96 protein-coding genes, 1 tRNA gene and 1 riboswitch (2 of these 98 only partly in view) are annotated in these 115,343 nt (G+C 72.2%); of the genes, 41 read left to right on the top strand and 56 right to left on the bottom strand.

What is annotated here, in order from left to right:
* The 8 genes from pafA to dop form a co-directional block, all read right to left on the bottom strand.
* Positions 1-927: the 5' portion of a Pup--protein ligase gene (gene pafA, locus E4P39_RS06305; RefSeq protein ID WP_135135534.1), read on the bottom strand. Its footprint begins 432 nt before the window's first position; only the first 927 of its 1,359 coding nucleotides appear in the window; its start codon is at positions 925-927; the stop codon falls past the left edge of the window.
* Between the two features lie 108 nt (positions 928-1,035).
* Positions 1,036-1,692: a LamG-like jellyroll fold domain-containing protein gene (locus tag E4P39_RS06300; RefSeq protein ID WP_135135533.1), complete on the bottom strand. Its 657-nt coding sequence runs from the start codon at positions 1,690-1,692 to the stop codon at positions 1,036-1,038.
* A 202-nt stretch (positions 1,693-1,894) separates the two neighbouring features.
* Positions 1,895-2,248: a hypothetical protein gene (locus tag E4P39_RS06295; protein ID WP_135135532.1), complete on the bottom strand. Its 354-nt coding sequence runs from the start codon at positions 2,246-2,248 to the stop codon at positions 1,895-1,897.
* Positions 2,249-2,259: 11 nt separating this feature from the next.
* Entirely contained in the window at positions 2,260-3,171 is a 912-nt protein-coding gene (prcA, locus tag E4P39_RS06290; protein WP_135135531.1) for a proteasome subunit alpha, read from the bottom strand.
* 3 nt (positions 3,172-3,174) lie between these two features.
* Positions 3,175-4,032: a proteasome subunit beta gene (gene prcB, locus E4P39_RS06285; RefSeq protein WP_209306381.1), complete on the bottom strand. Its 858-nt coding sequence runs from the start codon at positions 4,030-4,032 to the stop codon at positions 3,175-3,177.
* A 97-nt stretch (positions 4,033-4,129) separates the two neighbouring features.
* Positions 4,130-4,567 (bottom strand): endonuclease VII domain-containing protein, encoded by a 438-nt coding sequence (locus E4P39_RS23165; RefSeq protein ID WP_280790821.1) that lies wholly within the window; start codon positions 4,565-4,567, stop codon positions 4,130-4,132.
* 255 nt (positions 4,568-4,822) lie between these two features.
* Complete coding sequence (locus tag E4P39_RS06275; RefSeq protein WP_135135529.1) at positions 4,823-5,032, bottom strand: ubiquitin-like protein Pup; 210 nt, start codon at positions 5,030-5,032, stop codon at positions 4,823-4,825.
* 100 nt (positions 5,033-5,132) lie between these two features.
* Positions 5,133-6,638, bottom strand: coding sequence for a depupylase/deamidase Dop (dop, locus tag E4P39_RS06270; protein WP_135135528.1), 1,506 nt, complete (start codon positions 6,636-6,638; stop codon positions 5,133-5,135).
* A gap of 319 nt (positions 6,639-6,957) precedes the next feature.
* Here dop and E4P39_RS23160 point away from each other — a divergent pair, with 319 nt between their 5' ends.
* On the top strand, positions 6,958-7,554 hold the full coding sequence (locus tag E4P39_RS23160) for a transglycosylase family protein (RefSeq protein WP_135135527.1): 597 nt from the start codon (positions 6,958-6,960) through the stop codon (positions 7,552-7,554).
* Between the two features lie 170 nt (positions 7,555-7,724).
* On the opposite strand, the gene arc is transcribed toward E4P39_RS23160, so the two are convergent.
* Together arc and E4P39_RS06255 are read right to left on the bottom strand one after the other, a co-directional pair.
* Entirely contained in the window at positions 7,725-9,494 is a 1,770-nt protein-coding gene (gene arc / locus E4P39_RS06260) for a proteasome ATPase (RefSeq protein WP_135135526.1), read from the bottom strand.
* Positions 9,495-9,633: 139 nt separating this feature from the next.
* Entirely contained in the window at positions 9,634-10,443 is an 810-nt protein-coding gene (locus tag E4P39_RS06255; protein WP_135135650.1) for a tRNA (adenine-N1)-methyltransferase, read from the bottom strand.
* Between the two features lie 195 nt (positions 10,444-10,638).
* On the opposite strand from E4P39_RS06255, the gene E4P39_RS06250 reads away from it, so the two are divergent.
* Both E4P39_RS06250 and E4P39_RS06245 read left to right on the top strand, forming a co-directional pair.
* Positions 10,639-11,589: a RecB family exonuclease gene (locus E4P39_RS06250; RefSeq protein ID WP_245159665.1), complete on the top strand. Its 951-nt coding sequence runs from the start codon at positions 10,639-10,641 to the stop codon at positions 11,587-11,589.
* Positions 11,590-11,655: 66 nt separating this feature from the next.
* The gene (locus tag E4P39_RS06245; protein ID WP_135135525.1) at positions 11,656-12,849 is read left to right on the top strand and encodes an amidohydrolase family protein; all 1,194 of its coding nucleotides are present in this window, start codon (positions 11,656-11,658) and stop codon (positions 12,847-12,849) included.
* Between the two features lie 12 nt (positions 12,850-12,861).
* On the opposite strand, the gene E4P39_RS06240 is transcribed toward E4P39_RS06245, so the two are convergent.
* From E4P39_RS06240 to metH, 3 genes are all read right to left on the bottom strand, one after another.
* Positions 12,862-13,608: an HAD family phosphatase gene (locus tag E4P39_RS06240; protein WP_135135524.1), complete on the bottom strand. Its 747-nt coding sequence runs from the start codon at positions 13,606-13,608 to the stop codon at positions 12,862-12,864.
* A gap of 5 nt (positions 13,609-13,613) precedes the next feature.
* Positions 13,614-14,402, bottom strand: a complete 789-nt coding sequence (locus E4P39_RS06235; RefSeq protein ID WP_135135523.1) for a hypothetical protein — start codon at positions 14,400-14,402, stop codon at positions 13,614-13,616.
* 167 nt (positions 14,403-14,569) lie between these two features.
* A riboswitch (cyclic di-AMP (ydaO/yuaA leader) is annotated at positions 14,570-14,717 on the bottom strand.
* A 122-nt stretch (positions 14,718-14,839) separates the two neighbouring features.
* Positions 14,840-18,643 (bottom strand): methionine synthase, encoded by a 3,804-nt coding sequence (metH, locus tag E4P39_RS06230; protein ID WP_135135522.1) that lies wholly within the window; start codon positions 18,641-18,643, stop codon positions 14,840-14,842.
* A gap of 116 nt (positions 18,644-18,759) precedes the next feature.
* On the opposite strand from metH, the gene E4P39_RS06225 reads away from it, so the two are divergent.
* Positions 18,760-19,623 (top strand): PAC2 family protein, encoded by an 864-nt coding sequence (locus tag E4P39_RS06225; protein ID WP_135135521.1) that lies wholly within the window; start codon positions 18,760-18,762, stop codon positions 19,621-19,623.
* Between the two features lie 15 nt (positions 19,624-19,638).
* Here E4P39_RS06225 and E4P39_RS06220 read toward each other — a convergent pair whose 3' ends face one another.
* From E4P39_RS06220 to mshC, 4 genes are all read right to left on the bottom strand, one after another.
* Positions 19,639-19,995 carry a hypothetical protein gene (locus E4P39_RS06220; RefSeq protein WP_209306380.1) on the bottom strand — a complete coding sequence of 119 codons (357 nt, stop codon included), beginning with the start codon at positions 19,993-19,995 and terminating at the stop codon, positions 19,639-19,641.
* Complete coding sequence (locus E4P39_RS06215; protein ID WP_135135520.1) at positions 19,992-20,393, bottom strand: helix-turn-helix domain-containing protein; 402 nt, start codon at positions 20,391-20,393, stop codon at positions 19,992-19,994. The genes E4P39_RS06220 and E4P39_RS06215 overlap by 4 nt, the downstream gene beginning before the upstream one ends.
* A gap of 65 nt (positions 20,394-20,458) precedes the next feature.
* Positions 20,459-21,505, bottom strand: coding sequence for an HD domain-containing protein (locus E4P39_RS06210; RefSeq protein WP_135135519.1), 1,047 nt, complete (start codon positions 21,503-21,505; stop codon positions 20,459-20,461).
* Positions 21,505-22,770 carry a cysteine--1-D-myo-inosityl 2-amino-2-deoxy-alpha-D-glucopyranoside ligase gene (mshC, locus tag E4P39_RS06205; RefSeq protein ID WP_135135518.1) on the bottom strand — a complete coding sequence of 422 codons (1,266 nt, stop codon included), beginning with the start codon at positions 22,768-22,770 and terminating at the stop codon, positions 21,505-21,507. Before mshC ends, E4P39_RS06210 begins: the two co-directional genes overlap by 1 nt.
* Positions 22,771-22,820: 50 nt before the next feature.
* Between mshC and E4P39_RS06200 the strand changes: the two genes are divergently transcribed.
* The gene (locus E4P39_RS06200; RefSeq protein WP_135135517.1) at positions 22,821-23,537 is read left to right on the top strand and encodes a maleylpyruvate isomerase family mycothiol-dependent enzyme; all 717 of its coding nucleotides are present in this window, start codon (positions 22,821-22,823) and stop codon (positions 23,535-23,537) included.
* On the opposite strand, the gene E4P39_RS06195 is transcribed toward E4P39_RS06200, so the two are convergent.
* The 6 genes from E4P39_RS06195 to E4P39_RS06170 all read right to left on the bottom strand — a co-directional run bounded on the left by E4P39_RS06195 (position 23,524) and on the right by E4P39_RS06170 (position 27,519).
* The gene (locus tag E4P39_RS06195; RefSeq protein WP_135135516.1) at positions 23,524-23,985 is read right to left on the bottom strand and encodes an SRPBCC domain-containing protein; all 462 of its coding nucleotides are present in this window, start codon (positions 23,983-23,985) and stop codon (positions 23,524-23,526) included. The two genes, E4P39_RS06200 and E4P39_RS06195, sit on opposite strands and share 14 nt — an antisense overlap.
* Complete coding sequence (locus E4P39_RS06190) at positions 23,982-24,422, bottom strand: VOC family protein (RefSeq protein ID WP_245159664.1); 441 nt, start codon at positions 24,420-24,422, stop codon at positions 23,982-23,984. The genes E4P39_RS06195 and E4P39_RS06190 overlap by 4 nt, the downstream gene beginning before the upstream one ends.
* A 46-nt stretch (positions 24,423-24,468) precedes the next feature.
* Complete coding sequence (locus tag E4P39_RS06185; RefSeq protein ID WP_135135515.1) at positions 24,469-25,218, bottom strand: SCO1664 family protein; 750 nt, start codon at positions 25,216-25,218, stop codon at positions 24,469-24,471.
* A gap of 14 nt (positions 25,219-25,232) precedes the next feature.
* Complete coding sequence (locus E4P39_RS06180; RefSeq protein WP_135135514.1) at positions 25,233-25,784, bottom strand: DUF3090 family protein; 552 nt, start codon at positions 25,782-25,784, stop codon at positions 25,233-25,235.
* 48 nt (positions 25,785-25,832) lie between these two features.
* Positions 25,833-26,531: a histidine phosphatase family protein gene (locus E4P39_RS06175; RefSeq protein WP_135135513.1), complete on the bottom strand. Its 699-nt coding sequence runs from the start codon at positions 26,529-26,531 to the stop codon at positions 25,833-25,835.
* Between the two features lie 157 nt (positions 26,532-26,688).
* Positions 26,689-27,519: an undecaprenyl-diphosphate phosphatase gene (locus tag E4P39_RS06170; RefSeq protein WP_135135512.1), complete on the bottom strand. Its 831-nt coding sequence runs from the start codon at positions 27,517-27,519 to the stop codon at positions 26,689-26,691.
* Positions 27,520-27,675: 156 nt separating this feature from the next.
* Here E4P39_RS06170 and E4P39_RS06165 point away from each other — a divergent pair, with 156 nt between their 5' ends.
* Complete coding sequence (locus E4P39_RS06165) at positions 27,676-28,656, top strand: aldo/keto reductase (protein WP_135135511.1); 981 nt, start codon at positions 27,676-27,678, stop codon at positions 28,654-28,656.
* A gap of 46 nt (positions 28,657-28,702) precedes the next feature.
* Positions 28,703-30,637 (top strand): AAA family ATPase, encoded by a 1,935-nt coding sequence (locus tag E4P39_RS06160; RefSeq protein WP_135135510.1) that lies wholly within the window; start codon positions 28,703-28,705, stop codon positions 30,635-30,637.
* A 3-nt stretch (positions 30,638-30,640) separates the two neighbouring features.
* Here the strand turns inward: E4P39_RS06160 and E4P39_RS06155 are convergent, their stop codons facing one another.
* Positions 30,641-31,132: a hypothetical protein gene (locus E4P39_RS06155; RefSeq protein ID WP_135135509.1), complete on the bottom strand. Its 492-nt coding sequence runs from the start codon at positions 31,130-31,132 to the stop codon at positions 30,641-30,643.
* 64 nt (positions 31,133-31,196) lie between these two features.
* A complete protein-coding gene (locus E4P39_RS06150) occupies positions 31,197-31,460 on the bottom strand; it encodes a hypothetical protein (RefSeq protein WP_135135508.1) in 264 nt (87 codons plus the stop codon).
* Between the two features lie 130 nt (positions 31,461-31,590).
* Here E4P39_RS06150 and E4P39_RS06145 point away from each other — a divergent pair, with 130 nt between their 5' ends.
* The gene (locus E4P39_RS06145) at positions 31,591-31,794 is read left to right on the top strand and encodes a DUF5703 family protein (protein WP_135135507.1); all 204 of its coding nucleotides are present in this window, start codon (positions 31,591-31,593) and stop codon (positions 31,792-31,794) included.
* On the opposite strand, the gene E4P39_RS06140 is transcribed toward E4P39_RS06145, so the two are convergent.
* From E4P39_RS06140 to E4P39_RS06115, 6 genes are all read right to left on the bottom strand, one after another.
* The gene (locus tag E4P39_RS06140; RefSeq protein ID WP_135135506.1) at positions 31,791-32,648 is read right to left on the bottom strand and encodes a pentapeptide repeat-containing protein; all 858 of its coding nucleotides are present in this window, start codon (positions 32,646-32,648) and stop codon (positions 31,791-31,793) included. The two genes, E4P39_RS06145 and E4P39_RS06140, sit on opposite strands and share 4 nt — an antisense overlap.
* Before the next feature lie 41 nt (positions 32,649-32,689).
* On the bottom strand, positions 32,690-33,646 hold the full coding sequence (locus E4P39_RS06135; RefSeq protein WP_135135505.1) for an NADPH:quinone oxidoreductase family protein: 957 nt from the start codon (positions 33,644-33,646) through the stop codon (positions 32,690-32,692).
* 44 nt (positions 33,647-33,690) lie between these two features.
* Positions 33,691-34,929 (bottom strand): low temperature requirement protein A, encoded by a 1,239-nt coding sequence (locus tag E4P39_RS06130; RefSeq protein ID WP_245159663.1) that lies wholly within the window; start codon positions 34,927-34,929, stop codon positions 33,691-33,693.
* Between the two features lie 61 nt (positions 34,930-34,990).
* Positions 34,991-35,437, bottom strand: coding sequence for an SRPBCC domain-containing protein (locus tag E4P39_RS06125; protein WP_135135504.1), 447 nt, complete (start codon positions 35,435-35,437; stop codon positions 34,991-34,993).
* An 89-nt stretch (positions 35,438-35,526) separates the two neighbouring features.
* Positions 35,527-36,330 carry an SDR family oxidoreductase gene (locus E4P39_RS06120; RefSeq protein ID WP_135135503.1) on the bottom strand — a complete coding sequence of 268 codons (804 nt, stop codon included), beginning with the start codon at positions 36,328-36,330 and terminating at the stop codon, positions 35,527-35,529.
* A 7-nt stretch (positions 36,331-36,337) separates the two neighbouring features.
* Entirely contained in the window at positions 36,338-37,666 is a 1,329-nt protein-coding gene (locus E4P39_RS06115; RefSeq protein ID WP_135135502.1) for a M20/M25/M40 family metallo-hydrolase, read from the bottom strand.
* 85 nt (positions 37,667-37,751) lie between these two features.
* On the opposite strand from E4P39_RS06115, the gene E4P39_RS06110 reads away from it, so the two are divergent.
* The 4 genes from E4P39_RS06110 to E4P39_RS06095 all read left to right on the top strand — a co-directional run bounded on the left by E4P39_RS06110 (position 37,752) and on the right by E4P39_RS06095 (position 40,589).
* Positions 37,752-37,839, top strand: a tRNA-Leu gene (locus E4P39_RS06110).
* 238 nt (positions 37,840-38,077) lie between these two features.
* A complete protein-coding gene (locus tag E4P39_RS06105) occupies positions 38,078-39,157 on the top strand; it encodes a phosphatase domain-containing protein (RefSeq protein WP_135135501.1) in 1,080 nt (359 codons plus the stop codon).
* Positions 39,158-39,912: 755 nt separating this feature from the next.
* Complete coding sequence (locus E4P39_RS06100) at positions 39,913-40,161, top strand: hypothetical protein (protein WP_209306378.1); 249 nt, start codon at positions 39,913-39,915, stop codon at positions 40,159-40,161.
* Positions 40,158-40,589, top strand: coding sequence for a hypothetical protein (locus E4P39_RS06095; protein WP_135135500.1), 432 nt, complete (start codon positions 40,158-40,160; stop codon positions 40,587-40,589). Before E4P39_RS06100 ends, E4P39_RS06095 begins: the two co-directional genes overlap by 4 nt.
* 47 nt (positions 40,590-40,636) lie before the next feature.
* On the opposite strand, the gene E4P39_RS06090 is transcribed toward E4P39_RS06095, so the two are convergent.
* From E4P39_RS06090 to E4P39_RS06080, 3 genes are all read right to left on the bottom strand, one after another.
* The gene (locus tag E4P39_RS06090; protein WP_245159662.1) at positions 40,637-41,392 is read right to left on the bottom strand and encodes a CPBP family intramembrane glutamic endopeptidase; all 756 of its coding nucleotides are present in this window, start codon (positions 41,390-41,392) and stop codon (positions 40,637-40,639) included.
* Positions 41,389-42,330: an NAD(P)H-binding protein gene (locus tag E4P39_RS06085; protein ID WP_135135498.1), complete on the bottom strand. Its 942-nt coding sequence runs from the start codon at positions 42,328-42,330 to the stop codon at positions 41,389-41,391. The genes E4P39_RS06090 and E4P39_RS06085 overlap by 4 nt, the downstream gene beginning before the upstream one ends.
* A gap of 325 nt (positions 42,331-42,655) precedes the next feature.
* Positions 42,656-42,853, bottom strand: a complete 198-nt coding sequence (locus E4P39_RS06080) for a hypothetical protein (RefSeq protein WP_135135497.1) — start codon at positions 42,851-42,853, stop codon at positions 42,656-42,658.
* Positions 42,854-43,078: 225 nt separating this feature from the next.
* Between E4P39_RS06080 and E4P39_RS06075 the strand changes: the two genes are divergently transcribed.
* The gene (locus E4P39_RS06075) at positions 43,079-44,443 is read left to right on the top strand and encodes a carotenoid oxygenase family protein (RefSeq protein ID WP_135135496.1); all 1,365 of its coding nucleotides are present in this window, start codon (positions 43,079-43,081) and stop codon (positions 44,441-44,443) included.
* Positions 44,444-44,682: 239 nt separating this feature from the next.
* On the opposite strand, the gene E4P39_RS06070 is transcribed toward E4P39_RS06075, so the two are convergent.
* The 5 genes from E4P39_RS06070 to E4P39_RS06050 form a co-directional block, all read right to left on the bottom strand.
* Complete coding sequence (locus E4P39_RS06070; protein WP_135135495.1) at positions 44,683-45,837, bottom strand: integrase core domain-containing protein; 1,155 nt, start codon at positions 45,835-45,837, stop codon at positions 44,683-44,685.
* Between the two features lie 335 nt (positions 45,838-46,172).
* The gene (locus E4P39_RS06065; protein ID WP_135135494.1) at positions 46,173-47,741 is read right to left on the bottom strand and encodes a hypothetical protein; all 1,569 of its coding nucleotides are present in this window, start codon (positions 47,739-47,741) and stop codon (positions 46,173-46,175) included.
* Between the two features lie 769 nt (positions 47,742-48,510).
* Complete coding sequence (locus E4P39_RS06060) at positions 48,511-50,349, bottom strand: phosphoenolpyruvate carboxykinase (GTP) (RefSeq protein WP_135135493.1); 1,839 nt, start codon at positions 50,347-50,349, stop codon at positions 48,511-48,513.
* A gap of 1,052 nt (positions 50,350-51,401) precedes the next feature.
* Positions 51,402-52,973: a phospholipase D-like domain-containing protein gene (locus E4P39_RS06055; protein ID WP_135135492.1), complete on the bottom strand. Its 1,572-nt coding sequence runs from the start codon at positions 52,971-52,973 to the stop codon at positions 51,402-51,404.
* A 512-nt stretch (positions 52,974-53,485) separates the two neighbouring features.
* The gene (locus E4P39_RS06050) at positions 53,486-54,397 is read right to left on the bottom strand and encodes a diacylglycerol kinase family protein (protein ID WP_135135491.1); all 912 of its coding nucleotides are present in this window, start codon (positions 54,395-54,397) and stop codon (positions 53,486-53,488) included.
* Positions 54,398-54,576: 179 nt separating this feature from the next.
* Here E4P39_RS06050 and E4P39_RS06045 point away from each other — a divergent pair, with 179 nt between their 5' ends.
* Entirely contained in the window at positions 54,577-55,665 is a 1,089-nt protein-coding gene (locus E4P39_RS06045) for a serine hydrolase domain-containing protein (protein ID WP_209306375.1), read from the top strand.
* Between the two features lie 203 nt (positions 55,666-55,868).
* On the opposite strand, the gene E4P39_RS06040 is transcribed toward E4P39_RS06045, so the two are convergent.
* Positions 55,869-57,146 (bottom strand): ankyrin repeat domain-containing protein, encoded by a 1,278-nt coding sequence (locus E4P39_RS06040; RefSeq protein WP_135135490.1) that lies wholly within the window; start codon positions 57,144-57,146, stop codon positions 55,869-55,871.
* A complete protein-coding gene (locus E4P39_RS06035; protein WP_209306374.1) occupies positions 57,143-58,111 on the bottom strand; it encodes an SMP-30/gluconolactonase/LRE family protein in 969 nt (322 codons plus the stop codon). Before E4P39_RS06035 ends, E4P39_RS06040 begins: the two co-directional genes overlap by 4 nt.
* 134 nt (positions 58,112-58,245) lie before the next feature.
* Between E4P39_RS06035 and E4P39_RS06030 the strand changes: the two genes are divergently transcribed.
* The 5 genes from E4P39_RS06030 (at position 58,246) to E4P39_RS06010 (ending at position 63,673) form a co-directional block, all read left to right on the top strand.
* On the top strand, positions 58,246-59,469 hold the full coding sequence (locus tag E4P39_RS06030; protein WP_135135489.1) for a sensor histidine kinase: 1,224 nt from the start codon (positions 58,246-58,248) through the stop codon (positions 59,467-59,469).
* Complete coding sequence (locus E4P39_RS06025; RefSeq protein ID WP_135135488.1) at positions 59,456-60,097, top strand: response regulator transcription factor; 642 nt, start codon at positions 59,456-59,458, stop codon at positions 60,095-60,097. Before E4P39_RS06030 ends, E4P39_RS06025 begins: the two co-directional genes overlap by 14 nt.
* Before the next feature lie 142 nt (positions 60,098-60,239).
* Complete coding sequence (locus E4P39_RS06020; RefSeq protein WP_135135487.1) at positions 60,240-60,653, top strand: VOC family protein; 414 nt, start codon at positions 60,240-60,242, stop codon at positions 60,651-60,653.
* An 883-nt stretch (positions 60,654-61,536) separates the two neighbouring features.
* The gene (locus tag E4P39_RS06015) at positions 61,537-63,330 is read left to right on the top strand and encodes a hypothetical protein (protein WP_135135486.1); all 1,794 of its coding nucleotides are present in this window, start codon (positions 61,537-61,539) and stop codon (positions 63,328-63,330) included.
* A 109-nt stretch (positions 63,331-63,439) separates the two neighbouring features.
* Complete coding sequence (locus E4P39_RS06010) at positions 63,440-63,673, top strand: hypothetical protein (RefSeq protein WP_135135485.1); 234 nt, start codon at positions 63,440-63,442, stop codon at positions 63,671-63,673.
* A gap of 25 nt (positions 63,674-63,698) precedes the next feature.
* On the opposite strand, the gene E4P39_RS06005 is transcribed toward E4P39_RS06010, so the two are convergent.
* The 3 genes from E4P39_RS06005 to E4P39_RS05995 form a co-directional block, all read right to left on the bottom strand.
* A complete protein-coding gene (locus E4P39_RS06005) occupies positions 63,699-66,875 on the bottom strand; it encodes a cytochrome P450 (RefSeq protein ID WP_135135484.1) in 3,177 nt (1,058 codons plus the stop codon).
* A gap of 520 nt (positions 66,876-67,395) precedes the next feature.
* Positions 67,396-69,888, bottom strand: coding sequence for a LuxR family transcriptional regulator (locus tag E4P39_RS06000; protein WP_135135483.1), 2,493 nt, complete (start codon positions 69,886-69,888; stop codon positions 67,396-67,398).
* On the bottom strand, positions 69,881-70,117 hold the full coding sequence (locus tag E4P39_RS05995; protein ID WP_135135482.1) for an ATP-binding protein: 237 nt from the start codon (positions 70,115-70,117) through the stop codon (positions 69,881-69,883). Before E4P39_RS05995 ends, E4P39_RS06000 begins: the two co-directional genes overlap by 8 nt.
* A gap of 107 nt (positions 70,118-70,224) precedes the next feature.
* Between E4P39_RS05995 and E4P39_RS05990 the strand changes: the two genes are divergently transcribed.
* The 3 genes from E4P39_RS05990 (at position 70,225) to E4P39_RS05980 (ending at position 74,451) form a co-directional block, all read left to right on the top strand.
* The gene (locus E4P39_RS05990) at positions 70,225-71,481 is read left to right on the top strand and encodes an NAD(P)/FAD-dependent oxidoreductase (protein WP_167761646.1); all 1,257 of its coding nucleotides are present in this window, start codon (positions 70,225-70,227) and stop codon (positions 71,479-71,481) included.
* 169 nt (positions 71,482-71,650) lie between these two features.
* Positions 71,651-71,866 (top strand): hypothetical protein, encoded by a 216-nt coding sequence (locus tag E4P39_RS22200; protein ID WP_167761645.1) that lies wholly within the window; start codon positions 71,651-71,653, stop codon positions 71,864-71,866.
* 782 nt (positions 71,867-72,648) lie between these two features.
* On the top strand, positions 72,649-74,451 hold the full coding sequence (locus tag E4P39_RS05980) for a SpoIIE family protein phosphatase (protein ID WP_167761642.1): 1,803 nt from the start codon (positions 72,649-72,651) through the stop codon (positions 74,449-74,451).
* A 21-nt stretch (positions 74,452-74,472) separates the two neighbouring features.
* On the opposite strand, the gene E4P39_RS05975 is transcribed toward E4P39_RS05980, so the two are convergent.
* Positions 74,473-75,468 carry a helix-turn-helix transcriptional regulator gene (locus tag E4P39_RS05975; RefSeq protein ID WP_209306373.1) on the bottom strand — a complete coding sequence of 332 codons (996 nt, stop codon included), beginning with the start codon at positions 75,466-75,468 and terminating at the stop codon, positions 74,473-74,475.
* A gap of 138 nt (positions 75,469-75,606) precedes the next feature.
* On the opposite strand from E4P39_RS05975, the gene E4P39_RS05970 reads away from it, so the two are divergent.
* The 8 genes from E4P39_RS05970 (at position 75,607) to E4P39_RS05935 (ending at position 85,404) form a co-directional block, all read left to right on the top strand.
* Positions 75,607-77,037 (top strand): amidase family protein, encoded by a 1,431-nt coding sequence (locus E4P39_RS05970; protein WP_135135478.1) that lies wholly within the window; start codon positions 75,607-75,609, stop codon positions 77,035-77,037.
* 186 nt (positions 77,038-77,223) lie between these two features.
* Positions 77,224-78,738 (top strand): NAD(P)/FAD-dependent oxidoreductase, encoded by a 1,515-nt coding sequence (locus E4P39_RS05965; RefSeq protein ID WP_135135477.1) that lies wholly within the window; start codon positions 77,224-77,226, stop codon positions 78,736-78,738.
* A gap of 46 nt (positions 78,739-78,784) precedes the next feature.
* On the top strand, positions 78,785-79,600 hold the full coding sequence (locus E4P39_RS05960) for an alpha/beta fold hydrolase (protein ID WP_135135476.1): 816 nt from the start codon (positions 78,785-78,787) through the stop codon (positions 79,598-79,600).
* 78 nt (positions 79,601-79,678) lie between these two features.
* Positions 79,679-80,026, top strand: a complete 348-nt coding sequence (locus E4P39_RS05955; protein WP_135135475.1) for a hypothetical protein — start codon at positions 79,679-79,681, stop codon at positions 80,024-80,026.
* Between the two features lie 699 nt (positions 80,027-80,725).
* Positions 80,726-80,911 carry a hypothetical protein gene (locus tag E4P39_RS05950; RefSeq protein ID WP_135135474.1) on the top strand — a complete coding sequence of 62 codons (186 nt, stop codon included), beginning with the start codon at positions 80,726-80,728 and terminating at the stop codon, positions 80,909-80,911.
* Between the two features lie 3 nt (positions 80,912-80,914).
* Positions 80,915-81,175: a hypothetical protein gene (locus E4P39_RS05945; protein WP_135135473.1), complete on the top strand. Its 261-nt coding sequence runs from the start codon at positions 80,915-80,917 to the stop codon at positions 81,173-81,175.
* Positions 81,176-81,466: 291 nt separating this feature from the next.
* Positions 81,467-84,637 (top strand): M14 family metallopeptidase, encoded by a 3,171-nt coding sequence (locus E4P39_RS05940; RefSeq protein ID WP_135135472.1) that lies wholly within the window; start codon positions 81,467-81,469, stop codon positions 84,635-84,637.
* A 65-nt stretch (positions 84,638-84,702) separates the two neighbouring features.
* Positions 84,703-85,404: a monooxygenase gene (locus E4P39_RS05935; RefSeq protein ID WP_135135471.1), complete on the top strand. Its 702-nt coding sequence runs from the start codon at positions 84,703-84,705 to the stop codon at positions 85,402-85,404.
* A 46-nt stretch (positions 85,405-85,450) separates the two neighbouring features.
* On the opposite strand, the gene E4P39_RS05930 is transcribed toward E4P39_RS05935, so the two are convergent.
* Positions 85,451-88,363: a BTAD domain-containing putative transcriptional regulator gene (locus E4P39_RS05930; RefSeq protein ID WP_167761640.1), complete on the bottom strand. Its 2,913-nt coding sequence runs from the start codon at positions 88,361-88,363 to the stop codon at positions 85,451-85,453.
* Positions 88,364-88,520: 157 nt separating this feature from the next.
* Between E4P39_RS05930 and E4P39_RS05925 the strand changes: the two genes are divergently transcribed.
* The 4 genes from E4P39_RS05925 to E4P39_RS05910 all read left to right on the top strand — a co-directional run bounded on the left by E4P39_RS05925 (position 88,521) and on the right by E4P39_RS05910 (position 92,611).
* Entirely contained in the window at positions 88,521-89,717 is a 1,197-nt protein-coding gene (locus E4P39_RS05925) for an NAD(P)/FAD-dependent oxidoreductase (protein WP_135135469.1), read from the top strand.
* 43 nt (positions 89,718-89,760) lie between these two features.
* The gene (locus E4P39_RS05920; RefSeq protein ID WP_135135468.1) at positions 89,761-90,570 is read left to right on the top strand and encodes an alpha/beta fold hydrolase; all 810 of its coding nucleotides are present in this window, start codon (positions 89,761-89,763) and stop codon (positions 90,568-90,570) included.
* Between the two features lie 139 nt (positions 90,571-90,709).
* On the top strand, positions 90,710-91,855 hold the full coding sequence (locus E4P39_RS05915; protein WP_135135467.1) for a methyltransferase domain-containing protein: 1,146 nt from the start codon (positions 90,710-90,712) through the stop codon (positions 91,853-91,855).
* A gap of 237 nt (positions 91,856-92,092) precedes the next feature.
* Entirely contained in the window at positions 92,093-92,611 is a 519-nt protein-coding gene (locus E4P39_RS05910; RefSeq protein WP_135135466.1) for a DUF6653 family protein, read from the top strand.
* Between the two features lie 111 nt (positions 92,612-92,722).
* Here E4P39_RS05910 and E4P39_RS05905 read toward each other — a convergent pair whose 3' ends face one another.
* The 3 genes from E4P39_RS05905 to E4P39_RS22195 all read right to left on the bottom strand — a co-directional run bounded on the left by E4P39_RS05905 (position 92,723) and on the right by E4P39_RS22195 (position 96,693).
* A complete protein-coding gene (locus E4P39_RS05905) occupies positions 92,723-93,979 on the bottom strand; it encodes an aldose epimerase family protein (RefSeq protein WP_209306372.1) in 1,257 nt (418 codons plus the stop codon).
* Between the two features lie 298 nt (positions 93,980-94,277).
* Positions 94,278-95,963 carry a sulfatase-like hydrolase/transferase gene (locus E4P39_RS05900; RefSeq protein WP_135135465.1) on the bottom strand — a complete coding sequence of 562 codons (1,686 nt, stop codon included), beginning with the start codon at positions 95,961-95,963 and terminating at the stop codon, positions 94,278-94,280.
* Positions 95,956-96,693: a CDP-alcohol phosphatidyltransferase family protein gene (locus E4P39_RS22195; protein ID WP_209306371.1), complete on the bottom strand. Its 738-nt coding sequence runs from the start codon at positions 96,691-96,693 to the stop codon at positions 95,956-95,958. Before E4P39_RS22195 ends, E4P39_RS05900 begins: the two co-directional genes overlap by 8 nt.
* 153 nt (positions 96,694-96,846) lie before the next feature.
* Here E4P39_RS22195 and E4P39_RS05890 point away from each other — a divergent pair, with 153 nt between their 5' ends.
* The 3 genes from E4P39_RS05890 to E4P39_RS05880 are packed head-to-tail and all read left to right on the top strand — an operon-like array spanning position 96,847 to position 99,563.
* Complete coding sequence (locus E4P39_RS05890) at positions 96,847-97,935, top strand: glycosyltransferase family 4 protein (RefSeq protein WP_135135464.1); 1,089 nt, start codon at positions 96,847-96,849, stop codon at positions 97,933-97,935.
* Positions 97,932-98,927, top strand: coding sequence for a lysylphosphatidylglycerol synthase transmembrane domain-containing protein (locus tag E4P39_RS05885; RefSeq protein WP_135135463.1), 996 nt, complete (start codon positions 97,932-97,934; stop codon positions 98,925-98,927). The genes E4P39_RS05890 and E4P39_RS05885 overlap by 4 nt, the downstream gene beginning before the upstream one ends.
* A gap of 51 nt (positions 98,928-98,978) precedes the next feature.
* A complete protein-coding gene (locus E4P39_RS05880; RefSeq protein WP_135135462.1) occupies positions 98,979-99,563 on the top strand; it encodes a DUF6529 family protein in 585 nt (194 codons plus the stop codon).
* 28 nt (positions 99,564-99,591) lie between these two features.
* Here E4P39_RS05880 and E4P39_RS05875 read toward each other — a convergent pair whose 3' ends face one another.
* The gene (locus tag E4P39_RS05875) at positions 99,592-100,419 is read right to left on the bottom strand and encodes a hypothetical protein (protein WP_209306370.1); all 828 of its coding nucleotides are present in this window, start codon (positions 100,417-100,419) and stop codon (positions 99,592-99,594) included.
* Positions 100,420-100,540: 121 nt separating this feature from the next.
* Positions 100,541-101,911: a GTP cyclohydrolase II gene (gene ribA, locus E4P39_RS05870; protein WP_245159661.1), complete on the bottom strand. Its 1,371-nt coding sequence runs from the start codon at positions 101,909-101,911 to the stop codon at positions 100,541-100,543.
* Between the two features lie 96 nt (positions 101,912-102,007).
* Here ribA and E4P39_RS05865 point away from each other — a divergent pair, with 96 nt between their 5' ends.
* The 4 genes from E4P39_RS05865 (at position 102,008) to E4P39_RS05850 (ending at position 108,347) form a co-directional block, all read left to right on the top strand.
* Positions 102,008-102,991, top strand: a complete 984-nt coding sequence (locus E4P39_RS05865) for a zinc-binding alcohol dehydrogenase (RefSeq protein ID WP_245159660.1) — start codon at positions 102,008-102,010, stop codon at positions 102,989-102,991.
* A 4-nt stretch (positions 102,992-102,995) separates the two neighbouring features.
* Positions 102,996-103,364, top strand: a complete 369-nt coding sequence (locus E4P39_RS05860; RefSeq protein WP_135135459.1) for a 6-carboxytetrahydropterin synthase — start codon at positions 102,996-102,998, stop codon at positions 103,362-103,364.
* Positions 103,365-103,405: 41 nt separating this feature from the next.
* Positions 103,406-104,308 (top strand): FkbM family methyltransferase, encoded by a 903-nt coding sequence (locus tag E4P39_RS05855; RefSeq protein ID WP_135135458.1) that lies wholly within the window; start codon positions 103,406-103,408, stop codon positions 104,306-104,308.
* A gap of 559 nt (positions 104,309-104,867) precedes the next feature.
* Complete coding sequence (locus E4P39_RS05850) at positions 104,868-108,347, top strand: hypothetical protein (protein ID WP_135135457.1); 3,480 nt, start codon at positions 104,868-104,870, stop codon at positions 108,345-108,347.
* Positions 108,348-108,410: 63 nt separating this feature from the next.
* Here the strand turns inward: E4P39_RS05850 and E4P39_RS05845 are convergent, their stop codons facing one another.
* From E4P39_RS05845 to E4P39_RS05825, 5 genes are all read right to left on the bottom strand, one after another.
* The gene (locus E4P39_RS05845) at positions 108,411-108,821 is read right to left on the bottom strand and encodes a hypothetical protein (protein ID WP_135135456.1); all 411 of its coding nucleotides are present in this window, start codon (positions 108,819-108,821) and stop codon (positions 108,411-108,413) included.
* Positions 108,822-109,075: 254 nt separating this feature from the next.
* Complete coding sequence (locus tag E4P39_RS05840; RefSeq protein ID WP_135135455.1) at positions 109,076-109,744, bottom strand: DUF4157 domain-containing protein; 669 nt, start codon at positions 109,742-109,744, stop codon at positions 109,076-109,078.
* A gap of 113 nt (positions 109,745-109,857) precedes the next feature.
* Positions 109,858-113,283, bottom strand: a complete 3,426-nt coding sequence (locus E4P39_RS05835; RefSeq protein ID WP_135135454.1) for an Ig-like domain repeat protein — start codon at positions 113,281-113,283, stop codon at positions 109,858-109,860.
* On the bottom strand, positions 113,280-115,328 hold the full coding sequence (locus E4P39_RS05830; protein WP_209306369.1) for an ATP-binding protein: 2,049 nt from the start codon (positions 115,326-115,328) through the stop codon (positions 113,280-113,282). The genes E4P39_RS05835 and E4P39_RS05830 overlap by 4 nt, the downstream gene beginning before the upstream one ends.
* Positions 115,325-115,343 carry the 3' portion of a DUF4255 domain-containing protein gene (locus E4P39_RS05825; protein WP_135135452.1) on the bottom strand. It continues 701 nt past the right edge of the window, so the window shows 19 of its 720 coding nt (coding positions 702-720); its start codon lies off the right edge, out of view; the stop codon is at positions 115,325-115,327. The genes E4P39_RS05830 and E4P39_RS05825 overlap by 4 nt, the downstream gene beginning before the upstream one ends.

Here is a 115,343-nt window from a genome sequence, read left to right as displayed (position 1 = left end):
CACCCGGCCCCACAGCTCGAGCATCTGGCGGTGCTCGGGGTCCGCGCCCTCGCGGTCGACGAACTCGGCGGCCCGGCTGTGGTACTCGGACTGGATCTCCAGCGCCGACATCTCCTTGCCGTTGGCGAGGCGGACCTTGCGGCGTCCGGTCATGTCGTGGCTGATCTCGCGGATGGCCCGGATCGGGTTCTCCAGGGTCATGTCCTTGATCGGGACGCCGGCCTCGATCATCCGCAGCACCAGGTCGGTCATGGTGACCTTGAGCAGCGTCGTCGTCTCGTTCATGTTGGAGTCGCCGACGATGACGTGCAGCCGCCGGTAGCGTTCGGCGTCGGCGTGCGGCTCGTCGCGGGTGTTGATGATCGGCCGGGAGCGGGTGGTGGCGCTGGAGACGCCCTCCCAGATGTGCTCGGCACGCTGGCTGACGCAGTAGATGGCGCCGCGCGGGGTCTGCAGCACCTTTCCGGCGCCCACGACGATCTGCCGGCTGACCAGGAACGGGATCAGGACGTCGGCGAGGCGGCTGAACTCACCGTGCCGCCCGACCAGGTAGTTCTCGTGGCAGCCGTAGGAGTTGCCGGCCGAGTCGGTGTTGTTCTTGAACAGGTAGATGTCGCCGGTGACGCCCTCTTCGGCGAGGCGCTGCTCGGCGTCGACCAGCAGGCCTTCGAGGATCCGCTCGCCGGCCTTGTCGTGGACGACGAGCTCGGTGAGGTCGTCGCACTCGGCGGTGGCGTACTCGGGGTGGCTGCCGACGTCGAGGTAGAGACGCGAGCCGTTGCGGAGGAACACGTTGGAGCTGCGCCCCCAGGAGACCACCCGGCGGAACAGGTAGCGGGCGACCTCGTCCGGGGAGAGCCGGCGCTGCCCCTTGAAGGTGCACGTGACGCCGTACTCGGTCTCGATGCCGAAGATCCGTCGGTCCACGACCCGAGACTAGGCGCCGGGAACGTCAGAGGCGGAGTGCCCGCGCGCATGGCAGGTCACGACCGGGTGAACGCGCGTCACCCGTCCCGGGTGGGCTGCTCGGCCCGATCAGCCGATCTCGATCTTGACGGAGTCCATCAGGCCTGGGAACCAGTCGGTGCCGTCACTCTTGCCGCCGACGTACACCGGCGCCGAGTTGCTGATCGACCCCAGCGTCCTGGACACCGATCTCGTCTGCCCGGCCGCGGTCAGCGTGACGCCCGACGAGGTCTTGCGGCAGGTGATCGTCACGAAGCCCTTGTTCGCGAGGCCGGTGGTGCCCTGGACGTCGCCGACCCGGCCGCTGCTGTCCTTGAAATGGCAGGCAGCGATCGCCTGCCCGGTCGAGGAGCGCCTGAGCTCCAGCTTGTAGTAGCCCCCCGATGAGGTGGTCACGCCCTTGCGGACGACGTCGAAGGTCTGACCGGAGGCCGGCACCTTGGTGATGCTGATCCGCGCGGTCAGCCTGACGCCGGTGCTGCCAGGATCGAGGTTCGACTTGTCGGGAGCCGTGGCGAGTGAGCTGGTGCCGTTGAACTTGTAGGCCCCATCGGACAGCGTGACGTTCCGGGTCGTCCCGTTGTTGTCCCCTCCCGCGCTGTCGACCATGGTGGGCAGCCGGTCCATCTTCCACTGAGCTCGCACCGTCAGCGCGGCGTGCGCCGGTGTCGAGAGGACGATGACCGCCGCGGCCGCTGCGCCCGCAACGATCAGATGCCGAACCATTCGCCGCATGGTGAACTCCATCTTCTAGGACGTTCCGGGGTCTGGGGCGCACGGAACGTAACCGGTGACGGAGAGGAGTGGAACCGCTTCCGCTGCGTACTCGACGAGAGAGGTCCGCGGCGCGGTTCTGCGGGGGCCGGAACGCACAGAACGAGCGTGCCGGGGAAAGCGTGCAGGTGGGCGGGGTGACCACGAGGCCTCGCTAGGACGGCCGCTTCCTGTCCAGCCGCTCGAGGAGGTCGTCGGCCGCTGCGGCGATCTCGTCGTGGTCGTTCTGCACCGCTCGCTGCTTGCCGTGGATCAGCGCCGCCCGGTTGACCTTCGAGAAGTCGCCGTACGGGAAGGCGTAGCGCTTCTTGGTCTCCTCCGACGCATCCGGGTCGACGGCGAGATGCCAGGCCCCGTAGCCGTCGTAGCCGTGGCGTTCGATCTCGGCGTTCTCCTCGTCGGCCGAGGGTGCGGCGTCCGACCACTCGGTGTCGTCGTCGTACTTTCCGGCGTCGATAAGCTCCCCGGCCTTCGCGACGCCGTCCCTGTTGACCCGGTAGGTGGGCACGTCGGCTCCCGTCAGGACGTGGAGGTGTCCCCGCTGTCGCGGTCGGCCGGACCGGGCTGGGGACCGGAGCCCTCGCCGCTGTGCGCGGTACCGCCGGCGGTGTCGGGGTTGGCCGGGTCGCCGAGGCCGGGCGGGGTCCCGGGTTCGGACACGCTGGGCGCGTGGGCCGAGGCGGCGGTGGCGCTCTCGCGGGCATCCGGTGCGGGGTGTTCGTCGCCGAGGAGCGTGCGGAGCGCGGCACCGACGACCCGGCGGAAGGCCCGCTTGGGTCGGCGCCGGTCGAGCAGAGCCACCTCGAGCTGCGCCGCGGTGAGGCGCGCCGGTCCGCCGTTGCCGGCGCCGGCCGTGACGGAGCTGACCGCGGACAGCGCGCGGACGCCGACCGACAGGGCATCGGCCAGGCCCATCCCGGGCAGGAAGTGCTCGCGCAGGTGCCCGGTCACGGCCTCGGCCTGGCCGCCCATGACGACGAAATCCGGCTCGTCGACGACGGAGCCGTCGAAGGTCAGGCGGTACAACTGGTCGTTCTCGGGGCTGTCGCCGACCTCGGCGACGCAGAGCTCCACCTCGTAGGGCTTCATCTGCTCGGTGAAGATCGCGCCGAGGGTCTGTGCGTAGGCGTTGGCGATGACCCGGCCGGTGACGTCGCGCCGGTTGTAGGAGTAGCCCCGGACGTCGGCGAGGCGGACGCCGGCGACGCGGAGGCTCTCGAACTCGCTGTACCGGCCGACGGCGGCGAAGCCGATGCGGTCGTACAGCTCGCCGACCTTGTGCAGCGTCGAGCTGGGGTTCTCGGCGATGAACAGGACCCCGTCGGCGTAGGTGACGACGGCGACGCTGCGGCCCCGGGAGATGCCCTTGCGGGCGTACTCCGAGCGGTCGCGCATGAGCTGCTCGGGCGAGGCGTAGTACGGCATGGTCATGGCTCAGCCCTCCCGCTGCATGTTGTCGCGGTCCGAGGCGGCCCGGTCGGTGACGATGCCGTCGGCGACGGCGGCGACCTCGGCGTCGGTCAGCCGGACGGCGCCCTCGGCGTCGACGCGGTAGACGATCGGGTAGAGCCGGCGGACCGGGTCGGGCCCGCCCGTGGCGGAGTCGTCGTCCGCGGCGTCGTAGAGCGACTCGACCACGGTGCGCACGGCGGCGTCGGCAGCGAGGCCGTGCCGCCAGGTCTTCTTCAGCGAGTTCTTGGCGAACAGCGAGCCGGAGCCGACGGCGGCGTACCCGCGCTCCTCGTAGTTCCCGCCGGTGACGTCGTAGCTGAAGATCCGGCCCGGGGCCGTGCCCGGCGCGGCGTCGAGGTCGAAGCCGGCGAACAGCGGGACGACGGCCAGGCCCTGCATGGCGGCGCCGAGGTTGCCCCGGATCATCGCGGCGAGGCGGTTGGCCTTGCCGTCGAGGGAGAGCGTGAGGCCCTCGATCTTCTCGTAGTGCTCGAGTTCGACCTGGTAGAGCTTCACCATCTCGATGGCGATGCCCGCGGCGCCGGCGATGCCGATGACGCTGTACGAGTCGGCCGGGTACACCTTCTCGATGTCGCGGCTGGAGATCAGGTTGCCCATGGTGGCGCGGCGGTCGCCACCCATGAGGACGCCGCCGTCGTAGGTGACGGCGACGATCGTGGTGCCGTGCGGCGTCAGGTCGCCCACCGGGAGCTGCGGGAGCGGGCGGCGGCTGGGCAGCAGATCAGGCGTGGTGGCGGCCAGGAAGTCGGTGAACGAGGAGCCCACCCGGTCCAGATAGGCGGGCGGGAACCCGCTCCGGCCAGCCGAGAACTCGTTCACTCATCCGCCTCTCCCGCCTGCGTCTGCCGGCGTGCCGTGCTTGCCCGACCGGTGCTCCGCGAGCTGGTGCTGCGCGTGCCTGGGCGTCGCTGCGACCCTACCGGCGGCTCACCCGGCCGGCTGGTCCCCTCGTGTACCGCGGCCGACGCGTCCCGGAGCCCTGCCAGAGCTTGCCGTCGTTGTGGTGCTCGACGTAGAACGCGGCCACGTGGAGGAGGAACGGGTCGTCCCTGAACTGGCCCAGACCGCCATCGCAGTTGAAGCACAACAACGCTCGAACCTCACCAGTCGCGTGGTCGTGGTCGACGTGCGCGGCCGGGACAGCTCTGCAGATCGCACACACACCGCCCTGCGCTTCGAGCATGAGATCCGCTTCAGCCGCGGAGATTCCATATCGCCGTGTCAGGTGGTACGTCCGCGCGCCGCCTGCTTTGTCCCGCGAAATGCGTCCGCGTTCGTTGTGGCAGGGGAGGCAGTACGTGGCTCGCCCCGTTCGAGACGCAGACGTCCGGGGAAACGCATCGAACGGCTTCACCACGCCGCAGTCGGGACACCACTTGTGGTCCGCCGGCACGGTGATCCCCGGGGGCGCGAACCGACTTCTTCGTGGCTCTACGCGGCGGGCTTCCCGGCTGCGTGCGGACCGCTCAGCGAGGTGTTCACGGCAATAGAACGCCAGGCCGTCTCGAGACCTGCGGTTCTTGCTGAACTCGGACGCGGCGCGGTGTCGCCCACAGTCGCGGCAGAATTTCGTGTCCAAGAGGCGGAATCCAGGCCAAGATGATCTTGGTCACTCCCCCCCTTTTTGTACGTAACTACGTACGAACTCCTCGGCGTTCGACTCGAGCACCTCGTCGATCTCGTCCAGTAGCGAGTCGACGTCCTCGGTCATTTCCTTGTGCCGCTCGGCGGCCTCGGTGTCGACCGACGCCTCGACCTCGTCGGTCTCCTCGCGCGTACGCGTCGCCTTCTGCTGCCCGCCGGTGTCCCTGGTGGCCATGACTGCCCTCCGGTCCTTCGTGTGCTCTGCTGACGCTGAAGCTACTCGCCGGAGGTGACAATCCGGGTCACCCGGACGGGGCTGTGGACACGGTTCGGCATCAGCCGCCGGTGATCGTGTCGACCAGCTCCTGCGCGGTCGCCGACGCCTCGAACAACGCCCCGACGTGCTCCCGGGTGCCGCGCAGCGGCTCCATCGTGGGGATCCGCACCAGGTTCTCCCGCCCGAGGTCGAAGACGACCGAGTCCCAGGACGCCGCGGCCACCTGCGCGGGATACCGGCGCACGCACTCGCCGCGGAAGAAGGCCCGGGTGTCCGACGGCGGCCCGGTCATCGCCCGGGTCACCTCGGCGTCGGTGAGCAGGCGCTGCATGGAACCGCGCGCCACCAGCCGGTTGTACAGCCCCTTCTCCGGGCGCACGTCGGAGTACTGCAGGTCGACCAGCTGGAGCCGTGAGTCCCCCCAGGAGAGCCCGTCCCGCGCCCGGTAGCCCTCGAGCAGCCGGAGCTTGGCCGGCCAGTCCAGCCGGTCGGCGCAGCGCATCGGGTCGACGGCGAGGTCGTCCAGCACCTCGGCCCAGCGCCGCAGCACGTCCGTCGTCTGCTCGTCGTCCTCCCCCTGGGACTCCACGAACTTCTGCGCCTGCTCGAGGTAGACCCACTGCAGATCGATCGCCGTCATGCGGCGGCCGTCCCGCAGCCGGACCGTGTGCGTGAGCGACGGGTCGTGGCTCACTGCTTGCAGCGCCTCCACGGGCTCTTCGAGCGTGAGGTCCCCCGGCAGGGCGCGCGCCTCGATCATCGCCAGCACGAGCGACGTCGTCCCGACCTTGAGGTAGGTGGAGAGCTCCGCCAGGTTGGCGTCCCCGATGATCACGTGCAGGCGGCGGTACTTCTCGGCGTCCGCGTGCGGCTCGTCCCGGGTGTTGATGATGGGGCGCTTCAGCGTCGTCTCCAGGCCGACCTCGACCTCGAAGAAGTCCGCCCGCTGCGACAGCTGGAAGCCCTGGGTGCGGCCCTCCGTGCCGATGCCGACCTTGCCCGAGCCGGCGAACACCTGGCGGGTCACGAAGAACGGGATCAGCCCGCGGATGACGTCGATGAACGGCGTCTTCCGGTCCATCAGGTAGTTCTCGTGGGAGCCGTACGAGGCGCCCTTGCCGTCGGTGTTGTTCTTGTAGAGCTGGATCGGCTGCGTCCCGGGAACCCGCGCGGCCCGGCGGGCGGCCTCGGCCATCACCTGCTCCCCCGCCTTGTCCCAGAGGACGACGTCGCGCGGGTTGGTGACCTCCGGCGTCGAGTACTCCGGGTGGGCGTGGTCGACGTAGAGCCGGGCGCCGTTCGTGAGGATGACGTTGGCCATGCCGGTGTCGTCGTCGAGGTCGGTGTGGTCCAGCGCCTGCGCCGGCGAGAGGTCGAAACCCCGGGCGTCGCGCAGCGGCGACTCCTCCTCGAAGTCCCAGCGGGGACGGCGTGGCGTCGGCGCCTCCGCCACCGCCCAGGCGTTGACCACCTGGCTCGACAGCGTCGTCGGATTGGCGGTGGGCTGCCCTGGCACCGAGATGCCGTACTCCACCTCGGTGCCCATGACCCGCCGCACGCTCATGGACCAACCCTAGGCCGAGCCCCGGCTCGTCCCGCCCGTCCGGTCCGGCGAGCCCGCGACCGGACCCGGCAAGGCCGTGGCCCGGCGGGGTGGCAGATAACGAAATGGTTACGTAGCCTCGTCTCGCCGGCGCTGTAGCAGAGCGGCCCTGGCATTGACGGGTTCATGGACCGGCCGTCGCGCCGCGCCCCCCGTCCCGGTTGCGCCGTGCGCCTCTCCGCCCTGCGGCCAGCGACCTCGTCCGATCCAGGCGACAAGGGTGGAGCGCGCCGCGCCATCGATCAGCCGCGGCCTGTCGGCGCCCGCCGTCCAGGAGATCATGACCAACCCCCGTTCCACCTTTGGCTCCCTCGCCCTCCGGCGCTCCGCAGCCGGCCTCACCGCCGCAGGTGCCCTCCTGCTCAGCCCCTTCGCCGGCGTCGGAACCGCCTCGGCCGCCGACGGCGCCACCTGGGACCGTCTCGCGCACTGCGAGAGCAGCGGCAACTGGTCCATCAACACCGGCAACGGCTACTACGGCGGCCTGCAGTTCTCCCAGTCGACGTGGCAGGCCTTCGGCGGCGGCGCCTACGCCTCACGGGCCGACCTCGCCACGCGCGAACAGCAGATCGCTGTCGCCGAGAAGACGCTGGCGCAGCAGGGCTGGGGTGCCTGGCCGGCCTGCTCGGCGAAGCTGGGCCTCGGCGAGGCGGACAAGGCCGGGAGCGCTGCCGCCCCGGCTGCCGCCGCAGCGCCGGCTCCGGCGGCGGCGCCGACCGCGTCGGGCCAGCAGTACACCGTCGGCGCGGGCGACACGCTGGCCGGGATCGCGGCCGCCCACGGGCTCGACTGGCAGGCCCTCTACGCGGCGAACGCCGGGGTCATCGGCGCGGACCCCTCGAGGATCTTCCCGGGTCAGGTGCTCACCCTCCCGTGATCCCTCCCCGGCGCGGCTGAGCCACGACCGCTTTCGGTACCGAAAGCGGTCGTGGCGTACCGCAGCTTTCGGTACCGAAAGCTGGACTTCGACCATGCGAACGGCCCGGTCACCGCTGCAGGTGACCGGGCCGTTCGCGCCGTGCCGTGCCGTGCCGTGCCGTGCCGTTGCTACAGGTACTGGCCGGTGTTCGTGGCGGTGTCGATCGCCCGGCCCGACTCGCTGCCCTTGCCGCTGATGAGCGTGCGGATGTAGACGATCCGCTCGCCCTTCTTGCCCGAGATCCGCGCCCAGTCGTCGGGGTTGGTCGTGTTGGGCAGGTCCTCGTTCTCCTTGAACTCGTCGAGGCAGGCGGCCATCAGGTGGCTGACGCGCAGCCCGCCGGTACCGGTCTCGAGCTGCTCCTTGATCGCCATCTTCTTGCCGCGGTCGACGATGTTCTGCAGCATCGCGCCGGAGTTGAAGTCCTTGAAGTACAGGACCTCCTTGTCACCGTTCGCGTAGGTGACCTCGAGGAAGCGGTTCTCCTCGCTCTCGGTGTACATGCGCTCGACGGTGCGCTGGATCATCCCGGCGATCGTCGCCTCGCGGCTGCCACCGTTCGCGGTGAGGTCGTCCGGGTGGATCGGCAGCTCGGTGGTCAGGTACTTGGTGAAGATGTCCCGCGCGGCCTCGGCGTCCGGACGCTCGATCTTGATCTTCACGTCGAGCCGGCCCGGGCGGAGGATCGCCGGGTCGATCATGTCCTCGCGGTTGGAGGCGCCGATGACGATGACGTTCTCCAGCCCCTCGACGCCGTCGATCTCGCTGAGCAGCTGCGGGACGATCGTCGACTCGACGTCGGAGGAGACCCCCGAGCCGCGGGTGCGGAAGATCGAGTCCATCTCGTCGAAGAAGACGATGACCGGCGTGCCCTCGCTGGCCTTCTCCCGGGCCCGCTGGAAGACGAGCCGGATGTGCCGCTCGGTCTCGCCCACGTACTTGTTGAGCAGCTCCGGACCCTTGATGTTGAGGAAGTAGGACTTGGCCTGCCCCTCCCCCTTCACCGCGGCGACCTTCTTGGCCAGCGAGTTGGCGACGGCCTTGGCGATCAGCGTCTTGCCGCACCCGGGCGGGCCGTAGAGCAGGATCCCCTTCGGCGGCCGCAGCTGGTAGGTGCGGAACAGGTCGGCGTGCAGGAACGGCAGCTCGACGGCGTCCCGGATCTGCTCGATCTGGCGCGACAGCCCACCGATGTCGCTGTAGTCGATGTCGGGGACCTCTTCGAGGACGAGCTCCTCCACCTCGCTCTTCGGGATCCGCTCGTAGACGTAGCCCGACCGCGTCTCCAGCAGCAGCGAGTCGCCGACCCGGAGCGGCTGCCCGGTCAGGGAGTCGGCGAGGAAGACCACCCGCTCCTCGTCGGTGTGCCCGATGACCAGGGCCCGCGGAGTGACGCCGTCGATCGGCTCGAGCAGCTCCTTGAGCATGACGACGTCGCCCGCGCGCTCGAACCCGCGCGCCTCGACGACGTTCATCGCCTCGTTGAGCATGACCTCCTGGCCGTGGCGGAGCTCCTCGCCCTCGACGTTGGGCGACACCGAGACGCGCAGCTTCCGGCCGCCGGTGAAGATGTCGACCGTGCCGTCCTCGTGCCGGCTCAGGAAGACGCCGTACCCGGACGGCGGCTGGCCGAGCCGGTCGACCTCCTCCTTGAGCGTGACGAGCTGCTCACGGGCGTCGCGCAGGGTGCCGGCGAGCTTGTCGTTGCGCTCGGAGAGGAAGGCTGCGCGGCCCTCGGCCTCGGCGATCCGCTCTTCGAGCAGCCGCACCTGCCGGGGGCTGTCGGCGACCTTCCGGCGGAGGAGACCGATCTCCTCCTCGAGGTAGGAGATCTGGCTCAGCAGTGCCGCCACGTCACGTTCACGCCGCGCTCGCATGTCGTCAGGACCGAGACTCATCGCGCACCTCCACACACCTCGGGGGGAGCCAGGAAGCAAATCTATACACGCGGGGCGACAGTTCGCCGCTACCTCGCGAGGTCCGTCGCAGCCGTCGTCCCACAGGTCTCAGGAGTGCCGTCGGACAACGAAGCCCGGCTCAGGACTTCTGCGCGCGGCGCTGCCGGATGGGGGCGACCTGACCCTCGGCGAGCCGCCGGGCGGTCACCAGGAACGCCGTGTGGGCCACCATCCGGTGCTCGGGGCGGACCGCCAGACCCACCGCGTGCCACGGCCGCAGCAGCGACTCCCAGGCGTGCGGCTCCGTCCAGACGCCCTGGGCGCGCAGTGCCTCGACGTAGGTGGACAGCTGGGTCACGGTCGCGACGTAGCCCACGAGGACGCCGCCGGGACGCAGCGCCGCGGCCACCGTGGGCAGCACGGCCCACGGCTCCAGCATGTCCAGGACGACGCGGTCGACGACCTCCTCCGCCGGGTGCTCGGCGAGGTCCCCGAGGCGCAGCGACCAGTTCTCGGGCACCTCGCCGAAGAACGCCCCCACGTTGCCGCGGGCGATCTCGGCGAAGTCCTCGCGCCGCTCGTAGCTGGTCAGGGAGCCCGTCGTCCCCACCGCACGGAGCAGCGAGCAGCTCAGCGCGCCGGATCCCGCGCCGGCCTCGAGCACGCGCATGCCGGGCCCGACGTCGCCGAAGCCGACGATCTGGGCGGCGTCCTTGGGATAGATGACCTGGGCGCCGCGCGGCATGGACAGCACGAAGTCGGCCAGCAGCGGCCGCAGCGCGAGATATCCGGTGTTGGCGGTCGACGTGACGACGGAGCCCTCGGGGGCACCGATCAGGTCGTCGTGGGAGATCGCCCCGCGGTGGGTGTGGAACTGCTTGCCGGGCTCGAGGACGACGGTGTGCAGCCGCCCCTTCGGATCGGTGAGCTGCACACGGTCGCCGGCCACGAACGCACCCGGGACGGGCTCGCGCGGCTCCGTCGGCGTGTCCGGCGCGGGTTCGGTTCCGGGAACGGCGTCGGCGATCGGCTCGTACTGGGTCTCCACGTGCGACGAGGGTACGGACGGTGCGACTGGAACCCTTGTACCCTGCTGCGGCGCGGACACTCGGAACTGTCGGAGGGGCGACCTAGCCTCGGGTGCATGACGGCGATGGTGGACACGCAACCGGCAACCGAGGCCTCCCTCGAGGGCGCCGCCACGCCGGACGACGCGCAGGCGCCGCGCCGGCCGTCGCTGTCGCCGAGCCGCGCCGCGGACTTCAAGACCTGCCCGCTGCTCTACCGCTTCCGCACGATCGACCGGCTGCCCGAGCGGAAGAGTCTCGCCGCCGTCCGCGGCACCCTGGTGCACTCGGTGCTCGAGCGGCTCTACGACCTGCCCGCGAGCGGCCGCACCGTCGAGGCCGCGCAGGAGCTCCTCGCCCCGGCGTGGGCGGAGCTGCGCGAGGAGCCGGGTGTGGCCGACCTGTTCGCCACCGCGCAGGAGGACGGCGCGGAGACCGACGCCAACGCCCCGGAGTCCGTGGAGGCATGGCTGGCCTCGGCCGGCCGTCTGGTCGAGAAGTACTTCACCCTCGAGGACCCGACCCGCATCCAGCCGCACGGCCGCGAGGAGCTCGTCGAGGTGACGCTGCCCGACGGGCTGCTGCTCCGGGGCTACGTCGACCGGCTCGACCTGGCCGCGAACGGCGCGCTGCGGGTGGTCGACTACAAGACCGGCTCGACGCCGCGCGAGATGTTCGAGGGCAAGGCCCTCTTCCAGATGAAGTTCTACGCGCTGGTGCTGTGGCGCACCCGGGGCGTGGTGGCCAGCCAGCTCAAGCTGATCTACCTGGGCGACGGCGAGGCGCTGACCTACGCGCCCGACGAGGCCAAGCTCGTCCGGTTCGAGCGCACCCTGCAGGCCATCTGGACGGCGATCGAGCGCGCCGTCGCCACCGGCGACTTCCGGCCCAACAAGACCCGGCTCTGCGGCTGGTGCGACCACCAGGCCGTCTGCCCGGCCTGGGGCGGCACTCCCCCGCCCTTCCCCGTGGAGGCCGCCGCGGCGGCGGGCTGGCGGACCACACTGCCGGTCGTCGAGCTCGGCTGAGGCCCCACACCGGGGCGCCGCGCCCTAGCCTGCGCGCATCGTGGCGTGGCGGACGGAGGCCAGCAGATGCGCGGTTACCGAGCCCCCCGGGCCTTCGACGGGGAACGGGTCCTGCCGGGCGGCGCCCTGGTCCTGGTCGAGGACCAGACGATCGTCGGGGTCGAGCCGGCCGCCACCGCCGCGCCGGACGGCTGCGACGTGACGGAGTTCGCGGGGACGATCCTGCCGGGGCTCATCGACAGTCACGTGCACCTGTGCGCCGACGGGGGCCTGCGGGCGCTGGACCAGGTTCCCGAGCTCTCCCCGGGCGACCTGGCGGCCGTCGTGGAGGCCGCAGGGCAGCGACAGCTCCGTGCGGGAGTGACCGCCGTCCGCGATCTGGGCGATCACCGGTGGGCCGTCGTCGAGCGATCCGGTGACGGTGCCGGCCCGACCGTGGTGGCCGCCGGGCCACCCCTCACGTCCCCGGGCGGGCACTGCTGGTCGATGGGCGGCGAGGTGACGGGCGTGGAAGAGATACGCCGCGCCGTCCGCGAGCGCGTGGATCGTGGCGCCGGCGTGGTGAAGATCATGGCCAGCGGCGGCGTGATGACGCCCGGCACGGACGTCACCGCGTGCCAGTTCAGCCTCGCCGAGATGCGCGCCGTGGTGGAGGAAGCCCACCGGCACGGTCTGCCGGTCACCGCGCACGCGCACGGCCTCCCTGCGGTCGAGCGCAGCTTCGCCTCCGGCGTCGACGGCATCGAGCACTGCAGCTGCATGACGCCGACGGGGGTGCGCACCCCGCCGGACCTGGTCGCGCGGCTGGCCGCGGCCGGCACCTACGTCTGTCCGACGCTCGGTCGCGTGCCGGGCATCGATCCGCCGCAGCGAGTGCTGGAGCTGCTCGAGGCCCTGGGCGCGACCTACGAGAACCACCACCTGCCGCACGTCGCCGAACTGCACCGCGCGGGGGTCACCCTCCTCGCGGGTACGGACGCGGGGATCGGCGCGGCCAAGCAGCACGGGCTGGTGCCCATGGCGATCGCCGACCTCGTGACGGCGTGCGGCATGGGCCCCGCGGACGCCCTCGCCGCGGCGACCGGTGTCGCGGCCCGCGCCTGCGGCCTGGAACGGCGCACGGGCCGTCTGGCGGCTGGGCTCGACGCGGACCTGCTCGTGGTGGACGGCGATCCGCTGACCGACGTGACCGTGCTGCGACGACCCCGCCTGGTCCTCTCCCGGGGACGAGCGGTGCCGCTGGAGCGGGCGGCCGCGTAGCCGCCCGGCGCGTCAGGCGTCGACCGACGCCAGGTCCCGGCACTGCAGCAGCTGCTCGACGTCGGGGATCCCGATGCCGGTCAGGGACGGGCGCACGGCCAGCCCGGGAGTCGGCGGCACGGCCTGCTCGGCCGGTACCCCGAGCACGGCGATGCCCGCGGCCAGGCCGGCGCTGATGCCGGCCCAGGAGTCCTCGATCACCACGCACTCCCCAGGCTCGACGCCGAGTTCCGTCATGGCCTGCAGGTAGGGCGCGGGATCCGGCTTGCGGGCCGGCACCTCGTCCCCGCACACGGTCACGTCGAACGGGTCGTTGCCGAGGTCGGCCCGGATCGATCCGAGCACGATCTCCGCGAGCCGGCGGGGCGTGGTGGTGACCAGCGCCGTGGCCAGCCCGGCCGTCCGCACCGCGGCGACGAGCTCCCGGGCCCCCGGGCGCCACCCGATGCCGTCGGCCATGAGCTGCGCCGTCCGCTCCTCCACCCACCGGGCGTCCGCGGCCACGTCGGCTTCCGTGCGCGTGACCCCGAGGTCCGCGTGCAGCACCGCCATGGCCACCGGCATGCTCGTGCCGATGGTGCGCGTGCGCGCCTCGTCGGACATCCGCCCGCCCAGCCGCGCGGCGAGCTCCGCCATGGCCACGCCCCAGAGCTGCTCGGTCTCCACGAGCGTGCCGTCCATGTCGAACAGGACGGCGCGCAGTCGCCTGGGTGCGGGGCCGGAGCGGCTCGGTAGGGAGGCGTCGACGGGGCAGGGCATGCGGCTCAGCCCCGGTAGTTCACGTGGACGTGGTCCATGTGATTGGCCGTCGCGCTCCCGCGGTTCTCCATCGACTTCCAGGCACCGCCCGGGGAGCTGAGCATCCGCTGCTGCCAGATGATGTACTCCACGCCCAGCTCGTCCCAGTTCGCGATGTGGTACTCGGCGATCGCGTCCCCGAGCGACGGGCTGCACATGTAGTCCAGGGCCAGGCCCGAGGGGTGACCGCCGGGGTCGGCCGCGCTGGCACGGGTGCCGCCGATGGTGATGCCGTCGGCGCCGGGCACGTTGGAGACGACGGCGTTCGCGGCGGCCTGCGCCTGTGACCGCGTCGACCCCGCGCTGTTGCTGATCCTCGCGACGACGGAGACCGCCGTCGAGCCGCCGGCCGCGACCTCCTTCTCGGTCTCGGCTTCGGCCGCGGTCTCGGCCTCGGCGGCCTGGGCCTCGGCAGCTGCCTCGGCCGCAGCCGCGGCCTCCGCGGCTGCCTGCGCCTCCGCTTCGGCCCGAGCGGCCGCCGCGACCTGCTCAGCCTGCGCCTGGGCCGCGGCTGCCGCGGCCTCCGCGGCCTGCTCCGACTCGCGCTGCGCCCGGCTGGCGGCCAGCTGTCCCAGCTGTTCGCGCTCCTGCACCGGCGAGCCGCCCACGTCGGCGTCGGCGATCCCCAGGGCCTCGGCGACGGCGGCTGACGACGACTGCTCCTGCGTCGCCGTGGTCGCGGCGGCGGGTGCCCCGGCCACCGAGTTGACGGCGGCCATCGCGCTGACGATCGCCAGGGCCATGACGTAGGCCATGTGCCGAGGCGGAGGGCCAGAGGCCCGACGTCGCCCGGTGCTGCGGGCACGGCGCAGGGCTCGTCGCGGCGTTGCCGGTGGAGTGCCGTCGCGGTCCGGGTCGTCGGACGAGGGCTCGTCGATCAGACGTGCAGAGTCCGTGTACAGCGTCGCCAAGCGGCGGCTCTCCGTTCTTCCTTCAGCCGCCTACCGAGTTAGCTGACGGGTTCGGGCCGGAAGTCGCCCTACCTGCGAACAGGATTCACCCCAGAGGAACCGATGGGTCCCCGGTCCACGCGTGGCGATCGGCCACGGGCGGTTCGGCGGTGTCCGGCCGAGGTCCTCGTTCGAGGAGCGGGGCCCGGCGGACAGATAACAAACGTACTACGAATTCGGTGGCTCGCCACCTTGATGCTTGCCACATTCTTAGCCGAGTGTGAGCGGGAGAGTGCAGGGCGTCACTCGTCCTCGGTGCGGTACCCGAGGTTCGGCGACAGCCACTTCTCCGCCTCGTCGACGGTCCAGCCCTTCCGGCGGGCGTAGTCCTCGACCTGGTCCCGCCCGATGCGCCCGAGCACGAAGTAGCGCGACTTCGGGTGCGAGAAGTACAGCCCGCTCACCGCTGCGCCCGGCCACATCGCCATGCTCTCGGTGAGCTCGATCCCGGTGGCGGCCTCCACGTCGAGCAGGTCCCAGATCGTCCGCTTCTCGGTGTGCTCAGGGCACGCGGGATAGCCGGGGGCCGGGCGGATGCCGGAGTACTTCTCCGCGATGAGCGCATCGCCGTCGAGGTGCTCGTCCGGGGCGTAGGCCCAGAACTCCCGGCGCACCCGCTCGTGCAGCCGCTCGGCGAAGGCCTCCGCGAGCCGGTCGGCCAGCGACTCCAGCAGGATGGCGCTGTAGTCGTCGTTGGCCTTCTTGAACGCCGCCACCCGCTCGGCCGAGCCGAGGCCGGCGGTCACCGCGAACGCACCGACGTGGTCGTGCAGCCCCGTCGACCGCGGTGCGACGAAGTCGGCCAGGGACATGCGGGGCGCGCCGTCGCGGCCCTCGGTCTGCTGCCGGAGCTGGTGCAGGGTCGCCCGGACCGCGGTGCGCGACTCGTCCGTGTAGACCTCGATGTCGTCGCCGTCCACCTGGTTGGCCGGGAACAGGCCGAAGACGCCGCTGGCGCGCAGCCAACCAGCCTCCACGACCCGGTCGAGCATTACCTGCGCGTCCTCGTAGAGCCGGCGCGCGGCCTCGCCCGTCGTCGGGTTGTGCAGGATGTCCGGGAACCGGCCGCGCATCTCCCAGGCGTTGAAGAACGGCTGCCAGTCGATGTAGCCGCGCAGCTCCTCGAGGGGGTAGTCCGGGAAGGTCCGGACGAACTGGGTGGCCGCGTGGTGGACGTGGTCGCAGGAGGGGCCGGCGCAGAGGTCCTTCGCCTGCTGCAGCAGCATCCGCGGTCGCGGCGGGGAGTAGCTGCGCCAGTCGATCGGGGTCGCCGCGGCCCGGGCCGCGGCGATCGGCAGCAGCGTCCGGGTGTCCTGGCGGGCCGCGTGCCGCTCGCGCAGCGCCTCGAAGTCGGCCTCCACCTCGGCGAGCAGCTTCGGACGCTGCTCGTCGGACAGGAGGGCGGCGACGACCGGCACCGACCGCGACGCGTCCTTCACCCAGATCACCGGGCCGTGGTACTTCTGCGCCACCTTGACCGCGGTGTGCGCGCGGGACGTCGTCGCCCCGCCGATCAGCAGCGGGATGTCGAAGCCCTGGCGCTCCATCTCCGACGCCAGGGTGACCATCTCGTCCAGCGACGGCGTGATCAGCCCGGAGAGCCCGATGATGTCGGCGCCCTCCTCCTTGGCGGTGTCGAGGATCTTCTGCGCGGGCACCATGACGCCGAGGTCGACGACGTCGTAGTTGTTGCACTGCAGGACGACGCCGACGATGTTCTTGCCGATGTCGTGGACGTCGCCCTTCACCGTCGCCATGACGACCTTGCCGTTGCTGCGCTCGACGTCGCCGGGCTGCTTCTCCGCCTCGATGAACGGGATCAGGTACGCGACGGCCTTCTTCATGACGCGCGCGGACTTCACCACCTGCGGCAGGAACATCTTCCCGGCGCCGAACAGGTCACCGACCACGTTCATGCCGTCCATCAGCGGGCCCTCGATGACCTCGATGGGCCGGCCGCCGCGCGCGCTGATCTCCGCGCGCAGTTCCTCGGTGTCGTCCTCGACGAAGGCGTCGATGCCCTTGACCAGCGCGTGGGTGATCCGCTCGCCCACGGGCAGCGCGCGCCACTCCTCCGACGCCACCTCCTTCACCGCACCGTCACCGGCGAAGTCCCCGGCGATCTCCAGCAGACGCTCGGTGCTGTCCGGACGGCGGTTGAGGATCACGTCCTCGATCCGCTCGCGCAGCAGCGGCGGCACCTCGTCGTAGACCTCGAGCGCCCCCGCGTTGACGATGCCCATGTCCATGCCGGCCGCGATGGCGTGGAACAGGAAGACGGCGTGGATGGCCTCGCGGACGGGGTTGTTGCCCCGGAAGGAGAACGAGACGTTCGAGACGCCGCCGGACACCAGCGCCCCGGGGAGGTTCTGCTTGATCCAGCGGGTGGCCTCGATGAAGTCCAGCCCGTAGTTCGCGTGCTCCTCGATGCCCGTGGCGACGGCGAAGACGTTCGGGTCGAAGATGATGTCCTCGGCCGGGAAGCCGACCTGGGTCACGAGGATGTCGTAGGCCCGCCGGCAGATCTGTTTCCGGCGCTCGAGGTTGTCGGCCTGGCCGTCCTCGTCGAACGCCATGACGACGACGGCGGCACCGTACTTGCGGCACAGCCGGGCCTCGCGGACGAACTTCGCCTCGCCCTCCTTGAGGGAGATCGAGTTGACGATCGACTTGCCCTGGATGCACTTCAGCCCGGCCTCGATGACCTCCCACTTCGAGGAGTCGATCATGGCGGGGACGCGGCAGATGTCGGGCTCGGTGGCGATCAGCTTCGTGAAGCGGTCCATCGCCTCGACGCCGTCGATCATCCCCTCGTCCATGTTGATGTCGATGACCTGCGCGCCGGCCTCCACCTGCTGGCGGGCGACCGTGAGCGCCGCGGGGTAGTCGCCGGCCTTGATGAGGTTGCGGAAGCGGGCGGAGCCGGTAATGTTCGTCCGCTCGCCGACGTTGACGAACAGGGTGTCGGCGGTGACGGTCACCGGCTCCAGGCCGGAGAGCCGGAGCGCCGGCGTCGCCTCCGCGGGCGGACGCGGCGACCTCCCCTCGACGACCCCGGCGATCGCGGCGATGTGCGCCGGCGTCGTCCCGCAGCAGCCGCCGACCAAGTTGACGAAGCCGCTCTCGGCGAACTCCCGCAGGACGCCGGCGGTCTCGTCGGGCGACTCGTCGTACTCACCGAAGGCGTTCGGCAGGCCGGCGTTCGGATAGCAGGAGACGAACGTGTCGGCGATGCGGGCCAGCTCGGCGATGTAGGGCCGCATCTCCTTCGCGCCCAGGGCGCAGTTGAGACCCACGAGCAGCGGGTCCACGTGGCGGACGGAGTGCCAGAACGCCTCCGTGACCTGGCCCGACAGCGTGCGCCCGGAGGCGTCGGTGATGGTCCCGGAGATCATCACCGGCCAGCGCCGTCCCCGTTCCTCGAACAGCGTCTCGAGGGCGAAGATCGCCGCCTTGGCGTTGAGGGTGTCGAAGATGGTCTCGACGAGCAGGACGTCCGAGCCGCCGTCCACCAGGCCGTTCGCCTGCGTGAGGTACGCCCCGACCAGCTCGTCGAAGGTGACGTTGCGGGCGCCCGGATCGTTCACGTCCGGCGAGATGGACGCCGTCCGGCTGGTCGGGCCGATGGCCCCGACGACGTACCGCGGCGTGCCGGGCGTGCGCTCGGTCATCGCGTCGCACTCGGCGCGGGCCAGCCGGGCCGAGGCCACGTTGAGCTCGTACGCCAGCTCCTGCATCCCGTAGTCGCTCAGCGAGATCGCCGTGGCGTTGAAGGTGTTGGTCTCGATCAGGTCCGCGCCGGCCTCGAGGTACTCGCGGTGGATGGCGGCGACGATCTCGGGCTGGGTGATGCTGAGCAGGTCGTTGTTGCCCTGGACGTCGCTCGGCCAGTCGGCGAACCGCTCACCGCGGTAGCCCGCCTCGTCCGGCCGGTCCCGCTGGATCGCGGTGCCCATCGCGCCGTCGAGGACCAGGATGCGCTGCCGCAGCAGCGCGGTCAGTGCAGCTGTGGCGTCCGGACGGACGGACGGGCCGTGGGCGGACACCGAGCAAGAGTAGACGCGCCCGTGCGGTCGACGGGTCACCCTCACCTCTCGAGGTGGGCCATCCGGAAGGGTGTGGAGGCGCGGCGACGTCGGTGGATCGACGTAGGCTCGCAGAGGTGATCGACCCGACGTCCGCGACCGACGACCTGCCCGAGCTGACCGACCCCTTGGTGGTCGTCGCCTTCGAGGGCTGGAACGACGCCGGTGACGCCGCTACGGGGGCCGTCGAGCATCTCGAGCTGATCTGGGACGCGAAGCCGCTGGCCGCGCTCGACCCGGAGGACTACTACGACTTCCAGGTCAACCGGCCGACGGTGTCGCTGGTCGACGGGGTCAGCCGGCGGATCGAGTGGCCCACCACACGTATCTCGGTGGCGCGGCCGCCGGGCAGCGAGCGCGACGTCGTCCTCGTGCGCGGCATCGAGCCCAACATGCGGTGGCGCGGGTTCTGCGCGGAGCTGATCGAGATCCTGCGCGAGCTCGACGTGTCGATCGTCGTGGCACTCGGCGCCCTGCTCGCCGACACCCCGCACACCCGCCCGACCCCGGTCACCGGATCCGCCTACGACGCCGCGTCGGCGCGCGCCTACGGGCTGGAGGCCTCCCGCTACTCGGGGCCGACCGGGATCCTCGGCGTCTTCCAGGACGCCTGCGTCCAGGCCGGGCTGCCGGCGATCAGCTTCTGGGCCGCGGTGCCGCACTACGTCTCCCAGCCGCCCTCCCCCCGCGCGACGATGGCCCTGCTGCAGCGGGTCGAGGAGGTGCTCGAGTTGGCCGTGCCCCTGGGTGCGCTGCCCCAGCAGGCCGACGACTGGGTCAAGGACGTGGACGAGATGGCCGCCGAGGACGCCGAGGTGGTCGAGTACGTGCGGTCGCTCGAGGAGCGGGCCACCGAGGTCGACCTCTCCCAGGCCAACGGCGACCAGATCGCGCGGGAGTTCGAGCGCTACCTCCGCCGCCGCGGCTCGACGGGCGGCTGACGCGGTCCCGGGCGGTCAGTCCCGGATGAGCGCCCGTTCGACCCGCTCGGCGGTCGCCCGGGCATCGTCCACGCCCCGCACCAGCCGGGCGCACCGCTCCTCGGCCAACTCGATGACGACCGGTTCGCGGGAGCCCCGCACGTTCCAGAACACCCGCTCGCCGTCCTTATAGAGGGTGCCGGCCGTGATGAACCGCGGCACGTGGGTTCCGGGCGCCCGCACACCCGCCGGCTCCCGGACGACCCCGGGGTCGGCCGTGGCCCCGCGGACGTGCGACAGCGGCACAGCGATCCGACGGCGCAGCGACCAGAACCGATCCATGCCCTGCATGGTGACGACGAGCTGGTCGCCGGTGATGTCGATGCGGGTCACCTGTCCTCCTCGATGGTGGAGCGCGGTGCGGCGCGCGTGATCAGGCGCTCGCCCAGGACCCGGGCGAGATCGTCGTCGGCCGGCAGCGTCGAGCGGATGCGGGCCAGTCCCGCTGACACCAGGACGGCGGTCTCGACATCGGTGGGAGCGCGCTCGACGGCGGCGCGCAGCAACAGGGTCAGATCGTCGTCCGGCCCGGCCAGCCCTCCCACGTGGGCGCGCAGCGCGCGCAGCCAGAGTCCCCGTTTGCTGCCGAAGGCCTGGTACAGCGACCCCCGGTGCATCCCGAGGGCGCGGACGAGGTCGTCGACACCGGTCCCGTCGTACCCGCGCTCGCAGAACAACGCCGTGGCGGCCTCGACGGCCGTCCCCTCGTCGAAGCTCCGTGGCCGTCCCATGACCCGACCCTGGCTATTCATGACCGATCGTTCAAGAACGTGCGGTCATGGATCCCTGAACGCGTTCAGCGAGCGGGCAGGAGCGGGGTCATCCGGGAGGTCGCGTCGGCGTCGAAGAGCCGGTCGTGCATGTTCAGGGCGAAGCGGTCGGTCATCCCCGAGACGTAGTCGACGACCTGGGTCACGGCGTCGGCCTCCGTGTCGCGGTAGCTCGCGGGGATCAGGTCCGGATGGGCCAGGTGGTGGTCGACCAGCCGGCGGATCACCTCGATGGCCACGTGCTTCTGCCCGGCCGCGGTGTCGGACTCGTAGACCCGCTCGAACATGAAGGTCCGGAGCTCGTGCATCGCCTCGAGGGCGTCCGGGTCCATGACGACGGCGCCGGCCCGGTTGTCCGGCGACAGGCTGCCCTCGATGACGGCGGAGATCATCGCGCCGACCATCTCGCTGCCGGGCTCGCCGAAGACGGCGCGCGGACGCGACGGGAAGTCGTCGGGCCGGAGCACGCCGGCCCGGATCGCGTCGAGCGCGTCGTGGGAGAGGTACCCGATGCGGTCGGCGTACCGCACGCACTCGCCCTCGCGGGTGTCCGGCGGCGGATCGATCTTCCAGCTGTGGGAGCGGACGCCGTCCCGCACCTCCCACGTGAGGTTCAGGTGCTCCAGGACCTCGACGATGCGCACCCCCTGGGCGGCGTGATGCCAGCCGCCGGGGACGTAGGGCTCCAGCGCGTCCTCGCCCAGGTGGCCGAACGGCGAGTGCCCGACGTCGTGGGCCAGCGCGATGGCCTCGGCGAGGGTCTCGTTGAGGCCGAGCGCCCGGGCCAGGGAGCGCGCCACCTGCGTGACCTGCAGCGTGTGCGTGAGGCGGGTGACGAAGTGGTCGCCGTCGGGATTGAGGAAGACCTGCGTCTTGTGCTTGAGCCGGCGGAAGGCCTTCGCGTGCAGGATCCGGTCGCGGTCCCGCTCGAACGCCGTCCGGAGCGGGTCCTCCGGCTCGGGCCGGTCCCGGCCACGGGAGGCGGCCGAACGGGCGGCGCTGGGTGCGAGCCCCTCCTCGGCGCGTTCGCGCGCCGCCCGGTCGATGCGGTGGAACGTCCGGCCCGGGGGCATCAGCAGTCCTGCAGCGAGACGCCGAGGAGCGCGTCGACGGCGTCGCACACGATGCGCGGCGCCCCCTCCTCGGTGTCGGAGCCGCCGGTGAGGGACTGCGCGGCCCACGCGTCGACCAGCGCGATCGCGCCCGGGCTGTCCAGGTCGTCGGCCAGCCGTTCGCGCAGCCCCAGGAGCAGGGGCGCCGCCGGGGCCCCGGCGTCCAGGGCCACCGCCCGGCGCCAGGTGGCCAGCCGCTCCTCGGCGACCTTCAGCAGGCCGGCCGTCCAGGCGCGGTCGGTCCGGTAGTGACCGGACAGCAGGGCCAGCCGGACCGCCATCGGGTCGACGCCGTCGCCGCGGAGCCGGGAGACGAAGACCAGGTTGCCGCGGCTCTTGCTCATCTTCTCGCCGTCGAGGCCGATCATCGCCGCGTGCACGTAGGCCCGGGCGAAGGGCTGTTTCACCCCTGTCGCAGTGGCGGTGAGCGCCTCGGCGTGGACGGCGGAGTACTCGTGGTGCGGGAAGACCAGGTCGCTGCCGCCGCCCTGGACGTCGAACCCCATCCCGATGGTGTCCAGCGCGATGGTGGCGCACTCGATGTGCCAGCCGGGACGGCCCGCGGTGCCCTTCGGGCCCGGCCACGAGGGCTCGCCGGGACGCTCGCCGCGCCACAGCATGGGGTCCAGCGGCTGCCGCTTGCCGGCGCGGTCGGGGTCTCCCCCGCGCTCGGCGAAGAAGCGCAGCATGGTCGCCTCGTCGTAGCCGGACTCCCCGCCGAAGCCGGGGGCCTGCGCGACGTCGTGGTAGATGTCGCCGGTGCCGTCGTCGAGGACGTAGGCCAGTCCCTCGTCGAGCAGGTCCTCGATGTGGGCCACGATCCGCGGGATCGACTCCACCGCGCCGACGAAGTCCTCGGGCGGCAGCACGCGCAGGGCGGTCATGTCCTCCCGGAAGAGGGCGGTCTCGCGCATGCCGAGGACGATCCAGTCCTCGTTGTCGCGGTCGGCGCGGTCCAGCAGCGGGTCGTCGATGTCGGTGACGTTCTGCACGTAGTGGACGGCGTGACCGGCGTCCCGCCACACCCGGTTGATCAGGTCGAAGGCCAGGTAGGTGGCCGCATGACCGAGGTGGGTGGCGTCGTAGGGGGTGATGCCGCAGACGTACATCCGCGCGGTCCGGTCGGGGCTGGTGGCCACCACCTCACCGCGGGAGGTGTCGTGGACCTTGAGGACGGGCCCGGTCCCGGGCAGGGTCGGCAGCAGCGGAGCGGGCCAGGAGAGCACGGCACGAGCCTAGAGCGGCGGGCGGACGCGCCCGCGCCGGAGGAGGAGCAGTGGAGCTCGACGAGTACCTGCCGGTGCTCCGGCGGACGAACCGGCGGTTCGCCGACGCCGCCGCCGAGGCGCTGCTCGCGAGCGGGTGGACGGCGCCCGTGCCCGGCTGTCCCGGCTGGACGCTGGCCGATCTCGTGTGGCACCTCGCCGAGGTGCAGCACTTCTGGGCCCGCATCGTCCGGACGCGGGCGGCGGACCCGTCCGCGTACGTTCCCCCGGCCCGGCGTCCGGACGACGAGCTGCTCGGGTTCTCCGCCGCGGTGTCGGTGGAGCTGGAGACGGCAATGGGCGGTGCCGACCCGGCCGACCGGGTCTGGACCTGGGCGCCACAGCAGGACGTCGCGTTCGTCCTGCGCCGCCAGGTCCAGGAGGCCGTGGTGCACACCGTCGACGTGGAGCAGGTGCTGGGCGACGTCCGCCCGATCCCGGCGCAGGTCGGCCTCGACGGTCTCGACGAGTGGCTCGACGTGATGGTCCCGGGCGCGCTGCCGGACGGCCCTCCCCCGGACGCCCACCCGGTCGTCCTCCACGCGGTGGACGCCGACGCCGAGCGGACGCTCTTCCCCGGCTCGCGGCCCTTCCCGATCGCGGCGCTCACCGGCACCGCCGGCGACCTGCTGCTGGCGGTCTGGCGCCGGGTGCCGCTCGAGGTGCTCACCGTGGACGGCGACCCGCTGCAGGCCGCCGCGATGATCGGCCTGGTCAGCCTGGAGTAGGTCCCCCCTCGACGAGGGCGGCCAGCCGATCCAGCGCCATCCGCCAGCCGAGCTCGTTGTCCTCCGGGGCGACGCCGTCCGGCACGCCCTCGTGGACGGCCAGCAGCTCGGTGCCTCTCTCGTGGGCCCGCAGCGTGAGGGTCATGGTCATCTCCCCGGCGAGCCTCGGGTCGGTGGTCTCGAACTCGTCGACCTCCACGACGAGCTCGTCCGGCACGAGCCGGGTGAACCGGGCGCGGTAGGTGTCGCTGTGCGCGGTGGTCTTGCCCCGAGCGTCCGGCACCTCGTACGTCAGCGTGACGCGGAACCCCCCGTCCTCCTGCGGCTCGACGGTGCTGGTCATGCCGTCGGGAAACCGCCAACGGCCGATCATCGCCGGGTCGGTGAGCGCTCGGTACACCGCTGCCCGCGGTGCCCGCAGCAGAGCGCTCACGCGGGTGGTGCTCACGACCAGGTCACGGCGTCGCGGTCGAACTCCTCGCCGGTCTGGATGCCGACCACGCAGAAGACGAGCCCGGCCGGGTCGAGCAGCTGCCAGAACGAGCCCATGTCCCGGTGCCGCGTCGCCCCGAGGGCCTCCAGGCGGGCCACCTCGGCAGGGATGTCGTCGGTCTCGATGTCGACGTGCCACCGCGGCGGCGTCCCCTCACCGGTCCGCTGGACCTCCACGTGCCACCCGTCGGCGAACGATCCGAGCGACGACCACTTCTCGTCGGTCGCGTCGGGTTGCGCGGGGCGGCCGGTGGCGCCGGCCCAGAAGTCCCGGTCGGCGTCATGGTGCTCGGGCGGAAGGTCCAGCAACAGGATCGACAGTCGGCTGCGGTGCGGCATGAACGGCATCTTGGCCCACCCGACCGACAGCGAGACCTGCGAAGTCGTGGCCATCAGCCGCTGATGGCCACCACTTCGTGCATCTCGAGGAGGCAACTCCTTAGAACGGCGGCCAGGGCAGCGCAGGCCACTCGCCGCTGGGCTCGGGATGCCGCCCGGTGCGCAGCATCTCCGCCACCCGCTGCTGCGTGCAGCGCACCTCCCGGCGGGTCAGGTGCTCGTGCAGCTGCTCCCCCAGCTCGCCGCGCAGCTCGTCCGCCAGCCGCTCCAGCACCGCGACGGCGTCCTCCGGCAGCGGCTTGCCCGCCCATCGCCACAGCAGCGTCCGCAGCTTGGGGTCGACGGAGAAGCAGATGCCGTGGTCGACGCCGTACACGTGGCCCGCCGTCGTCGGGATGATGTGCCCGCCCTTGCGGTCGGCGTTGTTCACCACCGCGTCGAAGACGGCCATGCGCCGCAGCGCCGGGTCGTCACGGCGCACGAATGCGGGCAGGTCGACGCTCTCGTCACCGTCGATCCACAGCTGGACCATGCCGGGGCCGAACGGCCCCTCGCGCAGCACGGTGGGCGGCACCACGCCCCAGCCGGTCGCCTCCGACACGAGGAAGGCCGAGATCTCGCGCCCGGCGAGCGTGCCGTCGGGGAAGTCCCAGAGCGGCCGCTCCCCCGCCACCGGCTTGTAGACGCACTCGGCCTCGAGCGTGCCGGTCCGGATCGCGCCGACCAGGGTCACGTTCGAGGCGTCGAGCAGCCGGCCCTCGAGATCGATCACGCCGTCGCGCAGGAGGCACTGGGCCTCCGCGTCGTCCGCAGGCGGGCGCAGGTCGGCCCCGACCGGTTGCTCGCTCATGGCGGAGCCGCCGCTCAGCGGCGGTAGCCGTTCTGCCGCGGGCAGACGTGCCCGGCCGGGTCCAGCGGCAGCGAGCACAGCGGGCACGGCGGCCGGCCCGCGGCCACCACCCGGCGGGCGCGGGCCACGAACGCCCGAGCCGCCATCGGCGTGATGGTCACGCGGAGCGCGTCGGGCCCCTCCTCGCTGTCGGAGAGGATGGCCTCCTCGTCGATCGGCTCGTCGGTCGCGGCGACCGCCTCGACGACGACGGCCTCGGCGGCGCCGTCCCAGGCCAGCCCCATGGCCGCGACCCGGAACTCCTCGTCGATCGGCGCGGTCAGCGGCTCCAGGTCGTCGACGTCGGCCTCCGGCGGGATGACCGTCCCCGCGCGGCCGGCGATCTCGTCGAGCAGCTCGTGCATCCGGTCGGCAAGGACCTGGACCTGCGTCTTCTCCAGCGCCACGCTGACCGTGCGGCCGGAATCGTCCGAGGCCTGCAGGTAGAAGGTGCGGTCCCCCGGCTGACCCACGGTGCCCGCGACGAACCGGCTCGGACGTTCGAAGAGATGGACCTGACGGGGCACCCGCTCAGGTTACGCGGGCGCGGCCACCGCCTCCGCTGACGACACAGGTCAGGCGCTCGTCCCGGCGCCGCCGCCCACGACCGCATCGGAGGACGCCTTGCCCCGGCGACGACGGCGCGGCGGAGGGATCAGGCCGGAGACGTCGCCGCCGGTGTCGTTGACGCGCACCACGAAGGGCCGCGTGTCGGTGTACGTGACGACGGAGACCGACGCCGGGTCGACGACGATCCGCTGGAACTGGTCCAGGTGCAGGCCGAGCGCGTCGGCGAGGATCGCCTTGATCACGTCGCCGTGGCTGCAGGCGAGCCACACGGCGTCCGGGCCCAGGCGGGCGTTCCAACTCCGGACGGCGGCGACCGCGCGGACCTGGGTCTGCGCCAGCCCCTCCCCCTCGTCGCCGGGGAACACGGCGGCCGACGGGTGCTGCTGGACGACCTTCCAGAGCGGTTCCCTGCTCAGCTCCTTGATGGTCCGGCCCGTCCAGTCGCCGTAGCGGGCCTCGCCGAGCCGGTCGTCGGTCTGCACGGCGAGGTCGCGCCCCGCGGCGACGGCCTCCGCGGTCTGCACGCACCGCTCGAGCGGGCTGCTCACCACGGCCGCCAGGGGCACCTTCGCCAGCCGCTCCCCCACCGCGGCCACCTGGGCGGCGCCGGCGTCGTCGAGCTGCACGCCCGGGGTCCAGCCGGCCAGGACACCGGCGGCGTTGGCCGTCGTCCGGCCGTGGCGCAGGAGCACGACGGTCGTCACGACTCCTCCTCGCCCGCGCTCGTCGGCCTCGTGCCGAGACGTGCTGTGCTCATGGGTGAACTCGCACACTCGTTCACGCTGCGCAGCCTAGGTGCCCGGCCTGGGGAGCCGGTCAGCACGGCGGATCCGTACCGGTTCCACACCGGAGGTGCGTGGTTCAGGTGGGGTCGAGGACCCCCGTCTGCACCAGGGCGAGCACGAGCACGCCGAGCACCAGCCGATAGACGACGAAGGGCGTGAAGCTGCCCCGGTCGAGGTAGCGGAGCAGCCAGGCGATCACGGTGAGCCCCACACCGAACGCGATGACGGTCGCCAGGACCGTCGGCCCCCACGAGACGCCCTGCCCGGCGACGTCGCCGGTCATGGCCTCGTAGGCCTGGAAGAACCCCGACCCGAGGACGGCGGGCACGGCCAGCAGGAAGGAGTAGCGGGCCGCGGCCGACCGCGAGTAGCCGAGGAACAGCCCGGCCGTGATCGTGCCGCCGGAGCGGGAGACGCCCGGGATCAGGGCCATCGCCTGGGCGAACCCGAAGCCGATGCCGTGGGGCACGGTCAGGTGCTCCAGCTCGCGCTTCTTGGCGCCCACGCGGTCGGCCCAGAACAGGATGAGCGAGAACAGGATCAGCGCGATCGCGACGATGCGCAGGTCGCGCAGCGTCGTCTCGATGTCGTCCTGGAACAGCAGGCCGAGGACGACGATCGGGATGCTGCCCACGATGATCAGCCAGCCCATCCGCGCGTCCGGCTCGCCCTTCCGCTTCCCGGCGAGCGAGCCGAGCCAGGCGACCACGATCCGCGCGATGTCGTGCCGGAAGTACAGGAGGACGGCGGCCTCGGTGCCGATCTGCGTGATCGCGGTGAACGCCGCGCCGGGGTCCTCCCAGCCGAACAGCTCGCCGACCAGCCGCAGGTGGGCGCTGGAGGAGATCGGCAGGAACTCGGTGAGGCCCTGGACGATCCCGAGGACGATCGCCTCGATCCAGCCCATCAGCTCGCCTTCCGGGCGGAGGAACGGGCAGCGGCGGGGGGTCGGGCGGGCACGAGGGCCCACCCTAGGCGGCAGACGGCCGCGACCCGCCGCGCCGCCCCGAGGGTTCGGGTGCTCCTCGGTACCGGTCGTCGGTCGCCGGTAGGTTTTCCCGTCGTGGAGCAACGCGCGCTGGGTCGCAGCGGTCTGGTCGTCTCGCGGCTCGGGCTGGGCACCATGACCTGGGGCCGGGACACCGACGAGGACGAAGCGGCGATGCAGCTGACGGCGTTCGTCGACGCCGGCGGCTCCCTCGTGGACACCGCCGACGTGTACTGCGACGGCGAGAGCGAGCGCGTGCTCGGCCACCTCCTGTCCGACGTCGTCCCCCGGTCGGACGTGCTGGTCGCGACCAAGGCGGTGGGCCGCACCGGGGCCGGGCCGATGGGCCGGGGCGCGTCCCGCGGGCACCTGCTCGCGGCGCTCGACGCGTCGCTGGAGCGGCTCGGCCTGGACTACGTCGACCTGTGGCAGCTGCACGCCTGGGACGAGGCCACGCCGATCGAGGAGACGCTGGCCGCGTGCGATCTCGCGGTCTCCTCCGGTCGGGCCCGCTACGTCGGGGTCAGCAACTTCACCGGCTGGCAGACCGCGCAGGCGGCGACCTGGCAGCGCGCCTGGCCCGGCCGGACGCCGCTGATCAGCACGCAGGTCGAGTACTCGCTGCTGCAGCGCGGCGTCGAGCGCGAGGTGGTCCCGGCCGCCGAGTCTCTGGGCCTGGGCGTCCTGGCGTGGTCGCCGCTCGGCCGGGGCCTGCTCACCGGCAAGTACCGGCACAGCACGCCGACGGAGTCGCGCGGGGCCTCGCCGCAGTGGCAGGGCTTCATCGACGGGCTGCGCTCGAAGAAGTCCGACCGGATCGTCGAGGCCGTCATCACCGCCGCCGAGGGCCTCGGCACCACCCCCCTCGCCGTGGCCCTGGCCTGGGTGCGCGACCGGCCGGGCGTCGTCGCACCGATCGTCGGGGCGCGCACCGCCCAGCAGCTGCAGGCCTCGCTGGACGCCGACGTCGTGCGCCTGCCCGCCGCGATCCGCACCGCTCTGGAGGACGTGTCGGCGCCGCCGTTCAGCTATCCCGAGCGCCGGTCGGAAGGATGACCGCGAGCAGGGCCGACATGGCCGTCTCGGCCGCCAGGAGCACGGGGTGAGCGAGGCGGCAACCGCGCCGGCGGCCAGCGATCCGGTCTTCGCCGCGTTCTGTGCGGCCGGCCTCTGGCCCGGGCTGGGCAAGCGGACGGCGGCCGATCTCCCGGCCGCCGGGATCACCGCGCCGGACGACGTCACCGCCGACCGGCTGATCAAGCTGCCCAAGGTCGGCCGCCAGCGGGCCGAGCGGCTCTTCTCCAGCTTCCTGGCCGCGGCGCCCACCTACGAGGTCGTCGAGCTGCTCGTGGGCGCCGGCCTGGCGGCCAAGCTCGCCGCCGGCGTCGCCGACACCCTCGGCCCGGACGCCGCCCGGCGCCTGCGCGACGACCCGTGGGCGCTGCTCTCGCTGTCCGGGGTGTCGCTCGGGGACGCCGACCGGCTGGCGATCGCCGTCCTCAAGGGCGCCGACCGGCAGGACACCCGGCGCGGCCGGGCCATCGTCGGGCTCACCCTGCGGACGGCGACCCGGGACGGGCACACCGTCCTGCCGGCCGACCTGGTCGTGGCGGCCCTGCAGGCCGAGGGCACCAGCGACCCGGTCGCGGCGATCGTCGCCGCGGTCGAGTCCGGCGACGTGCTGGAGCACGAGCCGCCCGAGCCGGAGGATGCGGACGCCGAGCCGGATCCGGCGCTGCGCACCCTGTCGCTGGCCCGCTACGGCATGGCGGAGGAGCTGGTCGCGGAGGCGGTCGCGCGCCTGACCGCCACGGCCGAGCGGATCGCCGACCCGGCGTCGGTGCGCTCGGTGGCCAAGGGGCTGGACAAGGCGCAGGCCGAGGCGGTGGCGCAGGTGCTGGGCGCCGGGGTCAGCCTGCTCACCGGTGGGCCGGGCACCGGCAAGAGCCGGACGGTCGCCGCCATCGTGAAGCTGCTGCGGGCCAAGGGCACCGACATCGCCCTGGCCGCCCCCACCGGCCGGGCGGCGAAGCGGCTGGAGGAGCTCACCGACCACCCGGCGGTGACGGTCCACCGGCTGCTCGGGGCGCAGGGCACGTCCGGCGGCTTCTCCCGGAACGAGGAGTGGCCGCTGGACGCCGACGTCATCGTCGTGGACGAGGCCTCGATGCTGGACGTCGAGCTGACCGCCGCCCTGCTCGAGGCCTGTCCCGACGGCACGCACCTGCTGCTGGTCGGCGACCCCGCGCAGCTGCCGTCGATCGGGCCGGGCCACGTGCTGGGCGACATGATCGACTCCGGCGTCGTCCCGGTCACCGAGCTGACCACGCTGTACCGGCAGGCCGAGGGCGGCGCGATCGCCCGCCTGGCCACGGCCGTCCGCGGCGGCGAGCTGCCCAAGGTCGACTCCCCCGACCGCGAGGTCGTCGTCGTGCCGGCGACGGGCAGCGCCGAGGCGGCGCGCCGCGTCGTGCAGCTGGTCACCGACTCCATCCCCCGGGCGCTCGGCATCGAGCCGGGCGCGATCCAGGTGGTGACGCCGGTGCACCGGGGCCCGGCCGGCACGATCGAGCTGAACAAGGCGCTCAAGGCGGAGCTGAACCCGGGAACCGGCACGGTCTTCGGGTTCGACCCCGGCGACCGGGTGGTGGCGACCGCGAACCACATGGACCTCGAGCCGGTCGGGTTCGCGAACGGTGAGGTCGGGGTGGTCACCGGCACCGGCGAGGGCTCCCTCGACGTCTCGTTCGCCTCCGGTCCGGTCACCGTCACGGGGCAGGCCCTGTTCGACCTGCGGCACGGCTGGGCGATCACGGTGCACCGCGCGCAGGGCTCGGAGTGGCCCGGTGTGGTCGTCGTCCTGCCGCCGGAGGCGGGCGGGATGCTGTCGCGGCCGCTGGTCTACACCGCGCTGACCCGGGCGCAGCAGCACCTGTCGATCGTGCACGCCAGCGGGGCCGCGCTGGCCCGGGCGGTGCGCGAGGTCGACGTCCGGCCGCGACGCACCCGGCTGGCCCGGCTGCTCGCCGAGGGCTGAGGGCTACTCGCGGCCGGCGGGCCGGTCGGCGTTGAGGGCGATGGCCCTGTGCAGACGGATGCCCCGGCGGATCGGCGAGCTGAAGACGAGCGCGGCGCCCACCAGCGTGAACCAGTTGACGTCAGCGAACCGGCCGAAGGCGAGCGCGAACCCCGCGTCGGCGACGACCAGCGTTCCCCAGACCGCGGCCAGCAGGACGACGACCCGGGATCCCCAGGAGGTGCCGCTGCCGCGGGGCTGGCTCCGGGCCAGCGACAACCGGGCCAGGTCCACCGCGGCCCGCCGCAGCGCCGGGTCCTCCAGCTCCCGTCCCCGCTCGACCGCCGTGGTCACCGCCGCCGCCTCGCGGGCGGCCAGGTCGTGCCGCCGCAACAGCTCGGCCGCGGGGTCGGCGTCCACGCGGGTGCGCAGGCGGGTCCAGTACCCCTGGCGGCCGAGCTGCCAGAGGAGGAGCGGCAGCCCCGCCAGGATCAGCAGGGCGAGGAGCGAGGTCACGGCGGGCAGCTTTCCCCACGCGCTGCTCTTCCACCCCGGACACGCCGAAGTTCACCCGGAGAGGTCAGCCGGGGATCTCGTCCTCGTCCGCCGGTACGTCGATCTCCTGCTCGAGGACGTCGGCCTCGTTCGCCTCGCGGTCGCCGACCGGCTGCGACGGGATCTCCGCCTCCCCCGGACGGGCGGACAGCTGCTGCTCGAGAGCGTCGGCCTCGGGCACGCCGTCGCCGGGCGGGGTGACGTCCCCCGCGGCGATGGGCTCCACCAGCGCCTGCTGCTCGGCGCGGTCGGCTTCGGGCACGTCGCTGGACGGTGCCGGCTCGGTCACGTCGTCTCCCTCCGGAGTGCTGAACGGGCGCCGTCCATCCTGCCGTCTGACCGGCCGCGGAGCAGGCGGGGTCGCGCGACCGGGCGACGGACACGTGACCGATCGGCCTCCGGCATGCACAATCGGCCCGATGGAGGCGGCCGCGGATTACCAGTACGCGCCGCTGCGGATCCCCCCGGGCACGTCCCGGTCCGCAGCGGCCACCATGCTGAGCCTGCAGGCGGACACCGGCGGCTGGGAGCTGGCCCGGCTCCAGCTGCACGCCGACGGCACACGCAAGGTCATCCTGCGGCGCCGCGCCCGGCTCGCCTACCTCCCCGGGCCGCACATCTAGCGGCTCGTCCCGGGCCGGTCCACGGCTCCGCCGCTCCAGTGCGCGGGGCGGGTCAGGGCGCCGGGGATGCGGGTCGACGAATCGCCCCGGGCCGCGGTGACCTGCGGCTGCGTCAGGAATAGGCACCGGCTCAGGTCGGCCCCCCGGACGTCCGCCGCCCGCAGGTCGGCTCCCAGCAGGTCCGCCGTCCCCAGGTCGACCCCGCGCAGGTCCGCACCGATCAGATAGGCGCCGCGCAGGCCGGCGTTCCCGAGCCTGGCCCGCCGCAGGTCCCGGCCGATCAGGTCGGCACCCCGGCGATCCGGTGCCCGGGAACCGCTCCGGACCAGCTCGCTGACCCGCTCCAGGAGGTCGCCCACCTCGCGACGAGCGGCCGCCACGTCCATGGCGCTCAGCTCCTCCGCGGTGCCGTCCGCGGCTCGCTCGGTACGCCGGCGGGCCGCGTCGATCTCCCCGTGCAGCGACGCCGCCGCCGCGTGAGTGGCCGCCTCGGACAGGTACCAGAGCATCTCGTGCAGCTGCCGCATGACAGGCAGGACGGCGAACATCGGTCCCGCCAGGCCCGCGGTCTCCCGCCAGGTGCGGCCGGCGAAGGTCCCCTGGGTCACGTGCTGGCCGGCGCCGAAGCAGTCGAACACCGCGCAACCGGGGAACCCGCGGTCGCGCAGCCGGTCGTGGATGCCGCACAGGTCGTCGTCGCGCAGGTTCGGGCACGGCCGTCCGGCCGGCTTGTCGATCGCGAAGTCCGCCGATGCCGCGAAGGCGGGCGCGACGCAGCAGAGGGCGGCGCAGTTCGCGCAGTCGGCCCGCAGGTGCGCGCGCTCGTCGACGAGGGGCAGCGGAGGGCTCGGCATGACCGGCCCAGGCTAGAACCTTCCCGCGGGAACGCCGATGCTCAGGGAACGAGCACGACCTTGCCGACGGTGCTGCGGTCCGCCAGCTTCGCCAGGGCCTGGGGCGCCTGGTCCAGCGGCAGCGTCTCCCCGATCAGCGGGTCGATGTGGCCGTCGGTCACCAGGCGGGTCAGCTCCTCGTGCACCATCCCGATCCGCGGGGGGTCCATCGTCCGGTAGAGCCCCCAGTGCAGGCCCACCACGCTGTAGTTCTTGACCAGCAGGTGGTTGGCCGGGGCCTCGGGGATGCGGCCGCTGGTGAACCCGACGACGACGATCCGGCCCTCGAAGGCGATGCACTTGCGGGACTTGTCGAAGACGTCTCCGCCGACCGGGTCGTAGACGATGTCGGCGCCGCGCCCTCCGGTGAGCTCCTTGACGATCGGGACGAAGTCCTCGGTCGTGTAGTCGATGACGTGGTCGGCGCCGAGCTCGCGGCAGATGGCGGTCTTCCGCTCCCCGCCCGCGGTCGCGATGACCTTCGCGCCGACGGCCTTGCCCAGCTGGATCGCCGCCGAGCCCACTCCTCCGGCGCCGGCATGGACGAGCAGCCAGTCGCCGGCCTGGATGTTCGCGCGGCGGTGCAGGCCCACGTAGCCGGTCTGGTAGGTCAGGTACAGCGCCGCGGCCTTCTCGTCGGTCATGCCGTCCGGCACGGGCCAGGCGTTGTCGGCGTCCATCAGGGCGTACTCGGCGAAGGCGCCCGGGCCCCGGGACGGCCCGCCGATGACGCGCTGGCCGGTCTCGACGATCTCCCCGCACAGCTCGACGCCGGGCGTATAGGGCAGCGGCGGCTTCTCCTGGTAGAGGCCCTGCGCCATGAGGACGTCAGGGAAGTTCAGTGCCGCCGCCCGGACCTTGACCAGCACCTGGCCCTCGCCGGGGACCGGCTGGTCGATCTCGTCGAGGCTCATGACCTTCGAGGGATCACCGAGTTCGTGGACCCGCCATGCACGCATGCAGCGACCTTGCCAGACGCGAAGTGAGCGCCGTCACCGGGTGCTCAGAGGCGGGCCACCGATTCCTCGCCGTGGCGGTATCCGACGGTCTCGTACCCCACGACGGTGACCCAGGGTGTCAGCGCCAGGACCGCGAGGCACCAGACCATCGGCGTCCCGGCCGCCGCCATGCCGATCGATGCGAGGACGACCACCGCGGTACCGGCCAGCAGCAGCAGGTGGAACGGGTCGAAGACCCGGGAGAGCTGGTAGTAGAGGACGCAGATCGTGACGACGTACAGCGCCACGGGGATCGCCACCGTGAGCACGGTCCCCGTGGTGCCGAGGACGCTGTGGTGCTCGAGGTAGTAGGCGGCGGCGTGCAGCCCGGCGCCCACGGCGGCCAGGGCGCCGAACAGCGGGATGTGGCCGTAGCCCCAGCCGAAGGAGCGCTCGCGGTGCCGCTCGAGGATCCCGCCCATCGGCAGGATGAAGTAGATCCACCACATCCCGAAGGTGAGCGCCGTCCCGGCGAGGCCGAGGACGACGACCTCGACCGACCAGCCGGGCCCCTCGGGGCCGACCAGGACGCTCAGTGCGAACGCGGTGCCGAGCAGGCCCTCCCCGAGGGCGATGATCACGAGGAGTCCGTGCCGCTCGGCGATGTGGTGGGGGTGCCACGGCGTCCCGCCGTGCCGGGTCTCGGCGAGCACCGGCCCTCCCGTCTCGACCAGCAGCAGGACCGCGACCCACAGGAACGTGACGGCGACCGATGTCTCCGCCACGGCGAGGGCGATCCACCCGGCCTGAGCCACGAGCAGCGTCGTCACGTACTTGTGGCATGCGCCGCGACGGTCCGGGTCCTGGCGTGCGGCCCGCAGCCACTGGAACACCAGGGCCAGACGCATCACGACGTAGCCGGCCACCATGACCCGGTTGTCCACCGTCTCGCCCTCGTAGAGGGAGGCGAACATGTCGGGCAGGCCGAGCGCGAACACCAGCACGCCGACCATCTGCACCATCGTGGCCAGCCGGAAGATCCAGTCGTCGGTGTCGTAGGCCGAGGCGAACCAGGAGAAGTTGATCCACGCCCACGCGATGGCGAACGTCGCGAGGGAGAACCCGAGGAGTGCCGCCCCGAAGTGCCCCTCGGCGAGCTGGTGGGCCAGCTCGTTGGCGGCCGTACCGAAGGCGATGACGAAGGTCAGGTCGAACAGCAGCTCCAGCGGAGTCGCCGCGCGGTGCTCCTCGGCCGGGTCGCGTCCGCCCATGCGGACCCGGCGATGGCTGCGGTACTCGACCATTGCGGGAGTCTAGGAAGGGCGCCGGACGACGAACACCCCTCGCTCGCGGTCGGCGGGGCCGTCAGGACTCCGGTCGTGTCTCCAGGACGCGTCGGCGCAGCGCCGCGTTCATCGCCTCGAAGCCGGCGCGTGTACCGGTGTCCAGCGACCGTCGCAGAGGCCGGACGAGCACACCGCGGAACGTCTCTCGCTGGACGAGGTGGGTCCCCGAGGGGGTCGCGGTCAGCTCGAAGCGATGCCGGCCGTCGAAGATCCCGGGGACGCCCAGGTGTCCGAGCCACTCGAGAGCTGACCCCGGGGATGCCGCGGTGACGCGCGGACGGATGGTCATCGCTCGGCCGCCCGCCGGTTGCATCCGGAGCGACAGCCGTCGACCCGCCTCGGCCGCGCCCTCCGCTCTCGTGATGAACGGATTCCACCCGGCGTAGGCGTCCAGGTCGGCCAGCTCGGCCCAGACCTTGTCCGGTGGGGCCTCGATGTCGATCTCGGTCCGGAGTTCGTGTCGCATGACGCACCTCGCCGGGGCGCTGCCGTGCGCCCGCGCGACCAGTATCGACCCGGGCATGGGCCTGCCGGCAGATCCTGGCCTTCCGGGGTTCAGCGCATGGACGGCGGGCGCAGCGCCTCCGGGACGACGGCGGTCTCGCCGGTTCCGGTCTTCGCCGAGGGCACGCCCTTGAACTTGTACGGGACGGCGCCGATGCCGGGCTGGATGATGTAGGCCGCGCCCGGCTCCCCCGACGCCCAGGCGGCGACCATCGCGTCCGCGACCTCGTCGGCGGTGAGCACCGGGAAGCCGGCCTTCTCGAATTCCTCGCGGATCGGGTCGATGATCGCGGTGTCGGCGAAGCCCGGGCAGATCGCCGTGATCGTGATGTCCTCGGCAGACAGCCGGGGCGCCATCGAGCGCACGAAGGCCACCGCCCCGCCCTTGGCCACGCTGTAGCCGGGGTCGGTCGCCATGGGTGAGAGGCCGGCGAGGGACGCCGTCACGACGATCGCCCCGCCGCCGGCGCGCTGCAGCGCGGGAATCGCGGCCGCGGCCCCGTAGACGACGCCGAGCAGGTCGACGTCGACCACGTGCAGGAAGTTCTCCAGGTCGAAGAGGTCCTCGGAGTCGAACCCGGCGATCCCGGCGTTGAGGAAGACCGCGTCGAGGCGGCCGTGCTCGGCCTCGACCTGCGCGACGACGGCCTCGTTGGCGGCGCGGTCGGTGACGTCGAGGGCGACGAACTCGCTGTCCAGATCACCGGCGACCTGCCGCGCCCGGTCGCTGTCGAGGTCGGCGAGGATGACGGTGACGCCGAGCGCCCGGAGCTTGGGGGCCAGCGCGCGACCGAAACCGCCGGTCCCCCCGGTGACGAGTGCGACGGAGCCGGGCGCGGGCGTGGTGTCGGTCACTCCCCCATCATGCAGAGCGTAGGAACCGGTCCAGTACCCGGATGCCGAACTTCAGCGACTCGACCGGGACCCGTTCGTCGATGCCGTGGAACAGCGAGGCGAAGTCGAGGTCCGGCGGCAGCCGCAGCGGGGAGAAGCCGAAGCAGCGCATGCCGAGGCGCTCGAAGCTCTTGGCGTCGGTGCCGCCGCTCATGGTGAAGGGCACGGGGCGCGCGCCGTCGTCCTCGGCCTTGAGGGCGGCGACCATCTGGTCGACCAGCGGGCCGTCGAACGTCGTCTCCACGGCCTGGTCGTGGACGATCCACTCGCGCTGGACGCCCTCACCGATCAGGCCGGCCAGCTGGCGCTCGAACTCCTCCTGCTGGCCGTACAGGAAGCGCCCGTCGACCGTCGCGCTCGCGGTGCCGGGGATGACGTTCGCCTTGTAGCCGGCGTCGAGCATCGTGGGGTTGACCGTGTTGCGCAGGGCCGCGCCGATCATCCGGCTGATGCTGCCCAGGCGGGCCAGCGCCTCCTCCGGCTGGTCGGGGTCGATCTCGACGCCGTAGGCGTCCTCGACCGCCGCGAGGAAGGCGCGCATCGGCGGGGTGAGGGTGGTGGGCAGCCGGGCGGAGCCAAGGCGGGCGACCGCCTCGCAGAGCCGGGTGACGGCGTTGTCGTCGTGCACGAACGAGCCGTGGCCGGGCCTGCCGGTGGCCGTCAGCCGCATCCAGGCCAGGCCCTTCTCGGCGGTCTGGACGAGGTAGAGCCGCAGGTCGTCGCGGACGGTGATGGAGAACCCGCCGACCTCGCTGATCGCCTCGGTGCAGCCCAGGAAGAGACCGGGGTGCTCGTCGACGAGCCAGCGGGCGCCGAGCTTGCCGCCGGCCTCCTCGTCGGCGACGTAGGCCAGGACGATGTCGCGGGGCGGCTGGACGCCGGTGCGGGCCCAGTCCCGGACCAGCGCCAGCACCATGGCGTCCATGTCCTTCATGTCGACGGCGCCGCGGCCCCAGACGTAGCCGTCGCGCTCCTCGCCGGAGAACGGGTGGACGCTCCACTCGGCCGGATCCGCGGGGACGACGTCGAGGTGGCCGTGCACCAACAGTGCCGGGCGGGACCGGTCGGCGCCGGGGATGCGGGCGACCAGGCTGGCGCGGCCGGGCTGGGACTCGTGGATCTCCGACTCGATGCCGACGTCGGCGAGCTTGCAGGCCACCCACTCGGCGGCCGCGCGCTCCCCCGCGCTGGTGGACGTGTCGCCGGTGTTCGTCGTGTCGATGCGGATGAGGTCGGAGAGCAGCTCGGCGACCTCGTCCTGGGCGCCGGCGAGGGGCTGCGGGGTCGGGTCGGCCATGCGGCCGATCCTGCCACCGGGGGTCCCCCGACCGCCGTCGAGGCTCGTCTATGCTGACTCCTGGCGCTCGCGAGGGCGCCCACCTGTCCGGGTGGCGGAATGGCAGACGCGCTAGCTTGAGGTGCTAGTGCCCTTTATCGGGCGTGGGGGTTCAAGTCCCCCCTCGGACACCAGCGCGATATCGCGGGACACCGTCCACAGGTGTGCCGGACCGGGCTTGTGCTGTGCCGGGCTCCAGTTGGGCGGCGATTGATGCCGTGCCGGCCTCGTGGCAGTGCCGGTCGACGTCCTTGCAGATGGCGACGGTCTCGCCCTCGAACGCGGCCGAGGCCGCAGCACTGCGGATCTGAACTGCAGCGACGTTCGTCGCTCAGTACGGTCGGCTGGCCGCTTCGCCGCCGGAGGTGCTCGATGACCGACCGACCCGCCGTTCCCCCGAGCCGGTTGCTGCGCTTCGTCGCCACCGCGTACCGGGTCCAGACCCGCGTCAACGAGGTGCTGTCCGTGCGCGCCCGTCGCCGCGGCTGGACCACCGCAGCCCTCGGCTATCCCAGCTATGCCGCGCGGGGCCGGGCACGGGTGCGCGGGCGGCTCCTGCTCGCCCCGGCCGGTACGGACCCCAACGCCCGCCTCGACATCCCTGGCTGGCGGCGGCTGCTCACTCTGGAACAGCCTCACGGCGAGATCGACATCAGCCTGGGCACTACGCGGGTGCGTACACGAGCCGACGAGGCTGGCCTGATCGACCTCACCATCCCCGTCGAGCTGCCTCCGGGGCAGATCTCCGCGCTCCTGCACGTCGACGGCCGTCCGCCGGTGCCGGTGCCGGTGCACGTCGCCTCACCCGATGCGACCCGAGGTGTTGTCTGCGACATCGACGACACGGTCTGGATCACCGGAATCCGACATCCCCTCCGAGCTGCGTGGCGCACCTTCGCCGGCAACGGCTCGACCCGCCGCCCCGTGGACGGCATGGCAGCGCTGCTCGCCCGTCTCGTCGAGGATTCCCCACACGCACCCGTCATCTATCTGAGCAACGGGCCGTGGAACCTGGCGGGCTCGATCACCGACTTCTTGGACCGGCACGGCTTCCCGGCGGGCGCGCTCCTGTTGACCGACTGGGGCATCAGCCCACGCGCATGGTTTCGCAGCGGCAAGGCCCACAAGCGGGGGTCGCTGGAGCGGCTGGCCGAGGAGCTGCCCAGCGTGGACTGGGTGCTGATCGGGGACGACGGCGAGCACGATCCCGAGATCTACCGCGACTTCGCCCGCGCACATCCCCAACAGGTGGCGGCCATCGCGTTGCGGAGCGTCGCACCGATAGGCACCGCGACGCCCGAGACCGAGGAAAGGGTTGGCTCGATCCCTCTCTTCCGCGCCGGGGACGGCACGGCGTTGGCCGAGAAGCTCGTCCGCTCGGGCCTGCTCCCCGGCCATCGTGTCGACGACTCCACGAGGCCCGAGTGGTCGGGTCACAGAGACCGCCGATGAGGGTGACCGTGCTCATGGCCAGGTTCGTGGGGACGCCGATCGTCGCGCTGGTGTGCCCGCGCCTCGGCCGGCCACGAGCAAGAGCGCTGCCAGGAGGCCCGTAGCCGTGTGCGTATGTAGCGTGTCGCGCCTCGGACACAAGATCACTGGCTCGCCGGAGCCGATCGTAGGGCGCCCATGTCGTGGGCGCCCTGTTGTCGTTCAGGGGCCAGTCCCGCCGGACCTGGCTGGTGTCGGACGCCTACCCTTCGGGGAACGGCGTGTCGTCCTCGTCCCACGCCTGGGCGGCGGTGAGCAACTCCTCGCGCGCGACCCGGAGCGGCACGCTGTAGGCGTAGAAGTCGTACCGGGCGTGACTTCATCGCCCGGGGCACTCGGGCGGACGAGACGGTCGTGAGCCCAGCGACATGCGCCGGCACAGCGTCGCTGGCGTTCCCGGTGACTCTCAGGGGAATGCGCGCTGCCGGCGCGGCGGACGACGGCGCGCACCCGCACCGACCGCTCGGCGAGCGCGGGGACACCGCGGCGCCTACCGACCCCTTCGTCCAGGCCACGTCGACAAGGGCGGAGGGAGCCATGCCGTCCACCCGTCCGCGGCACGACGGTGGCGACCCGCTGTCGAAAAACCACCGAAGGAGCGACCAGCTGTCCGCATCCCTGGGCACCGGTCATCCGGAAGAGAGGTCATCAAGCAACCCACGGAAGAGATCGTCGGAACCCCGGCGGCCATCATGACGCGCGAGGAGATCGAAGCCATGAGCATGACCAGCACCGACGCCGCAACCGGCTCCCGGGACATCAAGAATCACGAGACCACCAGCTTCGCCGACCTCGGCAAGGAGATGTGGGCCTACCTGACCGGCAAGAGCGCCGCCATCAACTACGAGTTCGCCGACATGGTCATCGAGGTTCCTCGCGAGACCGGGCCGGATGCCCCCCGCGCCGTCTGGCGGCTCAACGGCACCCTGCGCATCACGACCGCCGAGAACGCCAGCCGGGGATGACGGACCCGCGGGGCCCGGTGCACCTGTCCGGTGAGCTGTCGCTCGAGGTGGACGGGGCGGGCGTGCAGGTGCACGCCGACGGCGCGGACGTGCGGATCGTCGCCGAGGACGTCGGCGCCTTCGTGACGCGGGTCCGGGAGGCGGCGACTGCACGCACGGGGGTGGCGCCGGGCCGACGCGACCTGGGTGGACTGGCCGAGGTACTGGCCGCCTCCGGGATCACCGCGCACCTGGAGTCCCCCACGCGTCCGGTGGCCGTCGCCGGCGCCGGCGTCGACTCGCCGGCCGGGGCGCTGCTGCTGGGAACCCGGCGGGTACGGCCCCGCGCGGCCGTGGTGGTGATCGCCGCCAACCGGGGACGCCGGCTCCTCGCGGCCGGTGCGGTGGCCGCGGCGCTGGGCACCGTCCTGGTGCGCCGTCGCCGCTGACGGATGGGCGGGGCGGTCGTCGAGGCCGCCGCGCCCACCCGGACACCTCACGCGCCGGCCGTGACCCGCTCCTCGGTGAGCCCGCGGGTGAACAGCGGCGGCAGGTAGCGCAGCATGAGGGCCGACCACACCACGTGGGTGAGCATCGACGCCTGCACGCCGCCGGTGATCCTGCGCTCCTGCGCGAAGAGCAGGCCCATCGGCACGCTGGCCAGCACGAGCGCCGGGTTGCGGGTGGTCGTCGTGGCCAGCCCGTAGACGACGGTCGAGGCGAGCACCGGCCGGTCCGCGCCCGCCGCCGCGTAGACCGAGCCGCGGAAGAAGAACTCCTCCGCGACGCCGTTGGCCAGCGTGGTGGTGAGGACCAGCGGCGTCGTCCCCTGGTCGGCGTAGCGGAGGACCGAGGCGATCGCCCGCTCGAGGACGGGGATCCGCCGGGCGACCAGCGCCGCAGCGTAGAAGGCGCCGAACGCGCCGACCCCGGAGAGGACGGGCGTGACCACCGGCCGGCGCAGCTGCTCCCCCGGCCCGAACATCCGCCCCAGGTGCAGCGGACCGGACGCCAGCCCGCCGACCACCCAGGTGGCGGCCACCCCGAGCGTGAGCCCGTAGAACCGCGGCGAACCGGGCGGCGTCGACAGCGACACCCCGAGCAGCGACGCGCCGGCGACCGCGGTGGCGGCGGTGACCCGCCGGCGGCGCCGGAAGGCCTCGTCGCTCTCCCAGTGGTCGCGGGGCACGCTCCGCAGCAGCGGCCCGGCCACCCGGCGGACCCGCGCCGGGAGCGCACGGCGGCGGGTCACCGGCGGGCTCCGCGGCTCAGCCATCCGCCGCGCCGCTCACCGACCTGCCGCCGGCGTTCCCGTGCCCGTTCGACCAGGGCGGCCATGACCATCTCGTCGTAGTCCATCGGGTCGAAGGGCACGACCGAGCGGATGGCGTCGTCGGTGACGACCACCTCGTTGGTCATGGAATCGATGAGCGAGCGGCCGGTTGCGACGTCCACGTCGGTGACCAGGGCCAGCCAGCGCGAGGACAGCTGCGGGCTGAGCAGCGGCACGGGCACGACGAACAGGTGCCGGTTCTGGATCTCGGCGACCCGGGTCATCATCTGCAGGTAGGTGAGCACCTCCGGGCCTCCCACCTCGAACACCCGCCCGGCGGTTTCCGGTGCGTCGAGGACACCGACCAGATACCGGACGACGTCGGCGACCGCGATCGGCTGCGTGCGCGTGCTGACCCACCGGGGGGTGATCATCGCGGGCAGGTGCGCCACGAGCTGGCGGGTCAGCTCCCACGACACGCCGCCGTGTCCGACCACGATCCCCGCGCGCAGCACCGTCACCGGCACGCCGGTGCCGCCCAGGAGCCGCTCGACCTCCCGCCGGCTGCGCAGGTGCCGGGACAACTGGTCACTGTCCTGGCCCAGGCCGCCGAGGTAGACGATCCGGTCGATTCCCGTCGCGGCCGCTGCTCGGGCGAAGGCGCGCGCCGCATCGGCGTCCTTGCGCTCGAAGTCCGGGTGGTCGAGGGAGTGCACCAGGTAGTAGGCGGCGTCGCAGCCCTTGAGTGCCTGCCGCAGCGATCGCTCCTCCCCGACGTCTCCGGCGACCGGCCGGCCGGCCCCCACGTAGCGCTCGGGGCGTCGGGTCATCGCGCGGACCTCGTGGCCTTCCCCGTCGAGCGCGCCGACCAGCCGGCGGCCCACAAACCCCGACGCGCCGGTGACCAGGATCCTCACCGGCGCAGGGTGAGCGCTGGGCGCGAATCGTCCGGCGCCGGCAGCGGACCCGAGTCAGCCGTGCATCCATCCACGGCAGTCGAGGCGGGTGCGGAGTCCACAAGGCACCGGCCGGGTTGCCTATCCCCCGCCGTGCACCACCTCCAGCAGCGCCGGGCGGCTCCCGTCAGCGCGTTGGCAACAGGGGGCCGATCCGGATACCAGCGACTGGCGACGACGTCAGAGAGGCCGACGCCCGGACGCGATCTGGCGACCGCCGTGAGCGCCGACGGCTCCCCACGAGTCCTCATGAAAGCCGTCCGAGTCGGAGATGACGACGGCCGAGTCACAGCGGGACTCGGGCGCCGGCGTTCCAGGAGTCGAGGATCCTGTCGATCCGCGCCCGGCAGATCGCGACCTCCCCGCGCGCGGCAGGTGTGTCCTTGTGGCGCAGGACCGCGGTGGCCGCCGCCAGGTCCAGGCGGGCCAGCTCGAACTCCACGAGGAGGACGTCCGGGGCGCCGTCCGTAGTCATCACGCTCATGCCCGGTCTTCGTCTCCGCCGGTGGCCGCGGATGCATCGGCTTCACTTCGGTGCGTGTCGCCGCTCGTGATCCGCAGAGGGGCCGATCGGGCGCGAAGCCTGCCCCATGGCGCCAGGTGCCCGGTGAGTCGCCTTCGCCCGAGTAGTCCGACCCTGGTCGGGGGCTCTGCCGGAGGGCACGCTTGGGCCGCGCCCTCGGCCTCGGGAGCGTCGGAGGAGACCGCCATGATCCACAGCGCATTCCACGAAGGCCCGTTCGCTCCGGTCACCGAGGAGGTCACGGCGTTCGACCTCCCCGTCACGGGCAGCCTGCCGGTGGAGCTCAGCGGCCGCTATCTGCGCAACGGCCCTAACCCGATCGGTCTCGACGACGCCGAAGCACACTGGTTCCTGGGCCCGGGCATGGTGCACGGCGTCCGGCTGCGTGATGGCCGGGCCGAGTGGTACCGCAATCGCTGGGTGCGGTCGCGAGATGTGGCCGCGGCACTGGGCGAGACCTGGGCGGGCGGCCCGGAGCACGACGGGATGGATTTCCCGGCCAACACACACGTCCTCTCGCACGGTGGACGGACCCTCGCCACCGTGGAGTCCGGTCCGCTGCCCTACGAGCTGACCTACGAGCTGGACACGGTCGCGCCGTGCGACTTCGGCGGCACCCTGCCGGGCGGCTACGCCGCGCACACCAAGCTCGACCGGCGGGCCGGCGACCTGCACGCGATCGCCTACTACTGGGCCTTGGACCACATCCAGCACATCGTCGTCGGCCCCGATGGCACGGTCCGATCGACCACCGACATCCCTGTCAGCGACGGGCCGATGATCCATGACTTCGCCCTGACCGAGCGCTACGTCGTCCTGTTCGACCTGCCGGTCACCTTCAGCATGGACGCGGTCGCCGCGGGAAGCCAGCTGCCCTACACGTGGAACCCGACGCACCAGGCCCGAATCGGCCTGCTGCCCCGCGCGGGGACTGCGCGCGAGGTCCAGTGGATCGAGGTAGAGCCGTGCTGGGTCTTCCACACCCTCAACGCCTACGACGATGGCGACCAGGTCGTGGTGGACATGTGCCGGTACCAGGGCTCCTACGACGTCTCCATCCTCTCCGGCCGGGGGCCGCTCACCCTCGACCGGTGGATCGTCGACCCCGCCGCCGGGAAAGTCGTCCAGCAGCGACTCGACGACCGCACCCAGGAGTTCCCGCGGGCCGACGAACGCGTGATCTCCCGCCCCTACCGCTACGGCTACAGTGTAGAGATCGCAGAGGTCAGCCGTGCAATGGTCGACGGAAACGGCGACCTCACCGACACCGCGTTCGCCAACACGCTCATCAAGCATGACCTGATGGCCGGGACGACGCAGGTCCACGCATTCGGCAGGGACGCCACCGCCGGGGAGGCGGTGTTCGCCCCGTCGTCCCCCGATGCGGCCGAGGACGACGGCTACGTCATGGCCTTCGTGCACGATCCCGACCGCGGCGCCACCGACCTGGTGCTGCTGGCCGGCCAGGACTTCACCGGCGAGCCGGTGGCCCGGGTGCACCTGCCGGTGCGGGTCCCTCTGGGCTTCCACGGCAACTGGATCGGCGATTAGCCCCGGAGGGAGCCGACGGCCGACGTCAACGCTTGGCGCCGGTATGCCCCCGGTGCGGGGTACCCCAGCCGGGACAGCCCGCCCGTGCGAGACGGGCTTCTTCCGTCCACCGGCTGGCGGCCCCCGTCGAGGACCGCGCCAGGAGATTGCGACGACAGGCGTGTGCGTATGTAGCGTGTCGCCCCTCGGACACTTTGTGCGATGTCCCGAGACACCGCACAGGTGTCTCGGGACATCGTTCACGTTAGGGCCTGTGGTCGGTAGTCCAGGTTGGGGTCCAGGGTCAGATCGCGCAGTAGTTGTCCGCTGGTGCTGAGCACGCGGATGTGCAGGTCGTGGGCGAGGACAAGGACGGGTGTGCCGGCGTGGCGGCGGCCGATGCCGATGTGGTGCAGCCGGCTGTTGTGTCGCAGGGTGAGCTTGCCGTTGGTGTCGATCTTGTCGTGGCGGACCCGGAAGTGGCCGTCGATCAGCGGGATGCCGGATGCGCTGGCCTTGGGTCGTGCGGCGTAAGCCTCGGCCGGGGTGTGACGGTTGAGGGCGCGGTGCGGCCGGACGGTGCTGTAGTAGCCGCGGAACGCGTCGAGCTGGGCCTGCAGCTGGTCGAGGGTGGCGGCGCGGGGCTGGGTGGCCAACCACTTCTTCTGGGTCTGGTGGAAGCGTTCGACCTTGCCGCAGGTCTGCGGGTGGTAGGGCCGGGAATGGCTGAAGATCACGCCGCGGGCGTGCAGGGTGACTTCCGGGGCGACCCGGCCGTGGCCGCGGTAGCGGCCGGTGAAGACGGCGCCGTTGTCGGTCAGCACGCCGGCCGGATCCCCGTGCCGGTCGGCCGCGGCGCGGTAGACGGCGTCGACGGCCGGGGCGGTGAACACCATGGCCGCGGTGGAGGTCAGGCACAGGCGGGAGTGATCGTCGAGCCAGTTGAGGATCTCGGCGTCGACGCCCTCGGCTAGTGGCCAGTGGGTGATGTCGGCCTGCCAGCGCTCATTGGGCTGCTCGGCGGCGAACCGGACGTAGCTGCTCTTGGGCCGCTTGTGCGGCTGCGGGGTGACGAACCCGCGGGCGGTCAGGATCCGCCAGATCGTGGAGACCGCCGGGCTGGTGCCGTGCCGGCGGGTCAGGTGGGCGGCGATGGTGGCCGCGCCGGCCTCGTGGCCCTGCCGGTCGAGGTCTTTGCGGATGGCGACGATCTCGTCCTCGAGCTCGTCGGCGGTCCGGGTCGGGCTCCGCGACGGCCGGCGGGAACGCGGTTGCAATCCGGTATCGCCCTCGGCGAGGAATCGCTGGACGAGGGTGATCACCCAGCGGCGGGAGACGCCGTAGTCCCGGGCGACCTCACTCTTGCGACGGCCCTCGACCAGCACCGCGGGGACGACCAGCTGCGGCATACCCATCGTCCACCCCCTTGGCTCAGGTGTGAACGATGTCCCGAGACGGGTGCGCGATGTCCTGAACTCAGACACCCCCTCGGACACAAGATCACTGGCTCACGGCAATGCCGAACGCACAGGGCGCCCACGTTGGGGGCGCCCTGGCGTCGATCACCGACTGGTTCCGCCGCCCCCGACCGGCCTATCGCTCAAGGGAACAGCCTGTTGTTGTCGTCGCACGGGTGTGCGGCGGCAGGGGGTCCTCGCGCGCGAGTTGGAGCGGAACGTTGTACGCATAGGAGTCATACGGTGCCTCCTCCCCGCCAGACCGATCGACAAATCACAAGAGGGCTCAACTCTCACATGCCAAGAAGGTCGTTCTCCGCGTCGTTGACCTCTTCGGAAGGGCCCCCGGTGCGTGCCTTGCGACCGGTCGTAAACACCGCGGAGCGGTACAAGCGTGGGACGTAGTAGCGACCGCCAGCCTTTGAACCTAGAAGTCCGCTCAGTAGGAGGACGCTCAGGGCCTCCCGAGCCTCCGTAGAGTCGTCGTCTTCGATCCCAAGCCGCTGGAGCAGCTCTCCCTTTGAGGGATATTCCCCCGGGCCGCCTCGGAGTCGTTCGGCCAGCGCGCTCGCCGATGGGAACTCATTCGTAACGGTATCCTGGAAGCGTCGCCGCCCCAACTCACCCATTGCCGCTTGCACTTCACCACTACCGATCAACGGATGAGTGTTCCGATTCGCTCGTCCCATACTCAGCGCTCTCCTCTGGTTCTCACGAGCGCGGAAGAGCGCCAAATTGATCAGAGATATGAGATTGCGAGGGTTATATAGGGAACTACCATCGGCCGACCAGATGCAAAGTGTCTGGGAGGTCGAGTATCGGTCACCCCTCCTGCCCGGCTTCTTGGTGCCCAAGTCAGGGAGCAGCGCCTCCCATGACGCTCTGGTGCGGTCCTGCGGCGAAACGTCGGAGAGGTACCAACGATAGAACTCTGCACTGCCCATCAATCTATGAGCAATGAGGTCCGCCATTGAGTTGAAGGTCCAAGAAATGTCATTCCGCCTCAAGTGGGTAGCGTTCGTGAAGGCACCATCCTCGCTAAACCTAGAGAACAAGTCCGTACGCAGAAAGACCTTGACGCGAACCGTCGGAAGGAACTGAAGCGCCTGCGAGCAGTCCAAGACCGCTCGCATCAAGCCCCGCAGCGCTCGTCGCTCGGCTTCCGAGTTCCGCGTGAAGCATTCGTCGAGACGATCGATGGCAATCCACACACGGAAGTCGTGAGCGCTTAGGACCTCTGCGCTCCGCTGCAGGAGCCCGAAGAAATCGGGGTAGTTGAGCACAACTGCCTGCGTCGACGCCGACGGCTCCTCCTCGGGTAGATCGAATTTCAGAGACATGCCCAGCTCGAAGCCTCCCGCTCCTCCCGTCACGCCGCCTTCGACGCTCTTCGCACGCCGAATGCGATCGAGCAGAGATGGCTTCTGGTCGCTCTTTCGAAGCCCCATGAGTTCAAGGATCTCGCGGAGTTCATCGACGGCCCGCGCTGTCGGCGGCACCCCGTCGTACGTTTCGACCACAAAGTTTCCGATGAGGCTCGCAAAGTACACGACCCATATGGAGCGTAACCGCTCCTCGCTATCATCACCAGTGAAGAGGGCGCGGAACTCGGGCGACCCGGTCGGATTGGAGGCGGCGAGAACGTGCAGATCCTCGAAGACCCGGGTCTCCGTAATCATGCGGTAGATCGCACTCTTTCCGGTCCCCTTGCCGCCCGTAATGACATCGACTTCGTCGTTCAAGAGACGTCGATATATCTCGATGTCATCTATGAACACACGAGGCAATTCCAACTCGTGCTCGGCCACCTCGGCCCCCGCCGAGGCGGACTCGAGGACTTCCAATATGTCGCTCTGCTGCATGCTAGGACCTCCCAAGATCATCCGCACCTCCTAACGTCTCGCTAGGCGGGCCAACAACGGTGCTGCGCCGGTAGAATGGCATCGACGGCTGCTCCCATGCAAAATCTCGGGTGGCGTCCTCCTAGACTGCCAAAGGCTGCGGCGCTCTGGCGGTCACTCGTGTGATGACAACTCGACTCCAAGCTGCGTGGGTGGGATGCGAGTGTGACTCTGAGAGGTCGCTGGTCGAGATCGTCGAAGACGACCAGATGTTGCTAGAACGGATCAGAAACGGGTCGCCGTTTTGCGGACGCTACTGCATGAGCAGCCCGTTGAGGCCCGGCTCGTGCCGTCCTGAGCCAAGCGACTGCTGACGCAGCTCCGGCTCTCCCTGGGCAAGCCGTGCGCCGAGTCCGGCACATCACAAGCTGGCCGACGGCGCGCCCCGGGAACGCGCAGAGGGGGCTCGTCGGTCCGGAACCCGCCGAGCACACTTCCAACAGCTAGCTGTACTACTGACCCGCCAGGTTGGTGACGCGGGCGGGGGAGGTAGACCGCCGAGCGCGGTATGGCCGCGGTGGCCGAGCGCAGCTGCTCCCGCACCTCGGCTGGCGCGGTCACCGGCAGTGCGCGCAGCTGGTTGGCCGCCTGAGAGCGGGCCGACGACTTCGGGGAACCCCGCCGTCCGGCTATCTGAGGAGGCCGCGCAGACGGTGACCTAAGTCCTCGGCGTCGCGAAGATCGGCGCGGCGGCCCGCGCGCATGAGGCGGTGGCGCTTCGCACGCACGCTCAGGTGTCGACGTCGAGCGCGACGGCAACCCGGCGGTGCGCCTCCCAGATCTTCTCCGGCAGCCCCGGGAACTGGGAGAGGTGCTCCTCGCGGGAGCCCATCTCCTGCCGCCAGCGGGCGACGTCGATGGCGAGGATCCGGTCCAGGTCCTCTGGACGCACGTCGACGCCCTCGAGTTCGAGCTCCTCCTTGGTCGGCACGATTCCGACCGGGGTCGCCGTGCCGGTGACCTCCCCGTCGCGTAGTCGCATCAGCCACAGCAGCGGCCGGAGGTTGTCGCGGTACCCGGGCCACAGGAAGCGGCCGTCCTCGCCACTCTGGAACCAGTTGACGTGGGCGAAGATCGGCCGGTCCTCGGCGGCTCCGATGATCTTCAGCCAGTGGGCCGCGTAGTCACCCTCGGGATAGGCCATGAACGGCCGCATCGACATGGGGTCGTAGCGCAGCACGCCCTCGGTGCCCTCGGCGGCGAAGGTCGCCTCGGCGCCCAGGGTGAGGCCGTCGTAGACGCCCTCGGCCAGGTCCGAGATAGCGCGGATCAGCGGCTCACGGTCTCGGGTGCGGCCACCGAAGATGATCCCGTCGACCGGGACGCCCTTGGGGTTCTCGTAGTCGGGCGCGAGGTTGGGCACGTTCGCCAGCGTGGTGGTGAACCGGCTGTTCGGGTGGGCCCACGGGGAGCTCTCGGAGCCGGCCGCCCGCTCGGAGATCAGCATGCCGGTCCAGTCGCGCCAGCCGGTGACGTCCGCCGGCGGCTCGGGCGTCCTGCCCTCCCACCAGACCTCCTGGGTCTGCTCGTTGTAGGCGACGTTGGTGAAGATCGTGCCGGTGCCCTCGGCGATGGCGTCGACGGCGGTGGGGTTGGTGGCCTCGTTGGTGTCCTTGGCGACGCCGAAGGCACCGAACTCGGGGTTGATCGCGTAGACCCGGCCGTCCTCGGGATCGACCCACAGCCAGGCGATGTCGTCGCCGTAGAAATGGACCGTGTACCGGTCACCCAGGGCGTCGGGGGCGAGCATCATCGCGAGGTTGGTCTTGCCGGACGCGCTCGGGAACCCACCGCAGATGTGGTACGTGCGGCCGGTCTCCTTGTCGGTGATCCCGAGCAGCATGAACTGCTCAGCCAGGAAGCTGCCCGACGCCCACCCGTCGTACGTGGCCTGGCGCAGGCCGTGCGCGATCTTGCCGAGCAGCGCGTTGCCGCCGTAGGAGGAGCCGTAGTGCAGGATCGTCCGCTCGTCGGCGACGGTGACGAAGTAGCGCTGGTCGTCGGGGGTGCCCTGGCCGAGGTGCTCCAGATCGCCGGTGACGTGCACGGCCCGGACGAAGCTGTTCTGGTCGGCCAGGTTGTTCACGTGGTCCACGCCCACCCGCGCCATGCGGATCATGTGCAGGACGACGGTGCGCGCATCGGTGAGCTCCACGCCGGCGGCGAACGCCTCGAGGGGCGAGCCGGGCGGGGCCATCAGGTAGGGGACGACGTACATCGTCTTGCCGGCCGACGCGCCGCGCATGCGCTCCTCGAGCAGGGGCCGCATCTCCGACGCCGGGCGCCAGTTGTTGTAGACGCCCTTGTCGGAGGGGTTGCTGGTCGCGACGACGGTGCGCTCCTCGGAGCGTGCGGTGTCCTTGACGTAGCTGCGGGAGTAGTAGCGGCCCTCGCCCGCGGGGAGGAGCTCCCGGGCCTCGACCGACTCGCGAAGTAGTCGCGCGTCGTCCTCGGCATTGATCACCTCGATCCGCTCGGCACCGGTCAGCTCGGCCCAGTGCCGGACGTACTCCCGTACCTGGCTGTTCTTCAGTCCGGCTCGGTCGAGCGCGGTATCGACGTCGATCACAGCTCTCCTCTGTCGCTCGGCACCGTTGCAGCCGCTCCGATGGTCGGGTGACACCATGGTCCGCTGATCGTGCTGGACCGTAGGGAGGATCGCCTACCCGGCCGCACCGCACCGGCCGGCCACGGCGGTCAGGACGCCCTGGCGGTCACGGTGTCGGGTGGACGACATCCGCGCCGTCGCCTGGCCGACGATGCACCCCGCGGAACGTCGACACGCTTCCGGTGACGCAGGGCCGTCCGGACCAGCGCACCGGCGAGGAGCCCCGATGTGTCGCGACGAGCAGCGCACGCCGGTTCCACCGGGCGGGACGGCCGCAGGCCCCTCCGACTGCGGCCGCTGTGGGCGGCGGCGGTCGGGCTCGCGGCAGTCGCTGTCGCTGTCGCCATGCTGAGCCTCATCCTCGGTCCGGACAGTCACACCGGCTGCGGCGCTGCCCTGCCGGTCGGCTCCTCGGCGCGGCCTTGTAGCTGGCCAGGCCGGCTGGCGCGCGTCCCCGCGCAGCCGGGATCGCCGCCCGCCCCGCCCGGGGAGGGGCCAGGCATCCGCGTCAAGTTCGCTGACGCCGAGCGCGACGAGGCCGACGACGTCGGGGGCCACGCGATCAAGTCCGGCCGGGACGCCCTCGGCGGCGGTCACCGGCCGACGCACCCAAAGGCCGACGAGGAGGACGACGTCGCCGGTGCGATGGCCCCGACACCCCGTTCGCATGCGAAGCGCCGGCGAACACCATCTGAAGGAAGCACGAGGAACGACCTCGTTGTCCGAGGATCTGGCGCGGCGGCAACGCAGTGGAACCGCTCGTAGCCACGACCACGGGCGGCCCGTCTGCATGTGCCAGGTCATGACGCAGGGCGCTGCCGCCGCGCTGCCCCAGGACGATGCCGGGGACGCGTGAGGTGCTCGTTGCGGCGCAGGCGCAGTCCCGCGCGACCGCCAAGACGACGCGCGAGGGCGGTCAGTGCTCTCGGCGCCCTCCCCCGGAGGCTCTCACCCGCCCGGGCCATGTCCGGATCAGTTGTGAGCCGGGAGGCGCGACGGGGTGGGCTACGGAATCAGGAGCGCACGCGGTTCCGCGGCCGCCGACGCCGGGCGAAGAACCGCTCGACCCGGCGCCACCGGTTCGGTGTCTTCTCCGGGTCCAGCACCTCCGACTCGACAAGCGCCCGGTCGACCCGACCCAGATCGGGCGGGTCGAACGGCACCAGCGAACGGCCGGTCGGCCGGCGCAGCCGCTCGATGCCCCGCACGAGCGAGCCGGTGTGGGCGATCGCAGCCGCGACGTCGTCAGGGGCGCAGCCGAGGTGCTCGGCGAGCAGGCGGTTCCGGACGCCGACGATGGCTTCTGCGATTCGATCCGCTCCCGGCCGCCCCTCGACGGCTTCGATCGCCAGGTCGCACTCGGTGTCCATGCCCATCGAGCGGTTGTTCACGTTGCTGGAACCCAGACGCAGCAGTCGGTCGTCGATCACGGTCACCTTGGCGTGCACGTAGATGTGCTCGCGCCGCTCCGTCACCGGCGTGTAGAGCCGGAACCGGTCGTGGATGTCAGCCTCGTGGACGATCTCCAGCAACCGGGCACGAGCGGTGCCCATCGCCTTCTCCGACAGCCAGCCGTCGGCGGTCCACGGGTTGAGCACGACGACGTCCGGACCGTCCGGCTCCCGCAGCCGCTCGGCGATGGCCTCGGCGATCCGGCGGCTGGCGAAGTACTGGCTCTCCACGTAGATCGAGCGGCGGGCCGCGGCAATCGCGGCCAGCCACAGCAGCTCGACCTCGTGGACAAGGGGCGTGCCGCCGTACTCAGGGCGGGTGCGGGAGATCGCGACGTCCACGTCGGTGAGCAGAGGGTCGACGTCCTCGGGCCAGCACTCCAGCTCCTCGGGAATCGGCTCGAGCCGCTCCCCCGTGCCGCTCTCCCACCGCTCGCGCGCCAGCTCGGCGACCGCACGAGCGGCCGGCCCCGTCATCATGGTGGTCGCGTCGTGCCACGGCCCGGTCAGCCGACCCTCGACCCATCCGGCTGCCGGACGACGTCGGTGCGGGTTGCCATCGGCGTGGTCGGAGGTGTCCCAGCGGTCCGCGGTGACGTCGATGCCACCGGCGAACGCCAGGCAGTCGTCTATGACAACGATCTTCTGGTGATGCGCACCACCGACCGGGTGGTGGGTGTCGACGGCAAAGGTGAGCCGGTCAGGAGTGCGCCGGTCCAGCAGCACGATCGGCTTCAGACCCCGGCCGAGCGCCCGCAGCATGCCGAGATCCCACTGCAGGACGCCGATCTCCAGCCGTGGGTTCGCCTTCACCGCCTTCTCCAGCACAGATCCGAGCCGGTCGTCCCCCGGACGGCCCCCGTTCAGCGGGTCCAGCCGGATCCGCGGATCGAAGTCCCAGCCGATGAACAGCACCCGCCGCTCCGCACGCAGCACGGCACCCTTGAGCGTGGCGAAGTAGCCCGCCGCGTCGACGAAGATGGCGAAGCGGGTGGCCCGCTCGATCCGCCAGCAGGTGTCGCCAGGAATCAGCAGCGGCGCACCCTGCTCCGGCCCGCCGTCGTCGCAAGCCTCGCCCAGTGCGGTACCGCACTCCGGATCAGCCCCGGTCGTCGCCTCACCACCGTCCCTCACGTCGGCAGTGTGCCCGCCGTCGCCGACGGAACCGACGCCCGACACTGTCGGACGTCCCCCCTTCAGGCCGCCGAGCCTGAGTCGCGACGCACGTCACCCGGATCGCGGCGGGACTCGAGCTGCGCGAGGAGGGGTCCTCATCACCATCCGCGCTGAGGCCACCCCCTCTGCCGCGGAGAGGCTGCGCGGCCACCGGAAGTCGATTCAGGCGCTGTTGCTCCCGCACACCGGCCGCACCCAGGCGGGCGCTGGCGGATCTGAACGTGCTGGGAGGCCAGCTCCTCCCGCAGCGCGCAATCGATCCCCCGCGCCGGGCGCCGGGTCGGCGGCGACCAGCGCGCCGTGTGATCACCCCCGCCGACGTCCCAGGTCAGTCCGGGTGGACGTCGTATCCGCGCGCGCCTGCAGCAAGCCGACCTCGGCCGCGCCGGGCACTCCCCCGCCCCCGAGGACGAATCCTGTGCCGCCCGACATTGATCTTCGGGCAGCCGTGCAGGTTTCGCGCCGCAGTGTCAGCGCGGCACGAGCACCGACCATGCATGGCGCTGCACCCACCACGTCCGCGAGTTCACGTCCTCCTCGAGCTCACCGTCCGCTACGAGATCAACAGGACCCCCGGTGACGGCCACCTCCAGGCCCCGGACGACCAGGACGTCGTCGCGCTCGACATGCTCCCCCCTCGGCAAGGCTGCAGCGAAAGCTGCCCGCGCCAACGGGCCAGTCGCGGTGGACACCACGACGTCGACGAGCCCGTCGTCGACGACCGCGTCAGGAGCCAGCGGCGTCGCGCCGCCGATTGTCGGCCCGTTGCAGACGGCGACCATGAGCACGCGCGTGGTCCCATCGGCCGCCCAACCCGCGGCCTCGTGCTCGACGACCCGGCCGTCGACCTCCACCCGAAGGTTCCAGCCGGCTGTGCTCACACCGGCGATGACAGCCCCCAACGGATACGCCGCCGCCCCGAGTCGGTCCTTGAAGCGAGCCGCCTGGGCCCCGGCCCGGGCGCCGGCGCCGCCGTGGACGGCGTTGACCACCACGCCACCGACGTCGTCACGCACGACGTCCAGCCGGCGCGGGGTGCCGGTGAGCACGACGGCAGCGCTCTCCGACGGGTCCAGGGGCAGCCCGAGAGCCTGGCCCAAGTCGTTGCCGGTCCCGAGCGGAATGATCCCGACCGGATCCTCGGCATCGAGGCCGCCCGCCGTGTTCAGCGCGGTGACCGCGGCGTGGACGGACCCGTCGCCACCGACGATCACCAGCCGCCGGTCCCCGCGGCCGGCCACCGCCCGCGCGAGCTCCTCGGCGTTTGCGGTCGCGGCCACGGTCACGTCGGCGCCCGAGCGGAGCACGGTCAATGCCGCCTCCAGGGATCCGTCGTCGGTGGTTCCCGCGGCACGATTCACCACGATCAGCAGCCGCTGCATGGCAGAGAACTCCGTTCCCCGCGTTCGCGGCGAGTTCGACGGGCGTGAGCGCCTCGCGCTCCGCCACCACCATGCACCACCGCCCGGCCGTGGCACGGACGGCCGGGCAGAAGCGGCTCCTCCGCCCACCAGGCCCGCACCTCTGAGCTCCCGGTTCCGCCCGTGGCAGGGTCCTCGGAGTGGGCACCGCGGTGGAGGATCTGCTGCGACGTCATGTCGAGGCAGGCACCGTGCCGGGCGCGGTTGCGTTGCTCGGCTCCGGCGACGTGGCGGTGGTGACCGCCGGCGTGGCCGCTGTGGGGGCCGGTCCCATGCGCGAGGACGCGATCATGCGGATCCAGTCGATGACCAAGCCGATCACCGCCGTCGCTGCGCTGCGCCTGGTGGAAGCGGGCCGACTCGGGCTCGACCAAGATCTCGAGGAGTGGCTGCCCGAGCTCGCGGACCGCCGGGTGCTCGCCAGCCCCACGGCGGCGCTCGACGACACCGTAGCCGCGCACCGCTCCATCACCCTGCGCCATCTGTTGACGAATGCCTCCGGCTACGGGATGGCACTCGTCGACTCCCCCCTGCAGCAGGCGATGGCCGACAACGGCACCGAAGCCGGTCCGGAGCCTCCGACCCTGGGTGCGGAGGAGTGGCTCACCCGACTGACCGAGCTCCCGCTCGCCTTCCAACCGGGAGAAGGCTGGCGATACCACCATTCGTTCGGCCTGCTCGGCATCCTTCTCGCCCGACTGACCGGCAAAGCACTCGGCCAGCACCTGGCCGAGGACCTCTTCGGACCGCTGGGGATGTCCGACACCGCCCTGTGGGTCCCAGAGGACAAGCTCGACCGGTTGCCCGCGGCCTACCGCCACGGCGACGACGGTCTCGTCGAGACCGAGCCTGCCGGCGGCGGCTTCTATGCCGGCCCGCCACCGTTCGACGTCAGCCATGGCGAGCTCGTCTCCACCGCGCGTGACCTCCACCGCTTCGCCGCGATGCTCGCGGACGGGGGCCGCATCGACGGGGAGCCGTTCATCTCTGCCGACCACCTCCGGGAGATGACCAGTGATCAGGTCCCCGAGAGGAACAAGACACCGGAGAGCTTCTTCCCCGGCTTCTGGGAGGGGATGGGCTGGGGTTTCGGCGTAGCGGTGCAGACCGCGGGACCACGACGCGGCCGCTACGGCTGGTCGGGCGGCCAGGGCACCGACTTCTTCGTCGACCCGAACGCGACGATCGGCATCCTGCTGACCCGGTCGAGTTGGGAGCGCAGATGTTGACCATGATCGAGGAGTTCCAGGCGCTGCACCCGCCGTCCCGCTGAACCGACGCCTCACGACCGCGTCGACGTGTCGGGTCGGCAGGTTACGGAGCCGGGCACGGCCCACGTGCTGGCCTGACGGTTCGCCACTGGAAGCTGGAGCCCGGAGCCCGGATGCCGACGGCGGCGGGGTCGTCGCAGCCCCTGCCATGGGCCGCTGGGTCAGCCCCCGCGCAGGATCAGCGCGACCTCCTGCTGCTGCCGTGCGGTGGCGTGCTCCAGAGCCGTTCTGCCCTGAGCATCCGCGATCGCCGGGTCCGCCCCGGCGGCGAGCAGGATCCGGACGACTTCCTGGTAGCGCCAGGAGCCGTCGCCGTACACGACCGCCTCGAGCAGGGCGGTCCAGCCGGGGTCGTTCACGTGGTTGACGTCGATGCCCGTCTGGACCACCCGGCGCACGTATTCGACGTGCCCGCGCTCGGCCGCGGGTATCACCGACACACCGCCGAACCGGTTGCGCACGGTCTGGTCCGGGCCGGCCGGCAGCAGGACCTCGAGCATCGGCACGCTGCCGGTCACGCCGGTCACCAGCCAGGGGGTGTCGTGGCGGTGGTCGAGCGCGTCGGGGTCGGCGCCGAGAGCGACCAGCAGCCGGGCGACATCCACCCGATCGTGCGTGGCCGCCAGCAGGAGCGGCGTGCGTCCTTTCCCGTCACGCACCTCGAGGGCGGCCCCGGCCCGCAGCGCGACGACCACCTGGTCCGCGTCGCCGGCGGCCGCGGCATCCAGCAGCAGCTGGTCGGGATCCCCCGGATGGCCGGCGTCGATCGCGGCCTGCAGGGTTGCTGCGACGGCGTCCTGCCCCCGGGACCGGGCGTGCTGGATCGGGAGGATGCCGTCGCGTTCCGGGGCCAGCGAGACGTCCGCCCCCCGGGCCACGAGCAGCCGCACGGTGTCGACGTACCGCCGGCTGCCGTCCCCGTAGATGATCGCCTCGTGGAGGGCGGTGAAGCCCGGGCGGTTGACGTGGTCGACGGCGATTCCGCTCCGCAGCAGCCGGCCGACGATGTCGGCGTGCCCCCGCTCGGCGGCCCGGATCAACCCCGTCCCGTCGAAGCTGTCCCGGGCGCCGAGATCGGCGCCGGCGGCCAGGGCCAGCTCCAGCAGCTCGCGGTGACCCTCACTCGTGGCGATCAGGTAGGCGCTCTGCTGAGTCTCGTCCTCGAAGTCGACGTCGGCCCCGGCGGCGATCAGCTCCCGCGCGCGAGGGAGGTCGTTCGCCCAGGCGGCTTCGAGAAGGGAGTTGTCCAGCTCTCGCTGCTGCCCGGCCGAACGGGGGTGCGGGGTCGGGGTGGTGGATGCCGGCGCCTGGGACGGCGGCTCCGACGACGCGCCGGTCGGGTCGCCGGCCGCCCGCTCCGGGGCCCCCTGCCCGCACGCGACGATCGTTCCCACGGACAGCGCGACCGCGACGCGGACCGCCCAGCACGCGGCCCTCATCGCGGCAGCGGCACGGCGACCACCTCGTACGGCGGCACGGCGACCTGCTCGTCGAACTTGCTGTCCACCAGGAGCAGCCGGCCCCGCGCCTCCTTGCCCGTGGTGAACACCCGGGTGGGATCGGTGGGCGTTCCGCCGAGCAGGTCGGCGGTCCGGGCGTCCGGGTCCAGTCGCAGAGTGGTGAGCACCCGGCTGAAGTTGCGGATCACCGTGAGTCGGCAGCCGTGGAGGACCAGGCCGTCGGCGTCTCCCAGGTCGGCGTCCCCCGTGTCGATGCGGGTCGCCTTCCCGGTGCGCAGGTCGAAGCGCCACAGGAGGCCGGCGTTCCCCTGGGCGACGACCAGCGCCCGGCGGTTCGGCGAGACCACGATGCCGCCCAGGTTGAAGCCCTCCTGCCGGGTGATCGTCCCGGTGGCGTCCGCCCAGGTGCTGACCGTCCACTCGCCGTGCTCCTCGCCGACGCGGAAGACCTGCGGCGCGTCGGAGTTGGTGAAGTACGCCGCGCCGTCGGGGCCGATCGTCACGTCGTTGAGGAAGGCGTCGGGGACGTCGACGCGCAGCGCCGCCAGCAGGGCGCCGTCGGGGGCGTAGACCCACAGGTCGGGCCGGTCGTTGTTCAGCCCGTTCGGCCCGCCGGCGATGTAGATCCGGCCGTCCTCGTCGGTGGTGATGCCGCGGGCGGTGCTGCGGCCGTCGGCTCCCTCGGGCAACCACTCCTCGGTCGCGCCGCTGCGGACGTCGCCGCGGTGGATCTCCCCGCCGGTGATCTCGCTGACGTAGAAGGTCCGCTCCCGGGGGTCCACTCCGATGCCTTCGAACTTCGAGCCGCCGGCGTCGCCCGCCAGCTGATAGCTCGCCGGTCGGCCGGGGCCGTCGCCCGAGGCGGCGGCGGACGGCGCGGCGGCGACCAGCACCGGCAGGGTGAGGCCGAGGACGGTGGCGGCAGGAACGAGCAGACGACGCACAGGAACTCCCGAGGTGTGGTGGGAGCTCCACGGTGCGCGTGCCGGGGTGCTGCGGTCATCGACCGATCGGTCCCCCCGCGATAGCCGAACGGATGATGCCGGGGCGTGGCCGCGGGTCGTAACGTCGGGGGATCATGGAGCGGAAGCCCGAGCGCCGCCGCGGCGTCCGCGGCATCCTCGCCGACATCAGCCGGCTCGACGTCTGGCTGGACGTCGTCCTCGTCGTCCTCACCCTCGCGTCCGCCGCCCGCTACGTGGACGGGCACGGCTTCGGCGATCGGGCCCCTGCAGTGCTCGGCGGTGCCACCGTGCTGCTCGCCTGCTACGCGGCCCGGCCGCGGTCGGGCCGGTGGACACCGGGACCGTGGCCGTGGATCTGGTGCCTGACGCTGGTCGCGATCTGGTTCGTCCTGGTCGTGCTGGCGCCGTCGTTCGCCTGGCTCGCGGTGCCCTTGTCCTTCGTGGTCCTGCGGGTGCTGCCCTTCGCCGCGGCCGGTGCCGTGATCGCGTTCATGACCGCCTGCGTCGTCGTCGCATGGACCCTGATGCAGGGAGACGTGGACCTCACGGTCGTGACCGGTCCGATCTCCGTGGCCTGGCTGGCCGTCGTGGCGTACCGGGCCCTGGAACGCGAGGCCGCGTCCCGGCAGGATCTCCTGAACGAGCTGCAGGAGGCCCAGGGGAACCTGGCCGAGGCCCAGCACCGCGCGGGCGTGCTCGCGGAGCGGGCGCGGCTGTCCCGCGAGATCCACGACAGCGTCGCGCAGGCGCTGTCGAGCATCAACCTGCTGCTCCAGGCCGCCGAGCGGTCGTGGACCAGCCGACCGGACGCCGCACGGGACCACGTGGCCCAGGCGGCCTCGACCGCCCGGGACGGCCTCGATGAGGTGCGCCGCGTCGTACGGAACCTGGCGCCGCCGGAGCTCGGCGCGACGGGCAGCCCGCCGGCCCTGGTCGCCACGCTGCGCCGCACCTGCGAACGCGCTGTGCGCGGCACCGGCGTGCGGGCCGACGTGCACGTCGACGGCATCCCGGTCGACGTCCCGGTGGAGGTTGCCACCGCGCTCCTGCGGACGGCACGCGGCGCCCTGGCCAACGTCGTCGAGCACGCCGCGGCCCGGACGGCGACGGTGTCCTTGACCTACCAGCCCGACCTCGTCTCCCTGGACGTGCGCGACGACGGATCCGGGTTCGACCCTCGCCGCGCGACCGCCGCCGGCCCCCGCGGACGGGGACTGCCCGGCATCCGCGACCGCGCCGAGCAGTTCGGCGGCACGCTGACGGTCGAGACAGCGCCGGGCGAGGGCACGGCGCTCGCCTTCACCATCCCGCTGGGAAGCCCCGATGGACGCCACTGAGCCCGGCCTGTGCCTCGTGCTCGTCGACGACCACCCCGTGGTGCGCGCCGGCCTGCGAGCCCTCGTGGAGAGCCAGGCCGACCTGGACGTCGTCGGCGAGGCGCGCGACGCCGCCGCCGCCGAGGACGTGGTGCGGCGCACCCGACCCGACGTCGTGCTGATGGACCTGAACCTCGGCGCGGGCCCGGGCGGAGCCGCCACCACCGCGCTGCTGCGGAACCTCCCCCAGCCACCGCGGGTCCTGATCCTGACGACCTACGTCACCGAGACCGACATCCGCACCGCCCTCGACGCGGGCGCCTCCGGCTACCTGCTCAAGGACGCCCCGCCCGACGAGCTGTTCCGCGGAATCCGCGCCGTGGCACGCGGCGAGACGGTCCTCGCCTCCGACGTGGCCGCGCTGCTGGTGCGCCGGGTCAACTCCCCCGAGCCCGCACTCACCGAACGGGAGGTGCAGATCCTCGGACTGCTGGCCGACGGCCTGGCCAACAAGGAGATGGCGCGGCGGCTGCTCGTCAGCGAGGCGACCGTCAAATCCCACCTCGCGCACATCTACACCAAACTCGCCGTGGAGAGCCGCGCCGGCGCGGTCGCCAAGGCCATCGAGCAACGGATCATCCGAGCCTGACCCGCCTCGATCGCGGAGCCGTCGTGCTCTGCCGGGCGTCCGCCACGGGGTGGCGCTCGCTCCTGGCCGATGAGTCCCGGGTCCGGCACTGGTCCTACCCGTCGTCTGACGCGGCGCGGCCGCCGATGAGAGGAGCCAGACCGTGAGGACCCTGCACTTCGGTCTCCATGTGGCGGATCTGGAGCGGTCGCTGGCCTTCTACACGGCGGTCGGCTACGAGGTGGTCGGAAGCGTGCCGGAGACCGGGATCGGGCACCTGACCATGCTCAAGCTCCCGGACGACGACGTCGTCAGCATCGAGCTCGTCCACGACCCCGACCGCGGCGTCGCGCGCGGGACCGGCCTCAGCCACTTCGTCATCACGGTGGAGTCCATGCACGCCACCGTCACCGCGTTGGCCGCGCAGAGCATCCGGGCGGAGGCACCGTCCTCGCCGGACGGCTCGGACGACTTCCGCACGGCGGTGATCACCGATCCCGACGGCAACCGGATCGAGCTGGTCCAGTGGCCGGCAGGCCATCCGGACGGCATGACCGCAGCCGACTGGCCGGACTGAGCCGACTCGGGTCTCCGGACGAGACGTCCCCGATCCCGGTGGGCGCCCTGCCGCGGGGCAGCCGACAGCGGGGCCGGCCACGGCGGAGCGGATGGGAGGGCCGGTGGCAGCGTCCGCTGTCCCGGCCGGCGGCGGTGGAGCAGCGGTTCGGCTCCCGTTCGGCGCCCGTGGGCCACCGATCAGGAACTGGTGGGCACCGTCAGCCCCCTCATCCCTGCCGTTGCGATCGCGCTCGCCCAGCGCCGCCGCACGGCTCGCGCGGCCGCCGGGGCCGGCAGAGACGCGTCCGATCGGGCAGACAACAGGGCACCAGATCGCCTCACCAGCATCCTGTCGACGCACCGCTAGGTTCCATTCATGTCCTGAAGCCGCGCAGACGGCGCTCCTCCCCCACCAGGGAGGTCGCTGGTGGGCGGCTCCCATGTCACGGTGTCCACATCCCCCTCGAACACAGCATCGTCTACGTTTCTGCTGGTCAGGAGCCCGAGGTGCTTGCCCTTTCACGGTCAACGAGGCCGCGCGACAACGGCGCGATGCTCCGCGCCCCGGAATCAGCCGCCCAGCAGCGCGGCGCATGCGCCGCGGTGAGGCGCCGGCAGTCCGCCCACGCGACGACGGATCCCGGATATCACCAACGGACGCGAGGTCCCCCGGTCGGACCACGCCCGGTCGTCGCCGAGTCCGGACCCCGTCACCAGGTCCCCCGTCGACGCCCCGCACCGGGCGGTCCCGCCACACAGGACGCACGCCCACGCATCGGTCGGCATCCACCTGCTCATGCCCCGCTGTGCTGCCGCGATATCGGCTCGGTGACGCCCGACCCAGACCCTTCTTCGGGCGCCCCATCTTCCCACTGCACGTGTCCAGCTGAGATGAGATCGAGATGATCGAGCACAAGGCGACCAAGCCGATGGCCATGCTGTTGCAGGACCCTTCCTTCCGGGACGCCGGCGGCGACCTCCTGCACGAGGACTGGCCGTTCCCGCTCGACACGGACTACCTGCTCGGTACCGGCTCCAGCAAGTTCGTGATCCGCGACGCCGACGAGGCGGACAACCCCGTCTTCGACTCCGCGGACTGGTCCGACCCCGGCATCATGCTGACGTACGGCGAGTTCAACAGGGCACCGGCGGAACGCCCCCTCCTCGAGAACGCGCAGTTCCACCAGGTGAACGCCTTCGCCGTCGCCGGTCACACCCTCCGGGCGTTCGAGGAGGCGCTGGGCCGGCAGATCCGCTGGCGCCACGGTGGGCCCCTGGTGATCCGGCCGCACGCCTTCGAAGGGGCCAACGCCTATTACGACGGGATGTCACCGTCGCTCAACTTCGGCTACTTCCGCTCCCCCATCCGGTCGGCCACGGTGTGGACGTGCCTCTCCCACGACATCGTGGCGCACGAGCTGGGGCATGCCGTCTTCGACTCCTTCCGCCCGTTGTTCCTCTACTCCGTGGAACTGGACGCCGCGGCGCTGCACGAGTCCCTGGGCGACCTGCTGGCGCTGTTCTCCGCGCTGGAACACCCACCCGTGGTCGAGCGCATCTTCGCGGACTCCGGCGGGGACATGCGGCGACCGACTCTCGTCAGCGGCCTCGCCGAGGAGTTCGGGATCGGTCTGCGCGGCAGCGGGACCGCCTACCTGCGATCCGCGCTGGAAGGACCGTCCTACGAGGACGCCGCCAAGGAACCGCACGCCCGGTCGACGGTGTGGACGGCCGCCGTCTACGACATCCTCGTGGAGCTGGTCGACGCCGTCCTGGAGGCCGACTACCCCGACCCTGGAGGACGGCGGGACTTCGAGGCGTTCAAGCAGGCGGTGGTCACCGCGACCCGGCGGCTGCGGCGGATGACGCTGCGTGCCCTGTCCTACGCTCCGCCCACGGGCGTCACGATGCCGGTGCTCGCCCGCATGGTCTACGAGGCCGACCAGCGGCTCTTCCCGAACGACGCGCTGTCCCGTGACATCGCCCAGCGGATCTTCGAGCGGCGCGGTCTGTGGGACCCGCAACTGGTGTTCACGCCGCCCGGGATCGGGCTGAACTTCCAGCACTGGGACGAGCTGGGCGTCGGTGCCCAGGCCGCGCTCGTGGCCAACTATGCGGATGCGCTGCGCATCCCGGCCGGCCCCGGGATCCGCCTGCTGACGCCAACGCTCACCACGGCGATCCGCGACGCCGACGCCACCAAGAGCGGGGTCGACACCGGGGCGGTGACCGAGCGCTATCTGCACTACGCCTACGAGTACGTCGTCCAGGAGGAGATCTGGGGAGAGAACGGGCCCGAACCCGTCGGCGTGTCGGTGTTCAGCGGAGGCACGCTGGTTCTCGACGACTGCTGGAACGACGTCCTCCTGGCGACGGACCCGCCTGCCTTCGTCGAGGACCTCGAGGCCGAGAATCCCGCAGACAGCGCGTTCCGCCGAGCCGTCGGACGGTTCCGGGAGACGCACCGGTCAGTCCTGCAGTCGCTGCAGCAGCCGAGGACGGACTCGGCCGGATCGGCCGCTGGGGACCGGGTTCTCCTCGACCGGCCCGGGTGCCCGTTCGCCGTCAAGGCGGTGGGTGGTGGAGCCCTCCGGTTCGTCCGTCGGCGGTGCGACATCGCCGAGCACCTCCGCGCCGTCGGCAGCTCCTCCGGCACGCTCCGACTCGCCCGGAACGGGGGGATCGCGAACCGCTAGAGAGGAGGGCCGCCGGCTCGGCCACGAGGCGGGCACCCGCCAGGAGGACTCCGCGCGCGTGCCCGCTCTAGGCCGGGACGGCGGTCGCGCTCATCGGCGGCGTCCGCGCGTGAACAACGATGCGCCACGCCGCAACCCGAACCGGTCCGGAATCCAGAAGGACGTGGACCGGTGTTCCGGTGTATCGCCGGCACAGTTCGTTGTGGTGGACTCGACCGTGGTGTCGCGGGGTCAGCTTGCCGTCGATGTGGATCCTGTCGTGGCGGACGTGGAAGTGGCCGTCCACGAGCGGGACTCCGGCGCGTTCGCCTTGCGCGGCGTCGCGTGGCCTCGCCCGGGGTGACCGGCAACCCCGGGCGTGGACGCCGTCACGCGAAAACGTCGGTGACGTACCGAGTGCGCTCGCGCTGCACCGCGGTCAGCCAGGCGTCGGCTTCCTCGGCCGTGACCCCTGTGACGCCCCGGTAGATCTGGGCGCACGCGTCGTGGACGGCGGGTGCCATGCGGCGGCCGTCCCCGCACACGTAGAAGTAGCCACCGCCACGGATGCAGTCGACGACGTCGGAGCGATCGGCCCACAGCCGGTCCTGCACGTACCGGCTGTCGCCGTTCACGCCGGAGAAGGCCGGTCTCACGGACACGACGCCCAACTGCTCCCACTGTTCGAACTCGTCGCGATACAGGTAGTCGACGTCCGGATGGTCGCAGCCGAAGAACAACAGCGACGGGGCGGGCACGATGCCCTCCTCCTCCGCGCGCAGGGCCCGTTCCTGCAGGAACCCGCGGAATGGGCCCACCCCGGTGCCGGCGCAGACCATCACCATCGGCACGGCCAGGGATGCGGGCGGATGGAAGCCGGAGCTGGAGGGCCGCACCGTGGCGGCGACCTTGGTGCCCGGTCGAGCGTGGGCCAGGTAGGTCGATGCTGCCCCCTCGTAGGTGCCGTTGCCGGACCAGGCAGGTGCCCTCAGGACGGCAACCGTCAGCGTCACGTGATCCTCGCTCCACAGCGGGGAGGAAGAGATCGAGTACTGCCGCGGAATCATCGGCGTGAGCATTTGCAGGAAGCTCGCGAGCGGCACCTCGAGCGTCGGGTAGCGCTCCAGCAGGTCGAGCACGCTGACCCGCTTGTCGAGGATCTCCGCCTGATAGGCCGCGTCGGCCGTGAGCGCCTGCAGGTACTCCCTGTCGGCCGACTGGGCGCTACCGGCGAGCTGCCCGACCTGCCGTCGGCTGGCAGGCTGGGAGAGTTCGACGTAGCTCGACAGCAGTTCTCCCACGGTGATCGGCTGGTCGGTGGGCAGGTACGTCTGCCCACTGGAGCCCATGCTGATCACGGCCTGAGCGTCGTAGGCCAGATCGAACCGGGCCAGCGCGCGATCGACCACCGACGCCGGATTGAGCGGCAGCACCGCGAGATAGTCCCCAGCGGTGTAACGCGTCCCGGCCGGCAGGGCGATCTCGATGTGGCGCTTCGACCGGGCCTCCGGCGCGGACATGTTGACCAGCTCCCGGTTGGCCACGATGGTGCCGAGGGCGAGCTGGTTCTGCCGAAGCAAAGGATCACGGGTCGCCCCACGGAGTGACACCTCGAGCAGCGGCCCGGTCGGCGACGCGACGTCAGCGTGGCCGAACTGCTCGCCCACGCGTGCCCAGAACTGCTCGTACCAGGTCTCGAAGTCGCCGAAGAAGTCACCGCGCGCGTTGGCCTCGCCGCGCTGCACCAGACGCTGGGCGCCGGCGCCCGCCAGCCGGGCGTCGATCTCTTTCGGAACCGCCTGGTACGTGCGCGCCCAGTCAGCGTTGCCGCAGCCGAACACCGCGTAGCGCACCCCAGAGAGCGCCCGATCGGTCAGACCTTCGGTCCACGAGACGAACTTGCGCGCGTTGTCCGGCGGCAGCCCCTCGTACGAGGCGGTGACGATCACCACCGCCCCTTCTGTCGGCAGGTGCCCGGCCGAACTGTCCAGGGTGGAAAGCGTGGAGGTGTATCCCCGCTGGCGGGCGTCGTTGGCGATGCGTTGCGCGAATGCCTCGGAGCTCCCGGCGTTCGAGCCGTACAGAACGCTCACAGGGATCCCGTTGGCGGCGTGCAGGGCAGGTACCGTGGCCACCTGCGCCGCCACCGCCCCGTCCGCCGCCCTGCCGTCCGAGATGCGCGTGGGTCGCCGCCGGACCTGGATGAAGAAGCCCTCCGGCTTGATCGTCAGCGTCTCGTGGATGCGGAGCTGATAGTTGGCGTCCGCGGCGGACACATCGAAGCGCTGCAGGAGCATCGCCAGGAACAAGGTGGCTTCCTGCAGCGCAAAGCCGCGACCGATGCAGGCGCGGGCACCGTTGCCGAACGGCTTCCAGGAGTTGCGGGGCAGCTGCTGCGCGCGTTCGAACTCGAACCGGTCAGGATCGAACCGCTCCGGGTCGTCCCACACGGCAGGGTCGCGGTGCAGGATCGGACTCAGGACGAGCAGGACGTCGTCCCGACGCACCGGATAGCGGCCGCCGAGGGTCGTCTCCTGGTCGTACGGCCGCACTGCGAAACCGGGAGCGGTCGGCCACAGCCGCAACGTCTCCTTGAGGATCTGGTCGAGGTACCCCAACTGGGCGAGATGCTCGAACCGGGGGGCCGTCTTGCCGAGCACCGCCTCGACGAGCTCGCGCGCTCTAGTGACGACCTCGGGATGGCGCATCAGCTCGTACAGCGTGAACGTCAGGAGCCCGCTCGTGGTCTCATGTCCGGCCACCAGGAAAGTGATCAGCTGGTAGCGCATGTTCTCGTCGCTGAGCCGCCGGCCGGTCTGCGGATCGGTGGCGGTGAGCAGTGTGTCGAGTACGTCGCGTGCTGCGGCGGACGGCGGATTTCGCCTGCGGTCCTCGATGAGCTGGTCCGCTACGGCGTACATGACCCGCTTGTCCTCGTCGTACTGCCTGTTGCGCAACACCATCAACCGGGTCTGCAGCGCGGGCCGCCGGGTGCGCGCCCCCGACTCCTCCAGGCGCCTGACCATCGCCGCCACGAACGGGTTCATCTCGTCGCTGTAGAGGCTGTTGAACCGGTGCGTGAACGAGCACAGTGCGATCGTGTCCAGCGTCAGCCGGGTGGCGTTGTCGGCCAGGTCGATCCGCACGCCCGGGCCTTGGCGTTCCCACTTCAGCATCAACTGTTCGGCGACGTCGACCATGCCGGGGAACATCGACCGCAGCGCAGCCGGACCGAACGCCGGCATGAGGATCCGGTGAGCGATCCCCCAGTTCTCCTCGCTGGTCTCGGCGGTGAACAGCGCGTCGGCGACCAGGTCTCGGGTCTGCAACAGCGGGGGGTGCAGCGCCTTCTCGAACCGGCGCTCATCGCAGAGCTCGTCGACCAACGGTTGACCGCTGACGACGACCATGGTGCCGGAGGGGAGGTCCAGCTTGTAGATCGGGCCGTACTCCCGCGCCAGCCGCATGAAGCCCTGCACGGGTCCGCTCGGATCGAGATCCGGCACGTTTCCCAACAGGGGTCTGGGCTTGGGTTGAGGGATGGCCGCCTGCGACAGCGCCGTCATCGCGCCACCTCCGGTGCTCGCAACCTCCGCCTCGACGAAGAGCTCCCATGCATCCCGTCCTCCTTCCACGGTCGTCACCCAACGCTGGGGCCACGAACGCATCACGGGCCGCTTGACATGGCTACGCAGGCAGGTGCGCCTCGTGCGGCCAGACCGCTCCGGGCAGTCGATCCGTCTTCAGATTGGCGAGCGCCGCTCGGGCCGGGGACGTCCACTGGGTGGCCGGGCGCTGCCGGGTGAACGATCCTCCCGCTGCCCATGCGCCACAAGGGTCTGATGCCTCGTTGCGCAGATCCTCCGGAGAGTCTCGACGAGGCACGAGCCGGGTGAGAGCTGCCGCTCGTCGGCGGCAGCGCCCGACGGGGTCGTCTTCGCGAGCGACTCAGTCGTCGTACGGCGTCGTGATCTTCCCGGAAGGAGACCGACCATGGTGGCTGCGTCGGGTTCCCAGGATCCGCTTGGACACCGTCCGGCGGGCAATCGCGCCAGAGGGGGTGCCCGAGTCCCCCGCGGAAGCCGGCTAGTTGTACCGACCGGAGAGGTTGGTCGAGCGGGCCAGCTCGCCCCGGCCGCCGACGCCGAGCTTGGTGAACACCTTGTGCAGGTGGTATTCCACGGTCTTCCGGGACAGGAAGAGCTGCGTTGCGATCTCGGGGTTCGACGCACCGCCCACGGCCAGCCGGGCGATCTGCAACTCCTGCGGCGTGAGCCGGTCCCATTCGGTGGCCTGCCGCGGACCGAGGGTCTCCCCCGTGGCGCGAAGTTCCGCGCGCGCCCGGTCGGCCCACGGTGCCGCCCCGGCGCGGTCGAAGGCCTCCGCCGCAGCCCGCAGCGCGAGTCGCGCGTCGACCCTGCGGCGCCGCCGCCGCAGCGATTCGCCATAGGACAGCCGGGTCCGCGCCTCATCGAGCGGCCGAGTGGCTGCCTCGTGCTGTTCCAGCGCCTCCTCGTAGGCCACGGGATCACCTCCTGCCAACTGCGCCGCGCCCCGGCGGGCGAGCGCGATTCCCCACGGCGTCCCGGCGCGCCGAGCCCAGGCACCGAATCTCTGCAGGGCAGCGCGTCCTTCTTCGTGGTGTCCGGCCCGCGCCGCCGCCTCGACCAGGTCCGGCGTCGCCCACAGCGCCACTCCCGGATGGCTCAGTCCCCGGCCGGCCACGACCGGGGCCAACCTCGCGAACGCGTCATCAGGCCGACCGAGACCGAGCTCCAGCAGACCGAGCGCCCAGGCAGCGCCGGCCCACACGGCACCCAGCCGGCGCGCCTCCGCCTGCGTCTCGGCCCCCCGGACGCACCGCCGGCAGGTCTCCTCGTCCCCACGCCACGCTGCGATCAGAGCGAGCACGACGTCGGCGGTGGCCGACTGCTGGCGCAGCTCGCCGGCGAGCCGCACGCCCTCCTGGCACGTCACCTCCGCGTCGCCGAGCAACCCCGACTGGACGTAGGAGAAGGCGAGCCGGTTGAGCGTCGTGGCCAGCAGCCCGATCGCTCCGGTCCGGCGGACGATCGCCTCCGCCCGCTGATAGAACCGGCGGGCAGCAACCTCGTCACCGATGAGCAGCGCCGCCTGACCCGCACGGAGCAGCATCAGGGGGTCCTCGGCCCCTCGGGCGTGGCTCATGACCCGGCGCAGCCGGACGGCGCCGTCCTGCCAGTCCCCCGTGGACAGCTCTGCCACCCCTGTCAGCAGGTCGATGACCGGCTGGTTCTCGCCGGCGTCCCCGGGCACGACCTGCCGGACCAGGCGGCCGAGCTGGACGGCCCGCTCACCGCCCGCGAGCGAGGCGGCCTCGCCGGCGAGCGCGAGGTGAGCCACGGCAGCAGGCCGGTCACCAGCTTCCAGCGCCGCGGCGACCAGGAGTGGGTAGGCGATCTCCGGTGATCCGCCGCTCAGCTCGATGAGGCCGCGCAAGCCGCGGAGGGCAGCCCGCTGCTCCGGTGCCTGGATGAGCAGTTCTCCCTCGTCCAGCAGTTGCACCGCGCGAGCCGGGCGACCGGCGATCCAGGTGGCCTCGGCTGCAGCCACCAGCCGACGGCCGCGCCGGTCGGGCACCGCGGTGAGCGTCGCAGCCCGGTAGAGCGCGGCCGCGGCCGCGGCGGGGCCGGCGCGGGTTCTCGCCCGCTGCGCCGAACTCTCCAACAGGTCCGCGACAGCCTCGTCGGGGCCCACCGCGCCCGCCGCCAGGTGCCAGGCCCGGCGGTCGACGTCCTCGTCGCCGTCGAGGACCGCCGCCAGCCCACGGTGTGCTGCCTGCCGGCCAGGGAAACCCGCATCCTGGTACACCGCCGAGCGGACCAGCGGATGACGGAACTCCACCCGGTCGCTGACGATCCGGATCAGGCCGCTCGCCTCCGCGGGATCGAGGTCAGCGAGGTCGAGGTCCCGTGCGGCCGCCGCACGAGCGATGACGTCCAGCCGCCCGGTGTCGTCAGCAGCCGCCAGGACCAGCAGCCGACGGGTGGGCTCCGGCAGCCGCGCTGCCAGGTCCGCGAACACGCGCTGGAGGCCGGCCCCGACAGGCAGCGGGTCGGGAAGCGACTCCAGCCCCGCCAGCTGCGCCTCGGTAAGCACCCCGGGTAGCTCGACGAGCGCGAGCGGATTCCCGCCGGTGCCCTCGACCAACCGCCGGCGCACCTCCTCGGCCGCCGTCGGTGCCCGCTCGGCGACCAGGGCTGCTGCGGCCTCCAGGTCCAGGCCACCGAGCACGAGCTCCGGCAGACCCGCGGCGTCGAAGGCGTCCTCTCCGCCGGCGCGGGTGGCGATCACGAGCACGACTCCTTCGGCCTCGAGCCGCCGCGCGGCGAACACCAGGGCATCCACCGACGCCGGATCCGCCCACTGAGCGTCGTCGAGCAGGCAGACCACGCCGCTGTCCGCCGCGATCTCGGCCAGCAGCGACAGCACACCGGCCCCCACGAGGAAGCGGTCGCCGCCGTGGCCGGGCCCCAGGCCCAGCGCCCCGCGCAGGGCGTCGGCCTGCACCGGGGGCAGCGAGTCGAGCCGATCACTCACCGGGGAGGAACATCTGGTGCAGCACCGCGAAGGGCAGGTCGACCTCGGATTCGACACCGGCGGCCCGCAGGCAGCGGGCGGGCGCCACCTGACGCGCCGCCCACGACAACAGCGCCGACTTCCCGACCCCCGGCTCTCCACGGACGACCAGCACCTGGCTGTGCGACGCCCGCGCACCCGCGAGCAGGCCATCGAGGCGGATGCGCTCCGGCCTGCGGCCGAGCAGCACCCGGCCAGGCTAGTCCCGCATCACTAGGCACGTCATCGATGCGGCCGACACTCCGAGCGGGCCAGCCTGACACCGACACAGTTCACGGTGGACGAAGGGAGCCGGCCATGACGAACCACTCTGCCGACGAGCCCCTGGCCAGGGACGACGAAGACCCCCGGCGCATTGCGATCGTCGGAGGCGGCCCCGCCGGGCTGGTGGCGGCCATCGCGCTGGCTCGACGCGGGATCTCGACGACGGTCCTGGAGCGCGATGCGCACCCGGAGCTGGCCGCGCGCTTCAATGCCGATCGCTCCTACACGATCGACATCACCGGACACGGCCTGCGGGCGCTGCGGCACATCGACGCCACCGGGCACTTCGACGCCCGGCTGCTCCCGTTCCGGGGCATCCAGTACGCGGGCCGGATGGTGGAGGACTGGCCGGGACCGGGATGGACCGGCTCTCGCGGCGACATCCTCCGTGCACTCGCCGCGGTGATCACCGATCGTCACAAGGACGCGGTCCATGTCGAGTTCGGCTGTCGGGTGACCGACCTCGACGTCCTCACGGGAGCCGTCTCCTTCACTCCGCCGGGCGGTGAGCCGGTGACGCGGGAGTACGACCTCATCGTCGGGGCCGACGGCGCGGGGTCTCTGGTCCGCGAGGCGATGCGGCGACAGGTCCCGGGCTTCAGAGTGACGAAGAAGTCGCTGCCCAACTACCTGACGATGATCGCGCTCGACCGGCTCAGCGACCAACTCGACGAGACCTACCTCCAAGCCCTGGCGACCCGGCCGTTCTGCGTCGCCGGTGCGATCCCGGGCGACGACGAGTCGGACCCGCCGCGCTGGTTCTGCGGGATCGGGACCCGCCGGCCGCTCTCGTTCTCCTCGGCCGCGGCGGCCAAGGCCTACCTGCAGCAACACTGTCCGCGCGTGCTGGACCTCGCGAGTGACGCGGCCGTCACGGCTTTCGCGGACCGGACCTGCTACCACATCGGCCAGAAGCTGACCTGCTCCCGCCTGGACGGCGGCCGGGCCGTGCTGCTGGGCGACGCCGCCGGACCCTTCCCTCCCATCGGCCAAGGCGTGAATGCCGCCATGGAGGCAGCCGTCGAACTGGACCGCTGCATCGGCGCGGCCCGCCCCGGCGCCGCCGGCCTCGTGGAAGGGGCGGCGGCCTACGGCGCGGCGTGGAAGCCGGAGCTGGACGCGATCTCCTGGATCAGCGAGAAGATGCTCTTCGAGAACCGGCTGCACACCCTCCGGGCGAACCTGACGATGCGCTGGGGCATCAACGTCATCGGCAGAGCCAAGATCGGAGAGCTGCCCTGGTCCCAGGTGCGAGAGGAAGCGCGTCGCTGGGGACCGCTGTGGTGGTGACGGGGAACCGGCTGACGACGCGCATCCGTCGGACGCCCGTCTCTGAATCCGAGGCGTCGTCGGGACGCAGACGACGCCGTGCAGCCCAAGGCCGACCCGGTGCGTCGACCAGGGCACGGCTGGACGAAGTCATGAAGACGTATGCCTTCTTCGCGCCACATACATCGTCGTGCCGTGGGCGATCGACTGGAGCGGAGCGGACACCGGCTCGGGTCTGCGGCAGGTGCTGTCGACCAGGGTGCTGATGCTCGCCGTGACCCTCGGCGTGGTCGCCCTTCTCATGATCACCCTGACTTCGTGCCTCTTCCTCGTGCCCGGCAAGCTCCCCGCCCGGATCGGTGTGCGCCTTCCGGGCACGCGTCGGCCGCTGAGCCGGCCGTGGTAGGCACGCTCGCCACCGCTGTGCTCGTCGCCGGATTCGCCACCCAGACGTGGCTGGATTCCGCGTTCCCCGGCCAGGGCTGGTCTCACCTGCTGGCGTCGGCGCCGTTGGTCGTGGCCGCGGTCGCCCTCAACGCCTTCAGCGAGGAGGTCCTGTTCCGAGCCGGGCCGCTCGCCCTGCTGCACCGAATCGTGGGTCCGATCCAGGCGGTCCTGATGACCTCGTCATGGTTCGGACTGGCGCACTGCTACGAGGGGCATCTCCTCAGGGCCCGTGGGCGCCGTCCAGTCGGGCCTGCTCGGCCTGCTCCTGGGCGCCTCGATGATGGCACTGGCGGTCTCGGCTGGCCCCTCGAAGCTGATCGAACGGTGGGCCTACGCCCCGGGGCGGCATACCGCGAACGTCGCAGTGCACCGACGTCCCGGCAAGCGGATATGGCCGCTGCGCTGTCGCCGATGGCGATCGGAGGCGGTCTCGCGTCCTCCGCCGGCGGTCCCAGCCTCTGCGGGGCGCGTCGACGGAACCGCTGGACGGGCCATCACCCCTTGCGGCAGATGGGACAGGAGGGGCAGGTGGGACGGGAGGGGCGGTTGTCGAACCGTGCGCACCCCTGTGATCGGTCGGGGCGATGACACGAGTGAGACGACAGGTCCCCCTGGGGCGCCGCCGCCTCGTACCGACCGCTGATGCCATGGACGGCAGGAACCGTCGCTCCCCCGCGGGGCGCTCGTGAGACGGAGACCCCTCCCGATGTCCCTCCACGTCTGCTCCGCACCCGATGCTGCATGAGTCCTGGCCGGTCGCCGGGAACGGACTACGCGCGGGTGTTCGACGTCGCCCCGACGCCCTTGCTCCTCGTGACGCCGGAGTTCACGGTCGTGCGGGCCAACCGGGCGATGATCGAGGCCACGGGGACCCTGCTCGTCGGCAGCACCGGCCAGCCGTTGTTCCACGTCCTCCGAGCCGAGCCCGGCACCGCTCGGGCAGAGTGCCTCCGCCGGCTGAGGGAGTCGCTCGAGCGCGCGGACGACACCCGCCGTCCCGACACCGTCCCGCTCCAGCGGTTCGTCGTCCCGACCCAGGACGGCGGCCAACGGGAGCGGTTCTGGAGCCACGGCACCGTGCCCGTGCTCGGAGACCGGGGTGAGGTCCTCCTGCTGCTCCACTGGGTCGAGGACGTCACCGACCACATCCACGTGCAGGACGACGCCCAGGTGAGCGCGGTCCGCGGACTGCCCCATGCCGACCGCATGGAACGGGCCGAGACCGATCTGGTCGCCCGTACCCGCGAACTGGAACAGGCCAACGCGGAGCTACGGGCCACGAGCGACCGCGAACGGCGCACGGCCCAGCAGCTCGCCGGCCTCGCCGCCACGGTCAGCGCGCTCTCCGTGGCCGAGAGCCGGTCCGAGCTGCTCCGCCAGATGTTCCGCCACGCTCGCCGGGCGCTGAATGCCGACGTCCTCGCCGTGGCCCTGCTGGAGCAGGGTGGGAGCCACCTGGCCGTCGTGGACTCCCGCGACGGGCCGGAGCACCCCGGGCTGCGGCTCCCCCTCCGGTCACCCGTGCCGATGGCTGCCGCCGCTGCGGGTCAACCGTTGTACCAGCGGGACGCGGGCGAGGACAGTTCCGCCGCGCCCCTCCCGGGTCTGCGAGCCTGGGCGGCCCTGCCGCTGCGCATCGGCCGACGCCCGCTCGGATCGCTCACGGTCGGCTGGGAGAAACCCCAGTCCCTCGACGACGACGACCTCCGTGTCCTCGAGGCCTTCGCCGCACAGTGCTCCCAGGCGGTCAACCGGGTCGCGCGCCGGGAGACGGAACGACGGCAGGCACGAGCCACGCGCAGCCTCGCGGAGAGCCTCCAGCGGTCCCTGCTGACCAATCCTCCGGATCTGGAGCATCTCGACATCGCCGTCCGCTACCGGCCCGCGGCCCAGGAGGTGCTGGTCGGCGGCGACTGGTACGACGCGTTCGTCTCCCCGGGGGGTGATACGACGCTCGTCGTCGGGGACGTCACCGGCCACGACTGGACCGCGGCTGCCGTTGCGGGACAGTTGCGGAACATGCTCCGCGGCATCGCCTCGGCGCTCGACCACCGCGATCCCGACCAGGTGCTCAGCGCGCTGGACCGCGCGTTGAGCGAGACCGGGATCGCAACCCTGGCCACCGCGGTCGTGGCCCGGGTGGAGGAGCCGCCGCACGGAATGCCGGGAGTCGCCCGCATCCTGCGCTGGTCCAACGCCGGCCACCCGCCCCCGCTCCTGCTCGGGCCCGACGGGACCGCGAGCCTGCTGGAGCGGCCGGCCAACGTGCTCCTCGGCGTGGAACCGGACACCCCGAGGCGCCACCACACCGTCGCCCTGAGCCCCGGCGCCACCGTCGTCCTCTACACCGACGGACTCGTCGAGCACCGCGACGCCACGCTCGACGACGGCCTCGCACGGCTGCTCACCATCGCGCCGGACCTGGCCGCCCGACCCGTCAGCGAACTCTGCGACGAGATCCTCGACCGCATGGCGCCGGACCTCACGGACGACATCGCGCTCCTCGCCCTCCGGGTCCATGACGTCGAGGCGCCCGACACGTGAGAAGTCGCGACGCCGCGCACCTCATCGTCGCGGGAGGCCCCGCACGTGCACGAGGCCGATCGTCACCGCGAACGCCACGGCCCCGGCCCGGTTGCCGACCCCGAGCTTGGCCAGCAGGTGCTCCACGTGCGTGGCCACCGTCCGCTCCCCCACCCCGAGCGACCGCGCCACCATCCGGTTGGTGGCGCCGGAGGCCAGCAGTGCCAGCACCTCCAGCTCGCGCAGCGACAGGCCGGCCGGCGCCACTGCCGGCCGGTGCTCCACGACGACCCACCGTCCGGACGGGCGGGCCTCGACGGCGAGGAGCTCCCCGCCCGCCACCACGAGCAGGTGTCGGCCCAGCCCGGACGGCCACGCCGACGGCGACAGCAGTTCGGCAAGTGGCGAGCCGGCGCCCACCAGCGACGGCCGGCCCGACCGCGACAGCGCCACTCGGCGCCCGTCCGACGGTGACCACGCGAACGCCCCCGCGTCGTCGGCAACCGGCACCGGCATGCCGTCGAGCGGGTCGACCAGCCGGGCCAGGTCCCCGCTCAACAGCCGCAGCAGCGCAACCGTCTCGTCGTCCACACCGCCGGCCGACGTCGACGCGTGCACCGACCCCACGTACCTCGGACCCGCCGACAGGCAGAGGCTCACCCCGTCGGTGAACCGCCCGGGCAGGATCGCCTGCTCGAACATCGGGCCGCTCCGCTCGGCGGGGTCGATGTCGCACACGCGCAGCGGCCGCCCCTCGAAGCGGACGACCGGGAACCGCGGGTCCTCGTGGAACAACGCTTCCACCGCGTCGAGTGCCTCGTCGCGGTACCCCGCACCGGCCAGGGTGTCGTGCCGGCCGCGCACCGGATCCCACCGCTCGACGGCGGCCGCGCACGGGGAGACGACGGAGAACAGCGCGGACAGGACGGCGTCCCCGCGGTCGGCCGGCCCCTCGCCACGGGCGACCGCGTCGGCGGCGTCGCGCACCGCGACCGCGGCCTGGAGCCTCGAGCGGGTCGTCGCCCGCGCAGACCCCATGGGCCACCCTGGCACGCCCCCGGCCCGCCGGGAAAGGCCGGACCGCTCCGTACTTCGACCGATGCGCGTCCCCGGGTCGGAGGCACAGACTCTCGGCAGCGCGGGCACCCGGTCCGTGTGGCGCAGGAGGGGACGGCCGTGAAGGTCACCGAGTACATCGAGCACGACGCCACCGGGCTGGCCGATCTCGTGCGGGCGGGCGAGGTCACCGCCGACGAGGTGCACGCCGCCGCCCGGACGGCCATCGAGTCCGTCAACGGCGAACTGAACGCGCTCGTCGGCGACCTCTTCGACGAGCCCCTCGCCGCCGGCGCCGACGGCCCCTTCGCCGGCGTCCCCTTCGCCATCAAGGACCTCGTCCTGCACGCCGAGGGCATCCCCCAGCGCGACGGCAGCCGGCTGCTCGGCCCCGGCTTCGCGTTCCCCTACGACACCGCGCTGATGACGCGGTTCCGCGCCGCCGGTCTCGCCGCCCTGGGCATCACCGCCACCCCCGAGTTCGGCTTCAACGCCGCCACCGAGCCGGTCGCCAACGGGGCCACCCGCAACCCCTGGGACACCTCCCGCTCCCCCGGCGGCTCCAGCGGCGGGTCGGCCGCCCTGGTCGCCGCCCGCGCGCTGCCGGTCGCCCACGCCAACGACGGCGGCGGCTCCATCCGCATCCCGGCCGCCGCCTCCGGGCTGGTGGGGCTCAAGCCCTCCCGCGGCCGGGTGTCCGTGGCCCCCGACTTCGCCGACCCGCTCATGGGCCTGGGCATCGAGTTCGCCGTCACCCGCACGGTGCGCGACGCGGCCGGCCTGCTCGACGCCGTCCACGGCTCCGAGCCGGGCGACAAGTACCTGCTCCCCGGCCCGGCGACCAGCTACCTCGACGCCGTTCGTCCGCCGGCCGGACCGCTCCGGATCGCCGTCACCACGACCGCACCCAACGGCGTCCCGGTCGACCCGGCGTGCGTCGCCGCCGTCCAGGCGACGGCGCGGGCCCTGGCGGACGCCGGCCACACCGTCGAGGAGGCCGCACCGCGCTACGACGTCGAAGCCTTCGACACCGCCAACCTCACAGCCTGGTGCAGCTTCCTCGCCGACGGCGCGTTCGGCGTGGCCGCCGCCCTCGGGGTGACGCTGAGCACCGACGTGCTCGAGCACACCACCTTCGCCTGCGCCGAGTACGGCCGATCCCTCAGTGCGCTCGACATGTACGCCGCGGAGCGGGTCTTCAACGCCACCACGCGCGCCGTCGGCGGGTTCTTCGGCGACTACGACGTGCTACTGACGCCGACCACCGCGAGCCCCAACACCGCCATCGGCCATCTGAACGCCGACGACCCCTCGCTGGACGCCCGCGGCTGGTACGACCGGATCTTCGCGTTCGCGCCGTTCACCGCGATGTCCAACATCACCGGCGCGCCGGCGATCAGCGTGCCCGGCACACCCTCCCCCGAGGGCTGGCCGGTCGGCGTCCAGATCGTCGGCCGCTACGCGGCGGAGGAGACGCTGCTCGGCGTCGCCGCCCTCCTCGAGGAGGCCACCCCGTGGGCCGACCGTCGGCCCGCCGTCCTCGCGCACTGACCGTCCGACGTGGTACTCGGCGGGCGTCCTCGGGTCCATCCCCCATGCCGCTCCGTGACCGGCCCGCCACTCAACCGCTACCGCCGGTCCGGCGGGACCACCGGAGCGCCTCCGAGCCGTCTCGCACCCCGCCGCCGACGGTAGCGTCTGTGACCTGAATCACGTGCACCAGGGGGAGCCAGCACCATGACGATGACCGAGCAGCGGACCGTCGCGGCGGCGCGCAACGACAAGTCCGACGTAGAGCACGTGGACGTGCTCATCGTCGGCGCAGGCGTTTCCGGGATCGGCGCCGCCCACCACCTGCAGGAACAGTTTCCCGACCGGTCCTTCGTCATCCTCGATGCACAGGACAACCGCGGAGGTACGTGGTGGACCCACCGGTACCCCGGCGTGCGCTCGGACAGCGACCTGTTCACGTACGGCTACCGGTTCAAGCCGTGGCGCGGGCCATCGATCGCTGCGGGAGAGGAGATCCTCAACTACCTCGACGAGGTCATCGACGAGGACGATCTCGGACGGCACATCCGCTACCACCAGCGGGTCACCGCGGCCAACTGGTCCACCGAGGACCGCCGGTGGACCGTGGAGGCCACTCGCGGCGACAACGGCGAGCAGGTGCGGTACACCACCAACTTCCTGTGGATGTGCCAGGGCTACTACAACCACGCCAAGCCGTACCAGCCCCGGTGGGAGGGCATGGACCGGTTCCACGGTCTGGTCGTGCATCCGCAGCAGTGGCCCGAGGACCTCGACCTCGCCGGCAAGCGCGTCGTCGTCATCGGCTCCGGTTCCACGGCCTCCACGCTGATCCCGGCGATCTCGAAAGAGGCGGCGCACGTGACGATGCTCCAGCGCTCCCCCTCCTACTTCCTCGCCCCTCCCCTGACTCACGAGCTGGCGGTGACGCTGCGCCAGCTGGACGTGCCCGAGGACTGGACGCACGAGATCCTCCGCCGTGCCTACACCGCCCAGTTCAATGAGCTGGCGCGGATGTCGCACGAGGCACCGGACCAGCTGCACGAATTCCTCATGGAGTCCATGAAGCCGCTGCTACCGGAGGGCTTCGACATCGAGCAGCACTTCACCCCTCGTTACCGTCCGTGGCAGCAGCGGATCGCGATCGTCCCCGAGGGTGACCTGTTCGCGGCGTTGCGCGAGGGAAAGGCCTCGATCGTCACCGACACGATCGAGACCTTCACCGAGAAGGGGATCCGGGTCAGCTCCGGTGAGGAGCTCGAGGCCGACGTCGTCGTCAGCGCCACGGGATTCAATCTGTCGGTCATGGGTGACGTTGCCTTCACCGTGGACGACGACCCCGTCGATTTCACCGAACGGGTCACCTGGCGCGGCGTCATGATCAGCGGTATCCCGAACATGGCCTACATCTTCGGTTACTTCCGGCACAGCTGGACGCTGCGCGTGGACCTGGTCAGCGACCTGGTCGGGCGCGTGTTCGAGCGCATGCAGGATCGGGGCGCCACCATGGTGGTGCCGACGCTGCGGGAGGAGGACGCGGGCATGCAGCTCCGCCCGTGGTCGGACCCGGAGAACTTCAACGCCGGCTACGTCCTCCGCTCCCAGCACATCCTGTTCAAGCAGGGCGATCGCGAGCCCTGGACGCACATGCTGGAACACGCCCAGGAGATGGAGATCCTGCCCAAGGCCGATCTCGAGGACGGCTCGCTCGTCTACACCTGATCCCGCCCTGCCGACACCCCCACCCCCGCTCGACGAGGAGCACGCAATGCCGCAGACGGCCTGCCGGACCGGAGTCACGCTCAACTACGAGATCAGCGGGGAGGGCGATCCCCTGGTGATGATCATGGGGACGTCGGGGTCGATGCTGCTCTGGGGCGAGATGGTCCCGAAGCTGGCCCAGGAGTACCGGGTGATCGCCTTCGACAACCGCGGGCTCGGCGGCAGCGAACGGGGCGAGGGTCAGATCACGGTTGCCGCCATGGCCGAGGACGTGTCCGCGCTGATGGAGGCTCTCGACATCCCGCAGGCGCACGTGATGGGCTGGTCCCTGGGGTCGGCCATCGTTCAGGAGCTCGCGCTCGCGCACCCGGAACAGGTGGCGTCCGCGATTCTGTACGCCACCTGGGGGCGCTGCGACGGTTTCCAGCGCTCCGTCCTCAGCGCCCTCCGGCTCCCCTACGCCGTCCGGGACATGGACGCGGCGCTGGCCAGCGCCGGCATCGCCTTCTCGCCACAGCTGCTCGACCACCCCGACTTCGCGCAGATGCTGGAGCCGATGCTCCCGGCGTTCCCGCAGAACGAGGAGCAGATGCAGGTCACGGTCGAGCAGTGGGACGCCGACCTGGCGCACGACACGCTCGACCGCCTCGGCGGCATCACCGCCCCGACCCTGGTGGTCGTCGGCGAGCAGGATCTGCTGACCCCGCACTGGCAGTCGAGAGCGGTCGCCGAGGCCATCCCCGGCGCCCGCTTCGAGTTCGTGACCGGGCCGGGCTCGAGCCACGGTCTGCACATCGAGCGCCCCGACGACCTGGTGCGGATCGTCACCGGATTCCTGAACGACAACAAGCTGCAGCGCTGACCCGCCCACCGCACCGGACGGCGTCCACGCTCCGCTGCGGCCGGCGACACGCTCGACGTGAGCTGAGAGGACGAACGGATGGCGGGCAACCGGCCTGACCCGGGCGAGTTCTTCGACCTGGCGCAACGGATGCTGCGCGAGTTGTTCGGCGATCCGAGGAACGATGACGAGCCCTGGGCGGAGGCGACGCGCCGTCCGAGTGAGCGTGCCGGCACCCCGCAGGGCAAGCGGGAGCTCAGCCCCGAGCGGCAGCGCGAGAACCTCACGTTCGCGCTCGCCACGCGCGCCGTCGAGGCGCTCGAGGATCTGGCGCTCAACGTCGCGGCGATCCGTCAGCGCCTCGAGCGCACGGACGCGCCGGCCCCGGGAGCGCGGCCCGAGAAGGAGGGACGGGGCCCGGACGGAGCCGACGCCGCCGGGCAGTGACCGCAGCCGCACTCCGCAGGCATTCCCACGAGCGATCCGGATGAGTCGGCAGCGCCGAGCGCTGCCGCCATCTCACGGGTGAAGGTCGCGCCGGCCTGAGCCTGCTGCCCATCGCATTCCGAGCCACCGAGACGCCCCGACCCCCCGTCGCTGTCCCCTGCCACCGGCGGTTCGCCCAACGCAGGTGTCAGCGATCGACGCCTAGGTGAGGTCGTCTGCCACCCAGGGTGGCTATGAGGGGTGCGGTCCAACCCCGAGGGTTCTGGCAGGCGAGCGACGGGTTCCGCGGATCCGCACCGCCTGACCGGATGTCCCTCGACGTCGAGGGCGGGCTTCTCCGCAGCATCGACGTCTCTCCTCAGGCTGCCGTCCCTCTGTCCCGGCGGGCAGTTCGGCGCAGCTCATGTTCCCCATCGATGAAGGAGAACGGCGATGACCGACATGTACAGGACCCCGATGACCCGGCCGGGACCGGTTGATGGCCGACCCGTTCCCCCACCGGCCGACAGGACGAGCGACACGGCGCAGTACCGGCCGCCTCCCGACCGCCCAGGGTTCCCGGCCTCCTACGCCCTGCCCCAGCCGTGGCCCGGCCCGTCCGCGACGGGTCCGGGGCTCCCGCCCGCTCCCCCCGCCGGCCCGCCGGCTCCGCCACCCCGACGCAGGCCTCGTCGTCTCCTGCTGTCGCTGCTGTCCGTGGTGGCGATCGGGATCGCCGGGTACGCCGTCAGCGGTGGCGGCGACGCGCCGACCCCGCCACGCGCGCCGGGAACCGAGGTCCCCGAGCCGACGGCGCTGTCGCCGCTCGACCTGCAGCCCGGCGACTGCTACAACGCAGCGCCACTTCCCGCCGACGGCTCCGACGCTCCGATCATCTCCGTCTAGGCGGTGCCGTGCACGGACCCGCACACCGCCCAGGTCGTCACGAAACTCGGGTACGCGGGCCAGGACTACACCGACGTCGTCGACACGAGAGCTCCCGAGGACTGCGCACGGGAGACCCAGGCGCTGCTCCGTCCGGAGGTGCTGGCGGACCCGGCCTACGCGTTCGGCCAGATCCACCCGACTCTCCCGTCCTGGCCGCGCAGCGCGACCGTCGCGTGCATCGTCGTCACCGGGACTCCCACGACCGGGTCGTCCCTGGTCTAGGCGCAGTCACCGGACAGCCGGCGATCCATGCGGGCGCGACGTGCCGCACCACGTGCCATCGCACGTGTTCGAACACCCGCTCACGCGGAGCCCCACGGTCACTGACCGTGGGGCTCCGTCGTCCAGCAAGCCCCCGTACGGGAGGGCGCGGCGCGGTCCCGGCCCGGTGTTCCCCGCGCATCGGCGCCGGCGGGATGGCGTCTGCCCACGGGGGGCGCGCAGCCAGGTTCCGCGGAGGGGGAACGGCGGGCACTCTGTCTCCACCTTCTCCCCGAGGCAGGGACGGTCGACATGGTGCGTGCAGCTGAGCGTTCTCCCGGCGGGCCTGCTCTCGCCGTCCTCACGGTCATGCTGCTGGTGCTCGGACTGCTGGTCGCGGGAGGGACGGCCGCGACCGCCGCGCCGTCGGACAGCGGGGGGCCGGTGTCCTACACGGCCGAGCTGACACCCGAGCAGCTGGCCCTGGTCATGGACAGCGGGATCGACCGCCGCGACGTCCTGACGACGCCCGGCGGCGCACCCGGTTCGGTGCGGGTGGAGGTCGTGCTCGGCGAGCGGGCGGCGAACGCTCTCGTCGCGCAGGGCGTGCCGCTGGAGGCCCGGTCGACCGCTGCGCGGTCGACGGCGGCGGCGACCGGCGTCTTCCGTCCCTGGAGCGGGCCGGGCGGCCTGCGCGAGGAGTTCGTCGGGCTTGCTCGTGCCCACCCCGACCTGGTCGAGCAGCAGGTGATCGGCCGGTCCGTGATGGGGCAGGAGATCCTCGCGTTCAGGGTGACGAAGGACGCCGGCGGGGTGGCCGACGGCGACCGCCCCGCGGTCCTCTACACCTCCGCCCAGCACGCGCGGGAGTGGATCACCCCCGAGATGACCCGGCGGCTGCTGCGCCACGTGCTCGACGGCTACGGCACGGACCTCCGGATCAGGGAATTGCTGGACAGCACCGAGCTGTGGTTCGTGCCGGTCGCCAACCCGGACGGCTACGACCACACGTTCAGCACCGAGCGGCTGTGGCGGAAGAACCTGCGCGACAACGACGGTGACGGCGTGATCACCGGTGTCGACGGCGTCGACCCGAACCGGAACTTCCCGACCCGGTGGGGCTACGACATCGAGGGCTCGTCGCCGTTCCCGGACAGCGAGACCTACCGGGGTCCGGCGCCCGCATCCGAGCCGGAGACGCAGGCCCTCGACGGGCTCCTGTCCCGCATGGACTTCGAGTTCCTCATCAACTACCACTCCGCGGCCGAGCTCCTCCTCTACGGCACGGGCTGGCAGGTCGCCACCCCGACGCCGGACGACGTCATCTACGAGACGCTGGCCGGCGACGACGCGACCCCCGCGGTCCCCGGCTACGACCCGGACATCGCGGCCGAGCTGTACACCACCAACGGCGAGACGACCGAGCACGCCCAGCAGGCCTACGGCACGCTGGCGTTCACGCCGGAGATGTCCACCTGCCAGACCGCCAGCGCGGTCGATCCCGCCGACGCCTTCCTCCCCGAGGACTGCGAGAGCGTGTTCCACTTCCCCGACTCCGAGCCGCTGGTCCAGGCGGAGTTCGAGAAGAACGTCCCGTTCGCGCTCGCGGTGGCCGAATCGACGCACGACCCGTCGAACCCTGTGTCGGTCGTCGGCCGCACGGTGCCGGACTTCGTGCTCGACCCCTTCACCGTCTCCTACGGCAGCCCGCAGACGGTCGCCGTCACGGCGCGGCGCGACCTGACCGAGCTCGAGCTGCGCTTCCGGATCAACGGCGGCGGCGAGCAGAGCGCGGCCGTCGAGGAGTGGGCCGGCGGCGAGCGCTACGGCGACGAGGGCGACGTCTACTACGCCGAGTTCCGTGGCGAGGTCACCGGCGCGAACCTCGGTGACCAGGTCGAGGTGTGGTTCACCGGCCGGCGGTCCGGTCCTGGCGGCGACCAGACCGCCGGTGGTCAGGTGACCAGCGAGCGGTTCACCTACACCGTCGCCGACGAGGGCGGCACGGTCCTCGTGCTGGCGAACGAGGACTACGAGGGCTTCAACCCCGGCGCGCCCGATCCCGCCGTTCCCGCGCCCAGGTACGCGCAGCTGTACGTCGACGCGCTGACCGCGGCCGGCCTGAGCTCGGCGGTCTGGGACGTGTCGGCACGAGGGGTGCCGCACGACCTCGGGGTGCTCAGCCACTTCGACAGCGTCGTCTGGTACCTCGGGGACAACCGGCTGACCCAGGACGAGGAGGACGTCGTCACCGACACCTTCGACGAGCAGCTGGAGGACGCGGCCGTCGCCGAGCGCCAGCAGTTCCTGACCATGTCGGTGCGCGACTACCTCAACGGCGGCGGAACGCTGGCGCACACCGGTGAGACGACGGCGTACTACGGCCAGCTGGGGACGTCCGTCGGCGGCATCTGGTACGGCCTGGACGGCGCGCCGGACCAGGACTGCGTGGTGACGGCCGACCTCTTCAGCGACTGCCTGCTGCTCGCCGACGACTTCACGCAGTACTACCTGGGCGCCTTCGCCCGGTCGTCACGCGAGGCACCGGAGTCCCTGGTGGGAACCGGCGAGCCCCTCGCCGGTGCGGAGACGCCGCTCTCGGGCACGGCGAGCAACCCGATCGACGAGGCGGGGACGTTCCTGCCGACGAGCGCCGTCCTGCCGCCCGAGGAGTTCCCGCAGTTCGCGAGCTCCGTGTCGGGCGAGTACCAGGGTGGTCCGCCCGGCGGCCTGGAGACCTTCGAGGGCGAGTGGTTCGCCGCGGCCGCGCACACGGACAGCACCTACGCACGACTCGCCCGGACCGTCGACCTCACCGGGGTCGCCGCTGCGGAGGCACCGACCCTGGGGTTCGCGCTGTCCTACGACGTCGAGGAGGGCTACGACAACGTTCTCGTCGAGGCCCACCCGGTGGGCACTGACGAGTGGACGACGCTGCCGGAGGCCGGCGGGCTCAGCGACACGACTCCCCCGGCGGAGTGCGAGGCCGGATTCCTTCTCGAGCTGCACCCGTTCCTCGGGCACTACCTGACCGGCGGCGAGACCTGCGCGCCGACCGGGACCACGGGCACGTGGAACCGCATCACCGGCACGTCCGACGGCTGGGAGCAGGTCGCGTTCGACCTCTCCGCCTACGCCGGCGGACAGGTCGAGGTGGCGATCACCTACGTCAGCGACCCCGCCAGCGGCGGCGCCGGCGTGTTCGTCGACCAGGCAGGGCTGACGATCGACGGCACGGCGGCCGAGACCGAGGGCTTCGAGACCGACCTCGGGCCGTGGACGGTGCCCGGTGCTCCCGAGGGCAGCCCGGGGAACGCCGGGGACTTCGAGCGGGCGCAGTCCCGGGTCGGGGCGGCGATCACCTCCGACGGCGCCGTGCTGCTCGGGTTCGGCCTCGAGCAGGTGACCGACCCGGCGGAGCGGGCGGAGCTCCTCGGCGCGATCCTGAGTGGCCTCGCCGACTCGGCACCGACGGGAGGCTGAGACGCCCCGTCCAGGGGCGCACGGAGCGTCTTCCCCGCCGTCGGGTGCTGAGGGATTCTCGGCTCGTGTCCGAGCCCGCCCTGGTGACGCTGCACCTGTGGGGTGTGCCGGGCCGCGCCGTTCCACGGGCCCTCTTCCATGTGGCGGCCGACCGCGTCCCGTTGCGCCGCACGCCCGGACTGCGCTTCGCCAAGCTGCTGGGCACCGGGAGCGGGAGGACGTTCACCCCGCGGGACGCCGACCCCTGCCGTTGGGGAGTCCTCGCCGTCTGGGACGACGCATCGGCGGCCACGGCGTTCGAGGAGGGCCGCGTCGTCGGGAACTGGCGGCGGTTCGCCGACGAGGAGTGGTCCACCCGGCTGCGCCCGCTCTCCTCCCGGGGCCGCTGGTCGCGGCAGGAGCCGTTCGGCAACCCGCCGCCACGTCCATGGGCCGGGCCGGTCGCAGCCGTCACGCGCGCCAGGCTGGTCCTCCGCCGCGCGGCGCAGTTCTGGCGGGCGGTGCCGCCCGTCTCGGCCGACCTCCACCAGGCGGAGGGTCTGCGCCTCGCGCTGGGCATCGGCGAGGCACCACTCGGGCTCCAGGGAACGTTCAGTGTCTGGAGCACCTCCTCGGCATTGAACGCGTTCGCCTACGAGAGGGCCCCGCACGCGGCGGTCATCCAGCGAACGCATCGGGAACGCTGGTACGCCGAGGAACTGTTCGCCCGCTTCGCGGTGCTCTCGACGAACGGCTGCCTCGACGGCACCGACCCCCTGCGTCGCTGAGTCCCTCGCCGCTCGCGGGACACCTCGGAAAGGTCGTGCTCGACCGTCAGGACATCTGGTGCCGTCCCCCGAGAGCCGCCCTGGCCATCGCCACCGCCGACGCGAAGGGAAGTGTGGCGCCCTCGTCGATCGCGGCCTCGGTGACGGCGTTCCCGAGGCGCCCCCGCAGCGTGGTGATGGCCTCGTCGAGCCGGTCGTTCCGGACGAGTGCGGGGTACCGGTGGCGGTTGGCGAGCAGCGCCCCGGCGAGCAGGGCCGCCTCCCGGCCCCACTCGAACCGCGCCAGGAGGACGACCAGGTTCTCCAGGACCCACCACTGGGAGAGCTCGTTCCCGAGGTCCTCCCACTGGTCGAGAACCTTCCCGAACTCGTCGAGCGCGGTCACGTCCGACACTCCACGGGCCAGCAGCGTGAGCGAGGAGCTGCGCGCCAGCATGACGAACAGCCGGTTGTCCACGTCCGTGCCGTGCTCGAGCACGGCGGTGTACGCCGCGAGGGCACGCTCCGGGTCGGATTCGGCGGTGGCCTCGCCCAGCACGTAATGAGCCCAGGCCAGCCCGCTCGGGTTGCCGAGCCTCCGGAGCGGCCCCAGCAGCTCGGCCACGCGGGCGGCCGCCCAGCCGGCTTCTCCGCCGTACGTCGCGGCCTGGCAGACCGACACCTCGGCCATCAGGCCGTTGAGCCGATCGCCGGCCGCCTCGTGCAGGGCAGCGGTGCGGCGGTACCGCTCGACAGCGTCCGCCGTGGCACTCAGGAACATGGCGTGGCAGGCGTACTGGCTCATCGCCCGCGCGGCGGACGGCGCCTCCGGTCCGCCCGCCGCCGCCACACCCCGGGCCGCCAGCTCGGCGGCCCTCGGCAGGTCGCCACGGGCCCAGGACGCCGCGGCGGCGCACGCCAGGGCGTCGGGCAGGTGGGGCGAGTCGACATCCCACGCGGCCACGGTCTGGCCCCAGTCGAGCAGGTCGAGCCGCTGCCGCTGGTAGGCGAAGTCATGGACGTCCCCGGCCAGCCGGACCGCCAGAGGCCGGTCGTGCTCCGCGGCGTAGGACCAGGCGGCGTGCAGGTCCGCGCCCAGGGCCGCGATCGCGGTCACGGCGGCCGCCTCGTGCGCGGTGCGGATCTGGCCGGAGAGCTCGGTGAGCCGCTCCGCGACGTCCGCCGCGTGCCGTGAGCGGAGCGGAAGCACCTCGGCCGGCCCGAGGCGCTCCCCCGCATAGACCCGCAGGGTCTCGAGCAGCCAGAACCGACCGCGACCGGACTGGACGAGCGACTGATCGGCCAACCGCGCCAGCAGCGGCGCCACCGCCGAGGGCGACAGCGGCGCCTCGGCGCACACGGCCTCCACCCGGTCGAGGGCGAAGGAGCTCGGGAAGACGGCGAGCCGCGCGAACAGCCGCGCCTCCTCCTCGGTGAGGAGTCCGTAGGACCAGTCCACCACCGCTCGGACGGATCGGTGCCGGACCGCCGCCGTGCGCCGTCCCCCGGTGAGCAGGTCGAGCCCCCTGCCGAGCCGATCCGCGAACTCCCCGAGACCGAACATGGGCGCCCGGGCGGCGCCGATCTCGATCGCCAGCGGCAGACCGTCGAGTCGACGGCAGATCGCCGCGATGACCTCGACGTCGTCGTCGGACAGCGCAGCCGCCTCGAGGCCCGGCGCACGCTCGACGAACAGCCGGACCGCGGGGTTGTCCCGGTCCGCGCCGGAGGGCAGCGGCAGCGGGGCCAGGACGTGGACGTGCTCCGGCGCGACGCCGAGCCGCTCCCTGCTGGTGGCCAGCAGACGAAGGTCGGGTGCTGCCTCCATCAGCCGCTCCACCAGCGGCGCGAGCTCGGCCAGCACCGTCTCCGCGTTGTCCAGGCAGAGCACGCCCTCGTGACCGCACAGAGCGCCGGCGAGCAGGTCGGCGGGGTCGGGACCACGCGGGCTCTCCGTCCCGGTCGCCTCGGCCAGCGCGTCGACCAGGCGCTCGGGAGTCGCCGTGGAGAGGTCGGCCCACCACACCCGCGTACCGGCTGCCGCCAGGTCGTGGGCGGCCTCGAGGGCGAGCCGGGTCTTGCCGACTCCCCCGGGTCCGACCAGGGTCACCAGCCGCCGGCTGCCGAGACACTCGCGCAGGAGCACCCCGTCGGCCTCGCGCCCGACCAGGCCACCGGGGCGCCACGGCAGCCGGGCCGCCGACGCCGGCGGGACCGGCGCGGGCGGCGGACGCCTGGCCGGAGGCGCGACCGGGTCGCCGCGCAGGATCCGGGCCTCGAGCTCCGCGAGTACTGCCGCCGGGTCCAGACCGAGCTCGTCGGCCAGCCCGGCCCGGTGGCGGCGGTAGGCCTCGAGCGCCTCGGCCGGGCGCCGGTCGGCGTCCAGGGCGCGCATGAGCACGTCCACCGGCCGGGTCCGCAGGGGCTGCGTCGCCACGAGTTCCAGCGCCGCGACGACGGCCTCGGGAACCGCGCCGCACTCGAGGAGCAGCGCGGACCGGTCCTCGAGCGCGGCGATCCGCAGCTCCTCCAGGCGCGTCGCCGGAGCGCGCGCGAACCCTTCCGAGAACTCCCCGTACGCCGGTCCGCGCCAGAGTGCGAGTGCCTCGTCCAGCAGCGCGATCGCCCGGTGCGGATCGTCCGGCGCGAGGCGGCGCGCCTCCCGTGCCCCTCGTTCGAAGCACTCGGCGTCGATCGCCGCCACGTCGGCGGCCAGCAGGTAGCCGGGCGCACGGGTACGCACGGTGTCGCTCAGCGGGCCCAGCCGCGACCGGAGCCTGCGGACCACCTGGTGCAGCGCGTTGTCGGGGTCGTCGGGAGGCTCCTCCCCCCACATCGCGTCGACCAGGCGGGTGGTGGGAACGGCGGTGTTCGGCTGGAGGAGGAGCGCCACCAGGAGCGCGCGGGAGCGCTCCCCCGGGATCGTGATCCGCTCGGTTCCGTCCTCGACCTCGAGCGGACCGAGGACACGAAAGAACATCGCCGGCCACCTCGACGGTTGACCGGCGAAGTCTGTCACGGCCCCGCTGCGCCGACGAGCCCTCACGGCACCGGAACGACAGCCGGACGACAGGCCCGCCCCCGACTCTCGACGACAGCGGCCGCGAGGAGCGGTCACCGTCGAGAAGGGCTTCCCCATGTATGACGCCATCGTCGTCGGCGCCCGGTGCGCCGGTGCCGCCACCGCCATGCTGCTCGCCCGGAAGGGCCACCGGGTGCTGCTGGTCGACCGGGGCCAGTTCCCGAGCGACATGCGGCTGTCCACCCACCTGGTCTGGCAGCCCGGCGTGGCGCGGCTCGCGAAGTGGGGGCTGCGCGACGAGGTCGCCGCCTCCGGCTGCCCGGCCATCACCGGCGGCGCCATCGACTTCGGGCCGGTCACCCTCACCGGCCGGATCCCACCCGCCGGCGACGTCCGCGAGGCCTACGGCCCGCGACGGTTCGTCCTGGACACCATCCTGGTCGAGGCCGCGACCCGGGCCGGCGTGGAACTCCAGGAGGGCTGCACGGTCGAGGGGCTGATCACCGGGGACCCGGTCGACGGCGCCGGGCCACGCGTGCACGGCATCCGGGGCCGGATCGGCGGCCGGCGGTTCACCGCCACCGCGCCGGTCGTGATCGGCGCGGACGGGATGCGCTCGGCGGTGGCCCGGATGACGCAGGCGCCGTCCTACCTGGACCGGCCGGCGCTGTCAGGCACCTACTTCAGCTACTGGAGCGGACTGTCGCTGGACGAGTCGTCGCTGTTCGTCCGGCCGTACCGGGTCGTGTCCGCCAATCCGACGAACGACGGCCTCGCCGTCGTCGCCGTCAGCTGGCCGCTCGAGGAGTACCGGCGTGCGCGCACCGACATCGCCGGCAGCTTCCTCCGCACCGTCGAGGAGGTGTCCCCCCAGCTGGCCGACCGGCTCCGCACCGGCCGCCGCGAGGAACGCTGGTCCGGCGCCGCGGTCCCCGCCTTCTTCCGCCGCCCGTACGGCCCGGGCTGGGCGCTGGTCGGGGACGCCGGCTACGTCAAGGACCCCTGCACCGCTCAGGGCATCACCGACGCCTTCGCCTCCGCCGAGCTCGTCGCCGACGCCGTGGACGACGCGCTCTGCGGGCGGCGCCCCTGGGACGAGGCGCTGGCCGACTACGAGCGGCAGCGCAACGAGGCCGCCATGCCGATGTACGAGTTCACCTACGCCCAGGCCTCGCTCGAGCCCCCTCCCCCGCCGCTGCAGGACCTGCTGGCCGCCCTGCAGGACGACCCCGCGGGCACCGATCGCTTCTTCGGGGTCTTCGCCGGCACCGTGCCGGTCGCCGACTTCTTCGGCGCGCCCGCATTCACCTGACGCACCACCCCACCGCACGTTCCGAGATCGAGAGGAATCCACCATGTCCACCTTCATCGGGTCCCAGGGCCGCATCCACCACGACGTGTGGCTGCCGGACGGCGACGTCCGCGGGGTCGTCGTCCTGCTGCACGGGTACGGCGAGCACCTCGGCCTCTACGACGCGCTCGGCCGCCGGCTGGCGCGGAACGGCCTCGCCGTTCACGCCATGGACGCCGTGGGCCACGGCCGCAGCGACGGCGAACGGGCGCTCATCGCGTCCTGGGACCACTACGTCGACGACGCCCGGCAGCTGGTCAACCTGGCGACCGACCGCCATCCGGACCGGCCGGTCGTGATCGTCGGCCACTCCGGTGGTGGTGCCGCGGCGTTCCTCCTGGCCCTGCGCTCGCCCGGGATCGCGCAGGCGCTCGTGATCTCCGGCGCCCCCCTCCGTCCCGTGCCCTGGGCCGACGAGCTCGGCGAGGACGACGACGAGGTCGACGTCGACCCCAGCGAGATGTTCAGCACCCACCCCGAGTACGTGCACGCCCTGCTGCACGACCCGCTCACCTGGCACGGCGGCTTCCGGCCGGAGACGGTGCGCGCACTCGCGACGACCTGGCCGGAGATCGCGGCCGGGCTGGCCGAGGGCCGGCCGGACGTGCCCGTGCTCTTCGTGCACGGCGAGGAGGACCCCGTCGTCCCGGTCGCCGATGCCATGGCGAACGCCGCGGCGTTGCCCCGGGCGCGGCTGCTCACGTTCCCCGGCGACCTGCACGACGTCCTGAACGAGCACGACCGCGACGTCGTCCACGAGAGCGTCGCGGAGTTCGTCACCGCGTCGATGGATCTGGCGGCCGCCCGCGTCTAGGACTGCACTGCCCTGGGCGAGGCACCCGTGCCGCGCTCGTGCCGGAACCCCGGCACGAGCGCGGCGCACCCCCACACCCAGCACCCGACACCCAGCACCCGACACCCAGCAACGGCCCAACCCCTGCACGGAGGACACCATGAGCACCACCCTCGACGGGCAGCAGACCGTCGCCACCGCGCCGACCGCCGAGGAGTTCGCGCAGCGGCTCCTCGACGCGATCCTCGGCGCGCAGTTCGTCCAGGCCGCCTACCTCGGCGATCGTCTTGGCTACTACCGCGCTCTCGCGGAGAGCGGAGCGCTCACCTCCTCGGACCTGGCGGCACGCACCGGAACGGCCGAGCGGTACGCCCGGGAATGGCTCGAGCACCAGGCCGTCGCCGGCGTCCTCACCGTCGACGACCAGACCGCGGCACCGAGCGACCGACGGTTCCACCTGCCCGCCGGGCCGGCCGAGGCACTGACCGACCCGACGAGCCCCGCCCACGTGCTGCCCATGGCACGGATGGTGGGCGGACTCGGGAAGCGCCTCGACGCCCTCGTCGAGGCGTACCGGAGCGGAGGCGGAGTGAGCTGGGCCGAGTTCGGCGAGGACGCCCGCGAGGGGCAGGGCGGAGCCAACCGGCCGCTCTTCCTCGGCGCGCTGCCCCGCCAGTACCTGCCCTCGATCCCCGAGGTCGCGGCGGTGCTGGACGGCGGCCGGATCGCCGACGTCGGCTGCGGGGTCGGCTGGTCCTCGATCGGGATCGCGCTGGCTCACCCCTCCGTCTCGGTGGACGGCTACGACGTCGACGCCCCGTCCATCGAGGCGGCGCGGGCCAACGCCGCAGCGGCCGGCGTGGCCGACCGGGTGCGGTTCTCCACCGACGACGTCGCCACCGTGCCCGACCGCTACGACCTCGTCGCCGCCTTCGAGTGCGTCCACGACATGCCCGACCCCGTGTCGGTCCTGGCCGCGATGCGCCGCCTCGCCGAACCGGACGGCGTCGTGCTCGTGATGGACGAGAACGTCGCGGAGACGTTCACCGCACCCGGGGACGACGTCGAGCGGCTCATGTACGGCTGGAGCATCACCTGCTGCCTGCCCGACGGACTCTCCACTCCGGGCTCGGTCGGCACCGGGACCGTGATGAGGCCCGACACCCTGCGCCGGTATGCCGTCCATGCCGGGTTCGCGACGGTGGACGTCCTGCCGGTGCAGGACGACTTCTTCCGCTTCTACCGCCTCCGTGCACCGTCGGGCACGGCCGGCGATCCGGACGACGTCAGCCGTGGGCGGAGGTAGCCAGTCCCCCGTCGGACTCGTTCGCCGATGTCCCGGGACACCGGTTCCCAGGTGTCCCGGGACATCCCGCATCGCGCCGTCCGCGACACCCGGGGACCCGAGCGGTGCACATGCGCGGGCGTCGACGTGCCGCTGTCCCCACCCTCCCGGACCGGACAACGGGGTGTTGTGCGGCCACTCCGGTGTCGGAACCCTGGTGGCCACCACGGCACCGCCGGCAGGCAAGGAGGCATCGACATGGCAGTGGAAGCCAGGATGGCCAAGGCGTTCGGGCTGGAGGGGGACGCCTGGCAGCGGCACGCCAACCCGTGGAGCGTCTACACGCGGATCCCGATCCCGCCACTCCTGGTCGCCGCGATCTGGTCCCGGGAGTGGATCGGCCGGCGGGCACTCGTCCCGGTGGGCCTGGTGTGCGCATGGGCCGCGATCAACCCCAGGGCGTTCCCGCCCCCGCGCTCGCTGGACCACTGGGCGTCCAGGGGCGTCCTGGGTGAGACCTACTGGGCGAAGCGGAAAGAGGTCCCCGTTCCTCCCCGGCACCGGGTCGCGCCGAACGTGCTCGGCGCCGTCAGTGCCCTCGGCGTTCCGTTCATCGCACGCGGGCTCGTCGTGCGGGACGGGTGGATGGTCCTGTTCGGACTGGCGGTCCAGATGGCGGGCAAGATCTGGTTCATCGACCGGATGGCCATCCTCTACGACGACGTCGCCCCTGCCGAGGCCGCGAACCTCACCCCGTCGGGCACGCCGCAGGAGTAGCCGTCTCGACGCCACCGGCTTCTGCGCGACGGCGCTCCGTCCGGCGCCCCCCGGGCGTCGCGGGGTCCAGGGTGAGCCGGGACCGGCTCACCCTGGACCTCCGCCGCGCCGTCAGTGCGACAGCTCGAACACCGTGGTGCTGTCGTACACCTCGTCCGGACGCAGCACCGTCGAGGGGAAGTCGGGCTGGTTCGGGGAGTCGGGGAAGTGCTGGGTCTCCAGCGCGAGGCCGTCACCCTGGCGGTAGATCCGGTCGCCGGTGCCGACCAGAGTGCCGTCGAGGAAGTTGCCGGAGTAGAACTGCAGGCCGGGCTCGGTGGTCGTGATCGTCAGGGTCCGGCCGCTCTCCGGGTCGTGCAGCACGGCCGCTTCCTCGAGCGGGTCCTCGCTGTCCGAGCCCTCGCGCGCGCCGTCGTCGGAGCGGTCCAGCACCCAGTTGTGGTCGTAGCCCTGCCCGTACAGCAGCTGCTGGTCGTCGTCCCGGATCCGCTCGCCGATCGCGGTCGGCTCGCGGAAGTCGAACGGGGTGCCCTCCACCGGCTCGATCTCGCCGGTCGGGATGAGCGTCTCGTCCACGGGGGTGTACCCGTCGGCGTGGATCTGCAGCTCGTGGTCGTAGATCGTCCCCGATCCCTCGCCCGCCAGGTTCCAGTAGGTGTGCTGGGTGAGATTGACGACCGTCGGCGCGTCGGTCGTCGCCTCGTAGTGGACCTCCAGCCGGGAGTCGGCGTCGAGGGTGTAGGTGACGGTCGTGGTGAGCGTGCCGGGGAAGCCCTGGTCGCCGTCGGCGCTGACCAGCTCCAGCTCCAGGCCGGCGACGTCGTCGTCCCCGATCGACGTGGCCGTCCAGACCAGGTCGTCGAACCCGTCGGGCCCGCCGTGCAGGGTGTTCGGGCCGTTGTTGAGCGGCAACTCGTGCGTCTCGCCGTCCAACTCGAAGGTGCCGCCGGCGATGCGGTTGCCGTAGCGGCCGATGAGCGAGCCGAAGTAGGGGTCGTCGTCCGAGACGTAGCCGGCCAGGTCCTCGAAGCCGAGGACGACGTTGTCGACGTCTCCGTCCTGGTCGGGGACCTCGAGCGTCTGGATGACCCCGCCGTACGTCAGGACGCGAACGGTCATCTCGCCGTTGGTCAGGGTCCAGCGCTCCACGTCGGTGCCGTCGGGCGTGGTGCCGAAGGGCTCGACGGTGGTGCTCGCCTCACCGGGGTCCTGGTGTGCGCCGGCGGGATAGGCGGCGCCGCCGGCGAGCAGGCCGGTGCTGACGGCGGCGACGAGGGTCCAGCGACGCCGTCGCCTCCACGGCGCCGTCCCGGGACTCGGGAAGGCCGTCGACGGGAGAGATCGTGGGAATGCCGGGCGTCCAAGCATGGGGACTCCGATGTCCGTGGATGTCCACCGGCGTCATCGCGCGGTGGCAGGGACACAGCGAAACCGGAACAAGGAACGGTGTACGGGACCGTGCCCCCAGGTGCGGTTCTGGAACGCCCTGCGACCGTAGGGAGGCCTGCGAACGGGCGTCAATGGCTGTCTGCACCGCGGCCCGCTGCGGTGCCGGCACGTGGTCACCGTCCGTCGACGAGTCGACGATGCCCGGCCACGACGGTGCGGCTCGAGCGTCGGCGCGGCCCGAGCGAGGCCACTCCGAGCTGCCTCGCCGTGCACCCGCTCAGCGCGGCCCCGCGAGTGCGACGGCTGCGCCCGGCGAGGGCCCGAAGGCCGTGAGGAACCGGTCGCGGAATGCGTCCATCCGCCACACCGGTGCATCCGGGCTCGGCAGCATCCCGTCGTCCCAGCCCCACGAAGAGGTCCGGTCCATCACGGCCGGATCCCTGGCGATGATCGTGATGGGGACGTCGTGCGAGGCGGCCGGCCCGGTGACGACCGTGGCCGGCTGGTGGTCGCCGAGCAGGACGAGCACCAGGTCGTCGTCCTGCTCGTGGAAGGTCGTCACGAACGAGATCAGGACGCTGAGGGCGTACTCGATCGACTGCCCGTAGAGCTCCGTGACCTGGGCGGCGTTCCCGATCACGTCCGCGGGTGCCGGTCCGGCCGCGGGCATGCCGTCGTAGACGGAGCCGTCCCCGAGCTCGTCCCAGTCGAGCAGGCGCGGCAACGGTGTCCATGGTTCGTGGGAGGACACCAGGTCGATCTCCGCCATCACCGGCGGATGACCCGATGCCAGCTCCAGGCGCTCGAAGGCCGCCATCGTGTACTGGTCCGGGATCGCCGCGAAGCTGAACTTGGGGCCCTCGTACCCCACGTCGTTGCGGTCGTAGTCCACGTCGAAGCGGTAGAACGCCCGGCCCTCCGGCCAGGGATCCCGGTTCGACGGCACGTCGACGACCGTCCGCCAGCCGGCCCGGTCGAACGCCGCGGGCAACGTGAAGCGGTCACTGGGGAGCAGCTGGTCGTAGCGCTGCTGGGTGTCCACCCACAGGCCGGAGTGGAGCGTGGCGTGGGCCAGCCAGCTGACCCCGCCGAACGTCGACGACGTCAGGAACGCGCTGCGCATGGTGAATCCCGCGGCCCCCAGCGTCTCCGTGCCGGCGTCGAGCAGTGCCCGGATGTCCGGCGCGACCGACGACTCCTGCACGGACACCCGCCCGTAGCTCTCGACGAAGACGAAGATCACGTCCTTGCCACGCAGGCCGGTGAGCAGCTCCGCCGCCGGCACCCTGCTCCAGGGGTCGTCGGCCGCCAGCTCCGCACCGAACACCGACCGGTCCCCCACGTTGCGCGCGGCCGCGGCGACCTGCACGGTGGCCAGTTCGGCGGCCCCCCGGGAGGCGACCGGCACCCCTGGGACCAGCTGGACGCCGACGACCGCGCAGACCAGCCACACGATGCCGAGCGAACCCGCCGTACCCGCTGCGATCCGCCGCCGCTGCGCCGACGCCCGGCAGACCCGCCGCACCGACAGTGTCACCGCCACCGGGACCAGGACGACGACGAGGACGGTGCCGACCACGACGGCGTCCGCCCAGCCCGGACCGAACGACTCGTGGAGCATGTCGACGGCCGCCGGGAGCAGCCGCCAGTCGTCCACGGGGTTGAACGGCCGGTGGAGCGCCTCGCGGAAGCCGAGGTCGAAGATCCGGACGACCGTGACCACCCCCAGCACGACGCCGGCGACCGTCGCGACCACCCGGATCCATCGCGACGGCAGCAGGACGGCCAGCCCGACGAGGACGAGGACCTCGAGCGGGATGCGCAGGAAGCCCGCGGGGCTGAGGCGGAAGAGCCGCTCCGGAAGCACGAGCACGGACCAGACCAGCAGGACGGCGAGCAGCGTCAGGGCCGTCGACAGCACGCGCCGCCGTCGTCCCGTGGCCGTGCCCGCCCCGTCAGGCATGGACCGACCCGACGGTCCTCTGGACGACCGCACCGGATCCGGCCCGGTGGTGGCGCCAGAGCCACCACACCTCACGGCCGAACGACTCGGCGAGCAGGACCGCCACCGCGACGAGCGCCAGCACGGCGACGAGCCCGGGCAACACACCCGCCGCCGCCGTGACCAGCGTGATGCCCTGGACGGCCGCGACGACCTTGCACCAGTAGCGCGGAGGCGCCGGGGCGCGCAGCCAGAACAGCCCGCGGCGGGCGACGACGAAGACGTAGTGCACCGACCCGATCGCGACGACCCACGGACCGAGCGAGTGGGCGACGTACACGCTGAGCAGGAGGACCAGGACCGAGTCGACCTCCATGTCGAAGCGGGCTCCGACCGCCGACACCGTCCCGGTGTTCCGGGCCACGCGGCCGTCCACCGCGTCGAGCACGAGCGCGACGACGGCCAGCGCGGTCAGCGCGGCCACGGGTTCGGAACCCACGAAGGAGTCCGCGACCAGCGCCGCAACGCCTCCGACGAGCGCGGCACGCGTCAGCGTGACCAGATCGGCCGGCCCCATCGTCCCGGCACCCGAGCGCCGGAAGGCGCGCGACAGCAGTGCGACCGCGACGGCCGCGTAGGCGAGGCCGGCGAGGGCGCCGACCACGCTCAAGCCGCCCGCACCGGCCAGCCCGGCGAGAACCGCGGCCTGCGCGATCAACCCGAACCGCACGCCCTGGGAAACGGTGAGCACGGCACCTCCGCGTCGATAGGTGCGCCCAGCGGCACGGAAAGGCGCGACGATGCGGTTCCCCACACGCGTCGAGGAGGTGCTGCCGGTGACACGGGACGCGGGTGCATCTTCGTGGCACGAACGGGCCGGCGGGCACATCTCCGTCGCGGTGCTGTGACGACCGTCCAAGTCGTCCTGCCGGACGGCATCGACGACCCCGCGCGACCGAGCGGCGGGAACAGCTACGACCGGCGGCTCTGCGGCGAGCTGGCCGCGTCGGGCTGGGACGTGCGGGAGATGGTCGTGCCCGGTGCGTGGCCCGGCCCGGACCCGGCGTCGATGTCCCGGCTGGCGCGCGCGGTCGGCGCCGTGCCGGACGGCGGGCTCGTCCTGCTCGACGGACTGATCGCCTCGGCGGCGGCCGCGGTCCTCGTGCCGGAGTCCCGTCGGCTGCGCCTGGTGGTTCTGGTGCACATGCCGTTCGGCGACGTCGCCGTCGCCGCGGAGGCCGAGTGCGCCGTCCTCACGCACGTCCACGCCGTCATCACGACCAGCGCGTGGACGCGGGAGCAGCTGCTCGGGCGTTACCGGCTGCCCCCGGAGCGAGTGCACACAGCCCGGCCCGGGGCGGACCGCGGCGAGAGAGCACCCGGCACACCCGGCGGCGGCCGGCTCCTGTGCGTCGCCGCCGTGGCCCACCACAAGGGGCCCGACCTGCTGCTCGACGCGCTCCGCGGCATCGCGTTCCCGCCGTGGCGCTGCACCTTCGTGGGTCCCCTCGACCGTGATCCGGAGTTCGTCGAGCGGCTCCGCCGTCAGTGCGCCGACTCCGGCATGGCCGACCGGATCTGCTTCGCCGGGCCACGGGTGGGCGAGGAGCTGCGCCGGCACTACCAGGCTGCGGACGTGCTGGTCCTGCCGTCACGCCTCGAGGCGTACGGCATGGTCGTCACCGAGGCACTGGCGGTCGGGCTGCCGGTCATCGCGGCCGCGGTCGGCGGGGTGCCCGAAGCGCTGGGGCGCACGTCCGGCGGTCCGCCGGGACTGCTCGTGCCGCCCGACGACGCGGACGCCCTCCGCGAGGCGCTCGGCACCTGGTTGGGCGACGCCGGCCTGCGCGAGCGGCTGCGCCGGGCGGCGTCCGAACGACGGTCGTCGCTGGAGGGCTGGAGTGCGACGGCGCGCCGCGTCGCCGCGGTGCTGGTCGCGGCCGCCGGGGAGCCGGGCCGGCTGCCGGGTGCCCGCGGGGCGGGCGAGTCATGAGCGGCGGAAGGCGCCTGACGTGGACGTGGGCCCGTCCGCTCGGGGGTGCGGCGATCCTCGCGGTCCTCGTCTGGCGCCTCGGCACCGGCCCGTTCCTCGACGGGGTGCGCCTGATCAGCGTCTGGTCCCTGCTGGCCGCCGCGTCGATCACGGTCCTGACCACCGTCTGCTCGGCGTGGCGGTGGCAGACCGTCGCGCGGGGCCTGGGCGTCGGCCTGCGGCTGGGCACGGCCGTCGCGGCGTACTACCGGTCCCAGTTCCTCAACAGCACCCTGCCCGGCGGCGTCGTCGGAGACGTCCACCGTGGGGTGCGGCACGGCCTGGACGCAGGGGACGTCGGTCGCGGTCTGCGCGCCGTCGGGTGGGAGCGTGCGGCCAGCCAGGTCGTGTTCGTGGTGCTGGCCGTGCTGTCGTTGCTGCTCCTGGACTCCCCGGTGCGCCCGGTGATGGGCTGGGTGGCGGCGACCGCCGTCGCCGGCGCACTCGGCGTGGCCGTCGTGCTGCGGGCCGTCCCGCAGCTCGGACCGTCCCGGCGGGCACGGGTCCTGCGGGCGTCGCGGGCCGACATCAGGGACGGTGTGCTCGACCGACGAGCGTGGCCCGTCGTCCTGGTCACCTCGGTGGTCGTGGCCCTCGGTCACGGCAGCCTGTTCATGATCGCGGCGTGGACCACCGGATCGAACGCGCCGCCGTCGCAGCTGTGGCCGCTGGCGATGCTGGCGCTGCTCGCGATGGTGGTGCCCCTCCACGTCGGCGGGTGGGGGCCGCGCGAGGGGGTGGCTGCGTGGGCTTTCGCTGCTGCCGGCCTCGGCGCGGCTCAGGGGGTGGCCACCGCCACGGCGTACGGCGTGATGGGACTCGTCGCGACGATGCCGGGTGCGCTCGTGCTCGCCGGTGATCGGATCCGCCGCACGCGGGCCCGGCGCGCCGCGGAGAGGCACGAACCGGCTTCGGTGGCGTCGCCGGCGTCCCGGTCGCGCGAGCACGGCTGAGGCGGTGCCGACAGCATTCCCAACCGAACGGGCCAGGAGCATCCTGTGCCGATGGCGGACACCACCGTGCAGAGGCGCATGTCGGTCCCGTTGACGGCCTTCGTCGCCGGCGCGGTGGTCGCCCTGCTCGTCGGGGTGTTCGGGCGGCTGCACGATCCGACGCTCAGCGGCACGACCACCCTCGGGTACCCGACCGTCCTCGCGATGAAGACCGTGGTCTCGACGGCGATCGCGGTGCTGGTCGTCTTCCAGATCGCCACCGCGCTCTGGATGTACGGCAAGCTCGGGATCCGGTCCCCGTCCTGGCTGGGGACGGCGCATCGCGCCAGCGGCGCCACCGCCCTGGTGCTGACGATATTCGTCACCTACCACTGCCTGTGGTCGCTGGGCCTGGAGGTTGTGGGGACGCTGCCGAACGGCCATGTGGTGACCCCGCGGGCGATGGTGCACGGCCTGCTCGGCTGCGCCGTCGTCGGCACCATCGTGGTGAAGGTCGTCGCCGTCCGGTCGAAGCGCGCACCCGGGTGGCTCCTGCCGGTGGCCGGTGGGCTCCTGTTCTCCCTCCTCGTCCTCGCCATCCTGACGTCGGCCGTCTGGTACGTCGGCGAGAAGGGCTGGCCGAGTCAGGCCGGGTAGTGACGAGGACCGTGCCCGCAGCACGGCCTCACGACGCTCCCGACGGGACGGCGAGCACGTCGACGTGGCCGACCACGAGCCGCAACCGCCCGGCGTGACAGGCGTCGAGCTTGCGGCCGAGGTAGGCGCCGGCCGACCGCTCGAGGTCGGCCTGCTGGGCACAGGCGGCGGCGATCCAGGCGCGCAGCCACTCCTCGGCCAGCTCGGCCTGATCGGCACCGAGGCGCCACGGGCTCGGCCGGCTCTCCACCACCGCACCCCGCCGGGTGAACGCGTCCACGGCGACGGCGGCGGCGTCGGGCCCCAGCAGCCATCGGTCGCCGGTGCTGCGCCGTTGATGAGTGTTGAAGGCATCGGCAAACGCGGCGTCCAGCGGATCGGACGGCGCGAACTCCACGCGCCCGGTGACCGACAACGTCAGCAGCGCAGCGACTCCGGCCCCGGTGCACGCGGCGGCGAGCCCGTCCACCTCCTCGGCCGTCAGCAGGTCCAGAACGGCGGACTCGGTCACCAGCGCGGTCCCGGACAGGTCGGCGGAGCGCAGCTCGGTGAGGTCGCCCTCCTGCGTCCGTGCCGAGACGGGGGCGCCGTCGGCGCCGACGGCGGGCAGGCTCGCCGCGGCGGAGGCGAGGAGTCCGGGATCACGGTCGTGCAGGATCCACACCTGCGGCCCGGACAGCCGCGGGGCCAGCCAGCGGCCCATCGATCCGGTGCCGCAGCCGAGGTCCCGGATCACCGCCGGCATGCCGGGGCGGGCAGCGGCCGCCAGGTGGACGCGGAGGAGTTCGACCAGCTCCGGCGCCCGCGCCGCGGCGTCTGCGCCTTCACGCAGCGCCAGCCAGTCCGGCGCGCACACGGGTGAACCGGGGCGGCTCAGCCGGGCCTCCCAGGGAGCCGGTCGAGCACGTTCAGGCATCTCCAGGTCACCTCCCGCCCGCCGGGCGTGCGGCCTGCACCGGTGTCGGCGGTACCCCCGGTCACCCGATCGGCTCCGCCGGGACGCCGGATGCGTTCGCCACGTCGAACCCCATCAGGACGTCGTTCCCCGCCAGGAACACCGACCGGTTGACGAGCCGGATGCCGTCGGCGACCCGGTCGATGCCGAGTGGCCCGACCGCCTCGATCCCCGAACCGATGATGGTCGGCGACAGCGACACGACGAGCCGGTCGACCGCCGCCGCGCGCAGCATCGAGGTGAGGACGCGGCCGCCACCCTCCACCAGCAGCGAGGCGACCCCGAGGGACCGCAACAGGCGCAGCACCTCGTCGACCCGGAGCCCGTCGGGACCGGGAGGAACGTCCCGGACCGTGGCGCCCGCCGACACCAGCGCCTGGCGGCGGGCCGGGTCCGCGTCGGGGCGACACAGGATCACCGTGGCGGCGTCGTCGGACAGCACCTTCGCGGTCAGCGGCGTCCGCAAGGTCGAGTCCAGGACGACGCGCAGCGGCGATGCGCCCGGGACCATCCGCACGGTGAGCTGCGGGTCGTCCTGCAGCAGGGTGCGTGCTCCGACGAGGACCGCGTCGCAGCCGGAACGCATGGCGTGCGCGACCCGCCGCTCCGGCTCGCCGCTGATCCACTTGGCGTCGCCCGTCCGGGTGGCGATCCGCCCGTCGAGCGTCTGGGCGTACTTCAGGACGACGTAGGGCCGGTCGACGCGGGGGTGCAGCGAGCCGAGCAGGCTCGCGGCGTCGACCGGCGCGAGGGGGAGCTCGTCCAGCCCCGGCCCCGTCGACCGGAGGTGTCCGAGCCGCTCCTGCTTGGTCTCCAGGTAGGCCCGGTTGTGCCGGTTCGCGGCGGTGCGGAGCGGCTGCAACGACTCGACCGTGATCCCGTGCCGCCGCAGACCGGCCACCTTGCCCGGGTTGTTCGACAGCAGCCGCACCGACCGGACCCCCAGGGTTCCCAGGATCGCGGCCGCGTCGCCGTAGTCCCGCAGGTCGGCATGGAGACCGAGCCGCAGGTTGGCGTCGACGGTGTCGGCTCCCGCGTCCTGCTCCACGTAGGCCCGCAGCTTGTTGACCAGCCCGATCCCCCGGCCCTCGTGGCCGTTGAGATAGAGGACGACGCCACGTCCCTCGGCGGCCACGTTCCGCAGTGCCGCTCGCAGCTGCACGCCGCAGTCGCAGCGGAGCGAGCCGAGGGCGTCCCCGGTCAGGCACTCCGAGTGCACCCGGGTCAGCAGCGACTCCCCCTCGCCGATCTCGCCGAACACCAGCGCGAGGTGCACGTGCCCGGAGGGGTTCTCGAACGCGCGTGCCCGGAACTCGCCGTACGGCGTCGGGATCGGCGCGGACGCCGCTTCGAGCGGTGTCCACCGGTCACCCAGCGACTCTGCAGGATCCATGCGCCCGACTCCTCGCTCTCGCGTCAGCGGGGGATCCCGCACGCTACCGTCGCCCGGGCGGGACGAGCAGGCGACGAGACCTGGGGGGTGAGTCGTGTGGAGGGCCTCCGACTGGTGTTCGTCGCGCCGGGGCGGGTGGAACTCGGGGCCGTCGACCTGCCGGACGCCGGTCCGGGCCGACTGGTCGTGCGCACGCGGTACTCGGGCATCAGCACCGGCACCGAACTGCTCGCCTACCGGGGACTGCTGGACCCGGACCTCCCGGTCGACGAGAAGATCGGGGCGCTCGGCGGCACGTTCCGCTATCCGTTCCCGTACGGCTACAGCTGCGTGGGCGAGGTCGAGCACTCGACCGGCCCGGTGCCGGCGGGGACGCTGGTCTTCGCGTTCCATCCGCACCAGGACCGATTCGTCGTCGGCGAGGACGACGTTCTCCCGCTCCCCCAGGGCACCGATCCACGCGTGGCCACCCTGTTCCCGTACGTCGAGACCGGCCTGCAGCTGAGCCTGGATGCCGGCCCGGTGGCGCGGGAGACCGTTGCCGTGCTCGGTCTGGGCGTGGTCGGCGTGATCACCGCCCTGCTGCTGCAGAGGGCCGGCGCGACCGTGGTCGCCGCCGACACCTCGGGATACCGCCGCGAGCTCGCGGCCTCGATGGGCATCCCCACGGTCGAGCCCGGGGAGCTGCCGTCGCGCCTGCCGTCCTCTGGCGTACCGCTTCTCCTCGAGCTGTCCGGCTCCCCCACGGCGCTCGCCGGGGCGCTGGACCTCCTCGCCCACGAGGGCACCGCGCTGGTGGGCTCCTGGTACGGCCGCCAGCACGTCGAGCTGCCGCTCGGGGGCTCCTTCCACAGGCGTCGGCTGACGATCCGCAGCAGCCAGGTGTCCACGATTCCGGCGGCACTCTCCGGCCGCTGGGACGTCGGCCGCCGCCGCCGGGTCGCCGTCGCCCTGCTCGGTGAGCTGCCGCTGTCCGTTCTGGTGACGACCGAATTCCCGTTCGAGGAGGCGCCCGCGGCCTACCGGGCGCTGGACAGCCGCGAACCCGGTGTCTTCCACGTCGCGCTGCGCTATCAATAGCCCCGTGTACGAGACCGGGACAGCGCTGCAGGTGCGGGCCTTCCACGTGATGCCCGGCATGCCGCCCCCCGAGGGCGAGCGGCACTCGCACGACTACCGGCTCGACGTCGTCGTCCGCCGGGACGACCTCGACGAGCGCGGCATGGTCGTGGACCTCGACCTCCTGGACCAGGCGCTGCGGGACGCCGCGGCCCGGGTCGAGGGCGTGGACCTGGAGTCGGTCGTCCCGGCCGAGGCCGTGACCGTCGAGGTGTTCGCCCGGTGGCTGCACGATCAGCTCGCAGCCTCGCTGGGCCGGCTGCCCGGTACGACGCTGGCCGTGCGGGTGTGGGAGTCCTCCGTCGCGTTCGGCGGCTACTCGTCGTCCCTGTGAGTGCGGTCGGACGACGGCTCGCCCGGGCCGTCGTCGGTCCGATGCCGATCGGGCTCGCCGACGCGCTGCGTCGGGCCCTTGCGCCCGGCTCCGGGGCGACGGTGCCGGCGCGGATCCGCCGGAAGGTGCTGCGGGGTCTGTACCGGGGCGGGATTCCCCGCGCCGTGTCGCGCTTCCGCCTGGTCGACAACCCGGACCTCGAGTTCGTCGCCATCGACTCGCAGGTCCTCGAGCAGCTCTACTGGCTCGGCGAGCAGGGCTGGGAGCCCGAGCTGCTCCCCTGGTGGCGCGCCTTCTGCCGGAGATCGACGTCGGTGCTCGAGCTCGGGACCAACATCGGGTACTTCGCGGTTCAGGGCGCCCGGGCCGCGCCGGGCGTGCGCTACGTCGCGGTGGAGCCGCACCCCGTCTCCGCCGGGATCTGCCGGACCCACCTCGCCCTCAACTCCGTGACCACGGTCGAGGTCCTCGAGGCCGCGGCGGTCGCGGATGCCGCGGCCTCGACGGTGGCGCTGCTCGTCCCGGCCGACCAGGCGGCGACGCCGACCGTCGCGTTCCTGTCGCCGGACACGGAGCTGCCTGCGGACATGGCACGGGACGTCGACGCCGTCCTCGACGTGCCGGCCATCGACGTCCGTCGGCTGACCGAGGGCGTGGACCTGATCAAGATGGACGTCGAGGGTCAGGAGCACCTCCTGCTCGCCGCGATCCGCGACCAGCTCCGCGAGCGGCGACCGACCCTGTTCGTCGAGGTCCTGCCCGGGACGGTGCAGCTGCGCGCCCTGCTGGCCGACCTGTGCACGGCGGACGGCTACCGGTGCTACGGCCTGAGCCGGCAGGGGCTCGTCGAGCTCGAGGCCGCGCAGCTGGCCACCGTCCGGTTGATGGACGAGTACGGGTGCCAGGACGTCCTCCTCTGCGCCGCCGACGTGCCACTGCCGTGACTCACCGATTCCGCCCGGACTGCCCGAACCGGCCTGTGCACGATTTCCGACGCGGTGGCGACTAGGACCTGCAATTGCACTTTGGGGCACTGCTTGGTGCCCTGAGCGATGCGTGCCAGCCAAGGCCCTGGCGCACCCGGATCGGCCATCCTCGGACCATGGTCGGCGGACGTCGGACGGCCGGCGGTGCGAGCGCCGGCCCGCACCGGGGCCGTGCTGCCCACAGGGCTCCCACCGATGGGGCGGAGCCATGAGGGACGTCGCGCGCGCGCCGGAAGGCAACGGACGCGCAGCTCCGGCGGCGAGCGCCCGGCGGACGGATGCCGACGGCGCCCAACGGCCGCCTGCCGACCGGTCTCTGGGTCCCCTCGCCGTCATGCGTCTGCAGAGCCAGGCCGGCAACGCCGCGGTGGCGAGACTCGTCTCCCGAGGTGCATCGGGCCTCCGTGCGCCGGCATCGCGGACGACGCTGCCCCGCGGAGGGCCGGGCAACCGCACGCAGGGCCTCCAACGACTCGTGGACGGCGGCGGAGCCTGTCCTGCGCCGCCGGTGGCTCCCGTGGCGGCCGACCCGAAGGCCGATCCCCGATTCGCCGCGGTCGAGGGCCAGATCAAGGGGGCCGCCTCCTCCGCCAAGAAGCACCCGACCGGCGCCGCCGAGGCCGACCAGGCGCGCAAGGCCGCCGAGCCGCCCGCCGACGACAAGGCGAGCCAGGCCAAGGCGGCTCAGGCCGACACCATGGCCGCCGCGAAGCCCAAAGGCTTCGACAAGGCCGCGTTCATGGCGGCGGTGAAGACGGCGATCGCCAAGTCCGCCCCGCAGAACCTGGACGAGGCGGACAAGTTCGCGACCTCGGGGAAGGCCGATGCGGTCAAGGGCGAGGTCATGGGGAAGGTCACGGCGGGCAAGCAGGCCTCCGCCGGGGACATCGCCGAGAAGACCGCGCAGCCGCCGGACCCGTCGGCCGCCAAGGAGAAGGCTGTCACTCCCCTGCCGCCGCAGCCCCCGGCGAAGGTGCCGGCGGTCGACGGCGCCAAGGCGATGCCGGGCAAGGCGCCGGCCGGGCAGACAGATCTCCGCGCCGGACCCTGTGGCGTCTCGTCGTCCATGGCCGAGGCGGACGTCTCCGACAAGGATCTGGCGGCGTCGAACGAGCCGCAGATGCAACAGGCCCTGGCCGCGAAACAGGAGGCCCAGGCGCACGCGGCCGAAGCGCCGGGACAGATCCGCCAGAAGGAGGGCCAGGCGCTCCAGCAGGCCCAGGCGGGCGCCGGCACCGACGCCAAGGCCGCGGTGGGCGCGATGGTCGCGGCGAAGGGCCGGGCCGGCGGCCAGGTGGGCACCCAGAAGAACACCGCCAAGGCGCGGGAGGAGACCGAGCGCAAGCGGATCTCGGGTGACATCAACAAGATCTACGACCGGGTCAAGGGCGAGGTCGAGGCCATCCTGAAGGGTCTCGACACCAAGGTCAGCGGCATGTTCGAGAAGGGTGAGGCCGAGGCGCGCGCCGCCTTCACCGCCAAGCACAAGGCGGACATGGAGAAGTACAAGGACGCGCGCTACTCCGGGCCGGCGGGATGGGCGCGGTGGACCGGCGACCTGTTCATGAGCGTCCCCAAGGAGGCCAACGACATCTTCGTCCGCGCCAAGGCGCTGTACGAGGAGAAGATGTCCGCCGTCATCTCCGGCGTCGCGGACCTCATCGGCGGTGAACTGGACGCGGCCAAAGAGAAGATCGCCGCCGGGCGGCGGGAGATCAAGGCCTATGTCGCCTCCCAGCCCAAGGATCTGCAGAAGATCGCGGAGGCCACGGCCACCGAGGTATCCGGGAAGTTCGACCAGCTCGAGTCGGACGTCGACGAGAAGCAGGAGTCACTCGTCGAGGACCTCGCCCAGAAGTACGTGGAGGCCCGCAACGCCGTCGACGAGGAGATCAAGGCCGAGCAGGCGAAGAACGAGGGACTCGTCGACAAGGCCAAGAACGCCGTCGGCGAGTCCATCGGGGCGATCCTGAAACTGAAGGACCTGTTCCTGGGCGTGCTGTCCAAGGCAGCCGCGGCCTTCAAGGCGATCGTCGCAGCCCCCGTGACGTTCATCTCGAACTTCATGAGCGCCGTGAAGCAGGGCTTCATGAACTTCGCGAGCAACATCCTCGAGCACCTGAAGAAGGGGCTCCAGGGGTGGTTGTTCGGTCAGCTCGCCAACGCCGGGATCCAGCTGCCGGAGAAGTTCGACCTGATGGGCATCGTCAAGATGCTCGCCCAGTTGCTCGGCCTCACCTGGAGCAACATCAAGGGGCGGATCCTGGCGAAGATGCCTTTGGTCGCCAAGGTCATCGACGTCGTCGAGTCCAAGATCGAGATCTTCGTCGTCCTCGCCACGAAGGGCATCGCGGGGATCTGGGACTGGATCAAGGAGAAGGTCGGCGACGTCAAGGAGATGATCTTCGGCCAGATCAAGTCCTTCGTCATCGAGAAGGTCGTGAAGGCCGGCATCACCTGGGTGCTCGGCATGCTGAACCCCGCCGGCGCTCTCATCAAGATCGTCCAAGCGCTCATCAGCGTCGTGCAGTGGATCATGGAGCGCGGCCAGGAGATGGGCGAGTTCATCGGCACGATCATCGACGCCGTCATGGACATCGCCCGCGGCGGTATGGGTGGCGTCCCCGCGAAGATCGAGGCCGCGCTCTCGAGGGCCGTCCCCCTCGTGATCAGTTTCCTGGCCGGGCTGCTGGGGCTGGGTGGGATCTCCGAGAAGGTCAAGGCGATCTTCGAGAAGGCCCAGGGGTACGTCGGCAAGGCTGTCGACTGGGTGGTCGACAAGGGGCTCAAGATGGCCCGGCCGCTCATCAAGCTGGCGACGAAGGCCCTGGCCTACGGGAAGAAGAAGTACGAAGCGGTCAAGGGCTACGTCAAGAAGAAGTACGAAGCCGGCAAGGCCTACGTGAAGAAGAAGTACGAAGCAGCCAAGGGTTACGTGAAGGGCAAGGTGGAGGGCGCCAAGGAGAAGCTCGGCTTGAAGAAGCAGGACAAGCGGAGCCCCGCCGAGCGGAGCGCGGCACTCCAGGCGGCCATGCAAGCGGGCCAGCAACTACTAACGAACCCGCAGAACTCGTTGGCGGAGGTCCGCAAGCGTCTGCCGCAGCTGAAGCGGGAGAACCGCGTCAAGTCGCTCGGCGTCGTCATCGATCGGCACTCGGCGGAGAAGGACGTCGTCCATCTCGAGGGCGCCAACAGCCCGCGCGTCGCGGGACCTTCCGTAACCAAGTGGACCGTCACTCTGCAGCGGCAGGACGGCGATGGTGCAGCCGCCCCCGTCACGGCGACCGGTCAGCAGGCCGAATTGGCAGGGTGGACGGATTCCGACATCGCAACTCTCGTAATGGTGTCGCGGGCGGAACTGCGGAGGGCCACCGGCGAGCAGCAGCGCCTCTTCTACAGCTTGGTGGAGCGTGGCCAGATCTCCAAAGGCAACACCCTTTTGGACAAGACGGTGGCGTGCGGTGGCGGCGTGACGTCCCTGAGCGGATGGGGCACCCAGGGACGAACAAGGCGCGACGACGTGCATCCACTGTCCGCGCACGATGCGAACCTCGCCGATGTGGCAGCGGGTCAGCGCCACGGCACGATGACGGGACTGTTCGAGCAGGGCAAGAGGCGAGGCGTTCCGGCGCCACTCGTACCGATGTCGGCGGAAAATCCCGAAAGCGAGGACATCCTCCATTTCGGCCCCACCGACGATCCGAGTCAGATCCCCAAAGAAGCCCGCGCGCAGAAGCCGGCCGTCGGGGGGTTCGTCGAACCTGCCGGATTGGGCGGACTCGATCAGGGTGTCGAGGAGCAGTACGCCACGTCCCACGCCGAGCGGCAGGTCTTCACGCGGGTCGAGGCGCGAGCCGTCGGGGTCACGCGGCCGATGTGTAGTACCTGCCAGGACTTCTTCGTTCAGCAGGCCAGCACGAAGCAAGTCGTGCTGGTCGTCAGCGACACCGAGATGGCGAGGGTGTTCCTGCCCAACGGCACGATGATGCGGAGGTGAGTCGCGAACGCTGACGCACCCGCCGCTCAGGTCCAGTCGACGTCACGACCCGGACGCCACCGCTCAGGGGAGATACCAGTCGATGATCAGTCCCGGCGGCCCGGTGATGGGCACGTTGATCTCTCCGGACTCCGTCACGAGATCCGCGTAGTCCCCCGGATCGTCGGAGAAGTAATAGGTAGCGAGAACGTTGTAGACGCCCTCCGGAAGTTCGAAGCCATAGCCCCCGTCGGGGCCGCTGTAGATCTGGTACACGTCTCCGTATCCCCGAGGAATGATGTAGAACTGCAGCAGCACCCCTTCCAAGGGATCGCCGTTCCAGTCGTAGGTGTGGCCGCTGACCACCGTGGACGGCGCTTCCTCCGGGACAGCGGGCGCGGGCGGAGGCTCGAACTCGGTCGATGCCTCCGCGAGCGTCGCTTCCGGGAGCGTCGCCTCCGGTGAGGCCTCTGGCGCCGCGTTGTCCGAGGCCACTGCAACCGGGTCGGGAAGGGGCTGGGGGCTCGGAGACGAGCCGCACGCGGTCAGCAGGCCGACGGCGATCGCGGCGAGAAGTGCGATGTGCCACGGTCGTCGAGCCGCTAGCAACGCACGCGGGACGGCCGAGTCGGTGACAGGAAACCGTGGAGGATCCGTGGCCCGTCGGGACATGGCCTGGCCTCTCCATCGACTGCGCTCAGAGCTGCCCGGAGGGATCTCCCTACGTCGGAGGACAGTGACTCGCAGGATCAGGCGGGCGGGGACTCCTCTTCCTCTTCCCCCTCCTCCTGGCGCTGCACCCCGATCGGGCTGGCAGAGACCGGCGCGGGCGCCTCCGCGGTGTCGGACATGGCGCGCTCCGCGTTCGCCGAGGCCTCGCGCTCGAACCGGTCCGACGGGTCGCTGACGCGGATGCCGCCCGCCGCCGGCGTCCCGTCCACGGGGCCGCTGCGTTGCTGCACGACGTGCGTCAGCTCGTGCGCCAGCGTCGTCCGTCCGGCCGTGCTGGACGGGTCGTAACCGCCTCGCTGGAACACGACGTCCGAGCCGACCGTGTAGGCCTGCGCGTGCACCGCCCGGGCGGAGTCGTGCGCCTTGTCGTCGGTGTGCACCCGCACGTCGCCGAAGTCGGCCCCCAGCCGGGTCTCCATGTCGGTGCGCACGTCGGTCGGGAGGGGCGACCCGCCGCCGGAGCCCACGACGTCGTGCACCGGGGAGCGCTCCTCCTCCAGCATGGCGCCGACGCCCGCGTTCCCCGCGGTGCGCTGGAGCGCGAGCACGGTGGAGCCGGAGAGGACGTCGGTGCGCCCCGAGGCGGCCGCCAGCATCGCCTGCGGAGACGGTCTCCCGTCCGCTCGGAGCCGCTGGGTGGCGTGAACCTGTTCGTCGCGGTCCTGGTCGTGGCGGTATTCGGGCATCACTCGTTCCTCCCGCGCGTGGGACTCGTCAAGGGTCCCGAATGCGCCGATCGACGGCGTGCGCCGCGGCGCGGACTTGCGCGCACCGCGGCGTGCCCCATCGGGCAGCCGGCTCAGCCGCCCCCGGCGGAGTAGCCGCCCGCCCCCTTGACCAGCTGGCCACCGAGCAGGACGAAGAAGCTGAACGTCGCGACGGCGGTGGTCGCCTGCGCGCCCGCCGTACCGCTGGTCGACGCCGGCGCGACGACGGCGATCTCGTTCGTCGCCGTCACCGGCTCGCACCGGGCTTCGAGGGGGTACTGACCGACGGTCAGTCCCGCCGGGAGACGCACGTCCGTCCGGTACGTGCCGTCCCGCCCCGCCTGGGTGGTCGCGACCTGCTCCCCGTTCACGAACAGCAGCACTCGAGTGAGCCGTGGACAGCCGGTGCCGACCACCGAGGCGAGTCCTGCGGGCACGATCACGCCCCGCGCCTCGACGCTCGGCGGCTCGGCCGGCGGAGGTGCCACCTCGTCCTCGCCGCGCCACAGGTGGGTCATGGAGGCCTCACCCCGGCGACCGTCGGCCAGCAGCACGGACGCCGTCACCAGATCCGTCCCGACGCTGTCCCGCGTGTAGGTGAAGCCGGCCCGCCCGTCCTCGCCCGTCCGTGCCGTCCCCGACCGGTCGCCCTGACCCGGTTGCGTCGCGACGAAGGCCACGTCCGCACCAGCGAGAGGCGAGCCGTCGAGCAGGACCGTGGCGACCGCCGTGAACTCCTCGTCCAGCAGACTCGCCGTCCCCGGGGGCTCGAGCGTGAAGGTCAGTCCGGGGACGAGGTTCCACTGATGGACGACGGACGCCCGGCCGCTCCGGTCGCCGGCGGTCGCCTCCGCCAGAATCGTGTCGGTCCCGGCGACCGGCCTGGTGAAGGTGAAGGACGCCTGCCCGTCCTCGTCGGTCACCGCCTCCAGGGTGATGTCCTCCTGCGGGTCGCCGTCCTGACCGGTCAGGGTTGCGCGGAACGCCACCCGCGCCTCCGGCACGGGGACCTCCCCGTCGGTGACGAGTGCCGTCGCGGTGAAGTCACTGCCGGCCGGACTCGCCGTGCCGGCGGGACCGAGCGCCACCCGAAGGTCCTCCTGGACGCGCCAGAAGTGGTCGATGGTCGCGCGCCCGGTCCGCTCCCCGGACGTGACCACCGCGTCGATCCGGTCGGTGCCCTCCACCGGACGGTCGTAGGTCGTCGAGGCCAGCCCGTCGGCATTGGTCGTCAGGCTCACGCTGACAACCGGCTGGTCGGCCTGCTCAACCATCGTGATGGTCATGTCGACGGTCGCGTCCGCCACGGGGCCGCCGGTCGCGTCCCGCACGCTGACGGTCGGTGTGAAGGAGCTGCCCACCAGGCTGGTCGTGCCGGCAGGCGCCACCGAGACGACGAGTTCGCAGGCCTGCCATTCGTGAGTCAGCGATGCGGAGGTCACCGTCTCGGAATCGACCTCGGCCCTCGCGACGAGGGAGTCGGTACCCGGCGCGGCAGCGGCGTAGGAGACGGTGGCGCGGCCGTCGACATCGGTCGTCGCCGTCAGCACCTGGTCCGCCGCGCCGGCCATGGTGACCGTGACCTGCACCGCGACCCCCGCCAGCGGGTCATCGCCGTCGATCAGGGTCACCGTCGGCGTGAAGGAGGTCCCGATGCAGTTGGTGGCGCCGGCCGGCGAAAGGACGGCAGCGGGGACCGACTCGTCGTCCCAGCGGTGCGAGATGGGGTCGGACCGGAAGTCGGCGTTCCCGGACGAGAACGTCGCCGTGATCGTGTCGGTGCCCTCGTCGTCGCGGGAGTAGGACGCCGTGTAGCTGCCGTCGCTGCCGTCGTCCAGCAGGGTCAGCGGCGAGCCGACCCCTTCGACGCGGAAGGTGACGGTGCCCGACGTGCCGGCGGGGGTCACCGCGGCAGTGAGCAGCACGGACTGTCCAGGCCTGGAGGTCTCGAGGTCCTGGTTCACCGTCACGGTCGGCCGGACCCAGGTGTGGCGCAGTCCGCTGGAGGTGTACGTACGACCGAACACCGTGGCGGTCGCGGTGATGACGTCCTCGCCGGCCGCGGCACCGGCGTAGGAGCCGGTGTACGCCGGATGGCTTCCGGAGGCCTCCACGGCCGCACCGGCGTTCGTGCTGCTCACCGCGAAGCTGATGTCGCTGTCGGTCGCGCCCGACACCGCCGCCCTGACGGTGTGCGTGGCACCGAGCGCCGACTGCGTCGCGTCCTGGGTCAGCGTCACGACCGGCGTGGTCCAGCTCTTGGTCACGATCCGGGAGGTGAACGTCCCGGACGTGGTGGTCAGCGATGCCTGGATGCTGTCCGTGCCGGGTGCGGTGCCGGTGTAGCCGGCGCTGCCCTGGTCCGTGACGTCCAGGGGCCCGGCGTGCGGACCGCTGACGACGGCGACGGCCACGGTGCCGCCGAGGGACCCGTCCGGCAGTCTCACGCTGACCGAGGCCGTCTCACCCAGGTCGGAGCCACCGGTCGGGTCCGATATCTCCACCCTCGGGCCGGTCCACGTGTGCGTGGCAGAATCGGAGGTCGACCCGACGCCGTCGGTCACCGTCGCGGTGATGGTGTCCGTGCCCGGTGTCGTTCCGATGTACTCCGCGGTGAAGGTCGCTCCCCCGCCCGACGTCTGCAAGGTCCGTGGGTTCGCGCCGGCGACGGTCAGCGACAGGCTGCGGTCCCCGCGCCCCTCACCTCCGGACACGGTGACGGTCACGCCGAGCGTCGTCCCCACCAGCGAGGAGCCGGAGGCGGGCGTCAGTGCGACGGACACGTCCGGCGGCTCGGAGGTCCACTCGTGGGTCACCCGGGCCCCGACGTCCGACGGGACCCTGGACGAGCTGGGCGGCGGGGTCCACACAGCGAGGATCGTGTCGGTTCCGGCGTTGGTCCCCTGGTAGCTCGTCGTGACGCTCGTCGCGCCGGACGTGTCCTCCAGGATGATCTTGGGCACCTGGAGACCGCCGTTGGGGCCCAGGACTCCGATGCGCCAGATCCCGTCCCCGGTCGCGTTGTCCACCCGCGCTGAGACGGTGACTTCCGTCCCCACCACCGACGAGGTCCCGGGGGCGGGGGACGTGATGACGACGGCTGGCGGAGGAGGAGGCGGTGGCGGAGGAGGTGGAGGCGGAGGCGGAGCCGTCGCTGTCACGTCGTGCGAGTCGAGACCGTCCTGATCCACCAGCTCGCCGGTGATCGTGTACGCACCTGGCCGCGTGAGGGAGAACGTCACCGAGCAGCTGGACTCCCCGCTGCTGTCGCTCGGGTCCGGGTCGATCGACTCGCACGAGGGGGCTTGGTCGATGTCAGGACTGATCGTGAAGACGACGGACCAGGGGCGGCTGGTGGTGGCTGTCACCGTGACATCCCCGGGCACTTCGACCGACGTCGGTCCGGACAGCACGATCGTGTCCGCCGCAGACGCAGGCGGGGCGAGGGCGAGCAACGACCCGAAGGCGAGCAGGAGCACGGTGACGAGCGACGCCGCCCAGCGCAGCCGCGCTCTCATCGGAGCTGGGCCAGGTAGGGGCCGAACTCGCGCTCGAGCACGAGCCTGCCGAGCTTGCGGTACTCCTCGTGGACAGCGGCGATGACCATGCCCATGTCGACAGGAGCGCCGGCCTCGGCCGCCAGATACGCCGCCGTGATGGCCACCGAGCGGATGTTGCCGCCGGAGAGCTCGAAGGCCTGCGCGCAGTAGTCCAGGTCGAGGTCGCCGGCCACGGGCAGCGGCGCCGCCAGGCAGCGCTGCCACAGCGCCAGCCGGAGGTCCACGTCGGGCGTCGGGAAGTCGATGATCGCGTCCAGCCGCCGGGTGAACGCCTCGTCCAGGTTCGCCCGCAGGTTCGTCGCGAGCACCGCGAGGCCGTCGAAGGTCTCCATGCGCTGCAGCAGGAAGGCGCTCTCGATGTTGGCGTACCGGTCGTGCGCGTCGCGCACCTCGCTGCGCTTGCCGAAGATGGCATCCGCCTCGTCGAACAACAGCACGGCGTTGACCCCGCTGGCCTCGCTGAAGATCCGTTCGAGGTTCTTCTCGGTCTCCCCCACGTACTTGTCGACCACCGTCGCGAGGTCGACGGTGTACAGGTCCAGGCCGAGCGCCCCGGCCACCACCTCGGCCGACATCGTCTTGCCGGTGCCCGAGTCGCCGGCGAAGAGCGCGGTGATCCCCCTCCCCCGCCCCCCGCCCGGACGCATCCGCCACTCCGTGAGCACCCGGTCGCGGTGCCGTGCCCGCGCGGCGAGCTCCGTCAGCTGCCGCAGGACGACGGGCGGCAGGACCAGGTCGTCCCAGCCCACCTCCGGCTCGATCCGGCGCGCGAGACGCTCCAGCCCCGCGGCGTTCTGCGAGCGCGCGCCGCGACGCAGGTGGTCGGGGGTGACCGTGCCGCCGGTCAGCGCCGCCGCTGCCCGGGCGGCCCGCACGGCCCGGTCGATCTGGTGGGGGCTGAGGACGAAGTGCTCGGTGGCGGTGGCCGCTCCCTCCACCCCCACCGGCCCGAGGGCCTGGTGCCACAGGGCGATGCGCTCGTCGGGCCCGGGAACGGGTGCCTCGCACAGCAGCGGTACGACGTCACTCCAGTCGGGGTCCCAGGTGGCGGCGCCGACGAGCAGCACCGGCACCGGCAACGCGGCGAGGCGGCGGAGTGCCGCCGGCGCCGCGGACGCCAGCGCCTCCACCGGTCCGGCGACGATCCCGCCCCCGATCAGCAACGCCTCCCGGCCGGCGACCCGCACGGGCAGTCCCGCGTCCGGCTGGGAGGCCAGCCGCCCGAGATCGAGACCGACAGTGGGGCGACCCGCACGCACCAGTGCGGCCGTCGCCATGGCCGCACCCGTCCCGGCCACCCGCTCGCGGACGTGCACCAGCCGGTGACCCGCACCGATGGCGTCGGCCAGCGCCGCGGCGGGGTAAGCGTCGTAGGCGACCCGGCGGCAGAGCACGTCGGCGAGGACGGGGTCGGGCGCCGTGCCGCCCAGCAGGTGCGCGGTCACCCGGTCGGGCACGCGCAGGGCCCGGGTCAGGAGGGGACGGTCACCGTCCTCCACCCACAGCAGACCCGACTCGACCAGCGGTGCGCCGTCGCCGACGCGCTCGCGCGCCTCCACGGACGTCGGTGGGACGCCGAGGATCTCCAGCGCCAGCCCGACCGAGGCGCGGCGCCGCGTGACGTCGTCGTTGAGGTAGCCGATCAGGCGCTCGAATCGCGCGTCCAGATCGGGAAGCAGCGCGACGAGCAGCAGGTGCTCGTCGAGCCGGGTCAGCGAGGCGTCGCGCGCCAGACGACGCAGGCGGAGGACGGCGCCCTGGGCCTCGGCGGCGTCAGCCGCACGCTCGACGTCATCGACGACAGCGGTGTCGGGAGCCGGATCGGGGACGCGCGGGAGGAGGAGGCGGTCGACCGCCTCCTCGGAGAGGTAGAGGCCGCGGAACGGGTCGTCCGGCGCCGGATCGTCGCTGCGCCGGTGAGCCACCAGCGCGCGGATCCGGTCCTCGAGCACGCCGACGCGGCGGAACAGGTCGGCCCGGTCCGGGTCGGGATCTTCTCTCACGATCCGCCCCCACCG

The sequence above is a fragment of the Blastococcus sp. CT_GayMR19 genome (genome assembly GCF_004570385.1).
Lineage (GTDB): Bacteria > Actinomycetota > Actinomycetes > Mycobacteriales > Geodermatophilaceae > Blastococcus_B.
This window is presented reverse-complemented; position numbering and strand designations above follow the sequence as displayed.

Coding starts and splice junctions, on each gene's coding strand:
- E4P39_RS06115 (WP_135135502.1), bottom strand. CDS start 37,666: ATGGCCGACCCGACCCCGCAGCCCCTCGCCGGCGCCCAGGACGAGGTC.
- E4P39_RS05910 (WP_135135466.1), top strand. CDS start 92,093: ATGGCAGTGGAAGCCAGGATGGCCAAGGCGTTCGGGCTGGAGGGGGAC.
- E4P39_RS05840 (WP_135135455.1), bottom strand. CDS start 109,744: ATGCCCGAATACCGCCACGACCAGGACCGCGACGAACAGGTTCACGCC.
- E4P39_RS06130 (WP_245159663.1), bottom strand. CDS start 34,929: ATGGTCGAGTACCGCAGCCATCGCCGGGTCCGCATGGGCGGACGCGAC.
- ribA (WP_245159661.1), bottom strand. CDS start 101,911: ATGGATCCTGCAGAGTCGCTGGGTGACCGGTGGACACCGCTCGAAGCG.
- E4P39_RS05955 (WP_135135475.1), top strand. CDS start 79,679: ATGGCGGGCAACCGGCCTGACCCGGGCGAGTTCTTCGACCTGGCGCAA.
- E4P39_RS06025 (WP_135135488.1), top strand. CDS start 59,456: ATGGACGCCACTGAGCCCGGCCTGTGCCTCGTGCTCGTCGACGACCAC.
- E4P39_RS05930 (WP_167761640.1), bottom strand. CDS start 88,363: ATGTTCTTTCGTGTCCTCGGTCCGCTCGAGGTCGAGGACGGAACCGAG.
- E4P39_RS06030 (WP_135135489.1), top strand. CDS start 58,246: ATGGAGCGGAAGCCCGAGCGCCGCCGCGGCGTCCGCGGCATCCTCGCC.
- E4P39_RS05975 (WP_209306373.1), bottom strand. CDS start 75,468: ATGGGGTCTGCGCGGGCGACGACCCGCTCGAGGCTCCAGGCCGCGGTC.
- E4P39_RS06240 (WP_135135524.1), bottom strand. CDS start 13,608: ATGCCCTGCCCCGTCGACGCCTCCCTACCGAGCCGCTCCGGCCCCGCA.
- E4P39_RS06275 (WP_135135529.1), bottom strand. CDS start 5,032: ATGGCCACCAGGGACACCGGCGGGCAGCAGAAGGCGACGCGTACGCGC.
- dop (WP_135135528.1), bottom strand. CDS start 6,638: ATGAGCGTGCGGCGGGTCATGGGCACCGAGGTGGAGTACGGCATCTCG.
- E4P39_RS06015 (WP_135135486.1), top strand. CDS start 61,537: ATGATCGAGCACAAGGCGACCAAGCCGATGGCCATGCTGTTGCAGGAC.
- E4P39_RS06070 (WP_135135495.1), bottom strand. CDS start 45,837: ATGGGTATGCCGCAGCTGGTCGTCCCCGCGGTGCTGGTCGAGGGCCGT.
- E4P39_RS06040 (WP_135135490.1), bottom strand. CDS start 57,146: ATGAGGGCCGCGTGCTGGGCGGTCCGCGTCGCGGTCGCGCTGTCCGTG.
- E4P39_RS06080 (WP_135135497.1), bottom strand. CDS start 42,853: ATGAGCGTGATGACTACGGACGGCGCCCCGGACGTCCTCCTCGTGGAG.
- E4P39_RS06100 (WP_209306378.1), top strand. CDS start 39,913: ATGAGCATGACCAGCACCGACGCCGCAACCGGCTCCCGGGACATCAAG.
- E4P39_RS05915 (WP_135135467.1), top strand. CDS start 90,710: ATGAGCACCACCCTCGACGGGCAGCAGACCGTCGCCACCGCGCCGACC.
- E4P39_RS06050 (WP_135135491.1), bottom strand. CDS start 54,397: ATGCAGCGGCTGCTGATCGTGGTGAATCGTGCCGCGGGAACCACCGAC.
- E4P39_RS23160 (WP_135135527.1), top strand. CDS start 6,958: ATGACCAACCCCCGTTCCACCTTTGGCTCCCTCGCCCTCCGGCGCTCC.
- prcA (WP_135135531.1), bottom strand. CDS start 3,171: ATGACCATGCCGTACTACGCCTCGCCCGAGCAGCTCATGCGCGACCGC.
- E4P39_RS05990 (WP_167761646.1), top strand. CDS start 70,225: ATGACGAACCACTCTGCCGACGAGCCCCTGGCCAGGGACGACGAAGAC.
- E4P39_RS06125 (WP_135135504.1), bottom strand. CDS start 35,437: ATGCGACACGAACTCCGGACCGAGATCGACATCGAGGCCCCACCGGAC.
- E4P39_RS05835 (WP_135135454.1), bottom strand. CDS start 113,283: ATGAGAGCGCGGCTGCGCTGGGCGGCGTCGCTCGTCACCGTGCTCCTG.
- E4P39_RS05980 (WP_167761642.1), top strand. CDS start 72,649: ATGAGTCCTGGCCGGTCGCCGGGAACGGACTACGCGCGGGTGTTCGAC.
- E4P39_RS06250 (WP_245159665.1), top strand. CDS start 10,639: ATGACGGCGATGGTGGACACGCAACCGGCAACCGAGGCCTCCCTCGAG.
- E4P39_RS06105 (WP_135135501.1), top strand. CDS start 38,078: ATGACCGACCGACCCGCCGTTCCCCCGAGCCGGTTGCTGCGCTTCGTC.
- E4P39_RS06170 (WP_135135512.1), bottom strand. CDS start 27,519: ATGGGCTGGATCGAGGCGATCGTCCTCGGGATCGTCCAGGGCCTCACC.
- arc (WP_135135526.1), bottom strand. CDS start 9,494: ATGAGTCTCGGTCCTGACGACATGCGAGCGCGGCGTGAACGTGACGTG.
- E4P39_RS05920 (WP_135135468.1), top strand. CDS start 89,761: ATGTCCACCTTCATCGGGTCCCAGGGCCGCATCCACCACGACGTGTGG.
- E4P39_RS05940 (WP_135135472.1), top strand. CDS start 81,467: ATGGTGCGTGCAGCTGAGCGTTCTCCCGGCGGGCCTGCTCTCGCCGTC.
- E4P39_RS06185 (WP_135135515.1), bottom strand. CDS start 25,218: ATGAGCGAGCAACCGGTCGGGGCCGACCTGCGCCCGCCTGCGGACGAC.
- E4P39_RS06235 (WP_135135523.1), bottom strand. CDS start 14,402: ATGGCCTACGTCATGGCCCTGGCGATCGTCAGCGCGATGGCCGCCGTC.
- E4P39_RS05900 (WP_135135465.1), bottom strand. CDS start 95,963: ATGCCTGACGGGGCGGGCACGGCCACGGGACGACGGCGGCGCGTGCTG.
- E4P39_RS06065 (WP_135135494.1), bottom strand. CDS start 47,741: ATGCAGCAGAGCGACATATTGGAAGTCCTCGAGTCCGCCTCGGCGGGG.
- E4P39_RS06215 (WP_135135520.1), bottom strand. CDS start 20,393: ATGGGACGGCCACGGAGCTTCGACGAGGGGACGGCCGTCGAGGCCGCC.
- E4P39_RS06075 (WP_135135496.1), top strand. CDS start 43,079: ATGATCCACAGCGCATTCCACGAAGGCCCGTTCGCTCCGGTCACCGAG.
- E4P39_RS06140 (WP_135135506.1), bottom strand. CDS start 32,648: ATGCCGAGCCCTCCGCTGCCCCTCGTCGACGAGCGCGCGCACCTGCGG.
- E4P39_RS06190 (WP_245159664.1), bottom strand. CDS start 24,422: ATGGCCACGACTTCGCAGGTCTCGCTGTCGGTCGGGTGGGCCAAGATG.
- E4P39_RS05925 (WP_135135469.1), top strand. CDS start 88,521: ATGTATGACGCCATCGTCGTCGGCGCCCGGTGCGCCGGTGCCGCCACC.
- E4P39_RS06095 (WP_135135500.1), top strand. CDS start 40,158: ATGACGGACCCGCGGGGCCCGGTGCACCTGTCCGGTGAGCTGTCGCTC.
- E4P39_RS05960 (WP_135135476.1), top strand. CDS start 78,785: ATGCCGCAGACGGCCTGCCGGACCGGAGTCACGCTCAACTACGAGATC.
- E4P39_RS06245 (WP_135135525.1), top strand. CDS start 11,656: ATGCGCGGTTACCGAGCCCCCCGGGCCTTCGACGGGGAACGGGTCCTG.
- E4P39_RS05965 (WP_135135477.1), top strand. CDS start 77,224: ATGACGATGACCGAGCAGCGGACCGTCGCGGCGGCGCGCAACGACAAG.
- E4P39_RS06135 (WP_135135505.1), bottom strand. CDS start 33,646: ATGCGTGCATGGCGGGTCCACGAACTCGGTGATCCCTCGAAGGTCATG.
- E4P39_RS05855 (WP_135135458.1), top strand. CDS start 103,406: ATGCCGATCGGGCTCGCCGACGCGCTGCGTCGGGCCCTTGCGCCCGGC.
- E4P39_RS05885 (WP_135135463.1), top strand. CDS start 97,932: ATGAGCGGCGGAAGGCGCCTGACGTGGACGTGGGCCCGTCCGCTCGGG.
- E4P39_RS06005 (WP_135135484.1), bottom strand. CDS start 66,875: ATGACGGCGCTGTCGCAGGCGGCCATCCCTCAACCCAAGCCCAGACCC.
- E4P39_RS05905 (WP_209306372.1), bottom strand. CDS start 93,979: ATGCTTGGACGCCCGGCATTCCCACGATCTCTCCCGTCGACGGCCTTC.
- E4P39_RS05880 (WP_135135462.1), top strand. CDS start 98,979: ATGGCGGACACCACCGTGCAGAGGCGCATGTCGGTCCCGTTGACGGCC.
- E4P39_RS06145 (WP_135135507.1), top strand. CDS start 31,591: ATGGAGGCGGCCGCGGATTACCAGTACGCGCCGCTGCGGATCCCCCCG.
- E4P39_RS06300 (WP_135135533.1), bottom strand. CDS start 1,692: ATGGTTCGGCATCTGATCGTTGCGGGCGCAGCGGCCGCGGCGGTCATC.
- E4P39_RS06210 (WP_135135519.1), bottom strand. CDS start 21,505: ATGCCCCCGGGCCGGACGTTCCACCGCATCGACCGGGCGGCGCGCGAA.